The organism is Blautia sp. St.27G3 (assembly GCF_059728505.1).
Window position 1 is genome coordinate 1,555,560 of record NZ_BAAGFO010000001.1, and the last position, 115,343, is coordinate 1,670,902.

114 protein-coding genes and 2 pseudogenes (2 of these 116 cut by a window edge) are annotated in these 115,343 nt (G+C 47.6%); 6 read left to right on the top strand and 110 right to left on the bottom strand.

All coding sequences use genetic code 11. The features are described from left to right. The 22 genes from AC6I2O_RS07235 to AC6I2O_RS07340 form a co-directional block, all read right to left on the bottom strand. Positions 1-812: the start of a PTS transporter subunit EIIC gene (locus AC6I2O_RS07235; protein ID WP_497742238.1), read on the bottom strand. It extends 841 nt beyond the left edge of the window; only the first 812 of its 1,653 coding nucleotides appear in the window; the start codon lies at positions 810-812; the stop codon falls past the left edge of the window. A gap of 90 nt (positions 813-902) precedes the next feature. Next, on the bottom strand, positions 903-1,955 hold the full coding sequence (locus tag AC6I2O_RS07240; protein ID WP_497742239.1) for a hypothetical protein: 1,053 nt from the start codon (positions 1,953-1,955) through the stop codon (positions 903-905). A 93-nt stretch (positions 1,956-2,048) separates the two neighbouring features. Next, a complete protein-coding gene (locus tag AC6I2O_RS07245) occupies positions 2,049-4,463 on the bottom strand; it encodes a hypothetical protein (RefSeq protein WP_497742240.1) in 2,415 nt (804 codons plus the stop codon). A gap of 13 nt (positions 4,464-4,476) precedes the next feature. Continuing rightward, positions 4,477-5,325: a carbohydrate ABC transporter permease gene (locus AC6I2O_RS07250; protein WP_120391220.1), complete on the bottom strand. Its 849-nt coding sequence runs from the start codon at positions 5,323-5,325 to the stop codon at positions 4,477-4,479. Between the two features lie 179 nt (positions 5,326-5,504). Further along, positions 5,505-6,353 (bottom strand): glycyl-radical enzyme activating protein, encoded by an 849-nt coding sequence (locus tag AC6I2O_RS07255; protein ID WP_497742241.1) that lies wholly within the window; start codon positions 6,351-6,353, stop codon positions 5,505-5,507. Between the two features lie 14 nt (positions 6,354-6,367). Then, a complete protein-coding gene (locus tag AC6I2O_RS07260) occupies positions 6,368-8,440 on the bottom strand; it encodes a pyruvate formate lyase family protein (protein ID WP_497742242.1) in 2,073 nt (690 codons plus the stop codon). 136 nt (positions 8,441-8,576) lie between these two features. After that, the gene (locus AC6I2O_RS07265; protein ID WP_120391223.1) at positions 8,577-9,416 is read right to left on the bottom strand and encodes a MurR/RpiR family transcriptional regulator; all 840 of its coding nucleotides are present in this window, start codon (positions 9,414-9,416) and stop codon (positions 8,577-8,579) included. After that, positions 9,376-10,710, bottom strand: coding sequence for an ADP-dependent glucokinase/phosphofructokinase (locus AC6I2O_RS07270; RefSeq protein WP_497742243.1), 1,335 nt, complete (start codon positions 10,708-10,710; stop codon positions 9,376-9,378). The genes AC6I2O_RS07265 and AC6I2O_RS07270 overlap by 41 nt, the downstream gene beginning before the upstream one ends. Positions 10,711-10,715: 5 nt before the next feature. Then, positions 10,716-11,684, bottom strand: coding sequence for a class II fructose-bisphosphate aldolase (locus AC6I2O_RS07275; RefSeq protein WP_497742244.1), 969 nt, complete (start codon positions 11,682-11,684; stop codon positions 10,716-10,718). 84 nt (positions 11,685-11,768) lie between these two features. Next, on the bottom strand, positions 11,769-12,593 hold the full coding sequence (locus tag AC6I2O_RS07280) for a carbohydrate ABC transporter permease (protein ID WP_147412237.1): 825 nt from the start codon (positions 12,591-12,593) through the stop codon (positions 11,769-11,771). Between the two features lie 45 nt (positions 12,594-12,638). Further along, a complete protein-coding gene (locus tag AC6I2O_RS07285; protein ID WP_497742245.1) occupies positions 12,639-13,574 on the bottom strand; it encodes a carbohydrate ABC transporter permease in 936 nt (311 codons plus the stop codon). Between the two features lie 111 nt (positions 13,575-13,685). Continuing rightward, positions 13,686-14,951 (bottom strand): ABC transporter substrate-binding protein, encoded by a 1,266-nt coding sequence (locus AC6I2O_RS07290; protein ID WP_120391228.1) that lies wholly within the window; start codon positions 14,949-14,951, stop codon positions 13,686-13,688. Positions 14,952-15,037: 86 nt separating this feature from the next. Beyond that, entirely contained in the window at positions 15,038-15,595 is a 558-nt protein-coding gene (locus AC6I2O_RS07295; protein ID WP_497742246.1) for an SIS domain-containing protein, read from the bottom strand. Positions 15,596-15,866: 271 nt separating this feature from the next. Further along, on the bottom strand, positions 15,867-17,750 hold the full coding sequence (locus AC6I2O_RS07300; RefSeq protein WP_147412240.1) for a DUF6020 family protein: 1,884 nt from the start codon (positions 17,748-17,750) through the stop codon (positions 15,867-15,869). A 172-nt stretch (positions 17,751-17,922) separates the two neighbouring features. Next, positions 17,923-18,804, bottom strand: coding sequence for a 16S rRNA (cytidine(1402)-2'-O)-methyltransferase (rsmI, locus tag AC6I2O_RS07305; protein ID WP_497742247.1), 882 nt, complete (start codon positions 18,802-18,804; stop codon positions 17,923-17,925). Then, the gene (locus AC6I2O_RS07310; RefSeq protein WP_497742248.1) at positions 18,794-19,531 is read right to left on the bottom strand and encodes a tRNA1(Val) (adenine(37)-N6)-methyltransferase; all 738 of its coding nucleotides are present in this window, start codon (positions 19,529-19,531) and stop codon (positions 18,794-18,796) included. Before AC6I2O_RS07310 ends, rsmI begins: the two co-directional genes overlap by 11 nt. Beyond that, positions 19,521-20,465 (bottom strand): PSP1 domain-containing protein, encoded by a 945-nt coding sequence (locus tag AC6I2O_RS07315; RefSeq protein ID WP_497742249.1) that lies wholly within the window; start codon positions 20,463-20,465, stop codon positions 19,521-19,523. Before AC6I2O_RS07315 ends, AC6I2O_RS07310 begins: the two co-directional genes overlap by 11 nt. Beyond that, positions 20,458-21,456, bottom strand: a complete 999-nt coding sequence (holB, locus tag AC6I2O_RS07320; RefSeq protein ID WP_120391232.1) for a DNA polymerase III subunit delta' — start codon at positions 21,454-21,456, stop codon at positions 20,458-20,460. The genes AC6I2O_RS07315 and holB overlap by 8 nt, the downstream gene beginning before the upstream one ends. A gap of 145 nt (positions 21,457-21,601) precedes the next feature. Then, complete coding sequence (locus AC6I2O_RS07325; RefSeq protein ID WP_120391233.1) at positions 21,602-22,189, bottom strand: nucleoside/nucleotide kinase family protein; 588 nt, start codon at positions 22,187-22,189, stop codon at positions 21,602-21,604. Positions 22,190-22,199: 10 nt separating this feature from the next. Continuing rightward, complete coding sequence (locus AC6I2O_RS07330; protein WP_497742250.1) at positions 22,200-23,741, bottom strand: aminotransferase class I/II-fold pyridoxal phosphate-dependent enzyme; 1,542 nt, start codon at positions 23,739-23,741, stop codon at positions 22,200-22,202. 288 nt (positions 23,742-24,029) lie between these two features. Next, positions 24,030-25,784 (bottom strand): sensor histidine kinase, encoded by a 1,755-nt coding sequence (locus AC6I2O_RS07335; RefSeq protein ID WP_497742251.1) that lies wholly within the window; start codon positions 25,782-25,784, stop codon positions 24,030-24,032. After that, positions 25,774-27,309, bottom strand: a complete 1,536-nt coding sequence (locus AC6I2O_RS07340) for a response regulator transcription factor (protein WP_497742252.1) — start codon at positions 27,307-27,309, stop codon at positions 25,774-25,776. The genes AC6I2O_RS07335 and AC6I2O_RS07340 overlap by 11 nt, the downstream gene beginning before the upstream one ends. Before the next feature lie 434 nt (positions 27,310-27,743). Here AC6I2O_RS07340 and AC6I2O_RS07345 point away from each other — a divergent pair, with 434 nt between their 5' ends. After that, positions 27,744-30,086 (top strand): DUF6273 domain-containing protein, encoded by a 2,343-nt coding sequence (locus tag AC6I2O_RS07345; protein ID WP_120391237.1) that lies wholly within the window; start codon positions 27,744-27,746, stop codon positions 30,084-30,086. 379 nt (positions 30,087-30,465) lie between these two features. Here AC6I2O_RS07345 and AC6I2O_RS07350 read toward each other — a convergent pair. Together AC6I2O_RS07350 and AC6I2O_RS07355 are read right to left on the bottom strand one after the other, a co-directional pair. Then, positions 30,466-30,621 (bottom strand): annotated as a pseudogene (locus AC6I2O_RS07350) (type II toxin-antitoxin system Phd/YefM family antitoxin); the annotation flags it as partial. A gap of 60 nt (positions 30,622-30,681) precedes the next feature. Next, positions 30,682-32,019: an MATE family efflux transporter gene (locus AC6I2O_RS07355; protein WP_120391238.1), complete on the bottom strand. Its 1,338-nt coding sequence runs from the start codon at positions 32,017-32,019 to the stop codon at positions 30,682-30,684. Positions 32,020-32,291: 272 nt separating this feature from the next. Here AC6I2O_RS07355 and proC point away from each other — a divergent pair, with 272 nt between their 5' ends. Beyond that, positions 32,292-33,086 carry a pyrroline-5-carboxylate reductase gene (proC, locus tag AC6I2O_RS07360; protein WP_120391239.1) on the top strand — a complete coding sequence of 265 codons (795 nt, stop codon included), beginning with the start codon at positions 32,292-32,294 and terminating at the stop codon, positions 33,084-33,086. 77 nt (positions 33,087-33,163) lie between these two features. Here the strand turns inward: proC and AC6I2O_RS07365 are convergent, their stop codons facing one another. The 73 genes from AC6I2O_RS07365 to AC6I2O_RS07725 form a co-directional block, all read right to left on the bottom strand. Then, a complete protein-coding gene (locus AC6I2O_RS07365) occupies positions 33,164-34,891 on the bottom strand; it encodes a pilin N-terminal domain-containing protein (RefSeq protein ID WP_497742253.1) in 1,728 nt (575 codons plus the stop codon). A 65-nt stretch (positions 34,892-34,956) separates the two neighbouring features. Beyond that, positions 34,957-35,955: a class C sortase gene (locus AC6I2O_RS07370; protein ID WP_120391241.1), complete on the bottom strand. Its 999-nt coding sequence runs from the start codon at positions 35,953-35,955 to the stop codon at positions 34,957-34,959. After that, on the bottom strand, positions 35,936-36,805 hold the full coding sequence (locus AC6I2O_RS07375) for a class C sortase (protein WP_497742254.1): 870 nt from the start codon (positions 36,803-36,805) through the stop codon (positions 35,936-35,938). The genes AC6I2O_RS07370 and AC6I2O_RS07375 overlap by 20 nt, the downstream gene beginning before the upstream one ends. Before the next feature lie 51 nt (positions 36,806-36,856). Further along, positions 36,857-38,587: an isopeptide-forming domain-containing fimbrial protein gene (locus AC6I2O_RS07380; protein WP_497742255.1), complete on the bottom strand. Its 1,731-nt coding sequence runs from the start codon at positions 38,585-38,587 to the stop codon at positions 36,857-36,859. Positions 38,588-38,729: 142 nt separating this feature from the next. After that, positions 38,730-51,467, bottom strand: a complete 12,738-nt coding sequence (locus AC6I2O_RS07385; protein ID WP_497742256.1) for a SpaA isopeptide-forming pilin-related protein — start codon at positions 51,465-51,467, stop codon at positions 38,730-38,732. 129 nt (positions 51,468-51,596) lie between these two features. Next, positions 51,597-52,184, bottom strand: coding sequence for a hypothetical protein (locus tag AC6I2O_RS07390; protein ID WP_497742257.1), 588 nt, complete (start codon positions 52,182-52,184; stop codon positions 51,597-51,599). Positions 52,185-52,237: 53 nt separating this feature from the next. Then, positions 52,238-52,696 carry a hypothetical protein gene (locus tag AC6I2O_RS07395; protein ID WP_497742258.1) on the bottom strand — a complete coding sequence of 153 codons (459 nt, stop codon included), beginning with the start codon at positions 52,694-52,696 and terminating at the stop codon, positions 52,238-52,240. A 13-nt stretch (positions 52,697-52,709) separates the two neighbouring features. Continuing rightward, the gene (locus tag AC6I2O_RS07400) at positions 52,710-53,906 is read right to left on the bottom strand and encodes an AfsR/SARP family transcriptional regulator (RefSeq protein WP_497742259.1); all 1,197 of its coding nucleotides are present in this window, start codon (positions 53,904-53,906) and stop codon (positions 52,710-52,712) included. After that, positions 53,903-54,109: a hypothetical protein gene (locus AC6I2O_RS07405; protein ID WP_120391247.1), complete on the bottom strand. Its 207-nt coding sequence runs from the start codon at positions 54,107-54,109 to the stop codon at positions 53,903-53,905. The genes AC6I2O_RS07400 and AC6I2O_RS07405 overlap by 4 nt, the downstream gene beginning before the upstream one ends. Before the next feature lie 400 nt (positions 54,110-54,509). After that, positions 54,510-55,469, bottom strand: a complete 960-nt coding sequence (locus AC6I2O_RS07410; protein WP_497742497.1) for a polysaccharide deacetylase family protein — start codon at positions 55,467-55,469, stop codon at positions 54,510-54,512. Between the two features lie 183 nt (positions 55,470-55,652). Next, positions 55,653-55,988, bottom strand: a complete 336-nt coding sequence (locus tag AC6I2O_RS07415) for an SMR family transporter (protein WP_120391248.1) — start codon at positions 55,986-55,988, stop codon at positions 55,653-55,655. A 3-nt stretch (positions 55,989-55,991) separates the two neighbouring features. Continuing rightward, a complete protein-coding gene (locus AC6I2O_RS07420; protein WP_120391249.1) occupies positions 55,992-56,357 on the bottom strand; it encodes an EamA family transporter in 366 nt (121 codons plus the stop codon). After that, on the bottom strand, positions 56,345-57,556 hold the full coding sequence (locus tag AC6I2O_RS07425; protein WP_497742260.1) for an ATP-grasp domain-containing protein: 1,212 nt from the start codon (positions 57,554-57,556) through the stop codon (positions 56,345-56,347). Before AC6I2O_RS07425 ends, AC6I2O_RS07420 begins: the two co-directional genes overlap by 13 nt. Before the next feature lie 68 nt (positions 57,557-57,624). Beyond that, positions 57,625-58,599 carry a glycosyltransferase family 2 protein gene (locus AC6I2O_RS07430; RefSeq protein WP_120391251.1) on the bottom strand — a complete coding sequence of 325 codons (975 nt, stop codon included), beginning with the start codon at positions 58,597-58,599 and terminating at the stop codon, positions 57,625-57,627. Between the two features lie 191 nt (positions 58,600-58,790). After that, positions 58,791-59,039 carry a hypothetical protein gene (locus AC6I2O_RS07435; RefSeq protein ID WP_497742261.1) on the bottom strand — a complete coding sequence of 83 codons (249 nt, stop codon included), beginning with the start codon at positions 59,037-59,039 and terminating at the stop codon, positions 58,791-58,793. 13 nt (positions 59,040-59,052) lie between these two features. Continuing rightward, a complete protein-coding gene (locus tag AC6I2O_RS07440) occupies positions 59,053-60,693 on the bottom strand; it encodes an endolysin-like domain-containing protein (RefSeq protein ID WP_497742262.1) in 1,641 nt (546 codons plus the stop codon). Further along, complete coding sequence (locus AC6I2O_RS07445; protein WP_497742263.1) at positions 60,671-60,982, bottom strand: hypothetical protein; 312 nt, start codon at positions 60,980-60,982, stop codon at positions 60,671-60,673. Before AC6I2O_RS07445 ends, AC6I2O_RS07440 begins: the two co-directional genes overlap by 23 nt. A 2-nt stretch (positions 60,983-60,984) precedes the next feature. Further along, entirely contained in the window at positions 60,985-61,302 is a 318-nt protein-coding gene (locus AC6I2O_RS07450; protein WP_497742264.1) for a phage holin, read from the bottom strand. A 14-nt stretch (positions 61,303-61,316) separates the two neighbouring features. After that, complete coding sequence (locus AC6I2O_RS07455; RefSeq protein WP_497742265.1) at positions 61,317-61,721, bottom strand: hypothetical protein; 405 nt, start codon at positions 61,719-61,721, stop codon at positions 61,317-61,319. Then, the gene (locus tag AC6I2O_RS07460) at positions 61,687-62,175 is read right to left on the bottom strand and encodes a hypothetical protein (RefSeq protein ID WP_497742266.1); all 489 of its coding nucleotides are present in this window, start codon (positions 62,173-62,175) and stop codon (positions 61,687-61,689) included. The genes AC6I2O_RS07455 and AC6I2O_RS07460 overlap by 35 nt, the downstream gene beginning before the upstream one ends. 192 nt (positions 62,176-62,367) lie before the next feature. Further along, on the bottom strand, positions 62,368-62,580 hold the full coding sequence (locus AC6I2O_RS07465) for a hypothetical protein (protein WP_497742267.1): 213 nt from the start codon (positions 62,578-62,580) through the stop codon (positions 62,368-62,370). A gap of 14 nt (positions 62,581-62,594) precedes the next feature. Beyond that, entirely contained in the window at positions 62,595-63,809 is a 1,215-nt protein-coding gene (locus AC6I2O_RS07470; protein WP_497742268.1) for a reverse transcriptase domain-containing protein, read from the bottom strand. Positions 63,810-64,097: 288 nt separating this feature from the next. Further along, positions 64,098-64,244, bottom strand: coding sequence for a DUF6273 domain-containing protein (locus AC6I2O_RS07475; protein WP_497742498.1), 147 nt, complete (start codon positions 64,242-64,244; stop codon positions 64,098-64,100). 6 nt (positions 64,245-64,250) lie between these two features. Further along, positions 64,251-64,658 (bottom strand): hypothetical protein, encoded by a 408-nt coding sequence (locus AC6I2O_RS07480; protein WP_497742269.1) that lies wholly within the window; start codon positions 64,656-64,658, stop codon positions 64,251-64,253. Positions 64,659-64,721: 63 nt separating this feature from the next. After that, on the bottom strand, positions 64,722-65,681 hold the full coding sequence (locus tag AC6I2O_RS07485; protein WP_497742270.1) for a DUF6273 domain-containing protein: 960 nt from the start codon (positions 65,679-65,681) through the stop codon (positions 64,722-64,724). Positions 65,682-65,690: 9 nt separating this feature from the next. Beyond that, positions 65,691-66,452 (bottom strand): hypothetical protein, encoded by a 762-nt coding sequence (locus tag AC6I2O_RS07490; protein ID WP_497742271.1) that lies wholly within the window; start codon positions 66,450-66,452, stop codon positions 65,691-65,693. A gap of 1 nt (position 66,453) precedes the next feature. Then, the gene (locus AC6I2O_RS07495; RefSeq protein ID WP_497742272.1) at positions 66,454-68,694 is read right to left on the bottom strand and encodes a hypothetical protein; all 2,241 of its coding nucleotides are present in this window, start codon (positions 68,692-68,694) and stop codon (positions 66,454-66,456) included. Between the two features lie 10 nt (positions 68,695-68,704). Then, entirely contained in the window at positions 68,705-69,076 is a 372-nt protein-coding gene (locus AC6I2O_RS07500; RefSeq protein ID WP_497742273.1) for a DUF6711 family protein, read from the bottom strand. 18 nt (positions 69,077-69,094) lie between these two features. Then, entirely contained in the window at positions 69,095-73,069 is a 3,975-nt protein-coding gene (locus AC6I2O_RS07505) for a phage tail protein (protein ID WP_497742274.1), read from the bottom strand. Beyond that, complete coding sequence (locus AC6I2O_RS07510; RefSeq protein WP_497742275.1) at positions 72,993-73,481, bottom strand: hypothetical protein; 489 nt, start codon at positions 73,479-73,481, stop codon at positions 72,993-72,995. Before AC6I2O_RS07510 ends, AC6I2O_RS07505 begins: the two co-directional genes overlap by 77 nt. Before the next feature lie 29 nt (positions 73,482-73,510). Then, entirely contained in the window at positions 73,511-74,020 is a 510-nt protein-coding gene (locus AC6I2O_RS07515) for a DUF6096 family protein (RefSeq protein WP_497742276.1), read from the bottom strand. Positions 74,021-74,043: 23 nt separating this feature from the next. After that, positions 74,044-74,457: a phage tail tube protein gene (locus AC6I2O_RS07520; protein ID WP_120468713.1), complete on the bottom strand. Its 414-nt coding sequence runs from the start codon at positions 74,455-74,457 to the stop codon at positions 74,044-74,046. Between the two features lie 21 nt (positions 74,458-74,478). After that, positions 74,479-74,838, bottom strand: coding sequence for a hypothetical protein (locus AC6I2O_RS07525; protein WP_120468711.1), 360 nt, complete (start codon positions 74,836-74,838; stop codon positions 74,479-74,481). After that, positions 74,835-75,332, bottom strand: coding sequence for an HK97-gp10 family putative phage morphogenesis protein (locus AC6I2O_RS07530; protein WP_497742277.1), 498 nt, complete (start codon positions 75,330-75,332; stop codon positions 74,835-74,837). The genes AC6I2O_RS07525 and AC6I2O_RS07530 overlap by 4 nt, the downstream gene beginning before the upstream one ends. Beyond that, positions 75,332-75,637 carry a hypothetical protein gene (locus AC6I2O_RS07535; RefSeq protein ID WP_497742278.1) on the bottom strand — a complete coding sequence of 102 codons (306 nt, stop codon included), beginning with the start codon at positions 75,635-75,637 and terminating at the stop codon, positions 75,332-75,334. The genes AC6I2O_RS07530 and AC6I2O_RS07535 overlap by 1 nt, the downstream gene beginning before the upstream one ends. Beyond that, positions 75,591-75,947, bottom strand: a complete 357-nt coding sequence (locus AC6I2O_RS07540) for a phage head-tail connector protein (protein ID WP_497742279.1) — start codon at positions 75,945-75,947, stop codon at positions 75,591-75,593. The genes AC6I2O_RS07535 and AC6I2O_RS07540 overlap by 47 nt, the downstream gene beginning before the upstream one ends. 15 nt (positions 75,948-75,962) lie before the next feature. After that, the gene (locus AC6I2O_RS07545; RefSeq protein WP_497742280.1) at positions 75,963-76,460 is read right to left on the bottom strand and encodes a Rho termination factor N-terminal domain-containing protein; all 498 of its coding nucleotides are present in this window, start codon (positions 76,458-76,460) and stop codon (positions 75,963-75,965) included. Positions 76,461-76,476: 16 nt separating this feature from the next. Next, positions 76,477-77,328, bottom strand: coding sequence for a phage major capsid protein (locus AC6I2O_RS07550; RefSeq protein ID WP_497742281.1), 852 nt, complete (start codon positions 77,326-77,328; stop codon positions 76,477-76,479). Between the two features lie 24 nt (positions 77,329-77,352). Further along, a complete protein-coding gene (locus AC6I2O_RS07555) occupies positions 77,353-78,120 on the bottom strand; it encodes a DUF4355 domain-containing protein (RefSeq protein WP_497742282.1) in 768 nt (255 codons plus the stop codon). 152 nt (positions 78,121-78,272) lie between these two features. Beyond that, entirely contained in the window at positions 78,273-78,545 is a 273-nt protein-coding gene (locus AC6I2O_RS07560) for a DUF2829 domain-containing protein (protein WP_172525478.1), read from the bottom strand. A 78-nt stretch (positions 78,546-78,623) separates the two neighbouring features. Further along, complete coding sequence (locus AC6I2O_RS07565) at positions 78,624-79,844, bottom strand: minor capsid protein (RefSeq protein WP_497742283.1); 1,221 nt, start codon at positions 79,842-79,844, stop codon at positions 78,624-78,626. Between the two features lie 5 nt (positions 79,845-79,849). After that, positions 79,850-81,343, bottom strand: coding sequence for a phage portal protein (locus tag AC6I2O_RS07570; protein ID WP_497742284.1), 1,494 nt, complete (start codon positions 81,341-81,343; stop codon positions 79,850-79,852). Between the two features lie 11 nt (positions 81,344-81,354). Beyond that, positions 81,355-82,623: a PBSX family phage terminase large subunit gene (locus tag AC6I2O_RS07575; RefSeq protein WP_497742285.1), complete on the bottom strand. Its 1,269-nt coding sequence runs from the start codon at positions 82,621-82,623 to the stop codon at positions 81,355-81,357. Continuing rightward, the gene (locus AC6I2O_RS07580) at positions 82,613-83,041 is read right to left on the bottom strand and encodes a terminase small subunit (RefSeq protein WP_497742286.1); all 429 of its coding nucleotides are present in this window, start codon (positions 83,039-83,041) and stop codon (positions 82,613-82,615) included. Before AC6I2O_RS07580 ends, AC6I2O_RS07575 begins: the two co-directional genes overlap by 11 nt. Beyond that, the gene (locus tag AC6I2O_RS07585; RefSeq protein ID WP_160305439.1) at positions 82,983-83,276 is read right to left on the bottom strand and encodes a hypothetical protein; all 294 of its coding nucleotides are present in this window, start codon (positions 83,274-83,276) and stop codon (positions 82,983-82,985) included. The genes AC6I2O_RS07580 and AC6I2O_RS07585 overlap by 59 nt, the downstream gene beginning before the upstream one ends. A 148-nt stretch (positions 83,277-83,424) precedes the next feature. Then, entirely contained in the window at positions 83,425-83,874 is a 450-nt protein-coding gene (locus tag AC6I2O_RS07590) for a hypothetical protein (RefSeq protein ID WP_497742287.1), read from the bottom strand. Between the two features lie 13 nt (positions 83,875-83,887). Further along, a complete protein-coding gene (locus AC6I2O_RS07595; RefSeq protein WP_120468686.1) occupies positions 83,888-84,277 on the bottom strand; it encodes a single-stranded DNA-binding protein in 390 nt (129 codons plus the stop codon). Further along, a complete protein-coding gene (locus tag AC6I2O_RS07600) occupies positions 84,270-84,506 on the bottom strand; it encodes a hypothetical protein (RefSeq protein ID WP_120468684.1) in 237 nt (78 codons plus the stop codon). Before AC6I2O_RS07600 ends, AC6I2O_RS07595 begins: the two co-directional genes overlap by 8 nt. A gap of 1 nt (position 84,507) precedes the next feature. Further along, positions 84,508-85,083, bottom strand: coding sequence for a hypothetical protein (locus AC6I2O_RS07605; RefSeq protein WP_497742288.1), 576 nt, complete (start codon positions 85,081-85,083; stop codon positions 84,508-84,510). Positions 85,084-85,104: 21 nt separating this feature from the next. After that, positions 85,105-85,479 (bottom strand): hypothetical protein, encoded by a 375-nt coding sequence (locus AC6I2O_RS07610; RefSeq protein WP_497742289.1) that lies wholly within the window; start codon positions 85,477-85,479, stop codon positions 85,105-85,107. After that, positions 85,472-85,942, bottom strand: a complete 471-nt coding sequence (locus tag AC6I2O_RS07615; RefSeq protein WP_497742290.1) for a YopX family protein — start codon at positions 85,940-85,942, stop codon at positions 85,472-85,474. Before AC6I2O_RS07615 ends, AC6I2O_RS07610 begins: the two co-directional genes overlap by 8 nt. A gap of 8 nt (positions 85,943-85,950) precedes the next feature. Continuing rightward, the gene (locus AC6I2O_RS07620) at positions 85,951-86,421 is read right to left on the bottom strand and encodes a cell wall hydrolase (protein WP_497742291.1); all 471 of its coding nucleotides are present in this window, start codon (positions 86,419-86,421) and stop codon (positions 85,951-85,953) included. Then, positions 86,375-86,704 (bottom strand): hypothetical protein, encoded by a 330-nt coding sequence (locus AC6I2O_RS07625; RefSeq protein WP_497742292.1) that lies wholly within the window; start codon positions 86,702-86,704, stop codon positions 86,375-86,377. The genes AC6I2O_RS07620 and AC6I2O_RS07625 overlap by 47 nt, the downstream gene beginning before the upstream one ends. Then, positions 86,676-86,906, bottom strand: coding sequence for a hypothetical protein (locus tag AC6I2O_RS07630; protein ID WP_172549863.1), 231 nt, complete (start codon positions 86,904-86,906; stop codon positions 86,676-86,678). Before AC6I2O_RS07630 ends, AC6I2O_RS07625 begins: the two co-directional genes overlap by 29 nt. Positions 86,907-86,918: 12 nt before the next feature. Then, positions 86,919-87,131 (bottom strand): hypothetical protein, encoded by a 213-nt coding sequence (locus tag AC6I2O_RS07635; RefSeq protein ID WP_120468673.1) that lies wholly within the window; start codon positions 87,129-87,131, stop codon positions 86,919-86,921. Positions 87,132-87,207: 76 nt separating this feature from the next. Continuing rightward, positions 87,208-87,918, bottom strand: a complete 711-nt coding sequence (locus AC6I2O_RS07640) for a DUF6273 domain-containing protein (protein ID WP_497742293.1) — start codon at positions 87,916-87,918, stop codon at positions 87,208-87,210. Further along, a complete protein-coding gene (locus AC6I2O_RS07645) occupies positions 87,915-88,178 on the bottom strand; it encodes a hypothetical protein (protein ID WP_160305437.1) in 264 nt (87 codons plus the stop codon). The genes AC6I2O_RS07640 and AC6I2O_RS07645 overlap by 4 nt, the downstream gene beginning before the upstream one ends. A gap of 12 nt (positions 88,179-88,190) precedes the next feature. Beyond that, entirely contained in the window at positions 88,191-88,751 is a 561-nt protein-coding gene (locus AC6I2O_RS07650; RefSeq protein WP_497742294.1) for a hypothetical protein, read from the bottom strand. Beyond that, the gene (locus tag AC6I2O_RS07655; RefSeq protein WP_497742295.1) at positions 88,705-89,565 is read right to left on the bottom strand and encodes a DNA cytosine methyltransferase; all 861 of its coding nucleotides are present in this window, start codon (positions 89,563-89,565) and stop codon (positions 88,705-88,707) included. The genes AC6I2O_RS07650 and AC6I2O_RS07655 overlap by 47 nt, the downstream gene beginning before the upstream one ends. Further along, positions 89,546-90,130 carry an MT-A70 family methyltransferase gene (locus tag AC6I2O_RS07660; RefSeq protein ID WP_497742296.1) on the bottom strand — a complete coding sequence of 195 codons (585 nt, stop codon included), beginning with the start codon at positions 90,128-90,130 and terminating at the stop codon, positions 89,546-89,548. The genes AC6I2O_RS07655 and AC6I2O_RS07660 overlap by 20 nt, the downstream gene beginning before the upstream one ends. Positions 90,131-90,139: 9 nt before the next feature. Continuing rightward, positions 90,140-90,415: a hypothetical protein gene (locus AC6I2O_RS07665; protein ID WP_497742297.1), complete on the bottom strand. Its 276-nt coding sequence runs from the start codon at positions 90,413-90,415 to the stop codon at positions 90,140-90,142. Continuing rightward, a complete protein-coding gene (locus AC6I2O_RS07670) occupies positions 90,333-90,758 on the bottom strand; it encodes a hypothetical protein (protein ID WP_160305434.1) in 426 nt (141 codons plus the stop codon). Before AC6I2O_RS07670 ends, AC6I2O_RS07665 begins: the two co-directional genes overlap by 83 nt. Continuing rightward, entirely contained in the window at positions 90,751-91,266 is a 516-nt protein-coding gene (locus AC6I2O_RS07675) for a DUF7768 domain-containing protein (RefSeq protein ID WP_160305433.1), read from the bottom strand. Before AC6I2O_RS07675 ends, AC6I2O_RS07670 begins: the two co-directional genes overlap by 8 nt. A gap of 14 nt (positions 91,267-91,280) precedes the next feature. Next, positions 91,281-91,541: a hypothetical protein gene (locus tag AC6I2O_RS07680; protein ID WP_497742298.1), complete on the bottom strand. Its 261-nt coding sequence runs from the start codon at positions 91,539-91,541 to the stop codon at positions 91,281-91,283. Then, positions 91,520-91,906, bottom strand: a complete 387-nt coding sequence (locus AC6I2O_RS07685) for an RNase H family protein (protein ID WP_497742499.1) — start codon at positions 91,904-91,906, stop codon at positions 91,520-91,522. The genes AC6I2O_RS07680 and AC6I2O_RS07685 overlap by 22 nt, the downstream gene beginning before the upstream one ends. A gap of 58 nt (positions 91,907-91,964) precedes the next feature. Further along, a complete protein-coding gene (locus tag AC6I2O_RS07690; protein ID WP_497742299.1) occupies positions 91,965-92,711 on the bottom strand; it encodes a rolling circle replication-associated protein in 747 nt (248 codons plus the stop codon). 192 nt (positions 92,712-92,903) lie between these two features. Continuing rightward, positions 92,904-93,062: a hypothetical protein gene (locus AC6I2O_RS07695; RefSeq protein WP_160308580.1), complete on the bottom strand. Its 159-nt coding sequence runs from the start codon at positions 93,060-93,062 to the stop codon at positions 92,904-92,906. Continuing rightward, the gene (locus tag AC6I2O_RS07700) at positions 93,059-93,223 is read right to left on the bottom strand and encodes a hypothetical protein (RefSeq protein ID WP_160308579.1); all 165 of its coding nucleotides are present in this window, start codon (positions 93,221-93,223) and stop codon (positions 93,059-93,061) included. The genes AC6I2O_RS07695 and AC6I2O_RS07700 overlap by 4 nt, the downstream gene beginning before the upstream one ends. Positions 93,224-93,234: 11 nt before the next feature. After that, positions 93,235-93,762, bottom strand: coding sequence for a hypothetical protein (locus AC6I2O_RS07705; protein ID WP_497742300.1), 528 nt, complete (start codon positions 93,760-93,762; stop codon positions 93,235-93,237). Further along, a complete protein-coding gene (locus AC6I2O_RS07710; protein ID WP_497742507.1) occupies positions 93,755-94,219 on the bottom strand; it encodes a hypothetical protein in 465 nt (154 codons plus the stop codon). Before AC6I2O_RS07710 ends, AC6I2O_RS07705 begins: the two co-directional genes overlap by 8 nt. Continuing rightward, positions 94,146-95,513: a phosphoadenosine phosphosulfate reductase domain-containing protein gene (locus AC6I2O_RS07715; protein ID WP_497742301.1), complete on the bottom strand. Its 1,368-nt coding sequence runs from the start codon at positions 95,511-95,513 to the stop codon at positions 94,146-94,148. The genes AC6I2O_RS07710 and AC6I2O_RS07715 overlap by 74 nt, the downstream gene beginning before the upstream one ends. Next, positions 95,510-95,824: a hypothetical protein gene (locus AC6I2O_RS07720; RefSeq protein ID WP_497742302.1), complete on the bottom strand. Its 315-nt coding sequence runs from the start codon at positions 95,822-95,824 to the stop codon at positions 95,510-95,512. Before AC6I2O_RS07720 ends, AC6I2O_RS07715 begins: the two co-directional genes overlap by 4 nt. 19 nt (positions 95,825-95,843) lie before the next feature. Next, a complete protein-coding gene (locus AC6I2O_RS07725; RefSeq protein ID WP_497742303.1) occupies positions 95,844-96,023 on the bottom strand; it encodes a hypothetical protein in 180 nt (59 codons plus the stop codon). 62 nt (positions 96,024-96,085) lie between these two features. Here AC6I2O_RS07725 and AC6I2O_RS07730 point away from each other — a divergent pair, with 62 nt between their 5' ends. The 3 genes from AC6I2O_RS07730 to AC6I2O_RS07740 all read left to right on the top strand — a co-directional run bounded on the left by AC6I2O_RS07730 (position 96,086) and on the right by AC6I2O_RS07740 (position 99,013). Next, positions 96,086-96,682, top strand: a complete 597-nt coding sequence (locus tag AC6I2O_RS07730; RefSeq protein ID WP_497742304.1) for a helix-turn-helix domain-containing protein — start codon at positions 96,086-96,088, stop codon at positions 96,680-96,682. 34 nt (positions 96,683-96,716) lie between these two features. Beyond that, a complete protein-coding gene (locus AC6I2O_RS07735) occupies positions 96,717-97,295 on the top strand; it encodes a TM2 domain-containing protein (RefSeq protein WP_497742305.1) in 579 nt (192 codons plus the stop codon). A 137-nt stretch (positions 97,296-97,432) separates the two neighbouring features. Next, positions 97,433-99,013: a recombinase family protein gene (locus AC6I2O_RS07740; RefSeq protein WP_497742306.1), complete on the top strand. Its 1,581-nt coding sequence runs from the start codon at positions 97,433-97,435 to the stop codon at positions 99,011-99,013. A gap of 11 nt (positions 99,014-99,024) precedes the next feature. Here AC6I2O_RS07740 and AC6I2O_RS07745 read toward each other — a convergent pair. From AC6I2O_RS07745 to AC6I2O_RS07775, 7 genes and pseudogenes are all read right to left on the bottom strand, one after another. Then, positions 99,025-99,771 (bottom strand): annotated as a pseudogene (locus AC6I2O_RS07745) (pyridoxal-phosphate dependent enzyme); the annotation flags it as partial. Positions 99,772-99,871: 100 nt separating this feature from the next. Further along, the gene (locus AC6I2O_RS07750; protein ID WP_497742307.1) at positions 99,872-102,121 is read right to left on the bottom strand and encodes a glycoside hydrolase family 2 protein; all 2,250 of its coding nucleotides are present in this window, start codon (positions 102,119-102,121) and stop codon (positions 99,872-99,874) included. Between the two features lie 78 nt (positions 102,122-102,199). Continuing rightward, positions 102,200-103,033, bottom strand: coding sequence for a carbohydrate ABC transporter permease (locus tag AC6I2O_RS07755; protein ID WP_497742308.1), 834 nt, complete (start codon positions 103,031-103,033; stop codon positions 102,200-102,202). A gap of 1 nt (position 103,034) precedes the next feature. Continuing rightward, positions 103,035-103,949, bottom strand: coding sequence for a carbohydrate ABC transporter permease (locus AC6I2O_RS07760; protein WP_497742309.1), 915 nt, complete (start codon positions 103,947-103,949; stop codon positions 103,035-103,037). Between the two features lie 127 nt (positions 103,950-104,076). Continuing rightward, positions 104,077-105,351 carry an ABC transporter substrate-binding protein gene (locus AC6I2O_RS07765; protein ID WP_497742310.1) on the bottom strand — a complete coding sequence of 425 codons (1,275 nt, stop codon included), beginning with the start codon at positions 105,349-105,351 and terminating at the stop codon, positions 104,077-104,079. 232 nt (positions 105,352-105,583) lie between these two features. Next, positions 105,584-107,332, bottom strand: a complete 1,749-nt coding sequence (locus tag AC6I2O_RS07770; protein ID WP_497742311.1) for a glycosyl hydrolase family 18 protein — start codon at positions 107,330-107,332, stop codon at positions 105,584-105,586. Between the two features lie 163 nt (positions 107,333-107,495). After that, entirely contained in the window at positions 107,496-107,795 is a 300-nt protein-coding gene (locus AC6I2O_RS07775; RefSeq protein ID WP_497742312.1) for a hypothetical protein, read from the bottom strand. A 587-nt stretch (positions 107,796-108,382) separates the two neighbouring features. Between AC6I2O_RS07775 and AC6I2O_RS07780 the strand changes: the two genes are divergently transcribed. After that, positions 108,383-109,153: an adaptor protein MecA gene (locus AC6I2O_RS07780; RefSeq protein WP_120391258.1), complete on the top strand. Its 771-nt coding sequence runs from the start codon at positions 108,383-108,385 to the stop codon at positions 109,151-109,153. Between the two features lie 102 nt (positions 109,154-109,255). Here AC6I2O_RS07780 and AC6I2O_RS07785 read toward each other — a convergent pair whose 3' ends face one another. The 6 genes from AC6I2O_RS07785 to AC6I2O_RS07810 all read right to left on the bottom strand — a co-directional run. Beyond that, a complete protein-coding gene (locus AC6I2O_RS07785; protein ID WP_497742313.1) occupies positions 109,256-109,867 on the bottom strand; it encodes a PilW family protein in 612 nt (203 codons plus the stop codon). Between the two features lie 51 nt (positions 109,868-109,918). Continuing rightward, positions 109,919-110,326 (bottom strand): hypothetical protein, encoded by a 408-nt coding sequence (locus tag AC6I2O_RS07790; RefSeq protein ID WP_147412243.1) that lies wholly within the window; start codon positions 110,324-110,326, stop codon positions 109,919-109,921. Next, a complete protein-coding gene (locus tag AC6I2O_RS07795; protein WP_120391261.1) occupies positions 110,302-110,793 on the bottom strand; it encodes a hypothetical protein in 492 nt (163 codons plus the stop codon). Before AC6I2O_RS07795 ends, AC6I2O_RS07790 begins: the two co-directional genes overlap by 25 nt. Next, positions 110,790-111,386, bottom strand: coding sequence for a type II secretion system protein (locus tag AC6I2O_RS07800; RefSeq protein WP_120391262.1), 597 nt, complete (start codon positions 111,384-111,386; stop codon positions 110,790-110,792). The genes AC6I2O_RS07795 and AC6I2O_RS07800 overlap by 4 nt, the downstream gene beginning before the upstream one ends. A gap of 6 nt (positions 111,387-111,392) precedes the next feature. Then, a complete protein-coding gene (locus tag AC6I2O_RS07805; protein WP_497742314.1) occupies positions 111,393-112,901 on the bottom strand; it encodes a class I adenylate-forming enzyme family protein in 1,509 nt (502 codons plus the stop codon). A 361-nt stretch (positions 112,902-113,262) separates the two neighbouring features. Continuing rightward, a protein-coding gene (locus tag AC6I2O_RS07810) for a ribonucleoside triphosphate reductase (RefSeq protein ID WP_120391264.1) crosses the window boundary here: on the bottom strand, positions 113,263-115,343 show its 3' portion. Its footprint extends 373 nt past the window's final position; only the last 2,081 of its 2,454 coding nucleotides appear in the window; its start codon lies off the right edge, out of view; its stop codon occupies positions 113,263-113,265.

Here is a 115,343-nt window from a genome sequence, read left to right on the forward strand (position 1 = left end):
CCAGGATCTGCAAGCTGTGCAAAAAAGATATTCTGCGCACCCTCAATCAGCTTTCCTCCCACTTCCAGTGTGCCGCCAACGGCTGTCTGCCAGAACGGAAGATAGAATACGTGATGCAGGCCGAACGGAATCAGAAGGCGTTCCATCAGACCGTACACCCAGGTGCCGGCATAACCGGAATTCAGCACAAGGTTTCCAACCGCGTAGATTGCATTTTGAATCGGCGGCCAGATAAAATACATAAGGATTCCGACTGCCGTGTACACAAGCGCACTGATGATCGGCACAAACCTCGTTCCTCCGAAAAAAGAAAGCACCTGCGGAAGAGAAATACGATAAAAGCGATTGTGGAGCGACGCCACGCCAAGTCCTACGATGATTCCGCCAAAGACTCCCATCTGCAAGGATGTAATGCCAACCACAGACGCTACCGCACCGTCCGGCATGGCCTCTGTGCCGCCATTTATTACAATCATTGCACCGATGGATGCATGCATAATAAAAAATGCGATCGCCGCCGCCAGCGCTGCTACTTCCTTTTCACGCCTTGCCATACCGATCGCGACTCCCATTGCAAAAATAATGGGCAGGTTCGCAAATACAATGTCTCCTGCCTCACGCATTACTTCAAAAATTGCAAAAAGTACCGTACCAGGTCCCAGAATCCCTGTCAGTCCATACGTTTCCAGCATTGTTGCATTTGTAAAAGATCCGCCAATCCCGAGCAGAAGCCCCGCTACTGGAAGAATCGCAATCGGAAGCATAAAGGATCGGCCGACTCTTTGCAGCACACCAAATATTCTGTCTTTCATTCTCGCAGCTCCTTTTTTTCATTAATAAGCAATTTCGTTATTAGTGATTTAGGATTAACCAAATTTGAAGCTGTCATTCATTCTGGGAGATCAAATGTTTATTTCTTTTAATTTTTTTACAAATGCCATTCCACTAAAAAGGGCAATCAGATTTGCGACAAAAGACACCAGCAAGTTCCAGAGCAGCATGAGCTGCATTTCTCCCTGTGCGCTGCCGAGGATGCGCAGAAGGTTCTGCCTCTGTCGATTCCACCAGTCTGACCAGAATGTAAAATCTGACCATTTGGACGGAATCATATCTTGCGGAATACGCCAATACTGCAATATCAGCCACAGCGCTGCTGCCATGACGGCAAAGGCCGCCACAAAACAGAACCATTTTTCTCCCCGCGCTGAAGCTTTTTTTCCAGATTTTAAAAAGAAATAAAAGATAGTTGCTGCCAGAAAAAGCGGTAGTATCAGAAGAAGATCACCTGCCACAACGCCCGGTAATGTAAACTCAGCGACCTCTCCGGTAAGCGCATTTCTCATTAAAAACTGTTCTGCGCTGCCGGCACTGCTTTTAGCCACTTGGATGGACCATACAGCTTCCAAAGTTTCCTCCTTTGGCGTATGAAGGGAAATCGTATCAAGACAAGCGCCATCCTGCGGCTCTGCCTGTCGCACCATCACACGGCGCAGACTATCAAACGTGCCGCAAACCGTATAACTTTTTTCCTCGCACCACAACCGCTGTCCCGCTGCCTGCTGTGTTCCGAACAGCTCCTCCGCTGTCTGCGTATCAAGGAAACATCCGTCCTCCTGCCACTGAAGAGAGACTGTTCCGGACATGACAAGCTCCGGATTTCCTTTTGTCACGATGGCCAGAGTCCGACTGATTTTTGCAGTTTCCCGGCATACAAGCTCCACCCCCGGCAATTCACCCCAAAAACAGCTTTGTACAAAATCCTCCTGTGCTTCCTCCCGGGTGAGAATTTCCTGTGCTTCCTTCCCGGAAAGTGGCGATCCTTCTAACATTACCGTGATGATACCGGACGTTTTCTGCACGCGTCCCAGACAGAGCACTGCTAGAAAATAGCAGCCTCCCATTATGAAAAACAAAACAGCGCTCCATAGAAGCGTGCTGATACGATATTTTTTCAATATTCTCCCCATCCCGTCTTAATTTGTCCTGCTTAATCAAAAGGCTGCCACAGTGCGACAGCCTTTTTTGTTCCTTTAATTTACAAATAAAAACTAGCCTTCGATTCGGATACGGCTTCCGTCGTCAACTGCTTTATCGGAACTCGTAATTACCTTCTGGTCACTTCCAAGTATCCCATCAGCCAAGGCCGCATACGATTCATTTTTTTCCTGTACCGTCACACTCACCTTACGCGCTTTCGTCTCGATTCCCATAATGGAATCGTACTCCTCCGGCACCAGAACATACGCCTGATTCTTGTCGTCGAGATGAAGGGCGGAAAGAGGAACCGTGACCGGATACGCCTGTGATTTTTTCACAAAATCCATTGCCGCAGTCATACCAATCTCAAAGGTATTCTCCGGTATCTGGACGATCACATGATAAATGTCCGCATCTGCCTCGTCCACTGTGACGGACTCCACCGCCAACTCCTCAAGCTTCAGCTTACCGTTACCTCCGCTTAAAGTAACCAGATCCCCCGTACCGATATACTTTTCCTGTTCCTTTGTGATCTCTGCCGTAAAACGATAACCTTTCGTCAAATCTGCCATCAAAACAGCAGTCGTATCGGAGGTCTTCTCTCCTGTCTGAATCTGAATCTTCATAATAAGACCGTCGGTATCGGCGTAAACCTTCCCGTTTTCCTTTTTCAGCTTTTCCAGCTTCTTAAGAGAAAGTTCCATCTGCTCATATGTAATTTCATTCAAACGGTCTGAACTGTTTGACGCATTCGGAATCCCTGCGGCTGCAACAGCCCTTCCTGACGTAACCGCTGCCTGATTTGCTGCAATTGCAGCATCCTCATACGCCTGCTGCGCTGCCTGCACATTTGCAATCAACTGTCTTTCTGCTGCGGCCTCGTCTGCATTCGCTGCTGTCATCCGCTCCTGCTGATATGCCATCAGAGCTGCCTCTGCGGCCTCCTTTTCTGCCCGTGCATCTTCCACCTTGCGCTGAGCTGCTGCCAGCGCCTCACGATAACTGTTGCGAACGGACGCTTCGATCTGCGCAAGCTCCTCCTGCGTCACTCCCTGACCAGAGCTGTCCCCGAAACTATCCTCCGGAAATATCACTGAAGAATCTCCCGAATTTCCATTGCCCCCACTTCCAGAAGGCAGACCTGATGTCCCTGGTACATTTCCGGAAATGGAACCAGATGTTCCGTCTGACTCTGTATCCGGCACCTGATCAAAGCCGCCTGGTACCGTTCCGGTATTTATATCTGATACATCGCCCGAAATCTGGCCAGACATGCCGTCTCCTGTCGTTCCGGTATTCATGTCCGAACCGTCATGGAACAGATCGCCTGCTGTATCCCCGGATATTCCGTCGGATATATTTTCCAAATTTCCATCCGATACTTCCCCACTCATATTGCCTGGCACCTGGCCTGTTACACCGCCTGCCATATCTCCGGCATTTCTGTCTGGTATGTTCCCTGTATTCAAACCAGCCCCACCACTGAACGTATTTCCGGAACCTTCGCCCGAGGATGGTGCACTGCTTCCAACTTCTTCTACCGAATCAATGCTGATTTCCGGTACGCTGTTCTGTGCGCCGGTGCTCCCAAACGTTACTTTTCCGACGTTTCCGTTTTTATCGAACAGAACATTTTTTATTCCCATGACAATTTCACCCGACATATCACCGGACGTATCAGCGTCCGAGCCTGATCCGAAAGAAGCGTTTTCCGGCTTTTCTTTCTCTTCTGCACACAGGTCTTCTTCGGTTTCCTCCAAAACAAAAAATTCTTCCGATGCCTGAGTCCTCGGTATCTGTGTTTTGCTAAGCGTAGCGCCGTTTTGTGCAGCCTGAAGCGCTGCATTTACCGCGTTCTCAATCTTCCACTCCAAGGACGTAAGCTCCTGCTGCGCTGCAATATACGCATTACTCTTCTCAACAAGCGCCTGTTCCAACGCTGCTTCTACACTGTCGTCGGTCTGTAGATTTCCGCTCTTTTTCCGGAATTCCTTTAGTTCTTTTTGCGCATCCGAGAGCTGCTTCTCCGCTCTTGAAAGCTGTACCCCCGCACTTTGCGTACTGAGCGAGTACTGCTCTGCCGCCTGTGCCTGCTCATTTTCCTTCTGCCTCTTGCTGATATCTTTCTGGCTCTTTGCATCCGCCACATTCAGCTCCTGCTTCTCCAGCTCCTGTTTCTGATACAGAATTTTTTCGTCCAGCAACGTCGTATCCAGCTCAAACAGCAAATCGCCCTTTGACACACGCTGCCCCTCGCTGACATGTATTGCCGTCACACGCTGGTCCGGCTCTGTCGTCACCGCCAGCTCCTGATTCTGAACGATTCTCCCTGTCGCCCTAACCGAATGCCCGATCACCATATTCTGCGGCCGCTCCACTTTTACTACAGCAATCCCCATCTGATCTGCCGCACGGGACAGAATCGTAAAGCACAGCATAAATACAAAAAATACTGCTGTCGCCTTCATTAACTTCCCTCTGTTCAAAACCTGTACCTCCTTATTCTTTCAGCGCTGCCGCTGCAATTCCCTGCTCCAGATACTCCTGTCCGGAAAGAAAAATAAGCAGCGCCGGTATCAGCATCATAATTGCCGCTGCGAATCCCATACCGGCCTCCTTCAAACCAATTTCCGGCAAAAACAACGACAATGGCCACAAGGACCTTGTCTTTAAAAATGTCATAGGCTGCTCGATCATATTCCAGGATTCCAGGAATCCCAAGATCCCTGACGAAACAATTCCTGCCGCCCCGAGCGGAATCCCAATTCTCCAGAATATCTGAAAATTTCCGGCTCCGTCAATCCGTGCCGCTTCCAGAATAGCCTCCGGAATCCCGCCAAAAAACCGGTACATGATAAACACCGGAAAAGTAGAAAACACAGCCGGAAGTATCACCGCCGCATGAGTATCCAGAAGACCGATCTGGTTTAACACCAGATATTCCGGCATCATCAACACCTGGAACGGCATCAGCATCAAAACAATGTACAGCATCAGAATCGCCCGCTTCCCCGGAAAAGAAAATCTGGCCAGAGCCCACGCCGTCGGTACACCAAAAATTGTCTGTCCTGCCAGAATACAGAAAGACAACTTCAGGGAATTCCAGAACATCACGAAAAACTGCGGGGAATCCATCAAAAGCTCCACCAAAGACTGTAAGGTCGGTGCATGAGGCAAAGCCGCCCACCGTGCCATCCCTTCTGTGCCGCCAAGGACCGGGGCCAGATATTCTTCAAGCTCCCACTGCTGCATAAACACACCGGAAACAGCAAACACCACCGGAAAACAGATCACCGCAGCCAGTAAAAACAGCCATATGTAAATGAATATTTTTGTAATTTTTTTCATTCCTCCGGCCTTTCCATTTTATCATACTCCTCTGTTTTTTCAAAGTTTACTATTGCAATCTCCAAAATTCCTCTAAAATGGAAGCAGGCCTGAGACTTTTGCCATGCAGGAAACGAAATTTTAAAAGCAGAGCCGTGTAAACCGCACTAGAAAGTGCCTTTACAAAGCCCTGCTTTTCATTACAAAATTTTCCAATCTATCCCTGCTTCTTTCAACGGTGCGAATGGACTGCGCAATTTCTTTTCTGTATCAAACCCGGGATGATACTCCATACCGAGCATCGCATATTTGGAGCCTGCCATTGTATTGTAAGGCAGAATCTCCACTCTCGTGCGGTCTGCCGCATCTCCGACGGCCTCTGCAATCCCGGTAAAATGCGATTCAGTATCATTGATTCCCGGAATCAGAGGAATCCGGACCACAAAAGGCGTTCCGCTGTTTTTTAAAACCTGAAAATTAGAAAGAATTCTTTCGTTTGAGACGCCCGTATATTTCTTGTGCAGTTCATCATCCATCACCTTGAGATCCATCATCACAAGATCACAGTCGTGAATTGCCTTTTCAAATACCTCCTGCTTTGCATACCCGCTTGTCTCAATTGCACGGTGAATCCCCCTCGTCTCTTTTAAAAGCTCCAGGAGAAACTCCGGCTGCGCCAGTACCTCCCCGCCGGAAAAGGTCAGCCCTCCTTTGCTGCTGTTAAAAAACGGTGTAAATTCCCTTAATTCCTGCGCCAGCTCATGCGCATCGCGCCAGGTTCCGCTCATTCTGATCAGGTTATTCGGACAGGCCGCAACACATGCCCTGCACAAAATACAGTTCCCGGGAGACGGGCAGACTTTCTCGCAAGCTTTGCAGTGTGTACAGCCATTCGGACTTTTCACAATCTGGGGCCTGGCTTTCCAGCCCTCCGGGTTATGGCACCATGCACAACGCAAAGGACACCCTTTGAAAAACACGGAAGTACGGATTCCCGGCCCGTCGTATATCGTAAATTCTTCAATCGAAAATATCAATCCCTCTGCCATCTGTGTTTGTCCTTTTACGAAAAAGTAAATTCTGTCCGGCTGATAATCTGATCCTGATACTCCTTATCCAGCTCCACAAAATATCCGCTCCAACCCCACACGCGTACGATCAGGTTCGGATGATTTTCCGGATGCTCCTGCGCATCCAGCATCTGTTCTCTGTTCACCGTATTTAACTGAAGCTGATGGCCCCCGAGATCTACAAATGATTTTACAAGCATTGCTGTTTTCATAATTCCTTCATCGTTCCGGAATACGGTATCATGCAGCTCAATAGTCAGCGGGCCGCCATTGCAGCAGTTTTGCAAATCCGGTTTTGTAAAAGACTTCACCGTCGAAAGAGGCCCCTTTAAGGTTGCTGTCAGAGAAGGGGAAAAATCTGCCGGAAGAGGCGCGTACGCTTTTCTTCCGTCAGCCGTAGCCGGAAGATTTCTTGTATACCATATATAGAACTGTGCGGTCCCGGTACCCGGACGGAATATCCCGCCAAGTGCATTTTTCTTTCCCCGCATCGCGTCTGAGAACAGTTTCATCATATGCACCGCCAGGCTGTCCACGTATTCCTCGTTATGTCCCATCTTCGGAACCTCTTGAATAATCTGGTTGCGGAGCTCCGGACAGTCCGCAAAATCAGTGTCCAGCGCATGAATCAACTCCTCCGGCGTAATCTTTTTTTCATCAAACACAAGCTTTTTTACTGTTGTCATAGCATCGACGCCCGTCGATATTCCGGCGCCATGCAGGCCATAATTGTGATACTTCGCAGCAGACGTAAAATCACGCGCTTTCTCCACACAACCCTTCATCAGCACTGACTGCCACGGACACGGCTCCACATGGACGTAATGATATCGCTTCACCAACCGGTCAATCTCCTCCCGAAAGATTTTTTCATACGCTTCCAGGAAATCTTCAAACGTCTTACAGGAAGGAAGTTCTGTATGAATCGCATCATTCACCAGTTTTGCAAAATTCACGGCATCAAGATTGGGCAGGTCCATACCCGTACCCGGTATAATAAATTCCCAGCATGCTGCAACACCATAATTCTCAGCGTCCTCTTTTTCATATCCCATCGCTATCAACGCAGGGATGACTACGTCATCATTGCAGTACTGGGGAAATCCAAGCCCGATTTTTGTGAGCTCACTACCTTTGATATAGAGATCCAATGGGGTCGTTTTTCCTACTCTGAGATTGATCTTCGGGTCAATGAGATTGTTTTCCCTACATGCATCAATACAGAGAAAAACAAGATCATTGTAGTACATGGTCCCGTCTTCGCGCCGTTCTCCAAGCACCATGCTCTGTCCATTATCCCCCACCTGAATTCCATAATACAGGTCTGAGTCGCGGTTTGCTGCAAGAAAGAACTCCTGTACCAGGTCAAAGGCCTCCTCTTTTGTGAGCCGCCCTTTCTGAATGTCTTTTTCATAAAACGGATACATGTACTGATCAAATCTTCCAAAAGGAATCAGATACTTAATGTTAAACCAGATCGTAAAGTTGAGCAGCCTCAGGAACTGAAGTGCCTGCTGAAATGTATGCGCCCCCTCCCCGTCTGCAATGACGCGAAACGCCTCTGCCACTTCTGCGTTCCCAACGCGCTCTGCTTCCTTTTGATAACGCCTTGCAAAGTCCATAGTGGCAAGGACTGCCGTCTTTGCGCATCCCAGAAATTCTATTCCTTCCTGATCCTGCTCCCGCTGTACGCGTTCCATTGACGCATCAATCTCTGCCAGCCGCCCTCCCAATCCTCTCTCAATCGTATATCCATAATCTGTAATAATATTGCACATATAGTAATCCTGGAAGCACTCATACTTCTCATTGAGTGCCTTCCATTCCTCCTCTGTGTAAATAGACGGAATCTTTTTTATTGTCCTTGTAATTGCAATCCGTTCCTCTGCAAAAACAATCGGTTTTTCTGCCTCCAGAAGCAGCTTATACCGCATCACGCTCCTGACTGGCACAGAGTACCCCTTTTTGCTGAACTCTTCAGCAAAGGACAGTTCAACATCCTGACGATACCTCCCAAACCGCCTGTGAAGGCAATCCTCCCGGATTTTTTTCAAACGCTCAATCATATTCCTCTCCTTTTCAAATGTTCAACCTAAAAACAAAGCCCGGATAAAACACACAAAACCTAAGAACCCTGATTGTTCTGGAACTCCGTTTTGTGCGTTTTATCCGGTTTTATCCAATATCGACCAAAAACCTGGATTAAAACTTATTGTCCGACAGTATTTCCTCGGGAGCAAATGCGCACACGCTATTGATCTTATCATAATTCATGACAAATTCCAGCTGCAGATCTATGACTGCTACAATTTTAAGGAATTCTGAATCAATATGATAGCGCGAAGTGGCATGGCCGCCCCCTGAGCTCAGAATATAGTCTGAAATAACAGACAATGGCGATATCGTTGAAGTCGTGATGGCGATTGCCTTGATCCCTCTTTTCTTGGCCAGACGCACGCCTTCTACTACCTGCTTGGAACTTCCGGACTGTGAAATAGCAAGTACCACATCCGACTTTCCCGCAAGATTCACCTGGTTCAAAAAGCCTTCTGGTGATATTTCCGCAGTACTCCGTACACCAAGCCGTTCCATTTTAAAATGCATATACTGCGCCAGCGGATTTGTGTTGCCAACTGCGATGATATGCACAAACGTGCTGCTTCGAATCAAATCCGCACACGTTTCCAGAAGCTCACTGCTCAGCTCATACCGGATTTTAAAAATCTCCTCCGTATATCTGCGGATGATGCTTGACACAGAATCTTCGCTTTTCAGCAGCTCCTCATGCGCTTTGCGTTCCTCCGCAATTTTCCCATTGTCGTTCGCCAGAAAAATAGCAAACTGATGAAAACCCTTATAGCCCAGATGTTTGCAGAACCTCACAACCGTTGCGTCGCTGACGTTCCCCAGCTTTGCCAGCTGCGATACATTTTTGTCGTTAATCTCAGTCGGATGCTCCAGAATGAAATCTGCAATTTTCCGTTCCGCCATCGGCAATTTACTATACTCTGACCGTATTGTCTCTAATACTGACTTCTCCATTTGTCTCAGTTCCAAAACATATTTGCATACCTGCCGTAAAAGAATCCCCCAAGCCAATCGTAAAACGTGGTTTGTCTATGTATCTCGTTGGAATAAGCTGCACGTCATCATACGAACCTGCTGAGATGGCGGCAGCAAACTCTGCCCCTTTCTCACTTATTGGCAACGCAAGGACCCTTTCTAAATCCTCCAATGTCGGGTACCTGCCCACGGACGCCCGTGCGGTAGCCAGCAAACCGCCCCAATATAATCCCCGTTCGATTGCTATATCTCCTTTGTCACCGACAAATACCGCATAATCTGCCGTATGCACCACAATCCCACGTCTTACCCCATACTTTCTCCGGAATGCTCTTGCGAAACAGACCACAGAATCAATGTCTTTGATCTCTGTATCCATATACATACCTCTGGCATTGTCAGCCAGCTCTTCCTCATTCATCCCGAAGATATCTGTCAACGGAAGTATGTGTTCCATACAACTTTGCCGGATTACGCTGTCATGGTATGCAGCATCCTCCATGTACACGATTCCTGCTGGATTTCCCGCTCTGTAACGGCTGATATGTGCCGCTGTATCTGACAGTCTCCGTTTCAGCACAGCCAGATCAAGAATACAGTTAAAACCGGAAATCACCTGACTCGTGATACAGATTGCATGATGTTCAATATACTGAAAATACTTTGCAGACAGCGGAAGCAATTCGCTGATTCCCCGTTTGGTGAGTATCAGTCTATTGGAGGTTGGAATCACATATGTTTTGTCCTCTAATTCAATCTCGTCGCCTTTTTTGTATTGTATAATAAAATGCGGTTCCTGTCCAACCCTGCTTTTTACCTGCCCTGTATGCACCGCACGTCCCAGCGAGTCCACAGTATAGATCGTTTCTGTATTCATCCTGCCTCGCACTTCATCCGAATCATCCGTCAGATGGACCAGTGAAGGACAGCCTGTTCCTGACAGCACCAGAGCTGCCTGGGCTGCCGTTCCCCCTACTGCCCTCTGCCCCTCTCCAAAACAATTCAGCAAAGAAACATCAGAAATATCACGTTCTCCTCCCAATCCATTCAGGCAGTAGTACACCAGTGTCTCAAGAAATTCCTTCTCGCTGCTCACAGGCTGAAACGTCGGCTCCTGACGGATTCTCCCACAGCTGATCCCATATTTTACAAGAAGGCTGTTTACAATAACCGTATCCAGCTCATAAACAATATCCAGATTGCTTGTATAACCAAGCGCAGTCAGCTGTTTTCGCTCAATCCTTTTCTTTATTGTATCCTGTAATTCTTTCATCCTGTTTAATATAACTCTGCTTTTCCCGCAGTTCCAAAAAGTTTAATTTTCTGCTTTGCTACCTCCTGCATAGCTTTAATACAAGGCGGTTCAATTTCATTCGGCTCCCTGAGGCCCTCCTTTTTCAACACCTCACGCATTTTTTCATAATATGCCACCTTGATATCGCTTGATATGTTGATTTTGCTGATTCCTTTTTGCGCTGCCTCGCGGATTTCCGCATCCGGATTGTTCGAGCCTCCGTGAAGAACAAGTCTTGTATCCAGCCCTGCTGCCCGAAGCGCATCGCGAATCTGTTCCAGACGTTCCATCTGAAGCTTCGGCTCATATCCTTTTGGATAAATTCCGTGACACGTACCGATTGAAATCGCCAGGGCGTCGATGCCTGTTTCCCGTACGAACCGAACCGCTTCCTGCGGATCTGTATAATAGATGATCTGATCAAACGCCTTATCAGGATCAGTCACACCGATGCTTCCAAGTTCTCCCTCCACCGACACCTCGGATGCAAAATACGAAGCTGCATAATTCCATACGTCGCCGTCCGCCACCTGCGCTCTGCGCGGATCGTCTGTATCTGTTGCCATGGTATAGCTGATTGCCGCATGTGCAGCTTCTACCACCTTCTTGCACATAGCAATATTCTCTTCAAACGGAAGTGCCGATGCATCAATCATAACGGAAGTAAAACCGGCCCGGATTGCAGCCATCACATTTTCATAGGAAGCGCCGTGATCAAGATGAATCGCAGCCGGAACCGGTGAAAATGCAATGCGTCCAGCCATTGCCCGAATGCTGTCTGTCCCGATATGCTTCAGTTCATTCGGATGAAGTTCAATGATCACAGGCGCTTTTTCTCTTTCTGATATATCCATAATTCCATTAAACATCGCATAACTGCTGATGTTAAAAGCCGGAACGGCAAAATGATTCTCCTCTGCCACAGCAAGCAGTTGTTTCAAATTAAATAACATGTTCTCTGTCTCCTTTTTGAACCTATAGTTTCAACATATAATCAATCGCCCATTTACGAAATCTTTTTCCAAGCAAGAACACTGTCACGTTTTTTCGGCGCCGGCAGTCAATCCCTCGATCAGCTGCTTGGAACACAGCAGATACATGAGAATTACCGGAATTACGCTGATCACTACCATCGGAAATACTTTTTCAATGAAAAACAGGAAGGACGACAGGCATTCCTGAAGCATGACAGTTGCCGTCCGCTGTTCCCCGCTCAGAAATATGAGCGGCATATAAAAGTCATTGTAAATCGTCAGTCCTGATACGAGTGCCACGGTTCCGAGAATCGGTTTTGACAGTGGCATCATAATCCGGAAAAATATCGTAAACTCATTTGCACCGTCAATCTTGGCACTTTCCGCGAGCGCTTCAGGCAGCTTTTTAAAAAATCTCATAAAGAGAAACGCTGCTAAAGAGAGGTTGCCGATATAGATAAGAATCAGTCCCCATGGCGTATTAACCAGATGCAGTGCATTGATGATCCTGTAATTAATCAGTACGCCAAGCTGAATCGGGAACATCATGCCCAGAAGAATAAAGGTCTGCAAAAATGACTTCCCTTTAAAGTCGTACCTGGCGTAACCGTAAGCCAGCATAGAAGAAACGATTAAAAGACCCGTAATCGATACACCTGTGATGAAAATACTGTTCCACATGGATTTCAGAAAATGGTTCTGCGTAATGACTTCTATGTAATGCCTGAAATTCCACATAGATGGCAGGGCAAAGATATCTGTCACGATCTCCGTGCTGTCTTTAAAGGAGGAAATTAATGTAATAAACAAAAGCAGTATAATAATTGAGCTGTATAACAGACAAATCAACGTTATCAGCCAGCTTTTATGGCCCAGTTTCTTTTTCATAATGATCACCTGTCATCTTCCTGTTTTTCAATTCCTGCGCAACTCCTATTCATTCCACACTTTCACCTTGCCAAGTGCAAAATTCATCACAGAGGTAAAAAGCAAAATAAACAAAAACGTTACTGTCCCTATCGTTGCCGCATATCCAAGGTCAATGTTCAGACGGCTCATGCTTCCGCTTCCAAATGCAATTCTGTAAAAATACATATTTACAAAATCAAGTCTGCCGTCCATACCGCCGAACGTACCTGCGAGCATGTACGGAAGATCAAAGAGCGTGATCCCCCAAATGATATCAAGAACCAGAACATTGATCATTCCCGGCCCGATGTCCGGCAGTATTATATAAAGAAATCTCTGGAAGGAACCAGCTCCGTCAATGGTCGATGACTCAATTGTCTCATAAGAAACATTTTTCATATTTGACAGAATAATGAGCATACCGATCGTTGCACTGGACCAGATACCAATCCCAATCAGAATCGGAAACATCATCTTCGGATCTGCAAGCCATCCAGGCAGGTTTACCCGCGAAACCCCCAGTGTCAGTAATGCCTTATTCACTATACCAAAGCTGGCATTAAAGAAGATGGTGCCAAAGAAGGCAATCACTGCAGTACTGAGCACGTACGGAAGAAAAAAGATGGCCTGAAAAAACTTATACCACCGGATTTTAGAATACAGCATATATGCCACGCCCACCTGTATCGGTACGATAATAAAATACTCGCACAGAATAAACTTCATATTATTTCCAAATGCATTCCAGTACGTAGCAGCATTGGCCGGGTCCAGAAACAGCCGTTTATAATTCTCAATCCCTGTAAACGTCAGTTCTCCAAGTCCGTCCCATGAGCTCAGGCTGAGAAAAGATGTCGCTATCAGCGGTATAATCATAAACATGCAATAAAAAATCAGGCCCGGAAGCATAAACCACAGATATGGTCTGCGTTTTTTCTTTTTCTTAACTGTATTCCCCATACTATTCCTCATTTCTCCGCCTTTTCCATACGTGCGGTGGCAGCGCATCACTTTGTCTGCCGCCGCATGCTCTGTGCTGTTAACCAGTTAACCTGTTTTCCCGCTCTACAATTAGTCAATGTTTGCCTGCACATTGTCACAGAACTCCTGTGCGTCAAGAGAACCGCTAAATACGCTCATGATATTTGCCTCAAAATATTCCTCTGCCTTTGCGCCGAGCAGAAATACCTTCTCCTCATTTGCTGCAAGCAATACATCTGCCATACCGATCTTTGTGGAAACTTCGTCAGAAGAAGGGGTTTCCTCCAGGGCCGGAATGGATGCATTGGAATTGATATAAGTCTGCTGGCCTTCGACTGTTGTCATCCACTGTGCAAACATCTTGGCTGCTTCTAGATTCTTCGTGTTCGGGTTAATGCTGTAACCGCCGTTTGCAGTAATGCATGCATAAACCTTTCCATCTTCATCATTTGCAAGCTTGAATACATCAAAGTTCAGGTTTGCATTTGCATTCCGGATTGTAGAGAGCATCCAGGAACCGCAGATGATCATGCCAGTGCTTCCGGTCGCAAATTCCATACATGCCGCTGTTGCATCATTTGCCACAGAACTGATGGAGAAATATCCCTTGTTCTTCCAGTCAACCATTTTCTGAAGTGTATTCACATTCACTTCCTCATTAAATGCAGCCGTGCCTTCTCCAAGTCTCGTAAAGAAATCCGGACCGCCTGCCTGTGTACATACCATGAAATCCCACGTATGCATAATGGATGCCCAGTCCACACCAGCCAGCGTCAGAGGCACAATGCCATCCTCCAGCATCGTATCGCAGAGTGCCTCAAATTCAGCAACGGTTGTCGGAACTTCATAGCCATTGTCTGTGAAAAGATCTGCGTTATAGTACACAGTTCTTGTATCAATGCTCGACGTCGGTACTGCATACAGCACATCGTCCACGTAACAGATTTCACTGATCATCGTCGGCTCACCGTCTTTTTCGAACAGAGACATGTCCACAAGATCTGTCAGCGGCAGTGCATTTCCCGCCTCCACCTGTCCTTCAAAAACGGCATTCTTCGTACCGCAGGTCCAGAAGATGTCCGGCCCGTTGCCGGACTGAAAAGCAGTTGAAAGCGCTGTAAAATATGTATTTTCCGGTTTTGCTTCATAACTGAAATCTATGTTCGGATACATCTCTTTGAGCACAGCAATCTGAGCCTCTGCACATACACCGCGCTCAGACGTGCCTTCCCAGATCACCAACTTCCCACTCAAGGAAGTATCCGGTTCTGCCGCAGCAGCCGGCATTGCCACACCCGCTGTCATAGCTCCTGATAACGTAACTGCCAAAAAAGTTTTCATCCACTGCTTTTTCATTTCGTTTCCTCCTTCTTTTGTTTATAAAACCCTTTTCCTAATACAACTTTTTATTTCTGTTACTTACTTATAGCAAATTCAGAATACTATTCATAATTTCTGTGGCGCTTCTCCATATCTTCATCCGTCAGGTTCATTTTCACCTTTAACTCCTGAGAAATAATATCGAAAAGCAGTACTGCTGACTGTTCATACAGATTTCCCATCAGCTGTTTTGTCTGTACAAGATCTCCTTTTGCCCTCCACGCCATGGCCGGAAGCCAGCAGACAACATCAGAAATCCTTCCGATATCACTGTCCGGATCTGCTGTAACCGTGACAACCTTTGCCCCTGCCTTTTTGGCAAGTTCTGCCAGATAAACAACGTGACTGTAAAAACCAGGACCGCAGGAAACGAAAAATACATCGCCTTCCCCCACGTTCGGCGCCGTGTCCTCCATGCCCCAGTGAGCATCTTTCCCAAGATGCATCAGACGCATAACGAAAAACTTCAGTCCCAGCCCTTCACGGCCAGCGCCATAGCAAACAACTTTTTTTGCAGAAATGACTGCGTCCATCAGCGGCTCAATGTCTTTGTCAGACATCCGGTCCAGAACCTCCTGCAGCTCCTTCAGTTCCAGATTTGCACACTCTCTAAAACTCATAAGAAACCCTCCTTTAATGATATGATGCAATTTATTCTTCCTTTGTGTAGTTGTATCATACACTAATTGAAATATTATTTCAATATATTTTTCATCTTTGTAATATTATTTCCGTTTCTTTCTACCAATTTCACAATTTTATACTTTGATTTCTATGCATAACACACAAAAACAGAGTACTATCAAATATCAAAAAGATATTTTTCAGTACTCTGTTCTTAAAATCATTCTCTTTTTATCTTACATCTCTATGTTATAGATATTGTCCTATTCATCCTTCGCCTCGCAAAATACAAAGTCCAATCAGAAATGGCGCCGCATAAATCAGGGGCATAATATAACGGAAGTTCCCGTTTGCCGGACAGATCAGAAGAATCCCTGTTGAAAGAACCGACATCAGTCCCGGGATGAGATATGCATAGTTTCTTTTCCGTATCATATCAAGAACAAAATAAACCACAATCCATGCATACATTCCCACACTAAACAGTAAATTCACAATCGGAATGCGCTGCAAAGTGTCTACCGCCATCTGAACCGCTTGTAATACCGTTTCGGACAAAAACGGCGCCTCAAACGACAGCACACCCTCTTCCTTCCAATGAGACTTCTGCTTAAAATCCCTGTAGACCATTCCGGATGGCTGATCCAGGTAGAAAAATCCATAGCAGTTGTTAAGCACCGCCTCTATATACGTACCCGGATGCCGCAGCAGCATCCCAAACCATGCGTTCAGATAAGCGGCAAGCTCCTGCGATGTGCAGTCCTGGCGAAACGTATATTTCACGGGATCAGTCAGCTGTGGATTGTATTTTTCTGCCAGTTTCTCATATTCAATCACACCGTCAATCGCTTCTTTTTCTTCCGGCGTCACCTCCTCAGGATACTGTTTCACATAACGCGCTGTCTGCTGAAACAAAATGCCCAACATCTCCTGACGGCCTCCCGGTGCAACCTTCCACTTGGGAAGCAATACCCCTATCCATACAAACTGAAACAGCAAAATTGGGAGCAACAAAGAGGCAACCACAGCAATCCAGTAACGGCGGTAAACGGTCAGGATCACCACCAGCACCACCAGCATCATATATACCCCCTGGCTGCGAAACAGCATTATCAGCAGGCTGTCCAAAGCAAACCCTGCACAAAATAATTTTTTCTTCAGACAAGCGCCCTTTGAGCGTACAATCTCCAATAAAAGCACTGACAGAATCAGGCAGAAGACACCAAAGGCCGTATCTTTCAACATACAGATTGCATACATCGGATAAAGTGGAAAAAATGCCGTGAAAAAAAGCCCTGCTTTCATGCAACGCCTGGACAATCCTGCCCACCGCAGATAAAACCAAACCCCGGAAAGTGTAAATGCCATAAAAATCATCTGCAACAACACATATAGCGCCACACCTACCGCCGCATTTCCAAGCCATACTCCAACCTTGACAAAAACTCCTGCCAGCACTGTCGTAAAAAACGGGAAATGATTGCTCAGATAAATATCCTTTCCGCGCACTGCTGACAATTTCCGTGTCCACGTGGACTGCCCGAAAAACTGCGCAATCTGACTTGCTGTGTCATTCCCGGAAGTTCCCGGAAAAAACAAAATAAAATAAGGCAGCCAGCAGAGAAAAACCAGCAGTGCAGCTGTCACAAAGTATTTTCCTGAAAAAACGCCTGCGCCTGTATTCTCTTTTCCAGAAACTTTTTCCATAAAATGAAATGCAAAAAGAATCAGATAATAAACCGGCACCGATGCCCCCAGAATGATAAGCAATGCCCGTAAAAACACAAATTTCCCGCCAAAAAGCATCCCCCAGCTGTCACATATACTATAAGATTTTCCAAGAAACTGCATACCCGAAAAACACACGGCAAAAATTGCAGCCAGAACGCGATCGCGGCTTTGAAATTCTCTTTTCCGTACTTCTTTTATCAAAAAAACCATTAGGAATGCAATCAAAAAGGGCAGAATCCTCTCGGCTGACAGGGAACGCTCCAGCCTTGCCAAAAAAGAGGCCAGCACTCCATATCCCTCCAGCCCTTCACCGGATACGCACCAGGCATCCATATCCACTCCGCATGTGAGTCCGATTGCTGAGAAAATTGCCAGAAAAATCATGCTCCACATCTTTCGTATTGATATTTTTCTTTCCATTTTCAACTCCTCACCATCCATCTGCATTCTTTCATCCGGTCCGCCCGCAAACCAACCTTTTCCTGCCCGCCTACAGACTAACAGACTACACCTCTCAGCCATTTCAGTCCGTGTGCAGACTACACTTCCCGTTCATTTCTGTCTATACACAGACTATATTCTTATTTCGCGATCACAGGTCGCCTGTCTTCTTCTCCAGCAGCATGGCATAAACCTCTCGCTTCGTAAGACCTCGATCCTTTGCCGCGCATTTCATGGCTTCTTTTCGGTCCATCCCCTGTTTTTCGTAGATCTGTACGTGAGTTTCAATATCCGTCTCTGCCCAGGATTTCTGTGCCTCCTGTTCCAGCTCATCCGGGCTGCGGCCCTCCATTACTATCACACATTCCCCTTTGGGGCCGTCCGCCTCATAATGTACAATTGCCTTCGAAAGTGTGGACTGAAACACCGTTTCATACCGTTTCGTCAGCTCACGGCACACGGTTACACGGCGATCTCCGAGCGCTTCCAGCAACTCCCCAAGTGTACGCAGCAAACGATGGGGCGCCTCATACAAAATAGTCGTTCTGGTCTCGCTTTTCAGTTCTTCCAAAATCCGTTGCTTTTCCTTCTTTTCCTGCGGCAAAAATGCTTCAAAACAAAAACGCCGTGTAGGAAGGCCCGAAAGAGTGAGCGCTGTCACACAGGCGCAGGCGCCCGGGAGGGAGGTTACCTCAATACCGGCTTCATAACAAAGACGCACAAGCTCTTCGCCCGGGTCCGAAATCCCCGGCGTCCCGGCGTCTGTAATCAGCGCAACATTCTGTCCGGAACGCATTTTCTCAATCAGAACATACGCCTTTTCTATTTTATTGTACTCATGGTAGCTTGTCATCGGCGTACGGATATCAAAATGATTCAGCAGATGCAGGCTGTTGCGCGTATCCTCCGCTGCAATTAAATCTGCCTCGCGCAGGGTTCGAAGCACCCGCATCGTGATGTCTTCCAGATTGCCGATCGGCGTCGCACACAAAAATAACTTTCCCTGTTCCATTGTCTCCCTCTCAATACCCATAAATCTCTGTAATCTCCGGCATATACACTCCAGGTTCCCGGTATACAATCAGCGGTTTTTCCACTGTCATCCGCGGTTTTCCGCCGCGCACAGCTTCGATCAGAACCATATTTGGTTCACGGTCCACATAAGGATAGACAAGCTGCATCCTTTTCGGCTCCAAACCGTACTTTACCATTGTGCAAATAATTTCTGCCAGCCGAAACGGCCGGTGCACCAGAAAAAAACTGCCTCCGGGGCGTACCAGCTTTGCCGCTGCACGCACCACATCTTCCAGCGTACAGAGAATTTCATGCCGGGCCGCCGCCTTTTCCAGATCAGGATTTACCAGCCCGTGCTGTCCGATCATATATGGAGGATTCGACGTAACGGTGTCAAAAGAAGCCGGAGCAAACAGCTCCCCGGCCTCCTTAATATCTCCTCTGACGATTTCCACCTTTTCCTGCAAGTCATTGAGCAGTACGCTTCGCGCAGCCATATCCGCACTGGTCGGTGAAATCTCCAGCCCCGTAAAATGATGGCCCTGCGTCTTTGCTGCAAGCAAAATCGGAATAATGCCTGTACCAGTCCCCAGATCAAGCGCAGTTCCCTGCTCTTTTACCTTCGCAAAACCGGAAAGTAAAACAGCGTCCATCCCGAAACAGAACAGCTTTCCGTTTTGGATAATCTGAAATCCATTCCGGTGCAGATCATCCACGCGTTCTCCTTCTTTCAGCTCAATCTTCATCCAGCTTTGATTTCCCTTCTTTTTTCTCAAGCGCTTCCAGTTCGCGCAGCTCCTTATCGACGGAATTGTCCTTACCGCTCCTGTCGGTTTTCTCGCCCTTACCGCCCTTTTCTCTGCGGCGTTTTGGCTTAAACTTTAATTCACTGACGTCGTATTCCTGTATTTCCTTCTCATCATCCACATCTACCAGCAGTTTTACCTTCTGACGCAGCACATTTACGCTATGCACTTCACCCTTTCTTCCGTCAAGTGTCGTGACCGTATCGCCGATCCCCGGAAGGCGGTTGTTCAGATATTCGTACGTATCCTCCTCATTTTTGAGGCAACACATCAGACGGCCGCAGACACCTGAAATCTTCGTCGGGTTCAGGGAAAGGTTCTGCTCCTTCGCCATCTTGATCGAAACCGGCGCAAACTCGGAAAGGTAGCTGTTGCAACACAAAATACGACCACATATGCCGATGCCGCCCAGGATCTTCGTCTCATCCCGGACACCGATCTGACGCAGTTCAATCCGCATTTTAAATACGGCGGCCAGATCCTTTACCAGCTCCCGGAAATCAATCCTGCCATCCGCCGTAAAATAAAACAGTACTTTATTGTTATCAAATGTATACTCTGCATCAATCAGCTTCATCTCAAGTCCGTGCTTTATAATCTTTTCCTGACAGATTTTTAACGCATCTCTTTCTTTGACACGGTTTCTCTGCGCACGTGCGTCATCATCCGGCGTCGCCACACGGATCACACCCTTGAGCGGCTGCACAATCGTCTCCTCCGGCACACTTCGCACCGGACCGATCACAGTACCATACTCAACGCCCCGGGCTGTCTCCACAATCACGTGATCTCCCGGCTCAATCTTATATCCCTTCGGGTCAAAGTAATATACTTTCCCTGCATTTCTGAATCGTACTCCAACTATTTTAACCATGTATATTCTCCTTAATGACAAGGAACAGAAGTTCCATTGTCAGATCAAAATTAACGTTCGCGGACAGCCTTGTCTTGGCATTTTCGATCGCTTTCATGACTTCCTCCACGCCTTCATAAGAGCAAAGGCTTACTGTCTCACGTATCGTCCGGATCTCATCCCGGAAAATAATGCCGTCAATGTCCCTCGTCGCCTTGAAATATACCATATCCCGGTACCAGAGCGCAAGGATATCCAGATAATCCTGAACAGAAAGCTTGTATTCCTGTACCTCCTTTACGTAATCAATCAGCTCGCTGACCTCCATTTTGCCAGCATTTCGCAGAAGCTGCATAGCTGAAGCCTTGATCGCTGAAAAATCCTCCGAGGAAGCCAGACGCACCGCTTTTCCGATATTTCCCTGTGCAAATGCGACACAGATGTCCGCCTGGTAATCCGGCACCTGAAGCTCCTCCATCAGGTACTGCTTTACCTGCTGATCCGGAACAGGCTTCAGGCTAAGAAGCACGCATCTGGAACGAATCGTATCAAGAAAAATCTGTTCATTTGCGGTAAGCAAAAGAATGACCGCATACTCGGGCGGCTCTTCGATCGTCTTCAGAATCGCATTTTGCGCCTGCACGGTCATTTTCTCCGCGTCCTGAATGATATAAATCTTGTATTTTCCATTGTACGGGCGAATCTGAATGTCTCCTGTGAGCTGTTCACGAATATCCTCGACACCGATGCTCGCAGGCTTCTCATGCCGCACATAAATAATATCCGGATGATTTCCGCTTAGCGCCTGACGGCAGGAATGGCACGTGCCACAGGGATGCTCTCCTTCTCCCGTACACTGAAGCGTCTCTGCAAATGCCTGGGCCAGCCGATGCTTGCCTGTCCCCTTTTCTCCACTGAAAATATATGCATGACTGACCTGCCCGTTCTCAATTGCCCGCCTCAGATGGGCAATCTCCTGTTCATGTCCAAGAATATCGTTAAATCCTGCCATATGCTGCCTCCACCTTCTGTTTCAGTTGCTCTGAACTCCTGATTTCGTATATTTTCTCAGGCCCGCCCTCTCATCGCTTTGCAACTTTCTACCTTAATATAACACATTTTAAGGTTCATGGGAAGCGGTTCGCACGTCTGTTCTCTTAAGATTTTATTATATATTCCGCCACCTCATCCATGCATAGCTGACGGTCTCCATTATTCGAAAATCGTTTTGTAATTCCGGCCCTCTGAATATTTTCTTCTGAAAAATCTTTCTGGTCTGCCAGAAAACGTCTGCATACCTCGTCATAGTTCGGTACCGGCTGTTTTTTCTCCCGCTTAATCGAGCGTTCTAGCCTCTTCTCATCGTCAACTTCTATGTAAACCGGCACGACACGGTCGTTTCCGTAATAATTTTTCACTTTCTCATAGGATTCCAGCGTACCGAGCGCCAGATAATTATTTTGCGCTATATCCATCGTGTCGCCGTCTGCGGTAAAATAATGCCACGGTCCCTGCACCGTATGATACGTACGAAGCTCAATTACCTGCCCCTTTTCCTGCAACTCTTCCAAACGCTCCTGCGTCACAAAATGATACTGCACACCGTCCGTCTCTTTGGCCCGAATCGGCCTTGTCGTGTACATGATAAACGGAACCAGCCCCAGCTCCGGGCGCATAAGAAGCTCCTCATAAATCGTATCCTTTCCTGACGAACTTTTTCCCATAATATAAAATAACTTTCCCATACTTCTCCCCTTATATACCCTCCGAAAAATTTCCGGATATCTTTTCCTCCCGCACAACCAGAATTTTTTCTCCCGTGTAGTCTGCCATGCCCTGGATCTTCATGCCCTCCGACCGGTACTGTTTCAGCTTTGCAAGCAACTCTTTTGAGATACGTTCCCCCGGAACAACCAGCGGAATCCCCGGCGGATACAGGTATACAAATTCTGCCGAAATACGCCCGGCACTGCAATACAAAGAGACAGAATCACACGGGTAATCCTCCGTTTCCTGAATCGTAAGAACTGTCTCATTTTCAAATATAAAATTCTTTTTCCGAGGACTGTCGCCCCTGTCAGCCACCCCCGTTATTTCCTGGTTCAGGCCAGGATCCGACTTTCGCATAGCCACAGACAATTCACCGTCAATCTCCAGCAGCGCCTGCTCCAGCCGGTCAAATCCTTCCTGCGTATCGCAGACCGTCATGATTGCCGTCACATAATGCTCCGCCTCCATCTCCGCCTCCAGGTGATACCTTTCCCGGAGCATCTGCGCCAGCCACGGACCATGATACCGCTGTGTACTGCCTCCTTCCAGACGCCCGCACTTCTCCGTTGAAATCAGCACCTTCGACCGGTCAAACTGCCACGCAGAAAGCTCCGTCTCATTTCCGTCCACAAGGTGGAGCACCCGCATACCGTGAAGCTTCTCCCTCATATTTTTCAGGCGCTGCAAAAATCCGTCAAACAGTTCCTTTTTGTGTTCTTGCATCTGATCAATACACGCATCCATCCCCGCCATCAGCACGTAACTTGGGCTGCTGGTCTGATAAATTCCAAGATATTTTTTCAACCGTTCCCGATTGGCTCTCGGCCCGCATACATGGAGCAAAGCGCTCTGCGTTAAAGCCGGCATTGTTTTGTGCAGGCTGTTGATTACCACATCCGCCCCGCACTGCACTGCACAATCTGGAAAATCCGGATGCATCGCAAAGTGCGCGCCGTGCGCCTCATCCACAATCAGCACAGCCCCGTACTCGTGTACCGTCTCTGCAATGCGGCGGATATCCGACACGACGCCGTCATACGTTGGAGAGGTGATTACAACAGCTTCTACGCTATGTCCGCCCGCCTGATGTTCCCTCAGTGCCGCGCGCACCTGCTCCGGCATAATACTTCCATTGATCCCGCGCCGCACATCTGCTTCCGGATAAAGATACGATGCCTGCAGCCCATTTAATAAAACCGCATGGTAGACCGCTTTATGACAATTTCTCGCCATTAAAATCCGTCCGCCGCGCCGCACGCAGGCCGAAATCGCAGCCAGAATCCCAGAGGTACTGCCGTTTACCAGACAGTACGTTTCATCTGCGCCGTACAGCAGCGCCACACGCTGCTGCAGCTCCAGCAAAATACCCTGCGCGTGGTGCAGGTTGTCAAAGCCGTCTATCTCCGTAATGTCAATCTTGTATGGATTTCCAAAATAGCCTGCCTGCCGTTTGTGCCCAGGCATATGAAGAGGGTAGGCATCTGATGCACTATAATTTTTCAGTTTTTCTAGTAGATGCTCCGACATATTGCCTCCTGATTCACTTTACACAATCTATTTGCAGATAGTTTCCTATATGACAAACAACCCGCGCCTATGCAAGACCAGGCGGTACAAGTATAACATAAGCGCCAGCTCGATGGAAAGAAATGATTGGCATATCTGAAAAAACATTTTGAGGTTCCGGCAAACAAGTCACCCCTTACTTTGTGCAGGCGGCCAGAGGGCTGACTTTGAAAGTGTTTTTGGTTACTTCGATTATAACAGCCATTTGCCTTTTTCGTTTAAGAAATTAATTCCAGATTAAAAAAATAATCATACAGGACTTTCCTGCCGTGGAAGATACAGCAGGATATCAGTGCCTTCGCCAGGACTGCTTTCTACGGCTATTTTATAGTTTCCCTGGTACAGGTAGTTCAAGCGCATCCTGACATTGTATACGCCGATATGCGCCATGTCGTCCTGAAATTCTGGTTTCTTCCTGAAAAACTGTTCTGCGGTCTCTACATCCATGCCTGCTCCGTTATCCCGGATCCGGATACAGATATCCGGGCCTTCCTGCGTTACGGAAACGGAAATTTCGCCTTTTTTTCCTTCTCCCTGCCCATCCTCGGCACATGCAATTCCATGCTTTATTGCATTTTCGACGAGCGGCTGTATGATATTTTTCGGAATCAGCTCCTTCTGGACTTCCGCGGAGACTTTAAAAGAATACGCAATGCTCAGATAGCTCAGATAACTCTGAATTAACATATATTGCCCCATTGCCTCCCGTTCTGCCTCCACGGTATCAAAGGTCTTGTAATTCTTCATTTTCAGGCGGTCCTTCAGCGTGCCGATCAGGGCGTTATTTACAGCTACAACTTCTTCGGTCCGCCCCAGTCCGGCAAGAACGGTCACTGTATTCAGCGTATTATAAATATAGTGAGGGTCCACCGCAGATACCATCAGCGTATACTGCATCTGCTCTTCCCGCTTCATATCCTTTTTGATTTTCTCCAGCATGGTCCAGAATGTATTACCCAGGCTGCTGATTTCGTCATTTCCCGGGGCTCTCGTATCGACGTCATAATTACCTTTTCGTACGCCGTTCATTTTCCGTTCCAGCTTCCGGATTCTGCTGATCGTACCCTTCAGCGAAATACCGAAAGCTGCCAGCAAAAATACGGTCAGGCCGCACAACAGCAGCTGAAAATATCCAAATGCCTTTTGATATGGTTCCAACAGAAGTTCCTCGGGCACGTTTATAATCAGCCTGAAATCCTCATCCTTATACGTACAAAGCACAGAAAACACCGTATCCGCTCCGTTTTCCCATTCCAGCACCTCATACTGCTTCCCTTCAAACAGGTAATTCGGACACTCCTCCACCTTCAGGCCGGATGCTTCACCCAGGTTGCTGTATAATACACTGCCATTGCTGTAAATCAGGTAATCCTCTGCCTGAAATTCTTCCAGCTCCCGGAGCTGTTCCAGCACCTCTCCGACTCCTACCATATTTACTGCAATACAGTTCACATCCCCTGCCCGGAAGGAATCCAGCACGCAGAAAAAGCGGCCCGTTTCCTCTTCCCCGATCACCGGAAGATGATATTTGATTTTCTGACTTTTGTCAAAGCTCTGATACCAGTCTGAGGCCTCAAAAATGCGGGCTGCCTCCTTTGCCTGTTCCCCGCAGAAAATATCCCCTTCACTGGTGCACAACAAAAAATAATTGGTAAATGAAATATACCCTGCATTCTCGTTCAGCTTTCCGTTTTCCAGAAGTGGCAGATATGATACAATCTTTGCCTCTGTCTGTCCTGTCCTTTTTTCCGGGTCATAGTATTCGGAAATCAGCCGCTTCAGCTCCTGATTCTCCGTTATATTTTTCAGATGGCTGTTATTGCGCCAGATATAGCTCTGCCGCAGCGCAGCCGAACCAGCCACGCCGGAGATCTGCTTGCACAGATGTGGCCGCATAATACGATAAAAAACGGATGGAAATAAAATGGTCAGTGCCAGCAGAACCACAATGCTGATGCCAAAAAGCTGAGCTATAATCTTCTTTGTTACGGTATTAAATTTCACTGTGCTCCCTCCTGTACTCCATTGGCGTCATCCCGCAGGTTTCTCGGAATACTTTCGAAAAATAGGAAATATTTTTGTATCCAGTCTTCCGGCAAATATCCGTCATTTTGTCCCTTCCCAAATTCAAAAGCTCTTTTGCCCGCTCCATCCGTACTCGGACGACAAACTTCCATAAAGTTTCCCCTGTTTCCTTGCGGAACACAGTATTCAGATGATTGGCGCTGATCTTCAGATGCGAGGCAATCTCTTCCACGCTGAGATCACTGTTTGTATAATTCCGGCTCACATACAGAACAGCCCGGTTAACAATGTCCGAATACTGAAAAACAGATGGATTCTCCAGAATCTTTCCCAATTCCATAACCTTATGCTTCATCCAGTGATAAAGAACAGAAGCTTCATACCAGTTTGCAGTGTCCTCACTTTCACACACTGTAAATATAACGCCTGTCTGCAAATTCACCAGTTTTTCATGATATTCCATGAGCCTTACTGAAAAATAGCGTGTGAGCGCTTCAAACCGTTCTCCGTCCCTCGCTTCCACTGCCTTCAGAAAATTCTGATCCATCCACCTGCATAGCTTTTCAAATTCACGATCCCGGATCCATCGATCCGCTTTTTCCAGATCAAGCGGCAGCGCAACCTTCCTGGAACGGCCGATATCCTCAGCGTGCAATACACAGGAACATACCCGGAAAATCCCCTGCCTGCGTACCTCTTTCGTCCGCAGATACCGATTTACACAGCCCGATAGCTCTTCCTGTTCTGCCAAAATCAGTACCGAAAACGTCGACCCAAACTTTTCCCGCAGCCTCAGCTTCAGATCGTAGGCCTGTTCTGTCGCACCCCCCTGCGTTTTCACAAGGCACAGCCAGAACCAGTCTCCTGCCTGAACCGCTGCCACAGTCTGTGGAACGGCCTGATAACAGAGACCCGCCACAGCCTTTTCGTCCGCCCTACTCTCCTGAATCCCGAAAACATCACAGACTACAGGATACCGATGGTCCTGCTCCACCCAGAACAGATCATAGACATCAGGCAGCCCGGCACTGTATTCCTCAATATGTATCTCCTCCCCATTTTTTCTCTCAAGCTCCCACACCAGTTCTGTAAACGCTGCCTCTGCATCATACCGGCTGTAACGTTTTCTTTTCTTAATTTCACGCCCTGCCTCCTCCAGAATCCGTATCATCTGCACCCTGTTCATCTCGTGCTTCAAAAGATAACCACAGCTTCCTAGCTCCAACGCAGATTTCACATAAGAAAATTCCTCATAACTCGTCAGAAAATACAAAATTGTCTCCGCCGACTTCTCCCGAATCCGCTCTCCAAGCTCAATCCCCGTCATTCTCGGCATCTGAATATCCGCAATCACAAGCTCCGGATGATACGCTTCAAATTTCTGCCAGGCTCTTTTCCCATCCTCAGCCTTCAAAACAACGTCAAATCCATACTGCTTCCAGTCCACCATATTCGCGAAATGTTCCAGCAGCAGCGGATTATCCTCCGCCAAAAGTACCTTCATCCATCCCTTCCCCCTTTACAGCAACATCCAAAACCACCGATTAGACATCCGTCTATTACTCCTATTGTATCAGACTTCCGCCCGCCCTGTAAAACAATTCTGCCCCTCAAAAACCCCCATTCCCCCCTCCGTTTCCAGCTATTTTTACAAAATCGTAGAATCTTTACAATCTTCCTTTTTAAAGATAATAATCCCATTCTATTTGTTCTAATCTTTCCTTTTTTCCTCCACTCCTATCGTCCTATAATGAACTCACTTGAACAGATAGTTATAATTCTCTCATTCAAAGTCAGGCCCCTGGAAAAGGATACAAAAAAAGGGGGGACTTGTTTGCTTCGGAACCCCGTTTTTATATCCTTTTCCAGGAGCCGTCCGTTTAATCACGCTCTTTTATAACTACCTGATTCACAATCTCATAAAGGAGGATCACACTTATGAAACACAAATCACGTTATTTCCACAAGCTTCTCCCCGCCGCGCTTTCCATGAGCTGCCTTTTCTCCGGCTGCTACACAGCCTGCGCTGCCGAACCTCAGGCGGAAACACGGCCTGCTTCTACGTTCAGCGTCGGAGCCTCCATCCGGGATATCACGCCTTCTGAGGCCATGTTCCCTCTGACCAGAAAGCCGAACGTCGAAATGTCCGGCGTTCTGGATCCTTTAAGCGTGCGTGTAATCGCCATGTCCGACACCGACACGACAACGCTTATGGTGTGCAGTGAAACGGGACGCTCCTTTGGCCCACAGTTCGCTCAGGCGATTGCGGACCACACCGGACTTCCGCTCGAAAACATCGTGCTCACATCCACACATTCCCATGCGGCTCCGGAAATCACGGAAGCAATTGATCTTAATTTCGAAGAAGGTGCAGAGGGTGTTACGACGCTACAGCTCTGGGCAAAATACGTGATGGGACAGGTACTCGATGCAGTGGATGAGGCGCTTGACGCTCAGGAACCGGCCAGCGTGGGAATCGATTATTCTGAGAGCTACATCAATGTCAACCGTAACTCCGTTTACAACGTGGTCGGCGAAGACGGCTCCGCAACGGAATGCCGCGACCTTGGTTGGAGCCCGAACGGCATCTCAGACCGAACTGTTGCTGCCATCCGTTTCAATGATTTGAACGGCGATCCGATTGCATTTATCATCAACTACGGCGTTCACGGTACTGTGATGCACGCTAATACCTGCATGGACGGAAAGACGGGCGTAAGTGCGGATATCCCAGGTATTGTGTCCGGCTATATTGAGAACAATTATGAAGGCACTGTGGCTATGTGGCTTTCCGGAGCTGCCGGAGATCAGAATCCGATTATCCAAAACGACTTATATACACGCAACCCGGAAACAGGGGAATTTGAAGAAACTTTTAACGACGATTATGAGATTCTGACCTTCCTCTCCAAAATCCACTATGCAGATATTGAGAGAGCGCTCAACTCCATTGACACCTATACCTCTGATGTTGATCTGAGCTGCGGTTTTATGGAATCTGCCATTCCTGCCACAGAAGGCGGAAATTACGCTATCTCTTTGCAGATGGTCCGCATCGGCGACATCGGACTTGCCTGCTTCCCGGGAGAGCTCTTTACCGCCACAGGTATGTATCTCAAGGACAACGCCCTGCTCGACGATACAATTGTTGTAAATCATGCATGGCAGCGCGATTCCCAGCACAACGGCTATCATGCGGACGACTGGACAATTGAAAACGGCGGGTTCGGCCAGAGACAGGCAAAATACGAGGCCGGATTCCTTGACGCTGAACTGACATCCATGATGAATGCCTTTTACGAAGAAACCGGCGCATGGATGTACAACACAGACGGCACTGCCACCTACAGCACAACCGGCGAAGTCACGATTGTCGGCCCGGACGGAAAAGCCGGAACGGAAGATGACAACTGTGTCGTAAACCCTGCCGGTACTGCCCTGATGACAGATGTTACTCCGGAATATGATGAGGAAGGGAAAATTTTCATATCACTTGGAAACGGCTTCACACTGACAGCGGGCGCAGACGGAAAAATCGGCACAACCGACGACGTTGTAGCCTTCGGCTCCTATATGCAGAGCGAGCACGTAGAGGACGGAAAGACAGCAGCCCTCTCCTGGCGGCTTCTGGACATCCAGGATGGCCGCGCAACGCTTGTAACCGATAAAGTCATTGATGGACTTTCCTTTAATCTGAGCGATACGGACGGAAACGACTGGGCAGGCTCCAACCTGCGCTCCTGGCTCAACAGTGCCGGCGGCCAGAACATGACCGGCGACACGACTGGCTTCTATGATGCGGCTTTCACAGAGGAAGAAAAAACAAAAGTTCTTCTGACCGATGTTTCCATGCAGTCTGACTCCTCGTATATTGCCTACAACACACTGTTAAAAGAAAACTGGTGGGGCGATTACACAACATCCGGAACAGATACACAGGATTACGTCTACGCTCTGAGCGGTGAGGAAGTTTTTGAATATTTCGGAAAAAGCACAATCGCTACCCAGGAAGAGCTTGGCCATGACCCTCAGAACTATACAAACGGCATGTCGGGTGCAACGCCTTATGCAGTCCGCTTCGGCGTTAAAACAAACGGCGGCGGCAACGGCAAGAGCTATATCGGTTATGCAGACTCCTGGACACGTTCTCCGGGCGCTGTCGATGAATCCGGCGAACTCTCCTGCGGCGTATTCCTCGGTTCTGTCGGCTCCCTGAACGTCGGCCGTTCCGTAACACGCACCTATGGCGCACGGCCTGTGATTACGGTAGACCTTTCATAAAAAGTATTAAAAAACAGAGTGGGGAGATTTTCCCCTGCTCACCGTGCGGGACGTATGCCGCCAAACGGCTAACTTCTATATATGCCCTTGCACAAAAAAGCTTCTCCATTCCTCTGTTATGAATGGAGAAGCCAGCTATAATCTTTTCGACAATCAATTCCGTATTCTATATAAACTATTTCATCCTGAATCTGATATGAATGAGATACCATTTCTCAACAAACATCTTATGATATTTATTTCGAGTAATGTACATCGCCTCAAAAAATGGAACGCGCTCGGGCATCCGGGAAAGTGATCGCATGGCAGTCATAACTTCTTTCTTTTTGGCTGCTGCCGCCTCTTTATTCACCTGCACCATAAAGTAAATATGATTGCCCAGCATCTTTTCCCGCCTGTTATACGTTTCAATATCCATAACAACCAAATCACCTTCTCCGTTTTTGGTAAGAAACACGGGTTCCGCTATTTTTCTGCACAGATCGGCAATCTCATTATAATTCTGGCGAATTGCTGTTGATGGACGAATATTCATACCCGTACCCCCTCTGCTTTATAGTAATATTTTGTCCTTTTCATACTATAAAGTCAATCCTTATGAAATATTTCTCGTCCGCCATTTCCCTGTCCGATACTCTGCGAATGAAATCACATAATTAACAAGCCAGCCGATCGGCACAGCCACCCATACCATATGGATGCCAAACCGCGGCGCAAGTGTCATCGCCAGCACAACGCGCAGTCCGAGGTTTGCCATGTTTGCTACCGTAAACATTTTCATGTCCCCGGAGCCCCGCAGCACGCCGTCTGTGATCATCTTCATACCGATCAGCACAAAAAACCAGCCAATGAATTTCAGATAATCCATCCCTGTTGCAAGCGCCACTGCTGTTCCGTCTTCTCCCAGAAACATCCGGATCAACGGATCGTAGAAAAGCTCCAGCCACAGACACAGGACGACTGCAAACACTGCAACAATCCCATACCCTGTGTGATATCCCTTTTTCACGCGGTCAAACCGCTTCGCTCCAATGTTCTGCGCCGTATAAGAGGAAAGTACATTTCCCATTGCAGACATCGGCACCACGCAGATGGTTTCAATCCGCATCCCGGCGGAAAATCCTGCCAGTGCTTCTGAACCAAAGCTGTTCACCACGGACTGCACCAGCATCATTCCGATTGATATCGTCGACTGCTGCAAAATGGACGGCAATGCAACCTTTGACATACCATAAAACTCTCCGGGTACAAACCAGCCGGTCGCATGAACACGATAACTTTTCATCTCACGGCTGAAAATTAAAGCCGCAAACACGGCGGAAATCCCCTGTGCGATCAAAGTCGCCCAGGCAACGCCTGCAATCCCCATATCGAAGCTGCAAACCATAACGACATCCAGCACAATATTAAAAAGTGAGGAAAAGATCAACAAAAACAGCGGCACCTTGGACCGCCCGAGCGCATTAAACATTGCTGAAAAAATATTGTACATAAACAAAAACGGTAATCCAAGAAAATAAATCCGCAGATACTCGGACGCCTGATCTAAAATGTTTGCCGGCGTATTCAGCCACACCATGATCTGCCTTGACATCACCAGGCCAACAATGCCCAGGAAAATACTCAGTACCAGAAACGAGGTCAGTGCTGTCCGGACAGACTGTTTCATCTTTTCATAATATTTGGCCCCAAAATATTGGCTCGTGATCACGGACGCGCCTACGCCTCCTCCGATTGCAATCGAAATGAACACATTCGTCAGAGAGTAAGAAGCTCCTACGGCAGCCAGCGCATTTTCACTGACAAACCGGCCAACCACAACCGAGTCCACCATGGTATAAAACTGCTGAAACAGGTTTCCGATGATCATCGGAAACGCAAATACCAGAAGCGCTTTCAGAGGTTTTTCCTCAATCAGATAATCTTTTTTCATAATTTGCCTTCCCATCAATTTTCTTTCTATTCATTCTCTTTCATTCATTCTCTTTCATCCATTCTCTTTCATTCATTCTCTTTTCATTCATTTTGTATTCCTCTGTTTTAATCGTATCATAACATACCAGATATTTACAGATCAAATTTTTCCGTAAAATCTTTCAGATCTGTGGGGAAAATTATCTATTCCCAGCCCTTTCTTTCCCCGCCAAACTGCTATATAATCGAAAAGAACCTGAAAAAACTCCACTTCGAAAGGATGTGACTCATATGAAACTTGGTTTTATCGGCTGTGGCAACATGGCCTCTGCAATCTTAAGCGGTATTTTGAAACAACACCTCATCTCTCCGGATGAAGTCATTGCATCCGCGCTTCACCAGGAAACGCTCGACCGGGCCGCCGCCACCTGGCACATACATACGACCCTCGATAACTGTGAGGCAGCAAAGGCTGATATCGTATTTCTGGCAGTGAAACCGCAATTTTACGAACAGGTAATACGCGAAATCCACGATGTTGTCTCAGATTCACAGCTGATCGTATCTATTGCCCCTGCAAAATCCATTGCCACCATCAGGCAGTGGTTTGGAAAGGATATCCGGCTCATCCGCACCATGCCCAATACACCTGCCATGGTTGGAGAGGGTGTTACTGCGGTCTGCCCGTCTGAAAATGTTTCTACAGAAGAGTTGCAAAAAGTATTGACCCTTCTTGAAGCCTGCGGTCTGACCGAGGTCATGTCGGAACGCCTGTTAGACTCTGTAACCGCTGTCAGCGGCAGTTCCCCTGCTTACGTCTTTCTATTTATAGAAGCCCTGGCCGACGGCGCGGTGCGCGACGGAATTCCGCGCGCTCAGGCTTATCGCCTTGCGGCGCAGGCTGTACTTGGAAGTGCAAAGATGGTTCTGGAAACCGGAAAACACCCAGGTGAATTAAAAGATATGGTCTGCTCTCCCGCAGGTACGACGATTGAGGCAGTCGCAGCGCTTGAGGAAGCCGGCCTGCGCAATGCAGTGCTCGCCGGCATGAAGGCCTGCACCGACAGAACAAAACAAATGCGCTGAGCATAGAAACCGAAAAAAGTTCTGAACGCATTCCGGCGGAGGACAAGCAAGCCTCCGCCGGAATTTTATATCATCTTCTACTGATTGTTCAATCTTGTTCTTCTTACAAGCAACAGCAAGGCAGCTCCAAATGACAGCGCAAGCAGCACAGCAAAGAGCACGATTGGCGTCTCGTCTCCTGTCCGGACGCTCTTTCCTTCCTTCTGAGCATTTCCTGAAGTGATATCATCGCCGGACTGAATGTCATCGCCCGGATCTGTCGATTCACTTTCACCAGCTTCCGGGAATGTGTTTGTTATAATTACTTCATCGTCCGGGCTCTCAGGTGTCAGTGTAACCTTTCCGCCTTCTTTATTCAAAGAAATGGAAAACTGCTGGCCACTGCCAAGCGGTGTACCGTTTTCATCGGTCTCCGCTACATAATACGTCGCTGAATCGTTTTCTGAAGTGCCGATATTCACTTCAAGCGGAATGCTCACACTGCTGCTTCCGCTCATTTCCAGCGGAATTACTTCACCGTAACGGTCACGCAGCCCTGCATCCGTGAACAGGCTGGCATAAAATACCTCATCTGTATCGTACGGCTCCTGTCCCATCATAGTCTTTTTCGTAATGGTCAGAGTACCGCCATAGTAGTAGCCCATCGGAAGTCCTGTTGTGGTATTCCGAAAGACAAGACTTCCCTCCGGTTCCTGGCGCGTAATCGCTACTGCCTGGCCATCTGGATACTGTGCCTCAAAAAGAACGCCATCTGCCCCGAGTGAACTTGCCACCGCATTTCCTTCTCCATCTGTCTCGGAAACGTAATACGTCTGGTCTGTTCTCAGATTCTCAAAAACCACTTCTGCCTGGTCGCTGTTCAGGAAACGCAGCGGCTGATGAGAGGTTCCCTCTACCCGCATCGTACATGCTTCGTCGGTAAACAAACCTGCATAAAATACCAGCTCTTGATTTTCAGGTGGATTATAAGCAAGCTCATTCTCAAGGTTAAACAGCTGTTTGGTTACACGAATCACGCCGTTATCACGCGGCCCGGTAAGCTCTGTTTTCGGATAAACATCCACCGCATACTGCCAGGTATTTCCTCCCTCCGCATGAACCGGATAAGGAACCTGGACTAAAAAGCAGGCAATATCATCCACCCGGCTTCCGCTGTTTGCACCCGGCTCCTGAAATACCAGATACATACCTGCTTCCAAATTATCAAAGAAGGCCGTACCGTCTGCCCCTGTCGTTCCCTGTCTGATTGATTCTGCCCCTACTGTTTCCGATGCGTTGCTTCCCGCATCTGCTCCGTTTGCCGCCTGTTGCTGTCTTGCCAGGGGAAGCAACACCTCGGCTGCCTCATTTGACTGCCCTGCATTCATACCTTCCAGTTCAATACCAGTCTCTTTGTATGCATCCAGAAGTGTGTACTCTGCCGAACCTCCGGTTACTGTCAGCGCCGCGATCTGCGCTACCTTCACTTCTGAATCGGAGATCGGTTTTACTGCATCCGTCTCCACATTCGGATCGGTATACGTCATTGTCACTTTTAAGGAGCACACCCTGCCAGCTTCCAGTTCCGGCATCTGATTGGAATCTGCCAAACCGGACTGCGCGGTCCCTTCCTGATTTTTATCCGGCTGCGCTGCCCCTATCTGATTCTGCCCTGGCTCAGAAGCACGCACAACACCCGGCAAGCCTCCTGCAACACCTGTCCCAGACAGCTCCGGCGCTACGGCTGCCAGTAAAAAGGTCAGCGCCAGCGCCCCTGCTCTGCGTCCCGCTCTTTTTTGTTTGATGTCAGAAAACATTTTCCACATAATTTCCTTCCCTTCTTTTTCTGTATCTGTCCTACCTTTTGTTTTTTACAAGATTCTTTCTTAGGTTATCTTTCTATCGGATTATTTTCCTTTCGTTCATCATCTTCCTTTTTCCGCTTGCGTTTCCTCCGGTCTGAGATCTTCAGACAAATTCCCAGAATGATTAGAAACACAACAAATGCCAGCAGACCTACGACAAACAAGGTCTGTATATGGTTTGTTCCCTCAAGCGGATTCCGCAAAATGATACCAGGCTGTTTCGTTATTTCTTCCGGCACATATTCCGTACGCGCTCCCCGCACCAGGAGACGGTGTGAATTCACGCCATACGGTGTGCATGTCACAAGTGTCACCAGATCTTCGTTTTGTTCAATTTCCAGATCCTTTGTTTCTTCCGGAAGAACCGTAAGGATTTCCTCCACTTTATAAGCCAGCGTTTCATCCAGTACTGTGATATAAAACAGGTCGCCCTTCTCTATCTGATCCAGATCCGTAAAAAGCTTCGCGCTTGGCAAACCGCGATGCGCTGACAAAACAGCATGTGTTCCCTTTCCGCCGATCGGAAGGCTGGTTCCCTCTATGTGGCCACAGCCATTTTCCAGGGCTTTTGTGCCAATTCCATGATAAATGGCCAGCTTCACATTGATTTTCGGAATTTCCACATATCCCATCACGCCATTTCCCGCAGGATTTAAAACCTGCTCATAGAGACTCGCGTTCTCCTTCTCGGGAGAGATCTGCGACGCAGAAAATGTTTCCGGTTCTGTCCCCGGGGAATCTTCCGGCGCAGAAGATGTTTCTTCCTCATCAAATGCATCCACAATCGTATTCGTGCGATGATTCGCGTTATAGGCTCTTGCAGCCTCCCAAAGCTCCGAGTAATCCTCCGGCTCCATCACTTTTATCGCTTCACTGTAATCACTGATCAGTCTCTCATTCCGGTAACTGTTCCACAGATCACTGAACACAGGATAACACAGGATACCGGCGCCCGCCAGAAAAAGCAGAACAAGAAACAGGGATGAAAGCCAGGAACCCTTTTTTTTACGGTTTCTTTTTCGCATGTTTTCCTCCAAACCGGCTGAGCAGCCAGACAACAACGCCTGCAATCAGAACACCTGCCACCCCAAACAGCACCTGAATCAGAAGCCGCGGAACATCCTTGCGCACTGCATGTTCGTGCTGCGCCGCATATTCTTCCTCAACAAATGGAATCCGATGCCCCCGCACAAGTATACGATGTGAATTTACGCCATACGGCGTACACGTCACAAGTGTCACATAATCCTTTCCTTCCGTAATCGCCAGCTCTCCCACTTCTTTTGGTTTCACCGTTAAAATCTGATCAACCTCATAGGCAAGAATATCATCTAGCATATGAAGATAAAAAACGTCTCCTTCTTTTAAGAGCGGGAGATCAGTAAACAGCTTTGCTGCCGGAAGTCCCCGGTGTGCGGAAAGAACCGCATGCGTCCCTTCCCCTCCTACCGGAAGGCTGCTGCCAAAAAGATGACCTACGCCCTTTTGCAGCGCTTCTTCGGTTGTATAATGAAAGACCGGAAGATTCTCACCAATAGCCGGAATTTCCAGCGCGCCCATCATTCCTTCTTCATTCATATGCAAAAGAGCCTCGTATTCCTCATCCTGAAGCCCGGCACGTACGGAAAACGCGTCCGGCACTGCCTCTTGTTCCAGTTTCTCATTGTAAATGCGTGCTGCTTCCAGCATAGCCGTATGCGCCTCATCCCCGGAACTTTTTGATACTGACGCCGTATAATCACTGATCAGACGTTTTGCACGGTATGTATTCCATGTACTGCTCGCAGTTGGATACAGCAGTATGGACAGCCCTACGAGAAAGAGCAGTATAAGTCCAATATTTTTTTTATCAAGCTTTTTTCCTGTTTTTTTCATAGGGTTCTCCATACTGCTGCACAGGAAGTTCTCCTGTGCAGCAATTCCTTTTTATTCTCTGTCGCGGCGACGCTTCAGGAAGAAAATTCCCACTGCCGCAGCCATAATTACTGCACCAACCATTGTGAACAGATATGTTCCGATGCCACCGGTCGAAGGAAGCGCAGAAAGTTTGGTGTTCCGGATTTCCTGTCCGCCTGTACTGTCAGTTGTCACAGATACCGGAACCTTTCTTGTTGTATCCTGAGATTCAAGCTGGTAAGCAGTTGCAGCATTTGTGATGGTCACCGTATCGTCTGTTTTATCATTCGTGATTGTTACCACATACTGCGCCAGCGTACCGTCCGTATTGTAAGACGGCGTAATCAGAATCGTATACACGGTTTCGTTCAGGCTGTAACCAGCCGGAGCTGTTGTCTCTTTCAGCGTATATGTTCCTGCGTCCAATCCGAGAATCGTCAGATGGCCTTCGCTGTCTGTTGTATATTCCCCGTCTGTAACAGCTACTTTCTCTTTTACTTTACCGCCCTGTCCGTCGTCTCTCTCTTCCATTCCATAACCGGTTGTCACAGCAGCGCCAGAAGCATCATATAACGTAAATCCCGCACCGCCAAGAGGCTTATACTCGATTTCACCAGCCTCGTTGCGTACTTCCCCTGTCTTCACAATTTCCTGTGAAGGTATTTGTGAACCTTCCCCGTTCAGCTCTGCATCAAGACCAAAGGTATAGTGGTACGTATTTTCCTCCGCTGTCGTATAGTCACTGCCCGTTGTCGGGTCTGTTGTATACGTATAGGATACTGAGTTTGTATTCGCATCAAAGTTGACTCCTGCGTCCTCGCCAACTACTGCATCATAGGTGATCTCTACCGTGTCTCCGGTATGAGCAAGAATGTAATCCCTGTCAGTAAGCGTCAGGCTGAAGGAATGTTCTGAAGTATTCACACTTCCCTTGTTTCCGATCTCAGTTGCCTGCCATTCATCTGTTCCTACCTTCACATTGAGGGTCTGAGCATCCAGAGAAAGTCCTTTTAAGGTATCCTGAATCCTTACTGAAAGATTTTTGTACTGCGTTGTCTCACCAACCGCATAGTTCGGAATCGTCGTTGTGACTTTAAAGCTTACTCTTGTGCCGATTGCCACATCATCTCCGTTTGGACGGCCGGAACCGGAGCCTGTGATCTCCTTTGATACACTCGGGCCGTTGGTCCGTTTTGCGTAAGCTTCATCTGCACCGATTGTATAGTTTCCGGTTGCATCTACAATACCGCCTGCCGTTGTCCCGTTGCTTCCATTTACAATATATCTTGCGCTCAGCAGCATCGGATTGTACACATTGACTGCACTTTTATCCTCGCCCGCAGTTACAATTACAACCCACGAGCCAACCGTCACATCAGCACTGTATACACCGTTGCCCTGATCTGTAAGCTGCTCTGATTCCAATCCTGTAATCGTTCCGTTATTAATTCCTGCAGCGATTGCAAGAATCTCTCCGGCTGACGGTGCTTCCATATCGCTGATCGAAACCCCATCCACAACATGATACCCCGTGAAACCATTGTTATAATCCGCATCAATTACCTGATAACCCGTAACCGTCAGCCCGGCTTCTACGTTTTTTACGGTGATCGTCGCCGTATCACTCGCATTCGGTGTTCCCGTCCGCTCTGTCTTTGTCTGTGTAAGTTCCTCTTCCACTGCTGTCCCTGTCATTCCAAGAGACAGAACCATTGTCATCGCCAGCATAGCTGCTCCGACTTTTTTCAAACACTTCCTCATGACTTCTCCTTTTTCCCGGCGTGCTGCTGCACCCGTCTGTTTAACAAATCTAGTTGCGCCCAAATATTTCTGTTAAAAGGATGCTGTACGTTCAAAATCCCTATCCTTCTGTACAGCATCCTGTCAGAAAACTTATCTGTGTTTACTGTGCGGCAGCTCTTCTCCTTCTTTCCAGTAACAGAAGCGCTGTCATCAACATTGCCATTCCAATCAGCGTATTCCACTGTGTTCCCGGTCCGCCTGTAGAAGGCAGCTCATAGAGACAGTCGTCCTCAATCCGGAATGAAATATTATACTGAACAGGTACCTTGGTCAGATCGCTGTCCTTTGTTACCACGCTTTGATGCGGGCTGGTCCGGAACATCTCATCCGCAGGTACTTCACTTTCAAATGAACCGTCTGGCTGCGCCGTTTCTTCTGTCAGCAGCTTCGGCTGCGCAAGTGCAGCGCCGTCCTCATCCTTCAACTGAGATACCGTAATCACCGGTTTTACATGTTTCCACGTAAGCTTCTGCTGTTCTTCATTTTCCTGATCGGACAAATAAACAATTCTCACTTCATATACGGATGCATTCAGGTCATATCCGTTTGGAGCCTTTGTCTCCTTCAGATAATAGGTTCCTGCTTCCAGATGCTCAAAAATTACCTTTCCGTCGCTGCGCGTCTGTGCAACTACTTTTCCGGTATCTGAAAGTCCTGCATCACGATACAGTGTAAACTGTGCGCCGGAAAGCAATGCCTGAGGCAGCGGTTTACCATCCGCATCCTTTGCAATAACAGAACTGAGTTTCGTCAGATCAATCCTGTAAAGAATCTGTGTATTGATCGCCTGGAACGTCCGTACGTCCTTCTCAGTCCAGTCTGTACTGCTCATGCGGAAGCCGGGGAGTACTTTGCCGTCCGCGCCTGTCGCAGATTCCGTCAGGCTGTAGGTAATTTTTCCGCCGCGGCCTTCTGCCTGCAGTGCCCGGTGCTCCAGAAGCCATGTTACCGTGCTGCCTGCTTTCACAACACTCTTTCCTCCCGTTGTCAAAACGGTCAGAGCTCCACCATCCGTGCGGGCTGTCCCCTGCGTATCCACAAGCGAATCCGCTTTGGTAACTGTAACGCTTGCAGCTGCATTATCTGCCTTCATATCATTATCAGCTGTCATCACATAGTCAGAAGAATAATTCACCACATCCTCTGTGCCTACGGAAGCCTGAACGGTAAACGTAACAGAAGTATCCTTTTGGATCGGATTTACATAAATATTCTCCCAGTCCTTGCGAATCGTGAGATCCAGATAGTACAGACCGCAGTTCCAGTTTCCTGAGACATATTTTCCGGACTGAATACGGTTCAGATCCGGCAGAGAAATTCCCTGGCCTGCATTGTCTGCAAAGGCTCCTGCCAGTGCTGCCGCTCCACTCTGTACACTGTCTACATTCGTTCCGTAATCTGCTTCCGTCCGGTTCACCGGAGATCCTGTCGGCATATTTGCCGGAAGCTTTGTTACACTCAGCCGGTCAAAACTAATTCGTTTTGTGCCGTTGTTTACCTGATAACTGTTGTCGTCATCCGCGAATGCAACGAAATATCTGCCGCTTCTCAGCTTGTCGAACGAGTATGCCCCCTTATCGGAGGTGCTTCTGCGGGACACCAGATTACCCATTACATCCACCGCCGGGTATCTTACCTGACCATCAATCACAGCCGCTCCAAGTGAAACATGTCCCTGTGTCCATGTATCATCTGTCGGATCACCCGGCGTACCGCCGTCGTTTCGGCTGATCAGACCTGATTCTGTCTGCGGTTCTGTATCCGTATAAAGGAATACATCTACGTTTTTCAACGTCCGGTCAGTACTTGCATATCCGTTCGTTCCAACTACATATTTGCCATCCTGGTTCTGATCCATCCATACTGTACCGCTGATAGAACGCTCTACTGTATCAATATAAGCCTTTCCGCTGATAACCGGATCGGAACCACTCTTATAGAACAGATTATTCCAGTACGTATTACCGCCCTGCTGCGTTTTTCCGCTGCTCGTAATCAGTTCCTTTACCGGACCCGCGTCGGCTGTCTGCGGCGAAAGAACAACTTCTACTATAACAGATTTCGCTCCTGTTACCTGTGGTAAGTCTGCGCAGAATCCAATACCGCCTGCGCCATTTGCAGCGTACTGAATCAGATTCTCACCGCTGTACTCAACAACCCAGCTTTCGTCCACTTTGCCTAAAGCTACCGCGCTCCATGCATCTCCGCTCTCAAGCAATGTGGCAGCCTCTTCCATTTCTGCCTTTCCAGCCCCGGGCGCTTTCATATCTTTCCGATACTTCAATGATCCTTCTGCAAGGAATTTCTCATAATCCTTCTGTTCACTGAACTTCATTCGAATGGCACTTACACGGTAGCCTCCAGTCATAGAAGTTCCCCGTCCGTCTCCATTATACGGAAGAACATCATACATCTGAATCGGCGCCGGCGCCTCGGTACGGTTGCTGTAGTTCAGATAATAAACAAGATCGTCCCCCAGCTCTGTACGACTGCTCTTAACATCCATATAAATGCTGTCGTTACGGTTTGCCACTGCGTCAATCGAAACACTGTCCGACTTTGCATTGCATGCGATCTGATTGATCTCAGAATATGTGGTATTGATTTTCGCCTGCGTTGTAAGTACCGTACCGTTCGGAACGTCGAGCTCTTTCGGTGCTCCTGGCGTACCAATCGTACAGGAATAACGGATTTTCGGAAGCTTTTTCTTGATATCACTGACTGAAGTCCTCAGTGTGATAAACGCTCTTCCGGTCCAGATATCGGTCGGATTGCCCTGCGCATCTTTCTCCATCTCTTTCTCGTAATCCACATCCCAGATCAGCTCGCCATCCGCATAGCCGGAACCTGCTGTATCAATTCGAATACTTCCTTCATTGAAGTTCAGATGTTTCGGAAGCGTAAGCCTGATTTCGACCTGCGCGGGCTGAGAACCGTTATCAATCAACTCATGATTCTTAATCGCACTTGACTTCTGAATCGTTGGTGTGACAACAAAGTTTGCAGTTCGTTCTCCGTTGGACAGATAGTACTGAGTCTTTGGTGTATTGGCCGACCCCAGAATGATATCTGCCACTCCGATCGTGACACCGCTGTCCATCGTGTACAGAAGCAGCGTATTTCCGCGGCGCCATCCTGTATGGGTTCCACCCATCGGACTTCCGTCCTCATACTCTGTCTTTACATATGAATCTGTGTAATCACTTCCTGATGCAAGTTTCCTGCGTCCCGTATTTTCATCATAATAATTTTCCGGCAACGTACCATTTCCCGTCCCGTATACACCCGTCTGTCCATTATAGGAAACATCTCTCCAGTTAAACTGATAGACAACTTCCTGGCGTGCTACCGCACCTTTGGCGTATGCTTCCTTGTATGTTGGTCGGTACACAGTCCAGATCTTTGCATCGTTTGTTGTACAGAATGTTTTTCCTGTATCTGCAAAGTCATTCGTTACGTTCATCTTACTCGTAACGGTAATCCGTCTTCCCGTCCGGATGCAGCAGTCGCGGAACTGATACAGAATCGCCACGCACTTTCCGCGCGAAATGCCATCCGCATCGTAGCCAAAATAATCATACAAAGCCTGCAACGTATCAAAATAAATCAGGTCTTCTTCGTGATGCGCAACCATATCGTCCTCGCCGCCTCTGTTTCGGAAAGCTGACGGACTTTCATCTTTCGTCCAGTTCGTTCCGTCCGGCTTTGCCGCATACAGGATCGTCAGGTTGTAGCTCATTGTTTTAATCGGATTATTTTTCGACCATGTCGTCGGTCCCTCTGTTGTCGTGATAATAAACGCCCCGTTACCAATATTTCTGGTCGCCTGATTCTGCTCATAAGAAACGTTTGTCACGGCTGATGTGCCAACTGGCGTGTATGCGTCTGCGTCAAACTTCTGCAGCAGGTTCACCCCTGTCATATAATTGTACTCTATAATATTGTGTATCTGCGGGTCAAAATCTTCAGGCGCAATGTAATGCCCGGAATTTTTATCCTGCGTATTAATGACCTTGCTGCTGTAGTTCAGATCCGCGGCAATATACACCTGGGAACCAAGCGGTGTTGTTCCCGTACCTCCTGTACCGGAAAGAATACCGTTCGAACCGGTATTGAAATAATTCGTCTTGCTGATCCCGTCTCCGTTACTGTAATTATCATTGTAGACATACATTCCTGTCACATGGGAAAGATAATTATCCTGATACAGCATTTCTCCTGTCGCATGCTCCCGATAGCTGCTTCCAAAGTATTCCTGCATCTTTGCCATATCGTCGTCTTTTACATTTGACGTATCTTTTCCCTCTGCCGTATTTCCTGAGGAATCACGAATCTGCAAATCAGAGACAATCCCTTCCATGTCAATTTCAAGATATCCTTCGCCGCCCTTCGTCACCTCCGGATTTACCGGGAAGAGAATCTGCACGTATCCTGCTGAAAACGGTTTTACCTGATTCGACCCGAAAAACTCACTGTTACCGCCGCTCGATGCGTAGGAAGGTGAAGAATTGTCGTATGCCGGGTTGACAGTATATCCGCTGATCTTAAAGTGTACAACCGTTTCCGCATCGCCCTGCTCTGGCTGAGCTCCGCTCGCATGCCAAACACCTCCGCTGTAACATCCGCTGTTGCCGCCGCCGCTGTTGTAAGGCGCGGCCGCATATGCATACCGCGTCGTCCGCGTAATGTCGTCCTCATCGTTCCAGTCCATATTGAAGCCGTAATTCGTATTCGACAGATTCATTCCGTACGCCGTATTGACGTTTTCTTTGTAAGCCCAGATATACGGCGCCTGCTTCAGAGGATTTCCCTTATCATCAGTCAATTCCTTGCCCTCCAGGTACAGGGAGCCGCCCAGATGAAGGTCAAAATCAATATCTCCCTCCGGGAACTGAATACCCTGCAATCTGTTTGCTGCACCATCGTTTCTCAGGGAAAGCGTAATTCCGTATCCAAGCATTGTTCCATAAACAACAGTTCCGTTTCGCTCCGGATCTTCCAGACTTTCTTTATATTCTCTCTCGTTTACCTCTTCTCCTGTTTCAAGGTTGAAATAACCCGTATACGCAAGTGCAGAATTTCGAAGGAGCGAAACATTATACTTATCCGTCGCTGATACTCTTGTCGGAGCTTCCGGACTCAGTTCCAGCGGATGCGCTTCATTCTCCGGATTATCACCGATCCACTGGCGGAATACCGGCTCGATCAGCTCGCCGTTTTTCATCGCCTTTACATTAATGGAAATGACATTCTCCTGCGTACCGGCCTCATTTTCAATTTCCCAGTAACCGCGCATCTTCTGAATCACCGTGCCGTCTTCCGCTTCTGTCTCGCTGATCTCACAGACTTCCATCGATTCGTTATACACAAACTCTGCCTGCTCCGCGCTAAGTGGCAGTTCTGCTTCCAGCCAGAGCTTCAGTTTCTGTTTTTTTGCCGGTACAGGGTTCTCTGATTCATCGCCATCTGAACTCAATTCCTGGCCATCCTGATTCTGTCCTTCTGCATCTGGATTCGATTCATTATTACCCGGATTTTGTGCATTTTCATCCAAGTCAACTTCATTTTCACCTGAATTTGATCCGTTTGCATTCAGATCTGATTCTTGATCGCCCGAATTTTCCTTATCTGCACTGGCATCCTGTACGGTTGTGATCATCTTATACATAATCCGGTCAAATGTACGAACAATTCCGTTGTTATTGCTGCTGTCGTTTCCGGCGCTCCATTCCTTTGCCGGACCGTTTATTCCATTCTCCCACTCATCTGCCAGGGCATCGCCGTACTTCTCCGCTTCGCGTACAGCCGCCGTATTATTAAATCCTGTCACACCGTCCTTGATTCCCTCTGTAGCGTGGAAGTTCAGAGATTTTACTTCCATCGTTGTTTCATTTTCACTGCGTTCGGTGTCTCCATAACGGTCTGCCGTAAGCTGAAGATCAAAGCTCTGTATGATCCTGCCCGTCACATACTGACCTTCCAGAATCTGCTCCGCCGAGCGAACTGTTCCATTATAGCTGTCATCCTTCCAGACATTGTAGTCCGTATTGCCCATATCGACTGCCGGAATCAGCGTTGTCTTCGGATAACTTTTACCCGGATATACGCCCGTTCCTTCATATCTGGAATAAATATCGTTTCCTGCTCCTGTTCGCGTCGAGGTATTGTTGCACAGCTCTCCGCCGGTCATCAGAAAGCTTGCCTCATTCCCAGCAGCCTGCGCCAGACCGCCGCCAAACTGTGCTCTGTTCTCCGTGATACTTCCGCCTGTCATGCGAATCACGCCGCCGTACTGGTAGATCGCTCCTCCGCGGGTCGACTCATTTTGCGTGATAACGGTACCTTCCCCGATTGTCAGCGTACCGCCGCTTACCCGGAATGCTCCGCCGTAGCTCGTCGCATTCGTCGTTTTATTCCCCTGAACAGTCACGCCACCAACCTGCATCGTGCCGCCGGTCAGACAGACGGCTCCGCCATCATTTACTGCCTTATTTCCTTCAATCAGACCGCCGGTGAAACGACTTTTGCCGCTGGACTGGCAAATTACTCCGAATCTGCTGCTGGTATTATTGCGAATCGTACCGCCGGTCATCTGGAATACCCCGCCCGGAATCCAAATAACGCCGTCCCGCGTTGCTGTGTTATTCTCGATGACACCGCCACTCATACGGAACACGCTGGCACCGCTCTTTACCATTACAGCCGCTCCATACATAGAGCTACAGTTGTTGATAGATGCTGTTCCGGTCAGTTCAAATGTACCGCCGTCCACATAGACGCCTCCGCCGCCATAACTACTGTTATCCCCGACTGCGCCGCCCGCGTGGGACTGACTGATCTGTCCGCTTTCCATCGTTACAATACCACCGGAACGTACCAGAACAGCGCCGCCGCTTTCCGGCGCATTTCCGATAATCGAACCAACCGCACCATCCGGCCCTGGCTCTGTCTCATCTTTGACATCCTTGATATGAAGTTTACCGTAACACGTGATCGCTGTTGTGGTTCCCTGTAAAGTATAGCCGTTCAGGTTCAGTGTCAGCTCCGTGCCGCCCGGTATACGTACATTTCCTGCCGCCTCTTTTACGAGAACAATCGTCGGATGCTCACCATATACTGCATGATCGGTATCAGCCACAATAGCGTCGACCGCCTTTTGTACCGTAGTAAACGGCGTATCTCCGATTTTTGCAACGATCTCCTCCGTCTCATATTTCAATGTGAGTCCGTAGCTTCGAAGCACCGGCGTATACGTTATCCCGTCTGTAATCAGATGATCACGACCTTCGTCATACCATCCCATTCCGCTCTTTCCGTCCGCTGCCTCAAACATGCCTGCTGCTGTCGGAAGACACAGATGAGAACTTTTATAGGAGGCATTATATGCCGCATAAACGTCCTGTCCGAACGCTGCTGTGTTATGGTACAGTTGAGCACCCTTCAGCACTGTAACATTGCTGTCTGCAGACTCCATAGTAAGGCCGCCGCCATTGCCTCCTGTCTTGTTGTCACGAATCACACCGCCATTTATCGTAAGGATCGTATTCCCATTGGCATTATAAATCCCGCCACCGCTTCCGGTTGCCACATTATCTGCAATCAGGCCGCCTGAAATTGTGTCTTCCCAGCCCAGATACGAATGGTCTTTGTTTGGCCTCTGCCTGTTATAAATCCCGCCACCGTAGGCTGCCTGGTTTCCGGTAATCTCTCCGCCTGTCATATTCAGCTTTCCATACCAGCTTACACAGATACCGCCGCCATTTCCGGTTGTTGTATTGTTGCGGATCTTGCCGCCTTCCACAGTAAGAGTCGTATAATCTTCCAGCAAGATGCCGCCGCTATTTCGTTCAATTACAGTCCCTTCCTGTACAATAGTTTCCGCTCTCGCGTTATTGTTTATTGTAACTCCGCGTCCTTTATTATCGCGAATCTGTACACCTCTCAGATAAACACGGTGTGTATTATTCCCCGCGCGTACCTGCAGGCCCGTTCCTGAATTGGAATTGATTACACCTCCGTTTAGATATGCATTTGCGCAGCCGGCCACGCAGACTGCTCCATAACCGCGGTCTGTATTATTGCTGACCTCTACGCCGTCTTCCATTATAAAACTCGTACCTGCAGCACAAACGCCGCTGTTATAGTATGCATAATTGCCGCTGATTTTCGTATTTCCCTCAAGCTTCGTAATACCGGTAAGATACAGGCCGCCATACCAGCAAATGTTCCGTTCTATGCGGTTATTCGTGATGGTACAGTCTGTCACTGTAACCGTCCCGCCAAGGCGTGCACCTCCTACGTTCGACAGCAACGCACGGTTACCGCTGATCTCCGTGTTCTTTACGTTTACCAGATTTCCCGTACGCACAGAACAATAAAGACCGCCATACTGCCGCCGCGCCGTATTATTCAAAAATCTTGAATTTACAATATCTATCGATTTGGCATGGCAGATATACGCTCCGCCACCGCCACTGTTCGAGTCTGAAGTCTCCTTCGTCACATTATTCTGGAACAGAGTATCGCTGATCGTAACGCTAAGAGGCTCCGCTGCGTTGTCAAATCCATAAATACGAAGGCCGCCGCCGCTTATCGTTGCCGTGTTACCGACAAACTCACTGCCCTGAATGGAAACGGTACTCGGGGCGTAAAGTACTGAACCTGTATTTACAGCTCCGCCATATTTTGCCTGGTTGTTACGGAACGAAGCTCCTGTGATCTCCAGATCAAATGCTTTCGTGCTGGCATTGTTAGAACTGAAGCCCTCTACCTGCAAAGCTCCGCCGTATGTTGCGCAGTTATCGGTGAACACAGTTCCCTCTCCGATTCGGATACTACATCCATAACGCGCATAAATTGCTCCGCCATTCATTGCCAGACTTCCAGTTATGGAATCAGGATTACCAAAACCTGTAACCGTAATTCCACTCACGTCAAGCACACCAGCCGTCATGTAAATCGCGCGTGCTCCCACACATCCTTCAGCCGGTGTCAGAAGGCCGCCTGCACTGCCTTCCTTCGCATCCTCCTGACGGTTCCCGCTTTGACTGCTGTCCTGTAATTTCAGTGCGCCGCCTGTCAAATAGAAAATATTATTATTATTTGTACTCAGCGTGTAGCCGTTCAGATCAATTACAACATTCTGCCCCTCTCTGATCGTCACACGTTCACATACATCTTTGAGCAGATAAATAATTTCCCCGCCCTGTGCTGTCTCTATTGCGTCGCTGAGTTTGTCAAATTGCTGTACCTCATCTCCACTTCCGATACGCGCTACCGCATTTGTATGATCCTCTTTGCTCTTTGCCGCTGTCAGATAATACGTATGTGTTTTCTTTATCACAGCAAGTGGTTCTTTTATATAGGAAGAATCATACCCATCATACCAGCTGTCATATTCCTCAAATCCCATATCGGAAGCTGCAAACAGCTGAAATCTGTAATTTCCACTGTAAGCTACTGCACAGATATCTTTTGCATCTCCATCGCAGATGTTCCCGTATATCTGACCTCCGTTTAATTCCAGGTGCATATTTGCGACTGCATAAATGCCGCCGCCTTCGCCTTTGTTTCCCGTCGTCACCTGATTTCCTGTGATCACGCTGGTAGCGCCTTCCGGTATCCGGACGGTTGTATTCCCAGCACCATAAATACCGCCGCCACTGTTTGCAGCTTTGTTATTTTCTATCCTTCCGCCTGTAAACTCAAATAATGTACCATTTCCATCCAGATAAACAGCACCGCCCGCATTGGTAGCCGTATTATTTCGAATCTCACCGCCGGATACATACACTTTAGAACTGTTATGCATACGGATTCCGGGACCCATATCCGTCGAATTTCCCTCAATCACACCACCGGTCATGTAAAACGAAGCCCTGCTGTCCTGTAACCGCACACCGCCTCCATTGTTTGCCCGAATCTCACCGCCATTCATCGTGAATACGCTGTTTTTCTGGACCCCGGATACATTTTCAGCATAGTTGACCAAAATGCCCATTCCACGGTTTTCTTCCACATACCCGCCGTCCATGGTAAAGCTGCCAAGTCCGCCAACGTAAACACCGGCTCCGTACCACGCTGTATTTCCTTTAATGTGTCCGTTTTTCAGCGTCACATCACCCAAAACAAACAGGCCGCCGCCACTGTTGAGTTTATCTGTCCTGTTCGGATTTGCAGTTCCGCTTCCACCGCAGATAACGCCGTTTTTCATTTCGCTCGTATCATCAATCGTAAGCTTCGCTCCCTGCTCCACATAGATGACGCTGCTCGAAAGCCCCCTGATCGTATGCCCCGCCAGATCAAGCGTTACAGAAACGCCTTCCGGTATCTGCACACACTCTATGCTGTCTGCCAGCATCGTAATCACTGCGTTTTCTGCCTGACCGTCTTCTTGCCCTGTCACCGCCAGCATGTCGATGGCTTCCTGCACGCTTCCATAAACCTCGCTGCCAAGCTGCGCCACAACATTCCCGTACCGGAATGTATACGCACGATTCTCACCGTATTGTAACATTTCTTCTTTCGTTTCCGTCACAGAGGTCTGGGAACGTTCCTCATACCAGTCAATCACCGGTTCCCCGGACGGGCTTACAAAATCTGATGCAGTTCCCAGTATCAGAATCGGAGCACGCGCAAAATTCTCCTCGTTTTTACTGGTACTTCCAGACTGATACAGATCATGGCCGCCTTTCGCGGCAAAAGCCGTATTATCACACAGCATACCGCCTGTGATAGAATTTGCTCCACTCTTGCCTACACTACCGGTCAGATAGATACCGCCGCCGCTTCCAATGGCTGTATTTTTCCGAACTGTACCGCCGGTCATTGTCACACTGCCTTCTGCACAAATACCGCCGCCGTTACTGTTGGACTTATTATCTGTAATCTCTGTGCCTGTAATCACAATTTTTCCGCCCACATATGACTGATGAATGCCGCCTCCAACGCCGCTGGCTGTATTCTCACTGATACGGCCGCCTGCAAGCGTACTCGTACCGCCTCCATACCAGTACACACCGCCGCCACTCGCTTTGGAATTGTTATGTTCGATCGCACCGCCTTCCATTACAACAGTTCCGCGCACACCGCCGCCGCTGCTACTTGCCGTATTCTCTGCTACTTTTGCATCGTCGTAAAGGTAAAGCGTACCATAGATACCGCCGCCCTCGTCGCTTGCATAGTTGTTTATCACCTGCGCACGGTCATGCATCCTTGTCGTTCCATACGTACCGCCGCCTGTCCATGCCTGATTATCCCGGATGAGCGCATCTCCAGTCATGGTAACAGCGCCCCAAACGCCGCCACCATTACCTCGCGTCATATTCTCACAGACAGCACCCCCGCTCATCGTCATTCCTACTTCCGTATAAATGCCGCCGCCGTGCACATCACTGTTGCCATCTGCGCTGTTGTGACTGATCTCTCCACCCGTCATTGTCAACTTTGCCCCAGTTCCACTGCGATGAAAAAGACCTGCGCCATATCCGTATCCCACGCCATGAATTACATTCCCTGAAATAAAACCTCCCTCAATCAACGTAACGCTGTAATTATCAACAAACAGACCACCGCCATGGGTAAAGTTTGTATTTTCTTCTATCCGTGTTCCTTCTTTTAATGTAACGGAAGCATACTGTCCCACATAAATGCCGCCGCCCCAGATATTCGCCGTAAGCCCTGTATCTTTTGAAGTATTTTCACTGATGCGGCCACCTGTCATTGTAAAGGAACTCCTGGCCCCATTGCTGCTGGCCAGATAAATACCTCCACCTGCAAGCGTCGTTTTGTTCCCATACAGCCAGTTGCCACGCACTGTTCCGCCGTCCATCACAAGCTGTGTCCCTGCCGTCAGATAGATTCCGCCGCCATAACGTCCGCTGGCATTCTCTGCGACATCTGCGCCATCCGTAATCGTACAAATGGCTGCTTTCTTTGCCAGATAAATTCCGCCGCCGTCCGCTTCCGCTTTATTTCTTCTGATGTTCGATGTCTGAATGGTAAAAGCTTCCGTTGCTTCATATAAATAAAACCCGCCGCCATTGCCGGTTGCCGTATTTTCCACAATCAGAGTTTGGTTATCCAGAACATAGCTTCCTTCTGAGACCAGATACGCAAAAACACCACCGCCATCCTGCGCTGTGTTTTCGCAGATCGTTCCGCCTGCCATCGAAAAGCTGTTCCCATCATATGTGAAAACTCCACCACCATTTTGTGTGGCTGTATTGTTCCGGATACTTCCGCCTTCTATTGTAAACACACCGTGCTCTTCCACAAGCACGCCGCCGCCATTTCCGGTAACATGGAAATTCTCGATCACACCGGATTGCAGCACAAACTCGCCGCCGCTTCTAACTGCCACACCGCGAACACGCTCCGCAGGTCCAGCCGACGCTCTGTTTGCTACTGCACCGTTTTCATTGCCGCTATTTTGCAACACAAGCGTACCATACACGGTAATTGTATTAATCGTTGCATTCCCAATACGCTTCTGTGTATCAGGAGAAAGGACGTAGCCGTTCAGATCAAGCGAGATGGTCTGACCGTCCCAGATCACAATATTCTCTGTATAATCCCGGTCCAGTTTAATCTGTGCGCTCTCGCCCTCTGCCACCGCATTGATCTGCGCCTGCAAACTGCCTTCTTCAGCGTTCAGCGCCATGCGAAGAAACGCCGTCTCGTCCTGCGCACCAAAGACCTTCATCATTTCATCCGGATCCAGATAATCCGGCTCTCCCAACAGAAATGCTTCGGTCTCCGTCTCTGTATCAGGTTCCGTCTGTGTTTGCTCCGTTTCTTCAAGCTCCGTCTGTATCTGCTCCGTCTGATCCTCACCCATCTCAGGCAGATTTGTCTGACCCTGTTCCGTCTCTTCTGAATCGTTCTGCGTCTGATCCGTTTCCGTTTGATCTGCCGGGTTCAGCTCAGTCTCATCTGCTTCTGTCTGATCTACTGAGTTCGATTCCGTCTAATCTGCTTCTGTCTGATCCGGGGTCTTATCCTCCATCTGTAAAACCGCAGTCACGCGATACGTATCCATACGCATTACGCCGTTTTCTTCATATGTATGAATCAAAAAAGCTTCGCCAGCTTTATCCACAACCACATTCACCAGAGCATCTGCATCTTCCAGAATTCGTATGGGACTGTTTTTCAGTACTAGCCACTCATGATTCTCACCATCCTGGCCACTCACCCAGAATTCCTCACCAACCCGGCATACAACTTCCTCCATGTCCTCCTCGTCCGGTTCCTGCTGATTGGAACCGTTCGTGCCATCGTCAGGAGTCTCAACAGTAATAATCTCATCCACTGTAATGCCGCCTGTGTTCTCATTTTTATTTTCTGTCGGAGCCAGAGTATCGCCGCCCATCTCATCGATAATCATATCTTCACCTGAGTCAAGCCAATCGGTATACTCTAACTGCTCCGGTACCTCTCCAATGGTTTCCCCGGCCATTACCATACTACCGGCTGGATTACTTCCGAGAAGCATAGATATGGTCAGCGCCCAGGCAAGCCCCCTTTTTCCTTTTTCAAGTATACGTTTCTTCATCTTTCCATCACTCCTATAATTTGCTCTCTTTTTTGAATTCTGATTTGTCTGTCTTATATGCGAAGCTCCCGGCAAATACATCCCAGCAGCTCCATCTCACTGGTAAAGCTTCCGGCCATCGTTCCATCATGGCGCAGCAGCTTCCCCTGCCACCCTGCACTCATTCTGCTCCAAACGATCAGATTAAAAGTCCGGTATTCCCCTTTTTGCTTGCAAAGTTCCTCATCAGTCCGCCTTGCCTTTGGAACCGGACGTCTGCGCAACTGCTCTTTTTGTTCCGAAAAGCTTCTCTTTTCCTGAAAATTCTGTGGGTAACCACACGCATCATACAAACGGTCTATACACAGTAGCATTTCACTGCAGCTGTTGAATCTTGCTTCTCCGTCGTATAATTTACTGTATACCCGTCCTTTTATATCTTTCTCATATGTGTCAATGCATAGCCGCACTGTATTCAGTGGAAAAACCTGCTGTTTTGGTTCCGGCTGTTCCTTTTTCTCATTTTCTGCCATATATTTCTTTTTTCTACCTCACTGCTGTAAGTTCAGCCAGCTCAAATTGCATTTCAAGTTGTCTTTTTCCGATACTCTTCTGAAACTTCTTTTGTACCCGCTCGCCTACTGCAATACTCGCCTCATAAGAACATGCCGATAAAATCACAATAAACTGTGTGGGACTATAGCGTGTCACTACATCCCCAAGTCTTAAGGATTCCCGTAATATATGTTCCAGCCGGTCGACACTTTCTGTCATTCCGGAATCTGTCACTGCACCTTGCCATGCACTCCCTACCCGGCGCACGGTCAGCATCATAATATATTCTGCAACCTCAATACGGGTAAGTCTTCTGGCTTCCATCCGGTAAATCTGACGAAAAATCTGATAATCACAGAAGAAGACGCCCTCTTCTACATCTGTTTCTCTTATTTCATTCAGCATATTATCAAGATCTGAAATACTGTCTGCCCGTTTTCCAAGCATCTTTTCAAATACACTTCGCAATTTGGCCGGCGGTCGGATTCCCATACTTCTGTAAAAAACTTTATTTGTCTTCTCATAATGAGACATGGCCAGATCATATTTGTTCTGCTGACACAAACCTTGCAGCAACCAACAGTGAATGTCCTCATCGAACCCGTCAATCTCCAAGGCCTCGTTACAAAGCTTTTCCAGATCACCCCACTCCGCTTCCTTTTTATAAATCTCACAGAGTGTTTTTACAATATCCATATATAAAGACTGATATCTCGTCGCCTTCGGGAGAATCCAGGGTTCTTCCGCAACCACTGCCGAAACATTCCCCTTGTAACAGCTAATGGCTTCCAGGCAAAGCGTCTTTTGCCTCTTCTGTTCCCTCGCTGACATACTTTTTAATTCCACAGCGAGCCGCTCAAACTGTTCATAATCCGTCTCAACCTCTATCTCCGGATTCCACCGATAGGCCCCCGGCAAGGTACAAATAAACTCTTCCTCACCAAACACAGAGAGTTCGTGACGCAACCGGTACATCAGATTTTTAAGAGCCCCCTTCGGTGCCTTCGAATGATTCGACCAGAACACTTCAATCAGTCTCTGATGCGGCAACGCTGTATTTCGATGAATAATAAGATAGGCCAGCAGCTTTGTCATTTTACTGGAATGCAGCTCTTCTTCTCCAAGCGATACCCTGTCATTCATAAGACGTACCTGCCCGAACAGATTCATCCTCAGTACTGTTTTCATACGTCAGCATCCATCCCTTCTGCAAAATCCCAACCGGCTGCAAGGTGTCCTTCTTCCCCGCATACGGCAGAATCAACCAGCCGCAACAATTCCATCACACTGCGAAATGGCTGCTTTTTCTCTCCCTGAATCCATTCTACACTTCCCTGCCAGCTCTCATTTTGACTGTCATTCACTTCCAGAATAAATGTCTGTTTTTTCATCTTATATTCTCCTTAGACTTAGAACAAAAAGTGTGTTCAGATAACTCCTCAAAAATCTATATATAAAAAGACATCAAAAAACCGTCGAACTTATCTGAGTTCGACCCTTTTTTGATGTCTTTGAATAAAAAACCTTCCTGTATCTGTATATTGGTAAAGATTGATATACCTGAAAAAGACAGAGAGCAAAATTATAGTAGCTGTCTGTCTGTCTGTCTGTCTGTCTGTCTGTCTGTCTGTCTGTCTGTCTGTCTGTCTGTCTGTCTGTCAAAATTGTATTCTTGTTTCATTTAGAATGCAACCCTTTCCTGTCAGAAAATACCTTTCTATATTGTATCTCACGACGGTCATATTGCAGTCACATTTTGTTATTTTTTCTTTCCGAAAGATTGGGCGACCTTTACAGGTCGCCCAATCTTCCAAACTGATACCCCATCTCTTCCCATTTCGTCAGAAGTTCATCCAGTATTGCACCGTTTGTCGCTGAAGTATTATGTAGTAGTACAATCGCTCCTGGATGAATCCTTTTTAAAAGCTTGTTAAATGCTTCTTCTTTTGTCGGTTGTTGATTTTCGTACCAGTCCACGTACGCAAGACTCCAGAAAAAAGTTTTATAGCCAAGCTGCTGTGCCATCTTGAGATTATTCTCACTGTATTTCCCCTGCGGCGGTCTGTAATATTTTGAAATCTCCTGTCCGGTCGTCTCTTTGAAAAGTTGCTCCACATCTCCTATCTCTTTCTGAAAGGATTCCATATCAGCTATCTTGGACATATCTGGATGATGAAACGTATGATTTCCAATTGTATGGCCATCCGCCAGCATCTGTTTTACCAGATCCGGGTTATCCGCCACAAAATTACCAACCACAAAAAAAGTAGCTGGCACCTGGTGCTTTTTCAGCGCTTCCAGAATTGCAGGAGTATTCCCGTTTTCGTAACCACAATCAAACGTCAGATAAATTTTCTTTTCCTGTGTATCTTCAGAATACCACGCATCGTACGGCGCCAGCTCCTCCCGTGTCGCATTCGCCACCGGAGGCTGCCCTTCCTGTTGGAAACTGAGTCCCCAGCTTCCCTCTGTAGCCGCAAGGATCACATCCCCCGGAGTACCGCCGTCGAGCGCAGCCATATTTCCCAGCTGTAAATTTTCATTTCCCGTACCAGCCGCATTCTCTATCTCCGAATTTTCATTTGCCACACCTGCCGCATTTCCTGTCTGTAATTTCGCTTCCGTGACACGTCCCGCAAACCTACCCGTCAAAAATGCGGCAGCAAAAATAAGGGCCACCGCAGATACTTTTTTCCAATCGTATTTTCTTGAGGAATTCTGTTCCGAACACTGTTGGTTTTGTTTTTGAATGTACTTTTGAAAATACTTTTTCGAATACTCTTTCAAATCGAATTTTTTGATTTTGGGCATCCTCTGCTGCTCCATAAGTTTCTCTTACTCAAGCTTATGCTGACAGACCTCTGCCAATAACCAGAATACACGTTTTCAACTATTTATCGCCCGTAAAATATCTTCTCTAAATTTACGGAATTTTCAAAGCGTGTACACCATCACGCCCGTAATAATCATCAGATTACCGATAAGCTGCCCCCGGTTAAATCTCTCTTTCAGAAGAAGATAAGACAAAATCATTACAAACACATAACTAAACGTGTCAATCACAGCTCCGTATTTCATATCTACTTTCGTATACGCATACGTGTTTAATAACAGCACTGAGAAAGAAATTCCATAGGCTGTGATAACCCTCCAGTTCAGATACTCATAAATCCATCCCTTATGTACTTTGTCCGAGCTCTGTTTCAGAAGAACCTGTGAGACAGCCGTAAAAAAAGTTGCTGCAAACATCAACAAAAAATATGGCCACATCGTTTATTCCTCCTTGCATCCTGCACTCAGCGAAACAACCACAACGCCTGCCAGCACGATCACAAGCCCTGCCACGTTGCGAGCAGTCAATTGTTCCCCGAAAATCGTCACAGCCCAAAGCTGGCTCCATAAAAGATAAATGCTGCGGTTCGCAAAAGCAACATTCAAATCAAATCTTTTGATTATCTTTTGCCAGCACAACGCATACAGAAAACAGATAAAAAACATGAGAAACACAAATGCATACAGCTTTGGATTTTGAAATCCGCCATCATTAAATTCTCTTGAGGCAAACTTTGAAAAAACACTGGTAAGCGTAAATATCATCACGCAAATATGTAAAAACAGATAATCCTTTACTCTCTCCATAATTCCTCCAGCGTTTTCCCGTCTACCCAGATACAACGATACACACAATTTACAATTTCATCAAGCTTCTCCACACTGTCTGCTCTTGCCACCACATGACCAATCCGCGTCGTTCCATTGATCATTGCCTCAACCGCATGCCCCTGCTGATAATCCAGCTCAGCCACAATACCCTTCCTACGGATTTCTTCAAGTCCTCTGTCATCAATCTGTGTAATCCTGCCGTCCACCGGACTCATAAGCAGCTTGGCCATACACGAAACGCCTGGTCTGACCGGCGTAAAATCGAGCCGGATTCCCAGTGCGTTCTGTAAAATCTTCTCATAAAAATCAAAACCATAGTACATCGAAATCAGCTCCGGAATACACGTCGCCCCGGTACGTCCGCCGATTTCAATGATTGATACCTTATCCCCATCCACGAAAACATCTGCATTCACCGAACAATGATCCAGTCCCAGCGCATCCACCGCCCGCTGCATCTGAACAGCAATCTCCTTCTGCACTGCCTGCGTACCCCGGTACGGAAATCCATGCCCTGCCGGTATCATAATCCGCGCGCCACGGTATAAAAATTTCTCATGAGGCGCCAGAAATACAAGCTTTCCCCCTTGTACAACGCCATCCACGCCAATCTCAACACCGCTCAGTTTTTCCTCAACCAGCACATAATCTTTCCGTGATTTTTTCAGCGCATCTGCAAACGCATCTCCAAGCCCGGCCGGTTCTTTTACAATTGCAATTCCGCGGCTTCCAGAGCTGTCCACACGTTTCACCACAACCGGAAACCCTATTTCCTGCGCCGCAATCCGCACTTCCTCAAGGGTATATGCCTTCCGGAAATCCGCAGCAGAAACGCCGCCTTCCAAAAAACATTCTTTCATCACCGCTTTATCGGTCGCCCTCACTGCTGCAGATTCTGACAACCCGGCCAGCCCCATGCGCTCGCACACGTAACCAATCGTTGCGACCGCCACATCCGTTCCCGTCGTACAGATTCCGTCAATTTTTTCATCAAGCGCCACTTGAAGAATTGCTTCTTTATCTACCGTATTGATATCATACACCTTGTCAGCCAGTGCAAATCCCGGATACTCTCCCGGGATACTTGCCACAATGGTATAAAGCCCCATACGCTTTGCCGCCAGAATAAGCGGTACCTGATACACGCTGGCTCCCAGTATTAAAATCTTCTTCATGAATGCATCTCCTCAGTCTGAATCCCCCCTTTGCCAGACGGACCCAGTAGCTATTCTGCCTGTGACAATTATTTCTCATCTGCATTTACTGTCTCACAGACCGTCTCGGCTGGTTTTCTTCTGACTGCATTTACTGTCTCACGAACAATATACTGCGGCGTATTATTCAGAATCAGAATAATTTTCCCGAGATACTCACCGATCACTCCGAGCACCATCAAAACCAGCCCAAGCAACACGACCATAATACACAGCGTGGATGACCACCCGACCGGAATGTCCGGATAAATAATCTTATTAATAATAACAAGAAGCGAAATCAGTACTCCGGTCGCCATGGAAAAAATACCGAGAAAAAACGAAATACGGAGCGGAATTACTGAAAAGTTCCAGTATGCAAGCCACAGATTCAGAAGTTTTTTAAACGTATACCCCGACGTGCCGCTTTCCCTTTTGAAATGCTCCACCGGAACGTTGCCGATATTGTGGGTCACACGATAAAAAATACCGTCAATATATGGATTGAAACTGTCATACTTGACAACCTCATCCTTTACCATTTTTGAAATAATCCAGAAATTACTTGAGACAATATCCTTCGGCCGGTTCAGCATCACACGAGAACTGACCTCATTGATTTTACTCGAAAGATTTTTAAGCGGAGAATTTTTCTTATGCGGATATACGCCATATACAACGTCAAAACCCTCTTCTATTTTATGGATCAGCTTGAATATCTGCGACGGATGAGTCTGCATATCATCGTCCATACCCAGAATAAACTCCCCGTTCGTATATGAAAGCGACGCCATAAGCGCATTGTGTTGTCCGAAATTCCGCATCAGGTTCACTCCGCAGACATTCGGATACTGTATCCCAAGCGCTCTGATCTTGGCAAACGTCCCGTCCTTCGAGCCGTCATTCACCAGGACAAATTCACATTCATAGCCGTCATTTTTATCAAACTCTGCCATAACCAGTTCCACAACCCTGCGGATTGTCTTCTCTGAATAATAACACGGTATCACAATCGAAACTAACATCTCCCGCTTTTCGCTCCCTCTTTTTTCAGAAAATCGTAAAACAGCGGCCCCCCGCCCGTATGTAAGAATAAAATTTTGTTCTTTTTTATTCCTGTTTCTTTTAAATACTCTTGCATCCCCCAAAATGCCTTCACCCCTCAGAATGAAAAAGAGAAAACAGAGGAGAGCCGGGCAGGCTCTCCTCTTTCCCTTTACATTGACAGCCGGATCTTTTTGGCCGCCGCCTGCTCAATGAGCTGCTTTGCCTCTTCCCTGCTGCCACGCTCAGCAGATACCATGATATAACCGGGCATATCCTTGGCCGGTTCCACCTTAAAATCCTTCATTTCTGCCGCTTCCAGGCGCTCCTTCAGCTTTTTTGCATAATCTCCACATGCTGCCGGAAACGTGCCCGCAATCACCCGGATCTGGGCCTCCTTCGTGCTTTTTGTTTCTGCCATTGTGTTTCCCTCCTTATGATTTCTTTAAATATTCACTACTGGAAAAGCCTTCTTTGCCATTGTAGGCAATATAAAGCCATTTCACACCTTCCACCATGGTATAGTAACCATAATTCCGCACCGTTGCCCCTTTTGGGATCTCCGTGATAATATTCTCACTCTTCAGCACTCCCGGATGGGTTCTCATGTTCAAGTTGGTTGTGGTCTTATAGGCTCCGGCAATGCCCTTGGCAAAACTCTTTGCCCCCACCGGCTTCAGGGAAGCATTGCCCGCCGTGGCCCCATTGGCCACATAGGTATAATATTGGCCGCCTGCATTGCTTGTGTAGGCATACCCACATGAAGCGCCCGGCCATACAATTTTATACCAACCATTGGCCAGGATCTCCAATACCTCCACAGAGGCTCCTTTGGTCACTCCTCCAATGGATCCGGATGCGGTACTGCTGCCGGTTCTCACATTCATATTGCTTTTGGCCGTTGCGCTGCCTATTCCCTTGCCTACATAGTTTTTATTACCTGAGGCCGTTGCTGTGCTCTGAGAGGCTCCTGAAGCCGTTCCTGAGGCCTTTGAGCCTTTACTCAATGCCATAACTACATGAGAGCTTTCCTTCAGGTAAATGCCGCCCCTCTTTGCGTATGCACTGGATCCGGTGTGGGCAGCATCCGTGTATGCCTTAAATTTGCCGGTTGCCAGGAGAATGCTTTTCATATTACCGGTGTAGCCACTGGCGGCAATGCTCAGGCCTGCCAATATGTAACACGCAAGCACCAGGGAGCTGCAATCAAAATCCCCCTTGCCTCCGGCCACCTTCCGGCCATTGTTAATGATCGCATTATATCCCGCCCATCTGTTAGGCTGAGAATAGCCATAATTATCATTTTTGCATATCTCCTCCATGATTGCGGCAGCCTTGTCTGCCAGGGTATCATCCAGGCATTCCAGGTAAACATTCCACGGCTTACTGTACCATTCCCGGATACAGATCTCTTTTGCGGTCTGATCCCCCGGTGTTTTCCCCTGAATTGTTCCGTTTTCGTCAATACTTGCATGGCCAATCAATACAGCCATCTGATCACTCCTTTCCTCATAGCCCTTTACTGCTGCATATACCGCATCCCTCCGGGCCATATACTTACTGAAAACTTTGTCACTTTTCGCTGAAGCATAAAGCGCATCCAACGTCTTTCCACTGGCCGCCTTGATAATCCGGGCAGAGGCACCGGCCCCGCCCTGGTTCTCAATATCGGCCATAAATATGATTGCTGCCGGATCTGTTACTCCCAAATTCTGAACATGGACGCAATAGCCGGTAATATCCTTTATGGCAAGCGCATCCTGGGCCTGCTTCCCTTCCGTGGTGCTGAGGGCAGCAGATAACCGGCCCGCCTCCTCTGTTGTGGCCTTCCTGGTGCCCCATGAGGTGCCTTTTGCCGTTATTTCCGCATAAAGGGCTGCCCCTAATATTTTCCGGCTTCTCTCGGCTCCCACGGCCTCACAAATCGCCCTCATAAGGCTCAGGGCCCTGCTTCCGTGCCACTGTACTCTTCCGACTGATAAGGCCCCGTTATCGTTCTTATTTACGGATCCATAATCCCCTTCATGGGAAAAAATGATCGGTGCCGCTTTCTCAGCAATCTCCTTCAGATTCATCCTCTTCCTCCTCTCCCGTTTTGCACAAATCCGGGTATTTCTCCGCTATCTTCCCATATACCCACACCCCGATCAGCACCAGGGGGAGAAACGGCCACAGCACCGCCGCCAATAAGGAAATAGCGAAAAAGGAGCAGATGGCGATCAAGCCTTCTCCTGCTCCTTCCGGGTATTCCATGTATTTCTCTTCCTCAATCAACTCATTCCATGAGCTGCAAAACAGATATAATAAGGCCATGGCCAATATTACAGCCACAGCCACATAAACAATAAGCAGCGCCTTCCACACTTTTATGCCCCCTTACTGTTATTCATAGCAAACACAGCCGCCTCTATCAGGGTTTCAAGCTGAGCATCCGAAATAGAAATATTTTTAGCTGCAAGAATCTCTTTCAAAAACTCCGTAACAATGGCCTTTTTCTCGGCGCCGGATCCTGCCTCCTTATTCATCTGCTCTGCCGCCTCCACGGCCTTGGCCACCCACTTCATAACTCCGGTGAGCTTCATTTCCTCTGCCCACGTTTTGAGCAGCGGGATCCCGTACCTCATAATGAGTGTTACTGCAATAATCACCACAAGCTCAATAACCTTTAATAAAATACTATCCATAGAAATATGCCTCCTTATCCTTTTGCCGCCTCAGAGGGCCCTTCCTGGCTCTCTGAGCATGTTTCAGGGCCTCTCATTGCCATATCATGCACAATGCCGCCCTCCGTGTTTTCCTTGGTTGCTTTTGCCGCATAAGCACAGTATGAGATCGCCTCTCCTACCGTGGCCCCGATCAGGCTATACAGCGCTGAGAGATCCGCAAAGTGCCACATTGCGGCCATAGAGTAAAGCTGTACCGCCGTACATGATAGGAAGATATAAGCCAGGGCCACCTTGGAAGCGCTCGGCGGCTTCCTTTTCGGCCAGTATTCCTCCCGCTTCTGTTTCAGCTCTTCCTCCAATAGCTTCCGCTCTCCCTGGATCTCAATCCTTCTCAGCTTCCGCTCATGCTCCCTGAGCTCTTCCCTGCTTAGCCTCACCCGGCTCACCTCCCACATAAAAATCCTTTTCTTCCTGGCACTTATGGTAAATCTTCAGAATATACTCATATTCTGCTTCATATACACCGTTGTGATCATTCGTCACCTTCAGCAGCTCCTCATATTTCTCATTCTGCTGTATGATATAATTAAATTCACCCTCAGAGTGCCTCTGTCCTCTTTGGCATTCGTTGTAAAAATTGAAAATCTCTGCTTTGATATTGTCGGCGGCATCTATCGCCCTTTGTATTGCAAGCTCTTCCTGCCTTTTGGCAATTTCCTCCTGCTCCTTCCTTAGTTCCTTCATTTCTTCCTTCACACTGGCCATCATTTTGTTGCCGATCCACCCAAAAAGGCTGCTCCATGGATTGATCTTGATCTTGGACACCTCTATGAAGGTTCCCAGGAAGAGGGCCCCGCCTGAAATAGCCGCCACTATTTCTCCTATGCTCACTCTTGCTCCTCTCCTTCCTCTTCATTTTCCGGCCCCTGCACTTTGCAGAAAGCACACCGGGAGCATGGCTCTTGGCTGTATGGTATGTAATAGCTTTTACATTCCCCACAATTTCCATATTCTTTGCACTCCCGGCTGCACTCTTCCAGTGTCCTCCTGCAATATCCCAGGGCCCTATGAGAGCACCTGAAATTATTCCGCTTCAGCTTCATCCATTTCCTTCAGCATGGCATTGAGCTCATTCTTCCTGGCGGCCATTCTTTCAGATTCGGCGATTTCCTCGGCATACTCCTCCACCGTGGCCCGGCCCATTGCGATCTTGGTGCCTATGTAGTCCTTGGCCCTCATAAGCTGATCCAATCCTCTGATCTCTGCCTCAATCTGTTCTCTTGTCATTGCTTCCATGTTTTTCTCCTTCCTTATACTGTTTTAGGGATATATGGGATGTACTCCCAATTTTCTATAAATAGCCGGTTGAAAAGGGCATCCATTCTCCTGATAGTGTGGTATGTATCCTTTTTCCCGGCAAATCCCCGCCATGATTGATATGCCGCCCTGATCTGCTCATAGCTCATGTGGCCCTCAGCATTCAGCTTGGCAAATTTCTTCAGCTTCCTTCTTTCCCTTGTCACAGAATCCCGGCATATTCTTTTCACTACCTTCCCGGTATCCGTGAGCAGGAAATGTGTTTTTAAGAATGTGAAGCCTCTGCTGAGCTTCACAATTTTGGTTTTCTTATCGTTGAGCCGTATTCCCAACGATTCATATATTTTCCGCACCTCTTCCAGTAGCTCCTTCAGGTATTCCTTATCATAGTGAATGATGTATGAATCATCCATATAACGGGCATATGCCCGGATCCCTTTTACGTCCTTCACATAATGATCCACTTTATCAGGATAGGAAACGGCACATATTTGGCAGATTTCACTCCCTAATCCCAGGCCCCTGGCATACTCTTCACCGTACTCCATGGCCTCCTCTTTGAAACGTGCCATTTCCTTCATTTTGTCCTCAGCAAAGGCATCAATAAATTGCTCCGTGAGGTGAATGATCCTCTGATCCGTGAATTTGCTCCGGATCTGCTCCTTCATTTTGTCATGTGGGATACTTGCAAAATAATCTTTCAGATCTATTTGCAGGATATAGCCCTCATTGCCATATTTTGCATAATGCTCCTGCAAATGAAGCGTGATCCGGTCAATGGCATGGCTGATTCCCATTCCCTTCCTGGATGCCCCGTTGTCATATATCAGACTATTGGAGAGCACCGGCATAAGCGCATTCTGTGAGAGGCTCTTCTGAGGCACACGCTCAGAGAAATGCACGCTCTGAATATGCCTCAGCTTTCCCCTCTCCACCAAATCAAAGGCAATGAATCCTTTTCGGACATCCTCACCGTTGATCAGTGCATTATGGGTTTTACAAAGGTTTTTGCTCAGTTCGGATCTGTGCCGTTGCACACTGGCTTTCCACCCCACTCCCTTCCTGGCATCCTTGTATGCCTGGTAAAGTGAGTTATAATCTGCCACCCGATCAAAATTATCATATTCGGATAGCCTCTCCCTCTGGTGTGCCTCCCTGGCCTCTCTCCTCCGCTGAGCTCTGCCCGCTCTTCTTTCTTCACTTGTCATATAAAATTGTGCCCATCTCCTCCTTGTACGGTATTTGTGCCCCTAACCGCATAATGGTATGGGTATGAAATGCACCTCTGCACCTTCTTTTCAGCTCCCTTCCGATTTTTGCACCATGCAAGCAGCGTACACCCACCCAAAACAAGCAAAAACCACCTCTCTGAGCACATGAGAGGCGGCAAGGTCATTTACACTTTTTTCAAAGTGACGGTCATCCGCTCCTTCCTCTACCTGATACAGATTTCTGCCTTTTACAGCGTACTTTGTCGGATCGTTTGTGGTAGTGAATCAGACGGGCACCCGATTAGCGTTGGAGCAGCTCGTGTTGTTGGCATTGCCATTGTTGTTGACATTGCAGGCATTGGTAGAATTGCCCGCACACACAGACAGCAGCCACCAGTTGGCCCGGTGCGAAAAATACAGCGGATAACCGATATTTCATTATTTTCTTTTAACTATTTTCGTGTTGTCCTTCCAGTTCTTCAGTTTTCCCTCTTCCTTCAGCATTAGATTCAGGAGCGGATCAAATCGGTTCCAATCCACCGGCAAGGTAGTGGCAATGTAATTTATGAGATCATAAATATCTTTCAGAGTGTCAATGGCCTCCTGGGCCTTTGCCTTCCTCTTCTCCACTAATTCCTCCGTGGTGCTCCATATTCTGTTAGCTGCCCGGATCTGAGTGTAGAGCTTATGGCACAGCGCACACATTGGCTTTGCAAATATATCCCGCCACCCTTTGGGCACCACATTGGTATTCCACACCAGTTTTGTGGCCTCTGCTCTTATCTCCTCCGCAAGATCCAACACATCCAGTTTTGAGGCACTTCTGAGCCTTGCCAATACACTCATGCTCTTTCCTCACTTTCGCAAATTATACCCCGCCCCTGGGAAGGGGGCGTGATTGATCCATGATTATTCCGTGATTCGGAAGCAGACGGGCACCCGATAAGCGTGGGAGCAGCTCGCGGAGTTGGCATAGCCACTGTTGTCGACATTGCAGGCATGGGTAGAAAGGCCCGCACACACAGACAGCAGCCACCAGCTGGCCCGGCTTCCTTCGTCACCGGCCCCCTTGATCCGGTTTTTAAAGCTGTTCGCAAAAATCGGATACTGAACGGACTGGCCCGCACCCCATGGAGCCGTTGCCCATACGCAGGAGCCAAACACTTCATACTCAGACGGGATCCACAGCTTCCCTAAATCCTGCCACCCCCATGAGGTTGAATCTGTGAGTTTACCGGATGCGGAATATCTCTGCTCTAAAAGGAACCTCTTGGAGCTGATAACCGCCCGCACCTCTGCCGGGAGCTTTGCCTCTAATCCGGCCAGGAAGCTCTTCACGGTTGACTTGTTATAGGGATATGGATCCGCTGAGGTTCCGTTGTTATCGTTGGAAGTGAACCATTGCACCGTATCCGGGTAACAATCTTTTGAGATCCAATCAATATGCCACCCCACCTCCTGATCACAGCACCGTGTATATGTATTTATACCGGCAATCTGCATTTTGATCAGATAATTCCCCATGTAAATGGGAATATAGTCCTCTACATGCAGGCCATCAATGTTATGGGCCGCAAGCCTGGTTTTAATCCACCGCCACGGATCAGAAAAACCGGCAATCTCCTCAGCAAATTCTACTGTAAGATCCCGGCCCTCATAGGTGCGATCTGCTGCCTCTATGGCATAATTGGTATGCTTATTCTCAAAATTGATCTGCTTTGCACCATATTCATCCCCTTCCTGGGTGTACGGTGTTACGTCATTATAGCTCTTAGTGCCATCCTCATTCAGCACCTCTCCAAACTTACGATCTGCCGCAAGCTCTTTGTTGATCACGTCATCCACATAATCTGTTTTTAATACTGACATAATGCCCTCCTATTCGTTAAATAAATGATTGCCGCCCAATCTCCTGGGCAGCGTTCTTTTTCTTTTCGGTTCCCGTGGATTCCCAAATGGGAAATACTCACGGCCCGTAATTAAAGGCAACCTCCTCTCTCTGATTTCTTTTACTTCCTCCCGTGGTATCTCCGGATCCTTCAGCGGGAAATACTGAGCGCCCAACCTGAAGGGAAGCCTCCTCAATTCTGTTACCACCTGAGGCTCTTCATATGCTGAAGGGGCCTTGAATGGATAATATGCCCCGCCCAACCTTGTGCCCAATCCAAAAGGAAGCCTGAGCCGCTCCGGCTCTTTTGGCCGTGGTATCCTTGGATTTTTTAAGGGATAATAAAAGGCTCCCAAACGAAACGGGAGCTTTACTGGCTGTGTGTAGAGGTTCCACATAACCTCATACAGCTTCAGACAGGCCGATTCTATCCGGTTCAGATCGTCATAGCCAATAAATGCACCGTTTTCCTCATATACCGTCTTTTGGCCTATCTCACAATTTACAAAGGCATTGATCGCCTCCAAATTATCTGAAAGAGTGTTTATTTCATCAGCAAAAGGGTATTCCTCATATTTCCGATCCGGCATTGCCCTCACAAATACCGGCCAAAACTCACGGGCCACAGCCCCCAAAAATTCAATATTATTCTTTATCCGGTTAAAGTCCACGGTGTTGAAATAATCCCCGGCATAGTTCCCGGCTTCATCCTGCCGGGCCATCCAGTCTGTTTTAGGTGTTATCCATTCCATTTCACACATGCCTCCTTGCCACCAGTGTACCGCTCAGGGCCCCGGAATAGTTCAGGCCTACATCTTCAAGCCTTATCATTAAATTCTCTACATACCGGCTTTCTAGGTATGCAAGATCATTCGTATCCAGGATCGGATCTCCCCGGTACTTCAATTCATACTGATTGCCGCCCTTATAGTAGGCCCCCACCCATTCCACCAGGTTCTTAGCGTCCTCCGCTGAGCTTATGAGCGGATTATTCCAGGTTTGAATGCTGCCGCTGTTATTCAGCTTTGTGGTTTCCTGAGAAGTGGTGATATTGTACTCATACCCCCTCACCGTGATCACCGTCTTGGTATCCTTTGCGGGCGGCTTTGTGATCCTCACTTTGCACCAGTAGGAGCTGCTTTCTGCCACCACGGCCCCAAAATCCTGAAGAATATCATTTATCATGCACACCGCTGAGAGGTTATGCACCGCATTACCGAAATTTATTTCAAATTCCCTCGCTTCTCCTGCTGCCAATATGGTTTCTTCCGTTGTGAGATCCTTCAGCTCCGTGCCTCTTGTGTAGATTGTCCGGATCACCCTCAGCTCCTTCACCTTTTCCAGTTTGGTGCCGTTTGGTGTGGCCGTTAGATCGTCATAAGTGAGCCTATAATCTGTTTGACTTCCAAAAAGAATCTGCTTCAAATGGATCCGGTTGTGCGGCTTTGCCCTGGTAAATTCGATCTCTATTTTGTCGGTGTCTATAAAATCATAGTAAACTATGGTTTTTTCCGTTATACTCTTACTTTTGAACCGCTTCAGGCGCTTCCCATCGTTGAATGTGGTGATCATGAAGTCCACCGGCTGAATGCTGCCGAAAAGCAGAGTTAAATTGTAAAAGGTGTATGCACTTTCCATGGTGAGGGTGATCACCGGGTTCTCCTCAAAATATCCCTCCTCATTGCTTATGGATTCGCTCACATAACCCACTTCCATGAAATTCTTCCCCCTGGGCATAAAATACTGCTTCCCGCCCACCTGGGAATAATTCTCTTCAAATGCTGCATATTCAGAATATGGCCGTTCCTTCAGCAGGCACTCTATACTGCCATACTCTGCCACCTGGTTTGCCGCCACCTCCTTCTCCGGTTCAAAAGAGGACTTCAGCATGATAATTCCATCCCGGTTCTGCATTACCACGCTTCTCCCGGCATTGGCAATGAGCTGAAGGCATTCCTTGTGTTTCACCATGGGCAGCGGATTGTATACTATAACCTTTTTCAGATACGGATCGATCCAGTACCCCTCCGGGAGCACTCCCGCATCCTCAAACACATCCACCGCCAAATCAAAAAGGGAGATACCTTCAGGCCGGTACTCTCCCCTTTTGTATTCGTCATTCATATACTCAAAAATATCCACAGCGCCAAACTTTGCCAGTTTATCATCGGCACTCCACTCCTGCATGAAGAGAGTGCCTCCCTTTACCCACTCAATGCTGCCATCATTCAGGGTATAGCCATAATATACGGCCATTTCCTGGCCCGTTTCCATGTAATTTATGGCGCTGTCATCATTATCCACATTATAATATTTATCCATGTTTTCTATGGTCACATTAAAGTCAACGCTTGGCAGGCTCTCCGATATGGGAGAAATGTGGCTCTTCATTTCAGCGCTCACAATTTTCTCGTTGTCAAACGTGATACCGATCCCAAATACGATATTTAAGATCCGGAACCGGGCGATCCCGTTCTTCATTTCCGTTGGATATATTTTCATAAATGTGGTGTTGTTGAAGGTGTCCTCTGTCTTGAATGTGGGTGAATCGTTCTCATAGTTAAAAATGCCCTCATCCGTTTCCACTGTCAGCTTCACCGGGTATGCCTCCCCCAATTCCAGGGTGAGGCCTTTTATATCCACCGGATCCGCCGTGTTGAACCGGATCACAACCACCGGCTGCTGCCCCTGGCCACATAATGCCTCCGTTACCATACCGGCATTATAAAAGCTCTTTCCCGGCCCCTTCCTGGGAAGGAAGTACATGGAGCGATCAACCTTTGAAAAATCATTCTCATAGGTTGCATATATTTTATTTACTGTTTCCGTGCTCAGCGGCTTAATGAGATCGGAAAAATAGGTATAGCCCACATTCTGCACCTCTGCCGCCGTTTGGGCCGCCTGATTTATCAGGCCCAGGCTGATCCTCATATATGATTTATTCCGGGCCGCCTGCTTCATGGCCTCCTTATACTCGGTACTTACATACTGCATACTGCATCACCTACATTTCAATTAGATTTACTGTAAAATCTTTATATACCGGCCTCCCTTCCTCATAGGTGTAAATGGGTGTTTTTCTATCACCGGCATACATTTCCAAACTTCCTCCGGCATTCTGATCCGGTATGAAGAAATTCACGCTCAGGCCAAACTTTTTCTTTATTGCCTGCCTTATCACCATGTATTCATCCGGCCTGAGCACATACCACTTGCACTCTATTTTATGTACATCCTCCCTTATGATCTGAGATACCATTTTCCCGTTGGCATTTCTCTCACTCTCCGATATATCATAGTCAGAGATAATCATTTCTGAAGGATCGGGGAGAGTTACTCCACCCACGATCAGAATATTGTGATATTTTGCCGCCATGTGTTTCTCCCTCCTCCCTTATGCGTTGGCCATCTGATAGCCTTTTCTCCGTCTGTATTTGTCTGTTTGCTCCACCAGGGTTTTGCTGTCAAGCAGTACAGTTGTGTGAATAGTCTGCCACTCCTCACCGCCATCCATTTCTCCGATAATGGCCCGGAGATTCATTGAGATAATTTCCCCAATCCTGGCCGCCACCTTATCCATCCATCCGGTGTTGTTTTCAAGCGGCACAACCGCCTCCTGCCCGGCCTCTCCTATCATTGCAATAGTGGCCTGGTCTACCACACCGCCCTTTGCAAGCCTTGGTATTGAAATATTGCCTATTGTGGAGATATTAAAGCCAAATGTTTTCCCGCCTATCTCCGGCACCCAATCCGGCACATCAAAGCTCAGCTTATTCAGCGCCCGGATCATTCCGTTAATACCATTGATCACACCGTTGGCCATCTTCTCAATTCCTCCAATTATGGAATTTATCACCCCTTTTATAGCGCTCCAAATTCCATTGAAGATATTGATCACCGTGGTTTTCATGCTCTCCCACATATTACTCCACGTTGTTTTAATACTGCTCAGGGCTGTGCTTATTCCGCTCTGAATCGTTCCCATTATCGTGGTGATCGTGCTCTTTATAGCATTGAAAATGGTATTTACGGTTGTTTTGATGCTATTCAGGATTGTGCTAAAAGTGGTTTTGATACTATTCAGCACAGTGCTGATCGTAGTGCTCACCGCATTTATGATTGTGGTGATCGTGCTCTTTATGGCATTGAAAATGGTATTTACGGTTGTTTTGATGCTATTCAGGATTGTGCTAAAAGTGGTTTTGATACTATTCAGCACAGTGCTGATCGTAGTGCTCACCGCATTTATGATTGTGGTGATCGTGCTCTTTATGGCATTGAAAATGGTATTTACGGTTGTTTTGATGCTATTCAGGATTGTGCTAAAAGTGGTTTTGATACTATTCAGCACAGTGCTGATCGTAGTGCTCACCGCATTTATGATTGTGGTGATCGTGCTCTTTATGGCATTGAAAATGGTATTTACGGTTGTTTTGATGCTATTCAGGATTGTGCTAAAAGTGGTTTTGATACTATTCAGCACAGTGCTGATCGTAGTGCTCACCGCATTTATGATTGTGGTGATCGTGCTCTTTATGGCATTGAAAACCGTTGTAACTGTATTTTTTATACTTTCCAGTATCGTGCTGAATGTAGTCTTGATCGCATTCAGTACGGTGCTTATTGTGGTGCTTATTGTGTTTATGGTTGTGGTTATGAAGGCCTTGATTGCATTGAATACGGTTGTAACTGTATTTTTTATGTTTTCCAGTATTGTGCTGAAGGTAGTCTTGATGATATTCAACACAGTGCTGAGTGTGGTGCTTATGGTATTGATTGTTGTAGTTATGAAGGTTTTGATTGCATTAAAAATTGTTGTTACTGTATTCTTTATACTCTCAAAAATCGTGCTGAAGGTTGTTTTTATCGCATTCAGTACAGTGCTTATGATCGTGCTTATCGTGTTGATTGTGGTGCTGATTATGCTTTTTATGGCATTCCACACTGTATTTATGAGAGTTTTGATCGCCTCCCAAATGGTTGAAAAAATGGTTTTGATTGTGTTCAGCACCGCACTAATAACTGAAGAGATTACTCCCAGGGCCGTGGAAATAATGGCCTTGATCGCACTCCACACAGCGCTCACTATATTCTTTATGGCATCCCATATTGCAGAGAAAAAGGTTTTAATTCCTTCCCATGCCCTCTGCCAGTCACCAGTAAACACTCCGGCTATAAAATCAATCAGGCCGCCCAATGCGTCAAATATATTCCCGATCACATCAGCAACCACACCGGCCACTGTCAGGAAAACGCTTCCCACCGTATCCAGGGCCGCCGCTATGTACGGGGCCACCGTGGCAATAAACCACTCAATGAATGGCTGAAGCGTCTGCTCCCAAATATCCTTTATTGCATCCGCTATCTTTCCGATCAGTTCCAGGCCCTTGTTAATTGCGGGCTGTATGTGTTCATCAATCAGCGGCTTCACCTTCGCCTGAAGGCCTTCCAGTACCGGGAGAATATATGAGTTATAGGCATCCAGTAATTTCCCGGTTATGCTGCTGAGCCCTGCTGCCAGTGAGCTGAACATGGGAGCCAAATGCTGATCATACACCTCATTAGCCTTGCTGAAGGTGTCATCCACCACTTGCTTGATATTTCCCAAAAAGCCGCTCAACACTCCCAGGGTGCCATCCAGGGCTGTTTTAAACTTATCCTGATTATCTATAAAGGGCCTTGTAATTATATCTGTTATATCCCGGTACAGCTTAGCCCCGATCTCGGCTGCACCCATAGCCGCATTGGCAAAAATCCCTATTATGTTGGCCGTTACCTGCTGCCCGTTCTCTCCTCCAAATACAGAGAAGATATTGGCCGCCGCCTGGGCAAAATCCCCCTGCATCTTCACGATTTCTGAGCTTATATCAAACATGCTAACAATGTGCTGCTTGATCCGCTCTTTGTTCTGATCCAGGTACTTATTCAGGCCGCCTAATAGGTTTGTGGCTATTGTGATCCCTATGCTTGCCGCCGCTCCTGCCTGCTGCCCTAAAGAATAGGCCCAGGTATCCAGGAAGTTATTGGCCGCCTGCAATACGGCGGGATCCGTCCAAATCTCCTTCAGGCTCTTCTTAATTCCCTCAATAGCCTGCTTTAAAGGCTCCAGGGTTACATCCCCCAGGCCTGCCTTAAATCCGTTCTTAAAGAGCTCAGCAAGCTCCTTCAGCCGGTTCCAAATCTTTTCCAGTACCGGGTTTAGTGTTGCGTCTGCTTCGTCTGCTGCATCCACAATACTCTCAGAGAGCGCTCCTCCTGAAGCTCCTCCACCGCCTCCCCCGGATCCGCCGCTTCCACTGTCCTCTGCTGCCTTTGTGAGGCTGTGAATTTCATCAAAGGAAGCAAGGCCATGAAAAGCCTCCTCTGCCTTCTTTGCTGATTTCCCCGCCTTATCCGTGGCCCCTGAGAGGCTTCCCGCTGAATCCGTTGCTGAATCCAGGGCCCCTCCCATTTCATTCACTGAGGTTGTGGTTTTGGTATTCTTTCCGGTGATCTTCGCTATGAAATTGCTGAAGGCATCGGTTACTGTCAATATTTTGGCCAATAGCTGATTAAGCACCCGGATCACCGGTGTCAATACAGCAATGAGGCCCTGCCCAATGGCCGCCTTCAGTGCATTAAATCTCTCAGTGAGGATCCGCACCTGGTTAGCCCACCCGTCTGAGGTGCGGGCAAAATCGCCTTGTGCATCTGCTGTCACTGATAAAAGATAGTTATACCTGAGGATCGCCTGCTCCTGCTGTGACATTGCGCTATAAGCCTTCGTCATGCCCTGGCTCAGGGCATAGGCTTCCAGGTTTGCCACAGACAGATTGATCCCCAACTGTTTCAGAGGTTCGGTTTCTCCTGATATTCCGGATCGGATTTTCTCAAATGCCGCATCCGTTTCCAGGTTATAAAAAGAGGCCATATCTGCCGCAAGCCCCGCCATTTCCATAGACATTTCTGCCGCCTGGTCTGTGGCTATCCCCATAGATTTCAGCATGGCCCCCAATGTAGAGGTGTACTTCTTGGCGCTTGTTTCAGATAGGCCAAATTGCTCAAGTGCATCCCTGGCAAAATGGTTTATAGTTTCAGACATTGCTCCGAATGTGACATCCACCACATTCTGCACCTCTGCCAGGTCAGAGCCCAACTCAATGCAGCTCTTTCCAAAACTAATGAGCGCTGTCACAGAAAAGGCAACCGCCACCGCCTTCCCAATTTTGCCAAATGCACTCTTTATTTTTTCTGTTTGCTTTTCAACTGCACTGGTTGCTTTTTTGGTCTGCTGCTGTACCTTTTGCAGCTCCTCATAATAGGCCCGTGTCTGTGCCTCTATGATTACTTGCAGCCGTTCCAGTGTCATTCCTTCCACTGTTCTCTTCACCTCGCTCCCTGGCCAATCGTTCCCTCATGGCCATGTTGTGCCTGAAGATAAAGTCATCCATTCTTGCCTTGTGTAACTCCATTTCCGGGCTCAGTTTGCGCTTATCCCCTGCATCTTCCTGCTCGGTGAAATTTTTCTTTTCCTCCTCATTTCCAAATAGTTCCGGGTAATACTCTTTCGGGAGCCGGATGGCCACCTTGTTATCCATGAGCCTCCCAACCACATTGCCGATCTGAAGGGCCTGGTTGAAGAGGAGCATGATCTGATCCTTCAGTTCTGCCTCCCGTTTCTTCTGTTCGTGCTCTTTCCTCCTGGCATAGCTTTCCAGGAGATCGCTCACCTCTCCAAAACTCAGCTCCCAAAAATATTCAGGGCCATACCCGGCATCTAAAAATACCGGATACAGCCCCATTATTGCCTCTGATACTGATTCAGGCTCTTTTACATGGTTTCCTGCGCTTCCTGAAGGGCCTCCCCCATCTGATTGCTCAGGTTTACAGAGAAAAAACCGCTCACTGTGAAAATCTCCATGTATACAGTCATGTAAAACGACAACTGAGAGCCTCCCTCCTCAATGTATCTATTGAAAATATCCATTACCCCGTTTTTGGTGATCCCGTGGTTCCAGTCCTTCATTGCAGCATGGGCCACATCCAACATTACAGAGAGGGCAGGCATACCGCCCTGGCCGGATCCCATGATATTCATTAAGTTGGTTTTATACTTGCTTTCAAGCTCCACAATAGCAGAGGTTTTCAGCTTCAGCTTATAGCTCTGCCCTCCTACCTCCCACAATGCAAAAGGCTTTCTTTTGGGCATTTCGATCACTTTGTTCTCCTCTGCCGCTCCTGCTTCCTGCTGCTCCTTCTTGGTTTCCTCAGCTTCTCCCTTATTCGCTGCCTCTACTGCTGCCGCCATTGCTTCATCCTTGTTATTTCCAAACAATCCCATTTTCTTATCCTCCTATATGCTTTTTATGCCGGATCCGTTGTTACAATCTCACTCTGAAGGGCCATATTGAGATCCCACTCCATTACACCATTCACACCACCGCCCGATCTCTTTACAGATACCTGGGCATCGTATTCGTACCGGGTGCCATCGGGCAGCTCCTCACAGAAAGAGAGTACCTCCTTTGTGGCTCCCGCTTTTCTCATTACTCTGTACGGGGAATCTTCTGAAGTGTTCTCATACTTGAATTTATAAGTAAGATCACCCGCATCCCCAATACCAAATTCATACTGCTTCACCTTATCGGCCAGGCCGGTATTCTCCACCTTTTCCGGATCGTCACCCAATTCAGGGATCTCCTTCAGGCCGGTAAGGTTCTTATACTCCTCAGTGGAGCCCTTTTTTCTGTATCCCAGTGTTGCACCATTCGCTAACATGTTTCTCTTTACCTCCTTGCTTTAATAATTGTTGTATACTCTTTCGGTATCCACATCAATAATGCCCTCATACCGCATAACCTTATGCTTCAGGCCGGACGGATCCGCAACATCACCACATGCAATGCGCTTCAATCCCAGGGCAGATATGGCAGCATCCACCTTCATAGTTACCTCTGAGGTGCTTGCATTGTTCCAAATATCCACCTTATAGAGAAGATGGGCCTTGCTTTCCTTGTTATCCACCCATTCCACCACAGAATTATCCTCCTCAGTGTACTGGATAGCAGGAAGCACAGCCCACTCTTTTGGGTATGTATCGCTCACATTCTCTGTAATGCCCTGGATCGCCCCGTATACCTGATCTTTCACATTGATCATTGATTTCCACCAACCTCTCTCATATAGCCCTTCACATCTTTGCCTATGTTCTCAGTAACCGTATCCTCCAAATTCTTCAATGCAGGATACATGAACGGATGCGCCGGTTGTCCTTCCGTATAATGAAAATCTCCTTCAGGATCCTGCCACACCCATCCTTCTTGTACATGTGTCACATTTACGTTGGGTGAAGTTCCTGCATGGTTTGATTCTCCAACCGGACCGGTGCCAAACTCCACAAAAACGGCATGTTTCGCATTAGAATAAACACATCCGATAATGGAGCCCTCTTCTTTCTTTACCATTGTGTGAATGCTTCTCTTTAGCTCCCCTCTCGGCACAAATGGCCAGGGGCCGGTATAAGTGGGAACATTCAGCACCGCCGCACCTCTTACTAATTCTGTCTGATCACGCATTGAGGCCATTATTGTGGGTTCAATATTCTGCATCCTCTTAATCTTTCCCATTAAGCTCTGCACACCGTTTACTGCCATTATATTATCCTCTCCAACTCCATCGCCTTTGGGCTGTACTCCGGTTTTATGGAAATGATTTTATAATCCGGCTGAGCCTCCGGCCCCACAAACACACAGATGCCATCGCCTTCCTGCATGGCCTCAACTCCCCCATATTCCATATTTTTGATATAGGAGAGCCTCTCTCCATACATTTCTGCCTGCACCTTGCCTCCCGCAGGCCATATGGTTGCCTTGATCTCCACCGCTTCCTCATACCTCACAATGGAGCCGCCCTCACTGTCCTTCCCCGTTTTCCTCCTTCTCAGGTGGTAACTCTTCATCAGGCTCCTTCTCATACGCATGGCCGCCGATCCTCCCTAATCTGTACCGTTTGATCACGGTTTCAATATCTTTTGGAATCTCTGCAAATGCTGAAGAGATCCCGCCTTCGCTCCGGCTTGTTTCTCCCTGCATTCCCATACGGTTATAGGCCACAGTGGCCCATTCTCTCACCGCAGGCTTCAGCGGATAGATCATTTTTCTCCGGTTTGCCAGGGAGAGCACCTTTTCCTCTGCCATGGACAGCAAAAGGGAGAGGAGCTCTTCATCCCCCTCTCCCGTTATCTTTTTGAGCATTTCCACATCTGTCACAATATCGCCTCCCGCTTAATGGTTCATAATCATGGCCACCAGGGTATCCTTATTCATGTTTGCATACCCCTGGATCCCCATTCCTTTGGCAATCTCCCTCAGCTCAGCCACCTTTTTCCCATTCAGCTCTGCAAGACGTTCATCACCGGCACCATTCAGAGGATCATTGCCAGTTTTCTCTTCTCCGGCTCCCTCTTCCGGTTTCCCGCTGCCTTCACCGGTTTCCTCCTGCTGTTTCTCACCGCCTTCAGCGTTTCCTCCTGCTGCCTGCTGCTCTCCATTTCCCTCTGTGAGCTTCTCAGCGCCCTCAGGAGCGGCTTTTTCGGGTTCTTTGGTATTTTCCCCCGCCTCCGGCTTTTTGGGTTCCTCCTGAGGCTTATTTGCCGCCTTCCCTTCAAGCTCCTCCCTGGTTGCTGCTACCAAATAATGATCTGTATCTTTCCGGCATACCTTAATGGCATCCGCATTATGGCACTCCTGAATGTTTCCGTTTTTCTTGTTATAGATGAACATTGTTGGCCCTCCTTCCTTAGTTCTTATTTGCTGTCAATACAGAGATACACTTGGGCTGCAATACCTTGGCACCATACACATGCAGGCCCTTCACAGCGTCGGAGAATCTCTTTTCAGGCCGGTATGCCTCAGTTTTGAGAATCTGCTCAGCATAGGAGCCTGCCGCATTGGTTCCGGCAATGATCTTGTACTTCTCCCCCTCAGTATTCGGCACATTGTTGGAGAGCCAAATTCTGAATCCCGCTGCCACACCAATCTCACCGCCTTCAATGAGTGCCTTGTTGTAATCTGTACCATTTCCCACAAATCTGCTATCTTTCAGCAAAAGGCCGTGATACCATGCCGGAATAACCGCCCATCTCCCAATCGTGGGCACGTTCTTTTCTGTCAAATCCGTGGAAAGATCCACCAGGTAATCATAGGCATTATCTTTGGCCGGTACAATCGGCGCTGCATCCGTTCCCAGGTTCGTGCCATTGTTCTCAGCTCCCAAATACAAAAGGTTTGCCAGGAAAAGATCCGTTGTATCGTTCATGGCATATGCTGAGCGCTGCATGGCCGCATCCATGAGCTTAGGGTTTACCTGGGCGGCATCCACATCATCAATGGAAAAGTTGAAATATTTTGCCTGATCAATGGTGAGGGTGTTCTGATCGCCGCTCAGCTCCTCCGGATCGTCAATATCCTTCCCTTTTGTATAGTCTTTAATGGTGACATCCCCGATCTGATTGATCTTTACGGTATCACCATAGTTTTTGATTTCCCCCTCATAATCCCGGTTTACCAGGGCGGCATAAACATGTGCCTTGTCAAGGTGTGCCAAAAGCCTGGCGCTCCAAATTGTGGGGATAAAATTTGCAACTGACATTTTTTCTTTCCTCCTTTAATCGTCTTATTTTCCTGCCTGCATGGCCGCCTGCACAGCTTCCCAATTCTGATTTATTTCAGCGGTGCTCATGTTCTTTATCTGCTCCATGGTATATGCGGCCTTATCTCCGGCTTTTTTCGGCGGCTTCCCGCCGCTCAGACGGTCATTCACCGCCTTCTCAACTGCTTCCTGGAATGCTTTGCCCACAGCCTCTATTGAGGCGCTGCATTCCTCAGCACTTGCATAATTCAGCACATCGGCCAGGGAAATGGGGAGCCCCTTCTCTGCAAGCTGCTCCTTTGCCGTTGCCATGAGCTCTCTCTTGGTGATGGCCGCTTCTCTGTCAGCAATCTCCTTCTCTTTCTTCTCCCGCTCATATTGTGCTTTCTGCTCAGCGTTCATTTTGGCCAATCTCTCTGCCTCGGTTACAGCTTCCTGCACCTTGGTATTGATCTCAGCCTGCATTTTGCTCCTGCTTGTTTCCAGGGCCTTGCCTACTCTCCGATCAAATTCTGCCTGATTTTTCGGATCCTTTAAAAAATCGTCAAAACTGAGAGGAGTATCTGCTCCTGCTGCCCCGCCTGCTCCTTCAGCGCCTTCCTGGCCGCCTGCTGCCCCCTGCTCTCCACCGGTTCCTCCGGCATTTCCTGAGGCTCCTCCACCTCCGGCCCCACCGGCACCGCCTCCTGCACCGCCATCCGGCTCTGCAAAAAACTGTAAATTCATGGGCATAGCACAATGCGCCCGGCCAAAAATCCTGCTTACTCCATAATGGTTATTCATAAACTTCATGCTTTTCTTTTCCTCCTATATGCCCCTGCATTTCCTTTTTCAGGCCCCACAGATTCATTATTTTGGTTTTGCCTGCCTCTTATTTTCAGCCCTTGGCAGCACCGGGCCCGCCTCTCACCCTCGGCCTGGGAGATAAATGGATCACCGCCTTCCTATACCACCACTTCCCAATCCTCTGCCAGGCAATCTCCTATTGAAGGCACCCACATGGAATGAGAGCCATCCACATTGCTGATCTGAAGGTATGGATTGCACACAAACAGATCTCCCTCATTCATTCCCCATGCTTCCGCTGTCTGCTTATTGCATGGAATCCCCTGAGGATAGCCCTTTTGATAAACTACAAACATACCTTTGCCATTCCACCCGGCCCTTCTCAGCTTCTTTCCTGCCTTTAAGGCATCCAATGCTTCTCCAAAATTCATACTCAGATCCTCCTCTCTTCTTTTTTTGTATACAAAAAGAGCCCTGCATTTCTGCAAAGCTCTTCATTGCCTAAAATATTATTTTTTGTCTTTCCCCTGCATCCTGGTATCATTATATTTTGTCTGAATATCTGCCCATTGTTCAGGGTTGTTATATTTCATTTCCTGAAAATCTTCAAAGGTTTTCCCTGCTTTCTTTCCAATAACACTCCGATACCTTTCATATTGCTTTTTATCTGAAGAATAATTTTTTATCTTCTTTTCTGCTGTCAGGGCTTTGGGATCGTTTGCTATGTTCTTTTTGTACCACTCTTTATAGCTCATGGTTGCCGGTACTTTTTTCCATTCCTCTTTTACCGGATCCCATGCATCCCTTTTTAGCTTTTTTCTCAATTCGTCATTCATATGAATCATTGTAGTTGATCTGCAAAATGGATGCATTGGGTTCATATTTACCCCCGGTTTTGCGTCTTTTATCTTGAATGTTTTTCCATCCAGTTCTCTGCAAATCTCTGAAGTTCTCAAATCCAGTGTAGCAACAAAATCATATTCTTCGGATTTACACTCCTTATATGCCGCAAGCTGCATCTGCCCTGAAATGAAATTGCTCTCAGTTCTCACAAGCCTCCGGGCCTCAAAGGCTCCCGCTGCATACTTATTGGCGATCTCCCTGGCCATTTCCTCCTCACCTTTTCCAGTAAGGAGCCCAATGAGCATCTGCTCCTTCAAATCAGCGGCCACTCCCTTGGTATTTTTCCATATTCTTTGAGAATAATTTGCCCCACTCCATTTTGATTCCAGGAGCAGGGCCACCGCTTGGGGATCCACCGCCGAAAAGCTGAATTGAAATCCAACCCTTCTCTGCACATTGTAGATTTCCCGGTAATAGGAATTTGTGGCCAGGTCAACATAATGGGAAGTTGTTACTTTCTTTTCCTGCTCAAATACTTCCTGCATCATGTGATCTACTTCTGTCTGAAGCTGCTCCAATCTCTCAATGCGGGCCCGGTATGCTCCGCTTTCTATTTCTGCCAATAGATCTGCATTCTTTGGATCTTGTGCAAGGGCCTTTTTCAGCTCTTCTATGTCTGCTTTATTCCTCAATGTGTTAAGGAGCCGCTTTGCCTCCGCATCCGTCAAATTATGCTTTGTTTTGAATTTATTATAAATCTCCTCAATTTCATAATTCAGGTGTCTGGAAGCCTTTGCATATATATCTGCCAGTTCCTTGGATACCTCCTCAGCGTCCTCCATGTATTCATACATCATTTGAGCCTGCCGGTTTTCCCAATATCCCACTCAGATCACCCCTTGCTTCCTGCTGCCTGCTGCCGCTTCTCCTCTTCCTCCTCGGCCCCTTCCTTTGGTTCCTCCTCAGAATCTCCATCCGGATCGGTTTCTTCCTCCTCAGGCTCCTCTTCCTCTCCAAATTCGGGCGGCTCATTGGCTCCTATTCTAAAAAGATCCTGCTGCCGCTTCAGCTCTTCGGCCTTCTGTTTTTCAACCTCTTTGATCTCATAGTCCGGATCTTCCACAAAGGGCAGGAGCTTCAGCAATGTTTCGGCTGATACATTGTCTTTCAGGTTAGCCACAATCTGAGCCAGTTCCAAAAGGTTTTTAGGAAGCGCCCGGCTGAATGTTGTCATGATGGAGCCTGCTTCCATGAGAATTGCTTTCATACTGAGGAAATTGCAGTATAACCGGATCCTCTTCCTGAGGCCCTTTTTATATTGCCGCTCTTTTACCTTCGTAATCATTTCCAGGCCCAGGAGCTTATACTCCATGGCCACCCCGCTCACATTCCCTGCAAAGTTTTCATCCATGAAGTTGGGCACATGTGAAAAATTGTAAATATCTTCTTTTATGGCCTTCCTTAGCACCTCTGCCCCGTTTTCATCCATCTGCCTGCTCAGATATTCCGCTTTTGCGTCCTCAGGCAGTTCCAGGAGCTTATTCTCCCTCAGCTTCTTTTGCGCCTCAGCGGTTTCCTCTTCATCATCCCCCATAATGGCCCCATACAGCACAAGCACCGCATCAATGAATTGCTCTTTATCGTTGATCCGGTCACTCATTAGCGTGTTGTATGCGTCTATCAATGGGATCTGCTGCTCAAAATCCCCGATGGCCTCTTTATTATTCAGATACTCTATGATCTGAGGCTCACCAAAATAATGCTCAGTCGGTTCCTCTGTTACAAGCCTGGAAATGTCCGATCCGCTGTCAACGATATTCAGCACATAGGTATAATGGGCCGTGCTCACCGTGGCCACATAAGTATATGTATCCTGCACAGAGTTCTTTTTCTTGTAGTAGTACACCCCGCAGAGCTCATTTTCCTCTATGGTGTCATCCACCACTATGAAGGTTGATAATGGGGAGATATTCTTTGAAACGGGTGTGGCCTCTCCTTCTTTTGCATAAACATACTCATAAGCCGCTCCAAAAATGCTCATATCCTGGGCATTATCGGCATCCACGTCATCCACATTGGCATTGTCAAATGCCACGAGTAGCGGATCAATGTCCTGCTCCCCGCTGTTTGAGTATGTGATCGGGTTCCCCATGAAGTACCCCGTGGCCGTGTCTGAAATATCTTTGGCATGGTTGCATGTTACTTTGCTATTGGGTGCCTCCTTCTCCCGCTTCCGCTCCTCAATTTTATGGTGCCCATCATAATACCTTTTATTTTTCAGCAGGCGGGCCACCATGCCCTCATGCTTCTTTACCAACGTGAGAATAATGCTTTTATTTAGGTTTCTTTCGTCAAATTGTTCTGCCGGATATGTAAAGCGCTCCACTCTGCTCCCTCCTATCTCAGGCCCCTCTTGGCCTTATTCCGTATCTTAGCTTTTTTATTCACCATTTCATCCTCCAATGCGTACCTGGCAGCGTCAATGGTGTGGTTGTCTTTGTCAGGGTATGATCCTTTAAAATTCCCGTTTTTGTCCTTTTCCAGTTCGTATGAAGAAAACTCACGGGCCGCATTCGGGCACCTCACCGGATCAATGATTATCTCATCCAAATCGTCAGACAAATAAGCCACACCAAAATCCACCGATCCGGGGCCCTTCTTGGCCGGGTACACCCTCAGGCCCAACTCATTGAAGGAAGATATGGAGCGGGGCTCCTCTGAATCTGCTGTTATGATCTTATTGTCCGGGTTTAGTTTCTTTATCTCTGCCACGGCCTTCCGGGTTTTAAGGTTCACCTGGTACAGCTCAGCAAAGATATAGAGCCGCCTCTGCTTCTTATTCAGGTGCATTCTTTCAAACGCAAGCGGATCCGCCGCAAAACCAAAATCCAGGCCTTGCTTAATCTTATCAAAGATCGCTATCTCTTCATCCGTGATCTCCCTCAGAATCACATTATCAAATACTTTTCCACCGGTTCCAGTAGCCTCTCCCAGGTACTCATGCCGGTATGCCATTCTTTTCCGCTTTTTGAGCTCTTCAGCCTCAATAAAGAATTGCTCTCCCAACCAACTCCTGGGCACTGTCAAATAGGTGGAATGGCTGCATAAGGTGTCAGCCCTCACCTGAAGCACATCCTGATTTACCCATGAATTGAGGCTCTTTGGCGGGTTCCATGTGTAAAATACCACATACTTATCACCGCCACGCATTAAGGACTGGTTTATTTTTCTTTCATCTTCATCCCCTTCAAACTCAGCTCTTTCCTCATACCATATATATTTAAAATAACCCTTCCTCAGCTTGATTGACTTTGACTTGTTAGGATCATCACAACCCCTGAATACAATCCGCTGCCCCGTGGGCTTATATGTGAGCCTCAGCGGGGAGAGCGTGACTTTCCACAAGTGACCTACTTCAAGAGCGTCTATGGCCCACAAGAGCTGCTCAAATACACTCTCTGCCAGGGTGTTCCCCACCTTCCTGAAGCAGGCGGCATTTGCATTGGGATCCTGCATCATGCCGTAAATTATTTCTAGGCTCACGAAAGAGGACTTTGTTGAGCCTCTGCCTCCGTATAGCTTATAGTGGGTATGTTTACCCTCCAAAATATCCCAATGAATATCATAGAATTGTGGTGCAATGAGATCAGATAGTCTAATCTCCATTCGGTGCCCTTGGTATATCGTTTATAATGGTGACGGGCTCCAATTTCCCGGTGATCTCCTGCTTATCCACAAATAGCCGGTATCTTTTGCCCAATAGCTCTGCCGCCTTGGTTCTGTCCTGAAGGGAAGGATCCAAATCAAATTGATCCCGCTCCTCTCCTCTCATTACCCTTGTGAGATATTGCAGCACCTCCTCAGCGCTTGCCACCCTTTTCTCTTCCAGTTCTGCAAGCCGCAAATCTATATATTCTTTTAGGTAAGGTTTTGTCAGGTTTTCACTTCCCATGGCTTTTGCCGTTTTTTCGGAATATCCGGCCAGTTTTGCGGCCTCCGTGGCATTCAGTGTGGTAATGTAATGATCACAGAATGCCGCCTGCTTTTCGCTCATTAGCTGCTTCAGTTCCTTCATTCTCTCCATCTGCTGCCCTTCCATGCCCATTCACTTCCTTCCACTTCTCTGCCAGGTATTTCAGCAGCTTCACCTTACTGAAGAAAACCTCTCCATCCCGGTTCGGGTGCTCCTCCCATAAAATCAGCTTTGTGCATAGCCGCCCCTGGCTCTCTGAATAAAATTGCTGAGTATTTATCTTGTATACAATGCCCTGCTGCCTCAGGGCCTTCAGTAAATTATTGATTTTCCCTTGTACGTTCACCCTTCCCCCTCCTTTGCACACGAAAAAGGCACCCACGCACAGAGGCGGGATGCCCTTTCCTTCAGGTTTCAATTCATAAGGGGATAAGCCAACAAATTTTCACCTGATAGCATTATAGATCATTTAAAATGAGAATTGTGAGAAACTTTCAACTTTTTCTCTTTTTCTTTTCCGGGTGTTCCTTCAGGTACTTAGTGAGCAGCTTCTCCGGGTATGTCCGATCACAGTTCATGGCGGCGGCCACTTTATCCCAGGAGAGCCCCTCTTCATACCTCAGGCTGATAATTCTCCGGATCCTGCTGTCATTTATGCTCTTTATGTACTGAGATATTTTAAACTCTGCATCCACCGCCTGCTGCCGCCGCTTCAGCAAAAGGAGCTCACTCTCTGTCAGCTCCCTCCGGCGCTTCCGGCTTCCTTTATTGTCTACCCCGGTTATTGTCTTGGTTGTGCGTACATACGGGAAGTCGGGCATGGAAGCCTGCACTCTATCTGTCACTTTTCCCACCCTCTGCTCCTGCATTTTCTCAACCTTGGCATCCAACTCCTGGATCTCCTTCCTGAGATCCAATAATTGCTCTAACTCACTTTTTGTCACCCTTCAGCACCTCCTAATTGAACGGGAGCCCTTCATATTCCTCAGGCTGCTCCATGTAGCCGCCTGCTGCCGGTCCGGTGCTCCCCTGCTTCCCATCGCAGAATGTAAAGCCTTCACAGATAAACTCCGTATAATATACCTTGTTTCCATTCTTTTCATAGGAGCCGCTTTCTGCCCTGGCACAAATTCCGATCCTCATACCTTTCTTCAGGTGTTTCTCAACAAATTCACCTCTGCCGCCCAATGCCTTGAATGTGAGAAAATCTGCCTCCCTCTCATTCCCTCTCTTTGTCGGTCTGTCTACTGCCAGGGTAAACCTTGCCACACATACCGGCTTTTCTCCCTGGCTGTATCTCACTTCCGGATCCCTTGTGAGCCTCCCTATAAAATTACAGCTATTCATTGTCTGCTCCTTCCTTTCCATGCTTCAGCCCTTGCCTATATCCCACCATAAAATCAGGGCCCACTTTACATCCGCAATTCTTACAAATGTAATCCCCCGGCCTGCTGCCCTTTTCAAAATCATGGTGCGGGCAAGAATCTCTCTTTGCACTGTTTTCATTGATCTGTTTGCATATTTCAATCATCCGTGGATCCATTCCTTTGGCCTTCATTTTTTCAATATCGAACACATTACACCCCCTTGATCTTGGTTGCTATCATATCCGCTGTATGGGTATAAAGCACATTCGGGCACCGTTTCACAGCTTCCGTGTAATATTTCCACTCTTTACTGTCTGTAAAAGCTCCCATGTGATACCGGATACATAGCTTTTCTTCCACCGTGAGATCAATGTGGCCCATGAGCATGATCAAGCTCTTATCTCCATGCCCTGGCCACAGCGCCTCCTCATTCCATACTGCCTGCCCCGGCCCATATACCGGCCCGCCGCCCTGGTCTACTGATACAACCTCCTGCTGTATCACATAATCATCCATTTTACACACGTCATGCAACATTCCCACCACGGCGGGGCTCTCTTTCCTCTGCCACTTCAGGCCCAATTTATCAGTGAGCATGATCAGCTCATGTGTTACCTGAAGGCTGTGATCAAATAGCGATCCCTCATAGGAAGCATGGTGCTTCATGGAAGCCGGTGCCGTATAATATCCCACTTCCTCCAACCAATCCAGGAGCCTGCTGCCGCCCACATTCTCAAAAAACTGCTGCATGATAATCTTTTTACTTTCCATTTTCAGCTCTTCCAATTTCTTCCCTCCTATTTCTTCTCAGTCAATGCCTTGGCCACCGCTATGAATAGCGCTATCAGAATCATAAGCACCAGGGCCGCCAATACGATCAGGCACCCGGCCCCTATCATTTTTAGAATCGTCCACATGATTTCCATTTTGCTCCCCTCCTCTCATAAGCTCTGCCGCCTTTATGATCTTTCTTCTCAGTTCTTCCATGCCTGCTGCCGCATTTAAAGCCGCCTCATGGACTTGGCGGGCCATTTCCTTCAGCCCTTCGCCTGCTGCCCTCTGTGCCTCTCTGAGGCGCTCATGGAGCAGCTCAGGCCAGTGCTCTGCCCACCATGCCTCATACTGCTCCGGGTTCATTCCATATATTTTCTTGAATTGCTTTCTTTTCTGCCGCCTATTCAATAGCCGCCTCCATTCTTGGATCCATGAAGCGCTCCCTCTGCTCCTTCAGGAGCTTTTGCATTTTCTCCTCAAACCTATGGCCCAATACCTTGCAATCAGGAGAGGCGCTGAAGGAAATGCTTAGGCCTCCATGCTCAGGATCGCCGGTGTCAAAATTGATTAAATACCCACATTCCTCCTCGTTATATTCCACAGTGCCGGTGAGCCACCGCCTGCCATCCTCCCAATCCCGCACCCGTACCACATCACCCTCATAAATCTCCTGGCCTTCCATATCCTTCCGGCCAATTTGAAACATGATGCAGCCCGGGCCCATTCGGATCATGCCCTCCCATCTCATATCCTTCAGATCAATTCCGAACACTACCCCATCCCGGTTCAGCAGATAACGGAAAGTATTCTCTGTTACGTTCTCCGGCCTGAGCATTTTCCCATCCTGCCATATTCTGAATTTATGCCCCATTCTGCCTCCTATCTGTAAAAATTGTGATTGCCTACCGTCTTTATGTATTCCAAATTTTCAGAGTGCCAGGTGTTCTCCCCATTGTATACCGCTTCAAAGTATAGGGCCCCCTCACTTTCATCCCATCCGTCAATGAGTACCATATCCAGGGCGGCCCAACATTCTGCATTAGGCTCCACACGTTCAAACCGGCCATTTTCTACCGGTGTAAACTGCCCATCCTCAAAAATTACCTCCTCTATGGTATCCGGGAAGGCGCTGCTTTCTTCTCTATTCATTACCACCCGGATCACCATTGCCTTCCCTTCTATGCTCTCACCCTCTGCCTCAGCCATTGCAAGGCGGGCCAAAAGGTACTCATTGCGGGAATTGCCGGATCCTGATCGTGTTTCCTGAATAGGCTCCTGCTGCACTCTTTCAGGCTCCATGGCCTTATGCGGGAGCTCTCCGGCCTCTGTTTCCTGCTGAATCTCTTCCACCGGCTCCTCTGCCGCCATTATTTTGCATATTATGGCCGCCGCAATCAGAATGGCCGCAAATATTACTGCTGCCCTCCTGGCCGCTCTCAACCTCCTCCGGATCCTCCGCTTTTTCTTCACATATACTACACGCAAAGAAGGGCTCCCGGCTCCCCTTAATGAAAAAGCCTTTGCATTTCCCGCTTGCGTCCTTCTCTGCCTTCTTGCATTTCTCTCCCAGGATCGGCTCTCCCGGACTTGGATCGGGTAACTTTTCATTGCAAATCCCCTCCAATGCTTTCATTACTGCTGCCCCCTTCAAATTTTGTGAGCTCCATCTCCTGCTTCTCCTCATTAAACTGGATACTCAGGAAAGTTTTGCATTGCAAGCAGCGCCCGGCCCCCTGGTTGATCCCCATTTCCATGAATATACTTTTGCAGATCCACAGCTCCCTCCCGCACTCCGGGCATATCCCTTTATACCTTGTCCTTTTGTCCTGCTCCATTGTTCGCACCTCTCAATCTATTTCTTTCTTATCAACTGTTAAAGTCGGGTTTACCAGTTTGATCCACTCCATTGGTATTTTCCCATTAGTTTCTCTCAGCAGATCATTGATCCCTTGCGCTGCCTCCCCTTTTGTCACATACTGCTCAAATGAAAATTCTATTCTTACCGTTTTAGACACATAATCATCCAAAACTACCGGCACCGGATTTTTATATTTTCCCAATTTTATTCCTCCTTAAAATTTGCTTGCTTATCCCCTTATAACCCCACCGCCGCAAAGGCGGCGGGATTGATATTGATTATTTTTTGATACTGAAGCAGACGGGCACCCGAGAAGCGCCGGAGCAGCTCGCGTAGTAGGCAAAGCCATAGTAGCTGACAGAGCAGGCAAGGGTAGAATCGCCCGCACACACAGACAGCAGCCACCAGTAGGCCCTCTCTCCGTCCTGGTCAAATTTCACCCGGTTCCTGGGATCCTTGAAGAGCTCAAACTGCTGCCCTTCCTCCACTTCAGAGGCCCAACTATCGCCAAATACCTCAAATTCAGACGGGAGCCACAGCTTCAGCATGAAGCGCTCCTCTTTCCCTTCCACAATCTGAAGGCACTCCCTCTCACTGATCACCGCCTTCAGCTCCTCAGGCAGGATGGCCCATACCTCCTCATTCAGATACCGGCACAAATCCGATTCTTTAAAGCCTCCGGTGCTTCTCCCGTTCTCATTCCACACCACACGCTCAGCCAGGAGATCCTTGCTTACAAATTTCACCTCTTCCTCTGTAATATCTGCCACCACATACACCATTTTCTGCCCGGTGAGCAGATTATCAGAGATTTCATCCCCTACTTTCAAAGAGCCTGCTGCCACCAGTTCCTTCACCTGGCCCCAATTTGTTTCCTCTGTTCTTTTCCTTGTGATTTCCATGCGTTTCTTATCCTCCTTATATTTTCTCAGGCTATTGGCCGCCTGCTGCCTTCTGTAATTCTTCCAGGGTTTTCTCTGCTCCCTCATACCTTTGCCCCTGCTGTCACAAGTGCAACATGGATCGCCTTCACCTTTACCTCTCCAATCCCTTTTATTTTCCGTATTTCTTCCAGTGCCTTGGGGAGATTGAAGGAAGGGGCCGCCTGCTGCCGCCCGGCCTCATATCCTGCTGTATATCCCCGCTCATAATATCCGGCAATATGGCTCTCCATGGTGCTGTGATCCATTTTCCGGATCCGGTCAAATTCTTTCCGGTTTACCTCAACCGCCTTTTTCTTCTTTGCCATCCCACTACCCTCCTATGCAAATTTGATCTGAGCTTCGCTACAATCGATCCTCATGTGTGGCATCCGCTCTCCTACTTTCAAGTATCCACAGTTTGCTTCCACCAATTTCTGAGCCATAATTGGCACCACGCTATTACCAATTCTTGCCACCTGCTCCTTTACCGGATACTGCTTGAAATTTATATCACGGTCAATTATGTAATCAGGTGGAAAACCCTGCATGATCTTCAGCTCCTCCGGCTTCAGCATTCTCAAAAATATATCATTCAGAACATACTTCTCACCATTCAGCTCCACAATGGCGCTCACCAGGCCAAAACGATCCTTTGTTGTAATTGTTCCCAATGGGCTGCTCAACGTCTGCCCACACCCGGCCCCATAATATTTGATCAGAAATGCAGTTATCAGGCCAAAATGCCCCGGTGAGGTTGTGATTGTGTGAAGCGGCTCATTGCACCCCTGCCCGATCCCTGATTTATAGAATTTTGTTACAAAGGCCGTTACCAGGCCATACCGGTTGCTTGTGTCAATGGTTTTTATGGGCTCTTTGAGTGTCTGCCCCCCCCCTTGCATCCCCTTCTTTCTGCTCCCCGTGATACTGAATCAGAAAAGCATAGGCTTCACTGTTTTTCACTTCATAGGGATGCGGATTATTCACCACATACTTCAGGAAACCATTGGCAATCCGCTTCATTGTGGCCTCTGCAAGCGGCTTTTTCCGGTCAAATATGCTTTTTCCCAAATCCGACCAATCAATATATTTCCCGCATTCTTCCCAGGGCTTCAAGCCGCCTGCTGCCCCTTTTGCATGTGTGGGCTCCGGCCAAATTATTTCCCGGCCATCCTTCCTGAAAATTGCATACCACCGCCGCCTCGTTGTTGGAGCTCCATAATCTGCCGCCACCAGTTCCCTACTGTCAAACTGATAGCCTAACCCTTTCATGGCATTTATAAACTTTTGATAGTCCTCACCTTCCCGCTCCTTTATCGGGCGGCCATTGTCATCCAGTGGCCCCCATTTTTGAATCTCTTCCACATTCTCCATGATAACCACATCCGGCCTGATTGCTTTTGCATGTTTATATACTGCCCATGGCAGAATCCTCAGCCCTTTTTTTCGTGGTTGTGATCCCTTTGCTTTGCTGTGACTTGTGCAGTCAGGGCTTGCCCACATAAGGGAAACATGCCGGCCATTTACATACTTTTTCAGATTTACCTCAAAAATATCCTCTGTCAGGTGTGTGGTGGTGGGATGGTTTACTGTGTGCATTCTGATCGCCTCCGGATCGTGATTGATTGCTATATCCACAGTTCTCCCTAATGCCATCTCAATTCCCACGCTTGCACCGCCACCGCCTGCAAATGCGTCAACTAACAGATCTCTCATTCTTCTCACCATCCAATTTTCCGACTTCATTCCCCCAACAATCCCAACCGCTGATATTTTGCCGAGCAAAAAGCTCTATGTAATTCAGATCATCACCCATGAGCTCCTTGATCTTCTTTCGCACAATTCCCGGCTTTTGGGAATGCTCTTTTATGGTTGCCTCTATAATCTGGCTTACACTATTGCTCTTTCTGCTTGGCTTCCCCCTTACACCAATAAAGCAGGCCTCTGTGTTTCCTCTAGTCCACCGGCCCAAACCGAAAAACTTTTGCCCGTTTTTCTTATTCAGTTTTATCCACCGAAAACCTATGGTTTTATACTTGAATCCCCATGCCTCCATGAGCTCAATGCCTTCCTTCAGCATTGGGTATGTAATCCACATGAAAATTACACAATCCTTTGCCGCCAATTCCTTCACGGGAAGATCCTTTATATCCTGAATTTTCATGGTGTCATAATGTAGAGCACATGCTCCATTGCATTTCTTGTCCTGGTATCTCCACGGCGGATCTGCATAAATCACATCATACTTTTTCACCGGGGAGAAAATATCTATTTCAGCCATGCCTTCCTCCTATCTGAGCCAGGTTTCAGCAATCACCGGATCCTCTCCCTCAGTCCGGGTGAGCCGTGTTGCGAATCCTGCCGCCCTTATATCTTTTCTTATTTCCTGAAGCGTTTCCCTCTTAATGAGCGTATTTGTGGGCAGATTCCTGGCCCCTTCCCACACCCTGGCCACATAGGCATCCGGGTAATCTTTGGGATTCTTATACACCACTATCACCGGAAAACTCAGATCCGAAAAATCCACCTGCCTCAGGCTCTCCATGAGCTTCTCCTGCTGCTGCATCCTCTTCCTCCTCTAAATAGTTCTTTTCAAATTCCTGCATCCACTTCTCATGCCCATACTTGGCTTCAAAGGCCCTTTGTGCAATCTGCTTCAGCTTCCGATCCACCTCTGCATTATTGTGGGGAGCCTCCGGCCCATACTCATGGTGACGCTCAGCGCACATATAGCCCCACAGCCCATAATGCTCTGCTTTCTTCCTGAGGGCACCAAACCGGCCATATATAAAATGGTGCTTATGCAGGCCGGTGTGCTTCAGCTCTCCATAATATCCACGCTTTTCAGCTTCCTCCCTGCACAAATAGCACTCCCTGATCCGGGTGTCCTGAATGATACTCTTAGCCATTGAGCACCTCCCTGAGTTCCTTCGCAATCTCCTCCTCCGCATAGGCCGCCTGATCTTCTGAATAAATCACCGCCATATTGGCTATGGTGATAGGGATGCCCCACTCCTTGGCCTTCAGGAGCTCTCCTTTCATTCCCTCTGAAATGTTGGTGAAGATCCTCAGCTCCCCGCAATCCTTCAGGAGCTCCAACCCCATCCTCATGCCTGCTGCCCGCTGTGATTTCACATCATCATTGAGCACCTGGGCATAGAACAAATGAGGGCAAATGGGGATCTTTCCCTCTTCAATCACTGTCATGCAAAAGAATTTTGCAAGCTCCAAATTCGTGGCCTTATCTCCCCGACTGCCATATTGTGAGCATATATAAACCCTCTCCATGCTCTCCTCTTTTTCCAGTTCCCTGAGCTTCTCCTCTGCTTCATGGTTGCTCATGCTGTACTTGGGCCCTCTCAGCTTCAGCAGCTCCTCAGCCGCCTGCCCTGCTGCCCTCATGGTTTTCTCTGTCATTGTTTCTCTCCTTTCTACCAACACGGCCTCACCGTGTAGGGATCCATAAAATCCATATCTTCCGGATCGGCATATGCTATTTGCACCCGGATTCCTGCCCGCACACATTCCACAATGGAATGCACCTCTGTAATGCTCCGGTAATTGTCGGCAATGGCCTCCATCACCGCATCGGCCACCTTCACCGCCGCCTCCATTACCTTCTCCTGCTCCCCTTCCACATTGGCCAGTACCGCCTCCATGGTTCTCCTTCTCACTTCTCTGTATTCTTCCAACTCTCCAACTCCTTCCTGAGTTCTGATTGCATTACATTCTCATATTCGTGTTGATCGTCTTTCAGGGTGTAGGTGTGGCTCTTCCCCTTTTCAATCAGCATTTTCCACAGCTCAGCATTCTTCACTGGCTTCCCCTTTGCATTGATCCACCCGCTCTCCTGCCATTCCTTTGGCCACTCCTGCTGCATGGAGATCAAAATGTGGCTGCACTTGGTAAATACCAGGGCTTTGCATGGTTTTTTCAGAATGCAAAAGGCATTGATCATGGCCATAAGGTTCCCCTGGGTTTCTGTGCCCTCTTTCACATGCACAAATCCCTGCCGGGTATCCAGGCGATCTCCTCTTTTGCATTCCACCAACCACATGGCCACCCCATCCCTCCTGGCCGGGCCCCTCCATGTGCTCTCAATGAATATGCTCACCTCATGCATCCCCTGAATCACCTCCTGGATCAATCTTTCGCATGGTGTAGTGCTGATACGGGAGCCCCGTCACCGGGTTTTCACCATTCACAAGAGAATCCTTCACAATGTACCAACCTTTTTCCGGCTTTGGCTCCTTCCTCCACCTCCTGCTGTGAATCACTTCCTTTTGTGGCTGAGGTATGATCAGATTCCTACTCCTGGAATATGAGCAGCCCTCCTCCTCTTCCTTGCTTTCCTTTTTCACTATGTACTCAGCAAGATCCTCAAACTCCCCATCCTCATACAGTGGGTGGAAGCTCTTGGATCCATATTGCCAAAACTTCAGCACCATTTTTTTGGTGTTCAAATTCTGATCTGCTATATCCTCAATGATCAGGTGGTGGTGACATGCTCCTTGTTTCCCTCTCTCCGTGACAGCTATCCACTTGAAGGGGATCCCCGCCTTCTTGTATACCTTTCTCATATCAGACAAGAATTTTCTCAGTTGCTTCTTGGCCTCTTTGAAGGAGCCCGGCCTCAGCTCTTTCTTATAGCTCAGAATCAAATGCCAGTCACCCTCATGGAAATTGGCCAGGATCAACCTCTGCACCTTTTTCTCTCTGTTCGTCTTATTCTGCCGGGCTATGTCCTCAGGTGTCCTCTTTCTTTTTGGCCCCCTCTTCACTCCTGGGGCCCCATAATTACCCGGATAGTATTTTGCAATCTGCTTCACCCATCCCAGGTCATATATTTTTTTCCAGTACAATCCGTATATCACCCCCATCTTTAATATCTTGATCAAGTGCTTAACAAGGCCTAAAAGCCTTGATTTTAGCCGCTTTTTCACTTGACCTGGATGCCCAAAAGTGATATACTGTTTTTAGGTTTAAGTATGTCCTTAGGGCATATGTCGGGAGCAGATTTCTCAGATCTGCTCCCGTTCTTTTATGTAAACCATTTACATCACCGCCACCTTCCTGGCAGGCATGGCCGGATCCGGATGGCTCTCCTTCTCCTGGTTCTCCACCCTTCTCTTGGCCACCTGGATGCAGGCTTTGGTGAAGCGCTCCTCATACCCTTCTGAGAGGGTGATCTTCACCTTTACCTCCCGCCTCATGCCAGGGCCACCTCCTTCTCCGCTTCTTTTGCAAGCTGAATACCAATGATAATGCTTTTCACATGCTGCCGCTCATTGGGTGACAGCATTCCATAAAGCTCTGCAAATTCCTTTGCATCGTCCATTTCGGTTCTCTGAATCGGTTTCTCTTTTACTGTCATACCGTTCCCTCCTATCTGCTTTCTAATAATGGTGTAAAGCTCTTTTCCTGAAGGCCTGCCATCATGGCCCACATTCTCTCTAACCGCTCCATTTCTTCCGGTGTTGGGATCTCCGGCTCTTCTCCTGAAGAATCTCCAAAAATCCGGTGTTTTTGTATGAATGCCTCAAAGAGGAGCTCCTGCTCTTCCTTCAGCAAATCCCGGTAAAACTCAAATTCGATCCGGATCTGTATCTCTTGGGCCTTTGTGCATTCCACAATGAGGATACTTTTGGATCCCTTTCCGTATCTGCGGTAATATTGCCCCTCTGCATCATTCCTGGCCCTATATACAATTTGAGAGAGCAGCCGCTTCTCAAACTCTCCCCGGTATTTAATTTCATACCGGCTCACCCGATCCCCTTCGAGCTCCAACTGATCCACTCCATACTTGGCCATGAGCTGCTTCAGCTTCCGCTCCGCTCCTTCCTTCTCTCCTCCCACACCACGCTCTGCAAGGGCCTTCAGTTTTTGCAGGAGAGCCTTTTGCTTCTCATTCATTGCATCCCTCCTCAATCTGCTTCAGCGCCTTCACAAATGCCTTCAAGTATTCCTCTTCTTGATTCCAATTCATATTGATCGCATCTTCAGCCAATACATTCAGAATAATCTTGGCCTGCTGCCGCCTCCGCTCTGCCCTCTGCCGTGGGCTGCTCTCCTCTGCCTCTAATGTTTCTATGGCCTCAAATTCTGCCTGCATCCTTGCTATGGCATTATCATCCAGTGAATTGAGCAGCGCCACCGCTTCTCCATGCCTTCCTTCAGTGATAAGCTGCACCGCCTTCTCCTCCACCTTTGCCCGGTGATCCATTTCTGCCTGCATACGCTTGATCAGGCCTATTTTTCTATCAATTTTCCCTGGTGCCTTCATTTTTTCTCCTTTCTTAGCATGGCCCTCCTTCAGCTCCGTGGAATGCTCCTGCCGGATACAGCCATTTTCCTTTAACATAAATATCATTTACCCCAAATTCTCCCGTTATCAGGCTTCTTATGGCTTCTATATCTCCGTGATATACGCAAGAAGCAGCCTCCCCCACAAATTCATCCAGGTTGCACTTATTATCTAAAGTAAATCCTAAAATCTTTTCATCCTGCCTCAATAGCTCATAATCCTCAGGGTATAGCTCTCTAATTCCTGCAAATAATTTTGGTGTAGAGAAGATACACATTGCACAACTGCACCGGTTCCACCCCGCCCTATAACATGGATGTGGCGCTATTCTGTTTCGCTTCAGCACCTCCCACACGTCAATCTCCGAATAGTCGATCACTGGCCTCCATTGGTGTACCGTTCTATGGGCTTTTGCCTCTGCGTTAGTCCTATGTATTTCCATTTCGTTATACTTTGCCCGTCCTGCCGATTCTCCACGCCTCTCTCCTGATACCACCAGGATCTTCACATTGCTTTTTGTCTTTTCCAGGTTAGAGGTCACGCTGTCTTGTACTGCTGCCTTTAGGTTTCCGCTGCACCATCTTCCCTGGTGTGTTCCTCCTTTTGCAGGAAATTTCCCTCTTTTCCCTCCTATCTCTTCCAGTAGCCTCAGCCTATCCAAATTTGCCATAACACTATCCGCAACCATTATTTTCAGATATGCGCTGCACCACCGCCTGCTCAGATCTCCGGTCTTTGCGGGAAATTTCATTCTGTACCCTAATTTTTTCAGCTCCTCCTCCATCTCTTCCGTTGCCTGCTCTTTGATTTTCAAGCACTTAATGTAATTTTGAGAAGGTTTACATTGCATGATCTCTCCTGTGTCCGGCTCCATCCATTCAACCGGCTCACTGGCCCCAACTCTGTAAAGCTCACCAAAAAAGCCATTTTTTCTCCATGAGAGCCTCAGCGGGATTCCTTCAGCTTCAGCTAATGCCTTTACATAGTTTTGAGTGCATCGCCAGTCCATTCTCCTGCTTGGGTGCCCTCCGTCTATATCATGGTGCCAAAACTCAATTTTTTCCTTTGGCACCCCTAACTCAATTAGTTTGAAGTAGCAGGCTATACTATCCTTGCCACCTGATAACAACACGGCAATGAGATCGTACTCTTCCAGTGGTAAAAGGCTTTCTAAATATATCTTTTTGAAATGTTCGCTATCTGTCCGGCCTGGTTCCCTTGGTTTTATCCTTATTCCCTGGCCATACACCGGCGCATCCTGCTTCCCTAGTGTCACCGGTGTATCTTTGGTGCAATCCGCATCTTTTATGAATCTCTCAGGGAATAAATTCAGTTGTCCCTTTACCGCTTTGCTGCTCATTCCTCACTTACCTTCTTTTCCCTCTCAAATCTGAAAAGAAAATCCTCTCCATCGTTTGTGCAGCATCCGAAATAGTCATCCGTCCTGGTGAAATGGTACTCCACCCCATAAAACTGCTTTACTGCCAACTTGAAGATCTCAAATTGTGCAAACAAGCGATCAATGTCCTTCCTCAGCCTCTTATATTTCTCCGGCTCCTGCCACTGGCTTGTATGGCTCTTCTCTTCAAGGTAGAAATCTAATGCCTTTACAGTTTCAACCATCTGCCCGCCAAACTCTGTTCTTTCAAATCTTGCTTTTACTAATTTCATGGCTTATCCCTCCATTTTTCTAAATAACTGCCTGCTGCACTCTCGGATCCTCTTCCCGTTCCTGCTGCCTCTCCTGCTTTCTTCCCATGTTCTGCCGGGCCAGGAGCAGCTTCACACCGCTGTCAATCAGCAGAAGGCTCTCAGGATCCAGTAACATAAGGTTTTGCACCGTTTTGTGAAAATCGCTCTGTTTTTTCATGTTTCATTCTCCTTTCGTTCTATTTGTGCCCTCTGCCTACATTATAGTGCCCTTTGCCCACATTGTCAATATCTATTTGTGCCCTCTGCCAACTTTTTATTGACTTTATTGTTTTGCAATGGTATTCTTTTCTTGGAGGTGATTTTATGACGCAAGGGGAACGCATCAAAGAAGCCAGGAAATACCTGGGGCTTACCCTGGAAAAGTTTGGGGAAAAGTTAGGTGTTGGAAAAACCGCTATTTCAAAATTAGAAAAAGGTGAGCGGAACCTCACGGATCAGATGGTAAAATCTATTTGCCGGGAATTTAGCATAAATGAAGAGTGGCTCCGCACTGGTTCCGGTAATATGCGTATACCGATTGAGGATGAGGCTGCTGCTGCCGTTTCGGATCTTGTAGAAAAAAGCAACCCCTTATATGATGTTATTAAGGGGATCATGGTTGCTTATCAGAAATTGGATGGCCCTTCCAGGGAAGTTATTGATCAATTCATTTTGGATGCCGTTTCTCAGAGAGGCCGCCCACAAAAGGCTCCTGAACCTGCTGCCCCTGATCTCTCCGATCTCTCCATTGATGAAAAAGTGGAGCTTTACCGGCAAGAATTAGAACGGGAGAAAAAAGTGGCGGGAGAATCGCAAGCATTACAAGAAAACGCTTAGAAAAATTGTTACATAGTAGTGAATGGGGATAAATATGAATAGCACAACTTATTTTATTATCACTCTTCTTTTTGGATGGTGTGGCGCTCACAAGTTTATCCAAAAGAAGTATGGCATGGGCCTTCTGTATCTCTTCACTTTCGGCTTGTTTACGTTTGGATGGGCCATTGACTGCATCCGTGCCCTTCTGCCGGTGCTCCGTCATAAGAATGGAGAGCCTTCTCCTCATGTTGTCTATGATGATAGTTCTGTAATTAACATTAATACACTTATTGATGATAGACAGCGGATTGTGGATGATTGTACAAGGCTCATTTCTTCTACCACAAATTCAGATGTGTTTTTCAGCAGATATGATCTTCTCTTGAAAACACTTTCTGATATGGGTGATTATGTTATGCTTGGCCGCTATAATGATTATAAGCAAAGCAATATCGAATCCTTTATTGTTCGCAGCTACAACAATGCTCTAATTAAAGCAGATGGCATGAAAACCGAAAAAGGCAAGTGCAATCAATTTAGGAAGGCTTATGATGATATTATGAAACACAGCTCTGAGCTCTCAGATCATAATTTGGAGTTAGTTGAGCAAAAATTTTCCAGTAAAATGTAAATAAAAAGCCCCGGCTATTCACCAGGGCCCCATGAGATAATGCTCATGTATTCTCGCAAAATATATTTTAGCATTATCTCCGGGAGCTTTCAATCAGATTCCGGGCATTTTTATGCCCTTTTTTAGGAGAAAATAGCATGAATTTTGGAATATATTGCAGAAAATCATATTTTGTTGATACTTCAGAGAGCACACAGATGCAGCTCTCCATGTGCAAAAATCATATAGAGCAGCGCTTTCCTGAGGTGAGCTCTCTTGCATTCTATGAAGATGATGGTTATGTGCGCTCAGATATGGATCGGCCCGGTATGAATCAACTGAAGGAAGATATTGCAGCAGGCCTCATTGATTGTGTGGTTATTTATAAAATAGATCGGGTGTGCTCCGATATGATGGACTTTTGCACCTTCTATTCTTACCTGAAAGAGCATGAGATCAAATTTATCACTGTTCAGGATGGCATTGATACCACCACACCCCTGGGAGAGGCCATGATGTACTTGGCTGTAATCTTTTCCGGCCTGGAAGTTCGCACAGATTCCCTCAGGATCACCGATAATATGAACCACCTGGCAGCAAGCGGCTTTTGGTGTGGGGGCCGGGCTCCCGTTGGCTATGATATTACCACCATTGACCTGGGATCCAAATCCCACAAAACGCTCATATTCAATCAGGAAGAGATCGACTATAAAAACAATCTTATTGACATATTCTTAGAGAACGGCTTCAGCCTTCAGAACATGGAAACGTATTGCAAGAACAACCGGATCACCTCTTTAAAGGGCAACTTCCTCTCCACAACTCAATTATACAACCTTTTCACCTCTCCTCATTGTGTTCAGGATACTCCGGCCATGTATGACTATTTTGAAGCTAAAGGCTGCATGATTGATGAAAATTCCCCCCGTGAGAAGTGGGATGGCCAACATGGGATCATTGTGTATGGCCGCACCACAGAAAAGCGGGTGAACGGCAAAAAGCGCCACTCCCTGGCACCGCCTGAGAAGTGGCGGGTGAGTATCGGCTTCCATAAGCCATATATGACGGATCAGCGCTTCTTTTCCATTATGGCCCAATTCGGGCACAACACTTTTTCAAAGGTTGCAAAGTATGATCTGCCGCTTCTGAAGGGTGTGCTCCGGTGCAAGTGTGGCCGCACCATGGGCATGAGCCGCAAGCAAAAAGCGGATGGCTCTGTTTCCACCTGGTACTATTGCCCAAAACGCATGAGAGCCGGTGCTGAGGCCTGCGACATGCGGCAAATTAAGGCCGATCTACTGGATGGGAAGGTGTTGGACGTATTCAAAGAAATACAGCACAACCCGGCCACCGTCAAGAAGTACCTGAAGGACGGGAAAAGGCCTGCAAGGGATTCCTCCGCTTCTGTCCGGGCACAAATGGAAACTTGCCAGGAAAAGATCGGGAAGCTCACCGCCGCCCTGGCCGTGAATAATGAATCTGCTGCCGCAAAGTATATTATAGGGGAGATTGAAAAACTTGATATAGAATATAATACCCTCAAAAACAAGCTGCTGAATTTTGCTGCTGAGGAAAGACGGGCCACCGCCCAAATGAAGAGCGCCATGGAGAAAAGAGAGGCCATTATTCGGCTTTTAGATAATTTTGATAGTTTCTCAGCAAATGAGAGGAATGAGATCGCCAAAAACGTGCTGAAGGAATGCACCTGGGATGGGGAAACGCTTTTTATTATGCTTTGATTTTCCCTTAATTATTTTGATACCCTCGCCGTATATACCGGGTCAAGCGGTATCCCGTTTCTTCGATACTGCTCGTGGATGCACGATTCAATGCGCTCATCGTATCTGCCATAGCCGCCCTGCCGGTAATCATCCAGCAACAGAATCTCCTGCTCATACTGCTCCGGAAGTTCTTTCCCTGCTTTCAAAAAATAGTCCTTCACACCTTCCCGGATGACATCAAATGCACGCTGCGTTTCCCGGGAAGATATCATAACGCCCAAAATCCGCTTCCGGTCTCCGGCCAGCAAATGTCCGCAGATCAATCCGCTCTGGGTGGCTCCAGTCCCGGACGGGCAGAATATCTGATCAAATTCCCATCCCTGCTCCTGCTCAAATGTCCGTATTTCCTGATAAGCCTGCGCATATGCCTTTGCCGCAGTTCCTTCATTCCCGCGTCCGAACTTATCTCCATAGATATAGTATGGCCGTTTGCCTCTGGCCATCTGATCCTCCATTACCCTTTCGACAGTCAGTGCAATCTGACTTTTCGGGCAGTGCACTACCTGCGCCCCTGCCCATTCAATCAGGTATGTGTTGTTTGTAGAGGCCGTTTCTTCCTTATCTTCATGGGAGCAGATCATCACACAGTCCACACCTCTGCTGCAACAAAGATTGGACAGCACACGGCACAGATTGGAATGTCTGCTTCCATAAACTACCATGACATCACATCCCTTTTCCCTCATATCCTGGAAAAAGGCCTCTGCGATCCGGACCTTGTTCCCCCCATTGAAAAGGGGAGCAGGTCATCTCTTTTTATGTAAAGTTCATTTCCTCCTGGCAAATCTCCGTTCAAACGCTGAATCACAGTCTCCATTATCTCCTGCCCTCCGTGTGGCATCTCAGCTCAACTGTAACTGTCTGATCTTCTAATTCTTTCCGCTGTGAGTGAATCCGCACAGACGCAGTCCCCTCACACATCGTTGCCTTCGTTCTGATCCAGAAAGCGGCCGCCCCGCCCATTGCAGGAAGAAGAGATGGCCCGATCAATTCAATATCCCCGGAAGTTTCCACACAGATCACATCCTGATGACCATACAGGCGATTACCGTTTTCATCTACGAAATACACAACCATTCTCGTCTCATCTACACGGTCATTGTACAGCCAGGTATCGTCCGCCTCCACCTCAAGCTTCGAAAGCCGCGGATTGTTGGAATAAATCTTTTCTGCCACAACCTGCCCGTCTACATAGCCGACAATCCTTGCGCCCTCCCAGCGGTGCTGCCAAAATTCCCCATTCTGTGTCACCTCAATCGGCGGATGTGCAAGCCCGTTGAACTTCACACTCGGATAGTACGCTCTCGTGATGTCTTTTGACAAAGTCACTTCAATATAATCACAGTTAGTCAGCACATAAAACGGCACCGGCTCACACCGCTCCCCGCGGCCCACCATAGAACACGGAACCATCACAACCTCCTGCGCAGGCTCTTTCTGGCTTGCATAGAAATATGCAGCCCACTTTGGTACGCGGAACATATCCAGAACACCATGGTAACAGACCTTATTCAGAGAATTATGATCATTGTGCGTATTATAATCAAACATACACCATCCGAGCGCACCCAGGTAACTGTCCATAGTCTGCACCTTCCCAAGTACGCGGGCATGGCGGATTGCAAATGCCTCCTGCCGTTCCTCGCTGTCAAACGGCTTGGTCGGCAAAACGGCGCCCGTATGCTCACTGACCAGATACGGTATTTTCTCCGCGCACTCCGTCGCCTCGTGCGCAGTCAAAAGCATAAAATCTCCTCTGTCATCTTCTGTATAATCATTGTAACTGTAAATATCTTCAATCAGATGACTGCCCGTTTCCCAGCGAACCCCCGTTGTCGGACGGCTGCTGTCCAGCTCCTTACAACGGCGATTCGTCTGTTCATACAACTCGTCATCGTCTGTTGTCTCATTCAGTCTTGTTCCCCAAATTACAATACCGGGATGATTATAATGTCCCAGCACCATATTGTCCAGATCCTGAAATACAATTTCCTTAAATTCACTGCCGCCGATAAATCCCCAGCCCGGAATTTCCTCAAATACGAGAAGACCAATTTCATCACAGCAGTCCAGAAAATAACGTGACTGCATATAGTGCGAGCAGCGCACCATGTTCAGCCCCATAAACTCTTTCAAAAGCCTTGCATCCTTCTCCTGCACCCGCTTTCCCATTGCATAGCCCACATATGGATAGGACTGGTGTCGATTCAAACCGATCAGCTTGATTTTCTTTCCATTTAAGTAGAACCCGTCCGCCTCCACTGCTACGGTCCGAAAACCAGTACATGCCACGGAAACATCAAGCAATCTGCCCATTTCGTCAAAAATCTCCGCACACACTTCGTAAAGAACCGGGTCTTCCACAGACCACAGCTCAACGGACTCCAACATGCGCGCCTCCAGCTTTACACAACTGTTACCAGCTGGAATATCCACTTTCTGCATATCTGTAAAAATCTTCTTCCCGTTCCCTTTTTTACGAATAGTCAGTTTCACAGTTGCACAGACCGGCCCTCTGTGATTCTCTACCAAAAGTTCTGGATGAAACCTGCTGCTCATTCCCTCCATCTCGTAACGCAGCAGCATATGCTTGGCATACAGTTCCTCCACTACATAAAGAGTGACATCCCTGTAAATTCCTCCATAAATCAGAAAATCCACAGTTGACCCGTTTGGCGGAATATCGTCCCTTTCATGAGAATCCACCATAAGCACCATCCGGTTTTCACCTTCCCGGACAAACTCTGTTACATCAAACAATGCCATCGAATAAGCACCCTTGTGGCTTCCAGCCTTTTTTCCGTTCATATAAAGCTCATAGAAGGCCGAAACACCCTCAAATGACAGCAGCACACGCTTCCCTGATATATTTTCCAGCTGAAAATACTTCACATAGGTGGAAAGCATACACGTCATATACTGGTCAAAACAGTCATAGGGAATCTCCTGCACCGTATGCGGTATATTCACAGTTTCAAACGCCCCTTCTCCGGGTTGTACAACCGTTACAGGATCAAAACCCTGTTTAAATTTCCAATCAAGATTCAGCAAACGTCCGTTATACATAATCCTTTATTCCTCTTTCTTTTCATCCGCTTTTCATAATTCAAACTCTGAAACTTCTTATTCCATTTCATCTGTTTGTCAGTCCTTAATTGCCCCTGCGGCAATATCTGCCGTAAACTGCTTGCTGAACAAAAGGAACATCACAAACAATGGAAGCGTTGCGAGCAAAACGCCGCACATAACCATACCATAATCCGTACTGTTATAAGCACCCTGCAACTGTGCAAGCGCCACCTGCAACGTATTTTTTCTGGAATCACTCGTAACAATCAATGGCCACAGATAATCATTCCAGCTATCCATAAAAATGTAAATGCACAAAAACGCGCAACCTGGAATAATAATCGGAAGCCCCACATGCAAATACAAACCAAAGGTACCGCACCCGTCGATCCGCGCTGAATTTAGCAGATCATCATGAATAGCCCCTGTACAGTACTGATTCATCCAGTAGATTCCAAATGCCGGAACCAAGCCCGGCACAATCAGTGCCCGAAGCGTAGACAGCCAGCCGATCTTATTCATAATAATCAACTGCGGAATCATATTGAGCTGCGGCGGAATCATCATGGTCAGCATACAAAATGCAAACATCCATTTCTTTCCCGGAAACTGAAATTTTGCAAAATAAAAAGCACAAAGAGAACAGAAAAACACACCGCCAAAGGTCTTTATGATTGCTACAAAAAAAGTATTGGCCATTGCAGTGCCAAAGTTTACATTATCAAACAAATTCTTCACATTTGTAAGCAGCTGCCCTCCAAACGTCAGAACCGGCGGATATCTCATAAAAGCCGATGAATCATTCGTAGCCATAACTGCCAGCCAGTAAAACGGGAACAGCGAAATAATTGCGCCAAATACGATAAGAACGTACATGACGATTTTTGAAATTCTGATCCGGTCTCTCATATCAGTCCACCTCCCGTTTTGTCAGACGCCAGTTCAGGACAGACAGTACGCCGATAATAACAACAAGCGCCCATGAAATCGCAGAGCCATATCCAAACTGCCTGTTGCCAAAAGCCTGATTGTACAGATAAAGCACAACTGTCATACCGCTCTTTCCAATTCCTCCTGCGGAACCCACAAGCATCTGTGCTTCTGCGAAAAGCTGCCATCCTCCAATCGTTGAAGTCACGACCACAAACTGAATCACCGGATTCAAAAGCGGCAGCGTCACATAGCGGAACACCTGAAACGTACTCGCACCATCAAGACTAGCCGCCTCATACAGATTGGAAGGAATCTTTTGCAGCCCTGCCAGCAGAATGATCGCGTTGTACCCGGTCCACCGCCAGATAACGATCGCTGCGATCGCGACATGAACTCCTACATTCATTGACAACCACTGGATTGGATCGAAACCAAACCGACTGATAAAATAATTCAGAATTCCGTACTTGTTGCCAAAAATATTTGCAAAAACAATCGCGATCGCTACTGTCGAAGTAATATTCGGCAGATAATAAACCGTACGGAAAAAAGTTTTGCCTTTTACGAATTTCCCATTCAAAAGAAACGCCAGAATAACTGCCAGTATTACCATCGGAATCGTCGACAAAACCCATATAATCAACGTATTTTTAATGGAAAGTAAAAAAGTGGGATCTGAAAGCAGATGCTTATAATAAGCAAATTCCACATATTTCATCGGTCCCGAACCATTCCACTTGTGAAAGGACAGGAATAAAGAATAAATAATTGGAAATACTCCAAAAATTCCGTAAATAATGAAAAAAGGACTGATTAACAGATATATCATCCTGTTTTTCTTGATTTCTTTCATCAGGCAACGTCCACTTGCCGAGTTCTTTTTTCTCTTCATAATTATAAACGCTCCATTACAATGCAGCACGGGGCTGCTGCAAAATACTGTAAGCTCCGAAACTTCAGAAGCTTTCCTGTACTCATTTTGCAGCAACCCCATGAAATTTACGCTCTGAAAAAAAGAATCAGAAAAGGTACTCCAGGTCGTAAATACCTCTCGCTTCGTCTACCGCATCCTGGAATGCCTGCTCCGGGTCCTTGTCCTGATCCTGAACGAGCAAAAGCTGCTGTTCAAATACAGACTGGTATGAGCTATAGTTCGGCGGATAGTAAAGGTCATTGATCTCCTTCGCCGCTTTTACAAAATACTCATTTACGATCTGATTTCCAAAAAATTCCTCTTCATACAGCAGGCTCTCGTCATCCAGTGCGGAAATCAGAGACGGAAACAGTCCCAGATCATCAAGAGAGCTTACCTGATTGTCTTTGTTTGTCAACCATGTGATGACCTTATACGCTGTCTCAACATCTTCACAGCTCTTTGTGATACCAATACCAGAACCACCGACATTTCCGGCTCCGCCAGGCGCTGCCGTTACTCTCCAATTTCCTGCGGTATCCGGTGCTGCATCCTGCACCTCGGGCTTCATCCATACGGCGCCAACGAACGCTGCCACGTCGCCATTATTCAGCGCTGCCGCCCACTCCGGCGACCACTCTGTATCGCCTCCGTATACATATGGCTTAGCTGCCGCAGCTGTCATAAAAGCATCTCTGATATGATCCTGGTCAGCAATAAAATTGCCTTCCTCATCAATCATGTGCTGCTTCTGCTGTCCAAGTGTAGACACAAAGATATGCCCCAGGAAATCAAACATCTTTACATCCGGCGTTGCTTCCTGAAGCTGCTGTGCAGCCGCATAAGCATCCTCCCAGGTAGGCATCAGAGCTGCAACTTCTGCCGGATCGGTCGGAAGCCCGGCCGCCTCAAAAAGAGCTGCATTGTAAAACATACAAGTCGGGCCGACATCCATCGGAAGCGCAATCAGCTTGCCGTCTACCGTCTCGGCTTTTTTCCATTTCCACTCTACGTATTGATCCTGAATCTCTGCCGCATTGCACGGAGCATCATAGAGATTTACAAATTCATCCTCGTACTGAAGCAGATTTGCAATCCAGTCATCCATTGCCAGAAGATCCGGCAGTTCTCCGCCACTTGCAATCGTCGTGTTAATCTTTTCCTCAATATCATCCGCTGCAAAAAGCTCTGCCTGAATCTTAACACCAGGGAACACCTCGGACACCTGCTCCAGAAGCTCTTCACGGATACTGTTCTTCCAATACCACAGCGTCAGCACAGTCTCTTCTCCTGAGCCGGCAGCTGAAACCGTCGCCAGGCTGCCTGCTCCTGTCATTGTCATAGCTGCAATTAATACTGCTGAAACCAGTCTCTTTTTCATACCTTCCTCCTTGTACGCAAAACTGACATAATAATACGGGAATTGACATCATGCCTTCTCTCTGTTTTCAAAAATCCATAAGCCATGACGCTCCCTGATGCATTTGTATGTAAATGCATCATATATGAATATTTTATCATATCCATTTTATTTCAGCAATAATCTATTTGCATAAAACCGCCACGTATAATCCGCACCGTTACGGTCCACTTTGTTGACAGCACCTCAGCTCTCAGCCATTCAGTTCATCCTGTATCACATTCCAGATGCCCTCTTTTTCATTTCCAAGTACCCATGCTGCATTGCCTGCCAGATTGTAAGTACCGACAAGCTTCACGCGTTCCCGAATGGATTCCTCATCTTCAAGCCAGATCTGGCAAAACCGTCCATCCGCATCCGTCCACTCGGCATACTGCTGTCCGGTGCTCTCATCGAAAGAGGTAACAACTCCATTTTCACTGACAACCTGCGCTGCTCCATTCATTGACAGAGCTTCACTCGTGACTTCCGTGGTTCCATCCTCCATTGTTTTCGTGTACCACAGCCTTGCATAAAACGGAATACCGCTGATCAGCTTCTCCTTCGGCACTTCACGCAGCATATTCTCAATACCGGTCCGCTCAAAGCTCATTGAAGCTACACTGCCCACAAGATCGGAACCTGCATAATGCTCATCATATCCCATAACAATTACATAATCACAAACAACGCCGAGCTCTTTGCGATTGTAATGAGCCGAAAAATCCATCGGAACCGGTACATCAACGGAAAGAACAATCTGGTTCTTCCGACACAGGATTGATAACTCTCGCATAAACTGAACATAATCATAACCTGCTTCCTGTACAATCCCTTCAAAGTCAATGTTGATTCCGTCAAATCCCAGCTCCTTTGCCTGACTCACCAGATACTCCTGTACTTTATTGCGGGCCGCCCTCGAAGAAAGCAGCGCTCTTGTACTAACATCTGGGCTGAAATTACTGATTAGCGCCCAAACCTGGAGTCCTGCCGCATGTGCGCGCTCCACATAAGAAGCATCCGCAAAAGACTGGATATTGCCGGTATCATCACTCAGAAAATACCAGGTAGGTGAAATGACATTCAGACCGGAAGCGCCTGCAATATCCTCCTCCAGCTGCGCGTTCATTTCCGGGTAGTCTATCTGATGCCATACCAGGTTCACCAGGCCTTCCTGATGAATACTTGTATAGTCCGGCCCCTGATAAAAGCTCTCCGTGACAGACTCCTGCACATCCTTCAAACAGTTGTTTTTCATATAACCAATATAACCGTCCGGCGTCACAATCTCCGACCAGTTCTCCATCTGCTCCAGAACTGTCACAACCGTGCCCTCTGTCACATCTGTAATAATTGGACTTTTAATCCCTCCAAGCACGCGCACTGTAGTATTTTTCTTCACGGTACCCGTGACAATCTCTTCATTTCCGAAACATACCACCACCCTCGACGGCGCCTCAAAAATATTGCAGGACACATCAGAATTTTGCTGCATAAAATTGGCAGAAAGAAACATCCCCGACGTCGTAGTCTTCAAAATTTCGTATCCCGCATCAAAACTTTCTCCATCTACCGTATAAGAGGAGCTGTTCGGCGGAATTTCGTAAATCTGTTCTGCATTCGTAAAAAGCAGAAGTCCTGCTGACGCATCCCAATGGAAACGGGAATTAATTTCCCTCTGCACCAATGTGTAATCAATATAGGCACTGCCATCCAGAATATATGCCTTTTCTTGTGCTATATGATCCTTTACGATGACAGCTGCGACAGTTCCGCCCGAAATAGTCGAATCGTCTCCTGTCTCCTGCGTCCCGCTCTCCTGCAATCCAAAATAAACTTCTGGGCTGATTCGCTCGCGGGTCGGCATAAATTTTATAATACAAACTGCAATAATTGCAAGCATTCCGACTGCAATAATCAGCAGTCCTAACAGCCGGAATGATCTTGGTTTATCTTTATTCATCGCTATACTTCCCCCTTTTCCCAGTCATCTTACCATAACAATACAAAATCCGTCATCATTTTCAGTGGTTCTTTATAAAAAAATAAGAAAGTGTATAAGGGAATGCCGACGCTTTGGCTGCTTTCCTTTCTTTATATAAGATATCAGAAATTCTCGTTCCGGTTCATATCTGAAAATCCTTCTTCTCCGAGATACAGATAAAACGTACGCCTGTTATGTGATCCTGGTCGTCGCTGATAAAATCTCTCATGTAATCGGATTCCTCAGCCAAAATACATGCATTTACAATCTCACATGCCCGACTGGGCAAATCATTCAGGTAAAGCTGCATGCCCTCTCTTTCGTATCCCTGAAGCTCTTCTGTCAAAGAATACCCACACAGTTCATTGCTTTTTAAATAATCCGCAGAACTGGTTGTGTCATTCAGATCTTTTTTGCTGTTTGTTTTATTTTTTCTATCCAAAATACTCCTCTTTTTCCGGACTGGCATACTGCCTACAGAGATCATTTGCCGACACCAATGGCTGTAAAACCGTTCATAAGAAAATGCGTACAGAAAACCAGAATGCGCTGTTTTTCTGCCAAAAATGTGATATATTTTGTTTTGCCAGACCGGTAATCTTTTTAAATTTTGCTTGCGTAAAAAAAGGAATTTGATTATAATTCGTAAAAAGAATAGCGAAAGGATGCGCGGCGTATACTTTATCCGGGGGGATAGCAATACAGGTTATGTATTTTCATAACAGATCGTTTTATATCGTGTGATTTAATTGAATTCTTTTGTGTGTTTCCTCCTTTCCTATAATGCTCCGTTTATCCTTTCTGTTGTTTATTATATATAATATGAGTCATTTTGGCAAGCATTTTTTGCTCAATTTCTTCCACTTTACATATTTACAGAAATGCGTATATAATAGTATATAATATAGGTTATAGGAAGCTGCTACGCAGATTTCCATAAAAGGCATAAAACATGCCATAACCAATTGCAGGATTCCCAAATGATTCCTGCAACAGCAACGCAATTTTACCAGGTAAGGATGTGATTAAATGAAAATTGAAAAGATCAATGACAGGCAGATTCGTTGTACTTTAACCCGAGAAGATCTGGCTGGCCGTGAAATCAAGCTCAGTGAGCTGGCATACGGCTCTGACAAAGCAAAAGCACTTTTTCAGGATATGATGCAAGTGGCTGCTCAGGATTTTGGATTTGAGGCAGACAATACTCCGCTTGTCATAGAAGCCATTCCTGTATCAATAGATTCACTACTTCTGATCATTACAAAAGTGGAGGACCCGGAAGAGCTTGATACGCGCTTTGCACGCTTCTCTCCTGAAGATGAAGAACACGGCAGTATTTCTTATTCTGATTTAAAGGAAAAAATAGAAGGCGCCGACGATATCCTGGGACTCATCAAAAAAATATCGGAAGCCAAAAAACGTTCGTCCCAAAAAACCACGGAAGCCTCCTCCGAGCAGGAATCTTCCGCCTCAGAGAGTGAGCCGGGAGAGGCTGAGATACGGGAGCTGACCCGCTTCTATCGTTTTCATTCTCTGGATGATGCAATCCATGCTGCCAAAGTACTTGGTAATGTCTATGAAGGACCAAACACTCTGTATAAAGATTCGGAGACAGGACACTATTATCTGTTCCTGAAAAAAGCCGAAAACCCCGCAGAGCAGTTTAATAAAGTCTGCAATGTTCTCTCGGAATACGCAGCTCCCTGCCGCTATACGCCGGGAATGGAAGCCTACTTTATGGAGCATATGGAAGTTATTCTTTTCAAACAGGCATTGCAGGATTTGTACCAGCTTAGCTAAATTCAAAAAATCTGTTGCATAATTCAAATTTCCCGTACAGACGTTACCGGTCATAAGTAACGCGACTGTACGGGAAATTTGCAATAAAGCATATGTTTATTTTCAGGCGATTTCGCCTGCTTCCAGATTATAACACGCAAACATCCGCGTCATCGAATACGTCATATCCCCTCCGCGGTGTTTCATTTCCAATGTCACCTCCAGAAGATTCTGATTTTGAATCCTGACAGTTTCCAGCTTATGAATATAACATTTATCGTAAAACTTTTCAGAATATTGCCATACCAGTTCTGGTTCCCTTTGTTCCAACGCTGTCTGATCATCCTCATAGTATGCAATCAGCAGCTCGCCGGACTCATCCACCAGCATATGTGCTGTCTTTCCCTCAAAATTTCTGTACCACACAGTACCGTCCCCTGCAAGCCACAGCGGCGTGCTGCCATCTAATACAGCGTCTTTGCCTGCTGCTCTTTCCAGCTCGCCTGTTACCGTTTCCATAATTGACCGCGCTGCTGTTTCCATCTCTGAAATCCCTGTAACCCGCACAAAACTTTTCAGAAAAACTCCAAACACCGCACTTGCTGCCACAAACAAAATCCCAGTCAGCGCAAATGCCACAATTACTTCAACCAGCGTAAACCCTTTTTTTGATGTTCGTATTTTATGAAGGAAATTTCTTTCTTTCGAATTTTTCTCTGTAAAATTTTTATCCATGAAACCTCTGGTCATAAATTCTTTCTTTGTGAGTTGCTCTTTACAATTCAGTTAATCAGAAAAATAATACATCTTAACCGGGTACTTGCTTAGGTCGCCGTCCTGTTCTACTTCAGCCTCCAAAACAACCTGCTCATGAGAGGCATGAATTTCCAGGCTTGCAGTGCCATCCACTTCCTGCAACAGAATAACAGGCGAATCCGCTCCTCCCAGTATTTCTGTATCAGACACCACAGACAGATTCTGCCCGTATCCACCCTCATAAAACTGCTTCAATACCTGCTCCGCAGCAAGGTTCATAGTTTCCGCCCTGTTCACCATGTTCCAGGAGGCGACAACTGCCGTATAAAACATCGCAATACCGATCAGCAGCAGAACAAACGCTGCCATCACAGACACAATAGAGCTGCCGCGGCGCGACGATAAAATAGTTTTCATCCTCTTCTTAATCGCTGCCACTGCCACTCCTCCTCTTTCAGCTCAAATTCACTGGTCAGCCGATACGATTCCTCATCTCTCGTACATGTCACAGTGATGTACAGCTTCGTTCCATCAAACCCCAGCTCCGGAAGTCCATCGCTGCGCTCCCAATGCATAATTAATGACAGCTCACAGCCGCTGCTCCCTGTGAATTCTTTTGCCGCATCTTCACCCGGAAACCACACTCCTGTGCGCAGCTGCTCCTGTATATACTGATACAGACTCCCATCCTCCTCTGTCAGCTCTTCCTCCACTCTGTCAGAAAACGTAATCGCTTCTATTTTTACACGGCTTCCGCTGATCTCCCGTCCTGCCGTTCGCATCAAAGTAGAAGCTGCCAGAAGCAATGCCAGAGCAAGCGCTAAAAATACAGCTAAAATACAGAGCACGGCAATCATCGCTGCGCCGCTTTGGTCCTGTTTTAATTGTCTGAGTTTTCGTTTCATGGTTTTCTGCTCCCGCCTTTTTCCAAAGCCCCGCTCTCTCCATAATATCCGAAATCCGTTCCTGCCTCCCGTCCGTGAACGCGCTCTCCATTTTCCACAATTCCATAAAAGACCGCAACAACTCCACGTTCCTCCGGCAAAAATCGGTCCGCCTTGCGACTGTAACCAGCAGCATACACAATTCCTTTTTCAAGATCTGCTTCAACATATACCGCGGCGTCTGTCAGAATATCCTTCATGATATATGGTTCCAAAAGACTGCTCACCATATCATCTGCCCCCTCTTTTTCCTTGGTCAGAATCCATCGCCTCGCACCATCCGCTTCCTGTTCCAAATACACAGAAGTACCAGAACTCTCTGCCTGCTCTTTCAGCTTTTCCAGCATCCCGCTCGCTTTTTCATGCGTCAGTGCAGACTGCGCCGCATAATAAATACTCCTCGCATATTCGTTGTCTTTCCTGCGCTCTGCATACCGGCTGTAAGCTGAAAGCCCTCCGGCAGCAACCGCAAACAATAAACTCAGCAGCGCCAGAACCACAATCAGCTCCACCAGCGTAAACCCTTTTTTATTTTTCCAGCTTTTCATTTTCATGAAAAATCATCCCTGCTCATCCTGCCATATCTGGTACAGCGCTTTGCGGTCCAACTTCTGCATCCGGTTTCGCGGCAGCTCCGGAAGCTTGAAAGATTTCTGCGGAAGTTTGTATTTTTCCATACGCTCTGCCAGAAACCTGATCAACAGATCCGAATGAAATTCTTCGTATTCCGGCACCACATACAGCACTGGAACCTGACCAAGCGTCGCATCCTTCACACCGATGCAGGCGCATTCCCGTATCTCCTCAAATTCCTGAGCAATATTTTCCACCTCAATCGGAGATACCTTCTCGCCGCCTACATTGATGATATCATCCGCACGGCCCAGCATATACACATACCCGTCCTCATCCAAAAAAACAATATCGTTTGTGTAAAGCCAACCGTCCACCAGCGTATCTGCCGTAGCCTGCGGCATATTGTAGTAGCCTGCCATCTGCATATCTCCACGCAGAATCATCCTGCCCGCACTGTCAATATCTCTTGCGCTGGCTGTGATATCCCGTCCTTCCTGGTCAACAATTTTCAGTTCCGCTCCATCTACCGGCTTGCCAAGCGCGGTCAGCTTGTCAGGGCGCTCTGAAACATTCAGGAAAATCACTCCTCCAGTCTCCGTAGACCCCCAGGTATTGACCACCCGCGTATCCGGCAGCTCTGCCGCCAGCTTTTTCTTCATATCATATCCCAGAGAACCGGCTCCGACTTCTATATAGCGCAACTGCCCCATAATCCGCGGAAAATGCCGACGCATCTGACGGTAAATCAGCTCCATCGAGGCCGGCACAATCACCATGGCCGTACAATGAAATTCCGTTATATTATTGTCGATTTCTTTTGCAAAGGTAACGCCATTTTGCAGCACCACACAGGCCCCAAAATAAATCGCCATGCGCATCTCACGCATGCCCAGAGAGTGGTTCAGCGGAAGCGGAATCAGCACACAGTCATCCTCCTGCAGCCCTACTCCCTTCTGATTATTATGGAGAATCGCATAAATATTGCCGATTGTCAGCATCGTACCTTTCGGTTTTCCAGTCGTCCCTGTTGTAAAGAGAATTTCTGCGACTGCGGATGCCTCCGGCGCCACATATGGAAGCTCCTGGAACACTGCTCCATCTTGCTCTGCCGTCGCGACACTTTTATACAACGATTCCAGACATACGCAGTTCAAATCCGGAACCGGTGTATCAATCAGCAAAAGCTTCGGCTTTGCGTAGTGATATACATCCACAATATTTTCCTCTTTTGCCTGCTTGTCCGCTGGTACAGAAACTGCACCAAGATACTGCACGGCCAACCACGCTACAATGTAATCTGGTCTTGACACGCCCTGAATCATAACAAAATCCCCGCGTGAAACACCGTATTCCCTCGCGAGCTTTCCCGCCATAAGCTTCATCTGGCGACAAAGCTGTCCATAAGTCACCCTCGTATTCTGACAGCCGACAGCCACCTTGTCCGGCATTTTCTCTCCATGAGCCATAACTGCTTCAACAATCGTACTGTACAATGTAATTACCTCGCTTTTTATTATAATTTTCAGGTAAGTGTAAAACATTTAAAAAAGGGACGGTGCGTTTCGCAAGTACCTGTGATATTCTGTTTCATTATAAACTTCCTGTCATATTAGCACAAGCAGAAAATTGCGCGATGTTTTTTTGCTGGGTGGATCGTTTCGAAAACCATTGCATAATACAGAGAAAAAAATAATTCCTCCTGTACCGGCTTATATATAGAAAAAGCATTGTCGGCAGATCAGAGGTCCACCGGCAATGCTTCTCTTGTTATTTTTTTATTTCTTGTCTTTTTGCGGTTTTTGTAAATACACTGCTTAGCAAAACCACACATTCGGTAAATCCCGAATATCAAATTTATGCATTTGATACGAGTCTGTCTACATATCGCTTGATGTTGGACGCATTTACGTATTTCTCTACCTGGCCGCCTTGCATTACGACAAGTGTTGGAGCCTGCATGATACCAAACTTGCTGACCAGATCCTGATTTTCTTCTGCGTCAACCAGCTCATACGACTCTCCACGCAGCATTTCTTTCGCAATTTTACAGTTCGGACATGTCTTTGTTGTGAAAAGATATCGCGTCTGTGCACCAGTCTTTTCTGCTCTCAAATCATCGGAAACCTGCGCCGGACGTTTCTGTGGCTCAGCTGCCTCTTCTCCCTCCGACTGCACTGTCACGTTCATTCCGGCACGGTACATTGCCTCTGTGCCGACATCCTCCCTTTTCAGGCGGGAATTTTCAATATCGTACAGCTTGCGGTTTGCATATTCCTGCGTCTTGCCGTCATTCCAGTTCTGAACAGGGCGATAGTAGCCTGTAATACGGCTGTATACCTCAGTCGCGGCCCCGCAGATCGGACATGTCTTCTGTTCACCGTCCAGATAACCGTGTGCCTGACAGATGGAATACGTCGGGGACATGGTATAATAAGGAAGCTTGTAATTCTCTGCAATTTTTCGTACGAGCGTCGCAGCCGCTTTCCATCCCGGAAGCCGTTCACCCAGAAATGCATGAAATACAGTTCCGGACGTGTACAGCGTTTGCAGCTCATCCTGAATATCGAGCGCATCAAAAATATCTGACGTATACTCTACCGGCAGGTGAGAGCTGTTCGTATAATACGGCGTATCTCCCGGCCCCCCTGCTGTGATGATCTCGGGCCAGCGTGCACGGTCGTGCTTTGCCAGACGGTAGGTCGTGGATTCCGCCGGTGTCGCTTCAAGATTGTACAGATCTCCGTACTCTTCCTGATAGTTTACAAGCCGCTCCCGCATATGATTCAGCACATCCTTGGCAAACTGCTGTGTCTCCGGATGCGTCAGATCTTTGCGCAGCCAGTTGGCATTCAGCCCTGCTTCATTCATGCCAATCAGTCCGATGGTTGAAAAATGACTGTCAAAAGACCCAAGATACCGCTTCGTATACGGATAAAGTCCTTCCTCCAGAAGCTTGGTAATTACATCTCTCTTGATTTTTAAAGAACGCGCAGCCACGTCCATCATATGATCCAGGCGACGGTAAAAATCCTTTTCCCCCGATGCCAGATACGCGATACGAGGCAGATTGATGGTCACAACACCAACGCTTCCTGTGCTCTCCCCGGAACCAAAAAATCCACCCGTCTTTCTGCGCAGCTCACGCAGATCAAGACGCAGACGGCAGCACATACTGCGGACATCGCTCGGTTCCATATCGCTGTTGATATAATTCGAAAAATACGGAGTGCCGTATTTTGCAGTCATCGTAAAAAGAAGCTTATTGTTCTCTGTCTCGGACCAGTCAAAATCTCCCGTAATCGAATACGTCGGAATCGGATACTGGAAGCCGCGTCCGTTCGCATCCCCCTCGATCATCGTCTCAATGAAGGCGCGGTTGATCATATCCATCTCTTCTTTGCAGTCCTTGTAACAGAAATTCATCGGCTGGCCGCCTACAATCGCCGGAAGCTCTGCCAGATCATTCGGAACTGTCCAGTCCAGTGTAATATTGGAAAACGGCGCCTGAGTTCCCCAGCGGCTCGGTGTATTTACGCCATAAATGAAGGATTCAATACACTTTTTCACTTCCGGATAGGATAGATGGTCTACCTTTACGAAAGGGGCAAGGTATGTGTCAAACGAGGAAAATGCCTGTGCGCCCGCCCACTCATTCTGCATAATGCCAAGAAAGTTTACCATCTGGTTGCACAGAACCGAAAGATGCTTAGCTGGAGCTGATGTGATCTTGCCTTTGATTCCACCAAGTCCTTCCACAATCAGCTGCTTCAAAGACCAGCCCGCACAGTATCCGGTCAGCATAGACAGATCGTGGATATGAATATCCGCATTCCGGTGTGCCTCTGCGATCTCCTGATCATAGATTTCTGTCAGCCAGTAATTTGCTGTAACCGCTCCGGAATTGCTCAGAATCAGTCCCCCGACGGAATATGTCA

Bases quoted from the DNA above. Each gene is read 5' to 3' on its own strand.
- AC6I2O_RS07260 (WP_497742242.1), bottom strand. From the start codon at position 8,440: ATGATTGAGCGTTTGAAAAAAATCCGGGAGGATTGCCTTCACAGGCGG.
- AC6I2O_RS07535 (WP_497742278.1), bottom strand. From the start codon at position 75,637: ATGAAGAGTTACCACCTGAGAAGGAGGAAAACGGGGAAGGACAGTGAG.
- AC6I2O_RS07370 (WP_120391241.1), bottom strand. From the start codon at position 35,955: ATGCGAAAAAGAAACCGTAAAAAAAAGGGTTCCTGGCTTTCATCCCTG.
- AC6I2O_RS07255 (WP_497742241.1), bottom strand. From the start codon at position 6,353: ATGGCAGAGGGATTGATATTTTCGATTGAAGAATTTACGATATACGAC.
- AC6I2O_RS07430 (WP_120391251.1), bottom strand. From the start codon at position 58,599: ATGTTAGTTTCGATTGTGATACCGTGTTATTATTCAGAGAAGACAATC.
- AC6I2O_RS07435 (WP_497742261.1), bottom strand. From the start codon at position 59,039: ATGGCAGAAACAAAAAGCACGAAGGAGGCCCAGATCCGGGTGATTGCG.
- AC6I2O_RS07280 (WP_147412237.1), bottom strand. From the start codon at position 12,593: ATGAAAAAGAAACTGGGCCATAAAAGCTGGCTGATAACGTTGATTTGT.
- AC6I2O_RS07420 (WP_120391249.1), bottom strand. From the start codon at position 56,357: ATGGAGAGAGTAAAGGATTATCTGTTTTTACATATTTGCGTGATGATA.
- AC6I2O_RS07700 (WP_160308579.1), bottom strand. From the start codon at position 93,223: ATGACAGTAAAAGAGAAACCGATTCAGAGAACCGAAATGGACGATGCA.
- AC6I2O_RS07675 (WP_160305433.1), bottom strand. From the start codon at position 91,266: ATGACAGAGAAAACCATGAGGGCAGCAGGGCAGGCGGCTGAGGAGCTG.
- AC6I2O_RS07275 (WP_497742244.1), bottom strand. From the start codon at position 11,684: ATGTTATTTAATTTGAAACAACTGCTTGCTGTGGCAGAGGAGAATCAT.
- AC6I2O_RS07365 (WP_497742253.1), bottom strand. From the start codon at position 34,891: ATGTGGAAAATGTTTTCTGACATCAAACAAAAAAGAGCGGGACGCAGA.
- AC6I2O_RS07405 (WP_120391247.1), bottom strand. From the start codon at position 54,109: ATGAAAAAACAGACATTTATTCTGGAAGTGAATGACAGTCAAAATGAG.
- AC6I2O_RS07630 (WP_172549863.1), bottom strand. From the start codon at position 86,906: ATGGAGCAGGACAAAAGGACAAGGTATAAAGGGATATGCCCGGAGTGC.
- AC6I2O_RS07325 (WP_120391233.1), bottom strand. From the start codon at position 22,189: ATGGGAAAGTTATTTTATATTATGGGAAAAAGTTCGTCAGGAAAGGAT.
- AC6I2O_RS07515 (WP_497742276.1), bottom strand. From the start codon at position 74,020: ATGGGATTGTTTGGAAATAACAAGGATGAAGCAATGGCGGCAGCAGTA.
- AC6I2O_RS07525 (WP_120468711.1), bottom strand. From the start codon at position 74,838: ATGATCAATGTGAAAGATCAGGTATACGGGGCGATCCAGGGCATTACA.
- AC6I2O_RS07395 (WP_497742258.1), bottom strand. From the start codon at position 52,696: ATGGCAGAAAATGAGAAAAAGGAACAGCCGGAACCAAAACAGCAGGTT.
- AC6I2O_RS07725 (WP_497742303.1), bottom strand. From the start codon at position 96,023: ATGAAAAAACAGAGCGATTTTCACAAAACGGTGCAAAACCTTATGTTA.
- AC6I2O_RS07735 (WP_497742305.1), top strand. From the start codon at position 96,717: ATGAATAGCACAACTTATTTTATTATCACTCTTCTTTTTGGATGGTGT.
- AC6I2O_RS07595 (WP_120468686.1), bottom strand. From the start codon at position 84,277: ATGAATAGCTGTAATTTTATAGGGAGGCTCACAAGGGATCCGGAAGTG.
- AC6I2O_RS07615 (WP_497742290.1), bottom strand. From the start codon at position 85,942: ATGGGGCATAAATTCAGAATATGGCAGGATGGGAAAATGCTCAGGCCG.
- proC (WP_120391239.1), top strand. From the start codon at position 32,292: ATGAAACTTGGTTTTATCGGCTGTGGCAACATGGCCTCTGCAATCTTA.
- AC6I2O_RS07375 (WP_497742254.1), bottom strand. From the start codon at position 36,805: ATGAAAAAAACAGGAAAAAAGCTTGATAAAAAAAATATTGGACTTATA.
- AC6I2O_RS07765 (WP_497742310.1), bottom strand. From the start codon at position 105,351: ATGAAAAAGAGACTGGTTTCAGCAGTATTAATTGCAGCTATGACAATG.
- AC6I2O_RS07285 (WP_497742245.1), bottom strand. From the start codon at position 13,574: ATGGGGAATACAGTTAAGAAAAAGAAAAAACGCAGACCATATCTGTGG.
- AC6I2O_RS07310 (WP_497742248.1), bottom strand. From the start codon at position 19,531: ATGAAGATTGAGCTGAAAGAAGGAGAACGCGTGGATGATCTGCACCGG.
- AC6I2O_RS07510 (WP_497742275.1), bottom strand. From the start codon at position 73,481: ATGGGGCTGTATCCGGTATTTTTAGATGCCGGGTATGGCCCTGAATAT.
- AC6I2O_RS07265 (WP_120391223.1), bottom strand. From the start codon at position 9,416: ATGGAGAAGTCAGTATTAGAGACAATACGGTCAGAGTATAGTAAATTG.
- AC6I2O_RS07785 (WP_497742313.1), bottom strand. From the start codon at position 109,867: ATGGATAAAAATTTTACAGAGAAAAATTCGAAAGAAAGAAATTTCCTT.
- rsmI (WP_497742247.1), bottom strand. From the start codon at position 18,804: ATGGGTATTGAGAGGGAGACAATGGAACAGGGAAAGTTATTTTTGTGT.
- AC6I2O_RS07485 (WP_497742270.1), bottom strand. From the start codon at position 65,681: ATGTCAGTATTAAAAACAGATTATGTGGATGACGTGATCAACAAAGAG.
- AC6I2O_RS07355 (WP_120391238.1), bottom strand. From the start codon at position 32,019: ATGAAAAAAGATTATCTGATTGAGGAAAAACCTCTGAAAGCGCTTCTG.
- AC6I2O_RS07555 (WP_497742282.1), bottom strand. From the start codon at position 78,120: ATGAAGTTTATGAATAACCATTATGGAGTAAGCAGGATTTTTGGCCGG.
- AC6I2O_RS07645 (WP_160305437.1), bottom strand. From the start codon at position 88,178: ATGGCAAAGAAGAAAAAGGCGGTTGAGGTAAACCGGAAAGAATTTGAC.
- AC6I2O_RS07295 (WP_497742246.1), bottom strand. From the start codon at position 15,595: ATGAGTTTTAGAGAGTGTGCAAATCTGGAACTGAAGGAGCTGCAGGAG.
- AC6I2O_RS07575 (WP_497742285.1), bottom strand. From the start codon at position 82,623: ATGGAGATTAGACTATCTGATCTCATTGCACCACAATTCTATGATATT.
- AC6I2O_RS07660 (WP_497742296.1), bottom strand. From the start codon at position 90,130: ATGGCTGAAATAGATATTTTCTCCCCGGTGAAAAAGTATGATGTGATT.
- AC6I2O_RS07650 (WP_497742294.1), bottom strand. From the start codon at position 88,751: ATGCAAGGGGGGGGGCAGACACTCAAAGAGCCCATAAAAACCATTGAC.
- AC6I2O_RS07655 (WP_497742295.1), bottom strand. From the start codon at position 89,565: ATGAGAGATCTGTTAGTTGACGCATTTGCAGGCGGTGGCGGTGCAAGC.
- AC6I2O_RS07800 (WP_120391262.1), bottom strand. From the start codon at position 111,386: ATGAAAATGAAAAGCTGGAAAAATAAAAAAGGGTTTACGCTGGTGGAG.
- AC6I2O_RS07695 (WP_160308580.1), bottom strand. From the start codon at position 93,062: ATGAGGCGGGAGGTAAAGGTGAAGATCACCCTCTCAGAAGGGTATGAG.
- AC6I2O_RS07380 (WP_497742255.1), bottom strand. From the start codon at position 38,587: ATGAGGAAGTGTTTGAAAAAAGTCGGAGCAGCTATGCTGGCGATGACA.
- AC6I2O_RS07685 (WP_497742499.1), bottom strand. From the start codon at position 91,906: ATGTGGTTGGTGGAATGCAAAAGAGGAGATCGCCTGGATACCCGGCAG.
- AC6I2O_RS07340 (WP_497742252.1), bottom strand. From the start codon at position 27,309: ATGAAGGTACTTTTGGCGGAGGATAATCCGCTGCTGCTGGAACATTTC.
- AC6I2O_RS07465 (WP_497742267.1), bottom strand. From the start codon at position 62,580: ATGGAAGCAATGACAAGAGAACAGATTGAGGCAGAGATCAGAGGATTG.
- AC6I2O_RS07500 (WP_497742273.1), bottom strand. From the start codon at position 69,076: ATGGCGGCAAAATATCACAATATTCTGATCGTGGGTGGAGTAACTCTC.
- AC6I2O_RS07640 (WP_497742293.1), bottom strand. From the start codon at position 87,918: ATGAGGGAGCAGAGAAAACCCTGGAAGAATTACAGAAGGCAGCAGGCG.
- AC6I2O_RS07250 (WP_120391220.1), bottom strand. From the start codon at position 5,325: ATGAAAAAAATTACAAAAATATTCATTTACATATGGCTGTTTTTACTG.
- AC6I2O_RS07330 (WP_497742250.1), bottom strand. From the start codon at position 23,741: ATGTCGGAGCATCTACTAGAAAAACTGAAAAATTATAGTGCATCAGAT.
- AC6I2O_RS07545 (WP_497742280.1), bottom strand. From the start codon at position 76,460: ATGTTCATCTATAACAAGAAAAACGGAAACATTCAGGAGTGCCATAAT.
- AC6I2O_RS07400 (WP_497742259.1), bottom strand. From the start codon at position 53,906: ATGAAAACAGTACTGAGGATGAATCTGTTCGGGCAGGTACGTCTTATG.
- AC6I2O_RS07385 (WP_497742256.1), bottom strand. From the start codon at position 51,467: ATGGGTGAGGATCAGACGGAGCAGATACAGACGGAGCTTGAAGAAACG.
- AC6I2O_RS07580 (WP_497742286.1), bottom strand. From the start codon at position 83,041: ATGGAGAGAATGAAGGAACTGAAGCAGCTAATGAGCGAAAAGCAGGCG.
- AC6I2O_RS07780 (WP_120391258.1), top strand. From the start codon at position 108,383: ATGAAAATTGAAAAGATCAATGACAGGCAGATTCGTTGTACTTTAACC.
- AC6I2O_RS07550 (WP_497742281.1), bottom strand. From the start codon at position 77,328: ATGTCAGTTGCAAATTTTATCCCCACAATTTGGAGCGCCAGGCTTTTG.
- AC6I2O_RS07750 (WP_497742307.1), bottom strand. From the start codon at position 102,121: ATGTATAACGGACGTTTGCTGAATCTTGATTGGAAATTTAAACAGGGT.
- AC6I2O_RS07560 (WP_172525478.1), bottom strand. From the start codon at position 78,545: ATGAATTTTGGAGAAGCATTGGATGCCTTAAAGGCAGGAAAGAAGCTG.
- AC6I2O_RS07760 (WP_497742309.1), bottom strand. From the start codon at position 103,949: ATGAAGAGAAAAAAGAACTCGGCAAGTGGACGTTGCCTGATGAAAGAA.
- AC6I2O_RS07740 (WP_497742306.1), top strand. From the start codon at position 97,433: ATGAATTTTGGAATATATTGCAGAAAATCATATTTTGTTGATACTTCA.
- AC6I2O_RS07425 (WP_497742260.1), bottom strand. From the start codon at position 57,556: ATGAAGAAGATTTTAATACTGGGAGCCAGCGTGTATCAGGTACCGCTT.
- AC6I2O_RS07300 (WP_147412240.1), bottom strand. From the start codon at position 17,750: ATGGAAAGAAAAATATCAATACGAAAGATGTGGAGCATGATTTTTCTG.
- AC6I2O_RS07415 (WP_120391248.1), bottom strand. From the start codon at position 55,988: ATGTGGCCATATTTTTTGTTGATGTTTGCAGCAACTTTTTTTACGGCT.
- AC6I2O_RS07290 (WP_120391228.1), bottom strand. From the start codon at position 14,951: ATGAAAAAGCAGTGGATGAAAACTTTTTTGGCAGTTACGTTATCAGGA.
- AC6I2O_RS07720 (WP_497742302.1), bottom strand. From the start codon at position 95,824: ATGAAATTAGTAAAAGCAAGATTTGAAAGAACAGAGTTTGGCGGGCAG.
- AC6I2O_RS07520 (WP_120468713.1), bottom strand. From the start codon at position 74,457: ATGTTAGCGAATGGTGCAACACTGGGATACAGAAAAAAGGGCTCCACT.
- AC6I2O_RS07795 (WP_120391261.1), bottom strand. From the start codon at position 110,793: ATGAAACGAAAACTCAGACAATTAAAACAGGACCAAAGCGGCGCAGCG.
- AC6I2O_RS07710 (WP_497742507.1), bottom strand. From the start codon at position 94,219: ATGATATTTATGTTAAAGGAAAATGGCTGTATCCGGCAGGAGCATTCC.
- AC6I2O_RS07670 (WP_160305434.1), bottom strand. From the start codon at position 90,758: ATGGCTAAGAGTATCATTCAGGACACCCGGATCAGGGAGTGCTATTTG.
- AC6I2O_RS07450 (WP_497742264.1), bottom strand. From the start codon at position 61,302: ATGGATAGTATTTTATTAAAGGTTATTGAGCTTGTGGTGATTATTGCA.
- AC6I2O_RS07480 (WP_497742269.1), bottom strand. From the start codon at position 64,658: ATGAGTGTATTGGCAAGGCTCAGAAGTGCCTCAAAACTGGATGTGTTG.
- AC6I2O_RS07440 (WP_497742262.1), bottom strand. From the start codon at position 60,693: ATGAATCTGAAGGAGATTGCTGAGAAAGCGGCACCGATCATTTTTTCC.
- AC6I2O_RS07495 (WP_497742272.1), bottom strand. From the start codon at position 68,694: ATGCAGTATGTAAGTACCGAGTATAAGGAGGCCATGAAGCAGGCGGCC.
- AC6I2O_RS07345 (WP_120391237.1), top strand. From the start codon at position 27,744: ATGAAACACAAATCACGTTATTTCCACAAGCTTCTCCCCGCCGCGCTT.
- AC6I2O_RS07470 (WP_497742268.1), bottom strand. From the start codon at position 63,809: ATGACAAGTGAAGAAAGAAGAGCGGGCAGAGCTCAGCGGAGGAGAGAG.
- AC6I2O_RS07770 (WP_497742311.1), bottom strand. From the start codon at position 107,332: ATGAATAAAGATAAACCAAGATCATTCCGGCTGTTAGGACTGCTGATT.
- AC6I2O_RS07755 (WP_497742308.1), bottom strand. From the start codon at position 103,033: ATGAGAGACCGGATCAGAATTTCAAAAATCGTCATGTACGTTCTTATC.
- AC6I2O_RS07715 (WP_497742301.1), bottom strand. From the start codon at position 95,513: ATGAGCAGCAAAGCGGTAAAGGGACAACTGAATTTATTCCCTGAGAGA.
- holB (WP_120391232.1), bottom strand. From the start codon at position 21,456: ATGGCAGGATTTAACGATATTCTTGGACATGAACAGGAGATTGCCCAT.
- AC6I2O_RS07665 (WP_497742297.1), bottom strand. From the start codon at position 90,415: ATGCAGCAGCAGGAGAAGCTCATGGAGAGCCTGAGGCAGGTGGATTTT.
- AC6I2O_RS07530 (WP_497742277.1), bottom strand. From the start codon at position 75,332: ATGGCAGTAAACGGTGTGCAGAGCTTAATGGGAAAGATTAAGAGGATG.
- AC6I2O_RS07625 (WP_497742292.1), bottom strand. From the start codon at position 86,704: ATGAAAGCATTGGAGGGGATTTGCAATGAAAAGTTACCCGATCCAAGT.
- AC6I2O_RS07270 (WP_497742243.1), bottom strand. From the start codon at position 10,710: ATGAAAGAATTACAGGATACAATAAAGAAAAGGATTGAGCGAAAACAG.
- AC6I2O_RS07490 (WP_497742271.1), bottom strand. From the start codon at position 66,452: ATGGAATGGATAACACCTAAAACAGACTGGATGGCCCGGCAGGATGAA.
- AC6I2O_RS07705 (WP_497742300.1), bottom strand. From the start codon at position 93,762: ATGAATGAGAAGCAAAAGGCTCTCCTGCAAAAACTGAAGGCCCTTGCA.
- AC6I2O_RS07390 (WP_497742257.1), bottom strand. From the start codon at position 52,184: ATGAAGAAACGTATACTTGAAAAAGGAAAAAGGGGGCTTGCCTGGGCG.
- AC6I2O_RS07315 (WP_497742249.1), bottom strand. From the start codon at position 20,465: ATGGTTAAAATAGTTGGAGTACGATTCAGAAATGCAGGGAAAGTATAT.